The organism is Methylomonas sp. MgM2, from assembly GCF_054172045.1.
On the sequence record NZ_JBSYXO010000002.1, the window covers coordinates 115,344 to 230,686 of the forward strand.

General features: G+C 48.5%; 95 protein-coding genes and 2 pseudogenes (2 of these 97 cut by a window edge). 39 read left to right on the forward strand and 58 right to left on the reverse strand.

Annotated features, from left to right (window positions below):
• Positions 1 to 490, forward strand: the 3' portion of a protein-coding gene (locus tag ACW73I_RS02210) for a ParB/RepB/Spo0J family partition protein (protein WP_458027573.1). It extends 305 nt beyond the left edge of the window; only the last 490 of its 795 coding nucleotides appear in the window; its start codon lies beyond the left edge, outside the window; its stop codon occupies positions 488 to 490.
• A gap of 966 nt (positions 491 to 1,456) precedes the next feature.
• Here ACW73I_RS02210 and ACW73I_RS02215 read toward each other — a convergent pair.
• From ACW73I_RS02215 to ACW73I_RS02235, 5 genes are all read right to left on the reverse strand, one after another.
• Positions 1,457 to 2,065 carry an alpha-ketoglutarate-dependent dioxygenase AlkB family protein gene (locus ACW73I_RS02215; RefSeq protein ID WP_458027574.1) on the reverse strand — a complete coding sequence of 203 codons (609 nt, stop codon included), beginning with the start codon at positions 2,063 to 2,065 and terminating at the stop codon, positions 1,457 to 1,459.
• Positions 2,065 to 2,463 (reverse strand): bacteriohemerythrin, encoded by a 399-nt coding sequence (locus ACW73I_RS02220; protein ID WP_458027575.1) that lies wholly within the window; start codon positions 2,461 to 2,463, stop codon positions 2,065 to 2,067. The genes ACW73I_RS02215 and ACW73I_RS02220 overlap by 1 nt, the downstream gene beginning before the upstream one ends.
• 39 nt (positions 2,464 to 2,502) lie before the next feature.
• Positions 2,503 to 3,123 (reverse strand): glutathione S-transferase family protein, encoded by a 621-nt coding sequence (locus tag ACW73I_RS02225; protein ID WP_458027576.1) that lies wholly within the window; start codon positions 3,121 to 3,123, stop codon positions 2,503 to 2,505.
• Positions 3,120 to 3,581, reverse strand: coding sequence for an amine oxidase (locus tag ACW73I_RS02230; protein WP_458027577.1), 462 nt, complete (start codon positions 3,579 to 3,581; stop codon positions 3,120 to 3,122). The genes ACW73I_RS02225 and ACW73I_RS02230 overlap by 4 nt, the downstream gene beginning before the upstream one ends.
• 239 nt (positions 3,582 to 3,820) lie before the next feature.
• Positions 3,821 to 4,444, reverse strand: coding sequence for a DUF938 domain-containing protein (locus ACW73I_RS02235; RefSeq protein ID WP_458027578.1), 624 nt, complete (start codon positions 4,442 to 4,444; stop codon positions 3,821 to 3,823).
• A 50-nt stretch (positions 4,445 to 4,494) separates the two neighbouring features.
• Here ACW73I_RS02235 and ACW73I_RS02240 point away from each other — a divergent pair, with 50 nt between their 5' ends.
• The 11 genes from ACW73I_RS02240 (at position 4,495) to ACW73I_RS02290 (ending at position 14,101) form a co-directional block, all read left to right on the forward strand.
• Positions 4,495 to 5,622 (forward strand): GNAT family N-acetyltransferase, encoded by a 1,128-nt coding sequence (locus ACW73I_RS02240; protein ID WP_458027579.1) that lies wholly within the window; start codon positions 4,495 to 4,497, stop codon positions 5,620 to 5,622.
• Positions 5,623 to 6,058: 436 nt separating this feature from the next.
• Positions 6,059 to 6,418 carry a hypothetical protein gene (locus tag ACW73I_RS02245; protein ID WP_458027580.1) on the forward strand — a complete coding sequence of 120 codons (360 nt, stop codon included), beginning with the start codon at positions 6,059 to 6,061 and terminating at the stop codon, positions 6,416 to 6,418.
• Positions 6,419 to 6,501: 83 nt separating this feature from the next.
• Positions 6,502 to 6,996, forward strand: a complete 495-nt coding sequence (locus tag ACW73I_RS02250) for a hypothetical protein (RefSeq protein WP_458027581.1) — start codon at positions 6,502 to 6,504, stop codon at positions 6,994 to 6,996.
• Positions 6,997 to 7,057: 61 nt separating this feature from the next.
• Positions 7,058 to 7,498, forward strand: coding sequence for a hypothetical protein (locus ACW73I_RS02255; RefSeq protein ID WP_458027582.1), 441 nt, complete (start codon positions 7,058 to 7,060; stop codon positions 7,496 to 7,498).
• Between the two features lie 110 nt (positions 7,499 to 7,608).
• A complete protein-coding gene (locus tag ACW73I_RS02260; RefSeq protein WP_458027583.1) occupies positions 7,609 to 8,193 on the forward strand; it encodes a hypothetical protein in 585 nt (194 codons plus the stop codon).
• Positions 8,194 to 8,937: 744 nt separating this feature from the next.
• Complete coding sequence (locus ACW73I_RS02265; RefSeq protein WP_458027584.1) at positions 8,938 to 9,330, forward strand: lipocalin family protein; 393 nt, start codon at positions 8,938 to 8,940, stop codon at positions 9,328 to 9,330.
• Positions 9,331 to 9,588: 258 nt separating this feature from the next.
• A complete protein-coding gene (locus tag ACW73I_RS02270; protein WP_458027585.1) occupies positions 9,589 to 10,143 on the forward strand; it encodes a methyltransferase family protein in 555 nt (184 codons plus the stop codon).
• Positions 10,144 to 10,347: 204 nt separating this feature from the next.
• Positions 10,348 to 11,661 carry a lipase family protein gene (locus ACW73I_RS02275; protein WP_458027586.1) on the forward strand — a complete coding sequence of 438 codons (1,314 nt, stop codon included), beginning with the start codon at positions 10,348 to 10,350 and terminating at the stop codon, positions 11,659 to 11,661.
• A 197-nt stretch (positions 11,662 to 11,858) separates the two neighbouring features.
• On the forward strand, positions 11,859 to 12,656 hold the full coding sequence (locus ACW73I_RS02280; RefSeq protein ID WP_458027587.1) for a DODA-type extradiol aromatic ring-opening family dioxygenase: 798 nt from the start codon (positions 11,859 to 11,861) through the stop codon (positions 12,654 to 12,656).
• Between the two features lie 567 nt (positions 12,657 to 13,223).
• Positions 13,224 to 13,589 (forward strand): cupin domain-containing protein, encoded by a 366-nt coding sequence (locus tag ACW73I_RS02285; RefSeq protein WP_458027588.1) that lies wholly within the window; start codon positions 13,224 to 13,226, stop codon positions 13,587 to 13,589.
• Positions 13,590 to 13,690: 101 nt separating this feature from the next.
• Positions 13,691 to 14,101, forward strand: coding sequence for a VOC family protein (locus ACW73I_RS02290; protein WP_458027589.1), 411 nt, complete (start codon positions 13,691 to 13,693; stop codon positions 14,099 to 14,101).
• A gap of 558 nt (positions 14,102 to 14,659) precedes the next feature.
• Here ACW73I_RS02290 and ACW73I_RS02295 read toward each other — a convergent pair.
• From ACW73I_RS02295 to ACW73I_RS02380, 18 genes are all read right to left on the reverse strand, one after another.
• The gene (locus ACW73I_RS02295; RefSeq protein ID WP_458027590.1) at positions 14,660 to 15,391 is read right to left on the reverse strand and encodes a M48 family metallopeptidase; all 732 of its coding nucleotides are present in this window, start codon (positions 15,389 to 15,391) and stop codon (positions 14,660 to 14,662) included.
• A gap of 21 nt (positions 15,392 to 15,412) precedes the next feature.
• Positions 15,413 to 18,607, reverse strand: coding sequence for a type I restriction endonuclease subunit R (locus ACW73I_RS02300; RefSeq protein WP_458027591.1), 3,195 nt, complete (start codon positions 18,605 to 18,607; stop codon positions 15,413 to 15,415).
• Positions 18,608 to 18,727: 120 nt separating this feature from the next.
• Positions 18,728 to 19,261: an REP-associated tyrosine transposase gene (locus ACW73I_RS02305; RefSeq protein WP_458027592.1), complete on the reverse strand. Its 534-nt coding sequence runs from the start codon at positions 19,259 to 19,261 to the stop codon at positions 18,728 to 18,730.
• A gap of 143 nt (positions 19,262 to 19,404) precedes the next feature.
• On the reverse strand, positions 19,405 to 19,806 hold the full coding sequence (locus ACW73I_RS02310) for a PIN domain-containing protein (RefSeq protein WP_458027593.1): 402 nt from the start codon (positions 19,804 to 19,806) through the stop codon (positions 19,405 to 19,407).
• On the reverse strand, positions 19,793 to 20,026 hold the full coding sequence (locus ACW73I_RS02315; RefSeq protein ID WP_458027594.1) for an AbrB/MazE/SpoVT family DNA-binding domain-containing protein: 234 nt from the start codon (positions 20,024 to 20,026) through the stop codon (positions 19,793 to 19,795). Before ACW73I_RS02315 ends, ACW73I_RS02310 begins: the two co-directional genes overlap by 14 nt.
• Positions 20,027 to 20,249: 223 nt before the next feature.
• The gene (locus ACW73I_RS02320) at positions 20,250 to 20,879 is read right to left on the reverse strand and encodes a histidine phosphatase family protein (RefSeq protein ID WP_458027595.1); all 630 of its coding nucleotides are present in this window, start codon (positions 20,877 to 20,879) and stop codon (positions 20,250 to 20,252) included.
• A gap of 287 nt (positions 20,880 to 21,166) precedes the next feature.
• Positions 21,167 to 22,387, reverse strand: coding sequence for a PD-(D/E)XK nuclease domain-containing protein (locus ACW73I_RS02325; protein WP_458027596.1), 1,221 nt, complete (start codon positions 22,385 to 22,387; stop codon positions 21,167 to 21,169).
• Positions 22,312 to 24,504: a Piwi domain-containing protein gene (locus ACW73I_RS02330; RefSeq protein WP_458027597.1), complete on the reverse strand. Its 2,193-nt coding sequence runs from the start codon at positions 24,502 to 24,504 to the stop codon at positions 22,312 to 22,314. Before ACW73I_RS02330 ends, ACW73I_RS02325 begins: the two co-directional genes overlap by 76 nt.
• A gap of 922 nt (positions 24,505 to 25,426) precedes the next feature.
• Positions 25,427 to 25,687, reverse strand: a complete 261-nt coding sequence (locus tag ACW73I_RS02335) for an AbrB/MazE/SpoVT family DNA-binding domain-containing protein (RefSeq protein WP_458027598.1) — start codon at positions 25,685 to 25,687, stop codon at positions 25,427 to 25,429.
• A gap of 142 nt (positions 25,688 to 25,829) precedes the next feature.
• Entirely contained in the window at positions 25,830 to 26,939 is a 1,110-nt protein-coding gene (locus tag ACW73I_RS02340) for an ImmA/IrrE family metallo-endopeptidase (RefSeq protein ID WP_458027599.1), read from the reverse strand.
• Complete coding sequence (locus tag ACW73I_RS02345; protein ID WP_458027600.1) at positions 26,932 to 27,261, reverse strand: type II toxin-antitoxin system RelE/ParE family toxin; 330 nt, start codon at positions 27,259 to 27,261, stop codon at positions 26,932 to 26,934. Before ACW73I_RS02345 ends, ACW73I_RS02340 begins: the two co-directional genes overlap by 8 nt.
• A gap of 100 nt (positions 27,262 to 27,361) precedes the next feature.
• Entirely contained in the window at positions 27,362 to 29,572 is a 2,211-nt protein-coding gene (locus ACW73I_RS02350) for a DEAD/DEAH box helicase (RefSeq protein ID WP_458027601.1), read from the reverse strand.
• Positions 29,573 to 29,600: 28 nt separating this feature from the next.
• Complete coding sequence (locus tag ACW73I_RS02355) at positions 29,601 to 30,905, reverse strand: ATP-binding protein (protein ID WP_458027602.1); 1,305 nt, start codon at positions 30,903 to 30,905, stop codon at positions 29,601 to 29,603.
• The gene (locus ACW73I_RS02360) at positions 30,902 to 33,280 is read right to left on the reverse strand and encodes a tellurite resistance TerB family protein (RefSeq protein ID WP_458027603.1); all 2,379 of its coding nucleotides are present in this window, start codon (positions 33,278 to 33,280) and stop codon (positions 30,902 to 30,904) included. Before ACW73I_RS02360 ends, ACW73I_RS02355 begins: the two co-directional genes overlap by 4 nt.
• Before the next feature lie 340 nt (positions 33,281 to 33,620).
• The gene (locus ACW73I_RS02365; RefSeq protein ID WP_458027604.1) at positions 33,621 to 34,718 is read right to left on the reverse strand and encodes a Wadjet anti-phage system protein JetD domain-containing protein; all 1,098 of its coding nucleotides are present in this window, start codon (positions 34,716 to 34,718) and stop codon (positions 33,621 to 33,623) included.
• Positions 34,705 to 39,681, reverse strand: coding sequence for a hypothetical protein (locus ACW73I_RS02370; RefSeq protein ID WP_458027605.1), 4,977 nt, complete (start codon positions 39,679 to 39,681; stop codon positions 34,705 to 34,707). Before ACW73I_RS02370 ends, ACW73I_RS02365 begins: the two co-directional genes overlap by 14 nt.
• Before the next feature lies 1 nt (position 39,682).
• The gene (locus ACW73I_RS02375) at positions 39,683 to 40,468 is read right to left on the reverse strand and encodes a hypothetical protein (RefSeq protein ID WP_458027606.1); all 786 of its coding nucleotides are present in this window, start codon (positions 40,466 to 40,468) and stop codon (positions 39,683 to 39,685) included.
• Positions 40,461 to 41,822, reverse strand: coding sequence for a hypothetical protein (locus tag ACW73I_RS02380; RefSeq protein ID WP_458027607.1), 1,362 nt, complete (start codon positions 41,820 to 41,822; stop codon positions 40,461 to 40,463). The genes ACW73I_RS02375 and ACW73I_RS02380 overlap by 8 nt, the downstream gene beginning before the upstream one ends.
• 220 nt (positions 41,823 to 42,042) lie before the next feature.
• Here ACW73I_RS02380 and ACW73I_RS02385 point away from each other — a divergent pair, with 220 nt between their 5' ends.
• On the forward strand, positions 42,043 to 42,780 hold the full coding sequence (locus ACW73I_RS02385) for a WYL domain-containing protein (protein ID WP_458027608.1): 738 nt from the start codon (positions 42,043 to 42,045) through the stop codon (positions 42,778 to 42,780).
• Positions 42,781 to 43,065: 285 nt separating this feature from the next.
• On the opposite strand, the gene ACW73I_RS02390 is transcribed toward ACW73I_RS02385, so the two are convergent.
• The 7 genes from ACW73I_RS02390 to ACW73I_RS02420 form a co-directional block, all read right to left on the reverse strand.
• On the reverse strand, positions 43,066 to 43,308 hold the full coding sequence (locus ACW73I_RS02390) for a hypothetical protein (protein ID WP_458027609.1): 243 nt from the start codon (positions 43,306 to 43,308) through the stop codon (positions 43,066 to 43,068).
• A gap of 5 nt (positions 43,309 to 43,313) precedes the next feature.
• On the reverse strand, positions 43,314 to 45,158 hold the full coding sequence (locus ACW73I_RS02395) for a helix-turn-helix domain-containing protein (protein ID WP_458027610.1): 1,845 nt from the start codon (positions 45,156 to 45,158) through the stop codon (positions 43,314 to 43,316).
• Positions 45,155 to 46,543 carry a TniQ family protein gene (locus ACW73I_RS02400; protein WP_458027611.1) on the reverse strand — a complete coding sequence of 463 codons (1,389 nt, stop codon included), beginning with the start codon at positions 46,541 to 46,543 and terminating at the stop codon, positions 45,155 to 45,157. Before ACW73I_RS02400 ends, ACW73I_RS02395 begins: the two co-directional genes overlap by 4 nt.
• Positions 46,537 to 47,511: a TniB family NTP-binding protein gene (locus tag ACW73I_RS02405; protein ID WP_458027612.1), complete on the reverse strand. Its 975-nt coding sequence runs from the start codon at positions 47,509 to 47,511 to the stop codon at positions 46,537 to 46,539. Before ACW73I_RS02405 ends, ACW73I_RS02400 begins: the two co-directional genes overlap by 7 nt.
• Position 47,512: 1 nt before the next feature.
• Positions 47,513 to 49,519, reverse strand: coding sequence for a Mu transposase C-terminal domain-containing protein (locus tag ACW73I_RS02410; RefSeq protein ID WP_458027613.1), 2,007 nt, complete (start codon positions 49,517 to 49,519; stop codon positions 47,513 to 47,515).
• Positions 49,482 to 50,204, reverse strand: a complete 723-nt coding sequence (locus ACW73I_RS02415; RefSeq protein WP_458027614.1) for a TnsA endonuclease N-terminal domain-containing protein — start codon at positions 50,202 to 50,204, stop codon at positions 49,482 to 49,484. Before ACW73I_RS02415 ends, ACW73I_RS02410 begins: the two co-directional genes overlap by 38 nt.
• Before the next feature lie 230 nt (positions 50,205 to 50,434).
• On the reverse strand, positions 50,435 to 50,716 hold the full coding sequence (locus tag ACW73I_RS02420) for a hypothetical protein (RefSeq protein WP_458027615.1): 282 nt from the start codon (positions 50,714 to 50,716) through the stop codon (positions 50,435 to 50,437).
• A 163-nt stretch (positions 50,717 to 50,879) separates the two neighbouring features.
• Between ACW73I_RS02420 and ACW73I_RS02425 the strand changes: the two genes are divergently transcribed.
• Positions 50,880 to 51,782: a hypothetical protein gene (locus ACW73I_RS02425; protein ID WP_458027616.1), complete on the forward strand. Its 903-nt coding sequence runs from the start codon at positions 50,880 to 50,882 to the stop codon at positions 51,780 to 51,782.
• On the opposite strand, the gene ACW73I_RS02430 is transcribed toward ACW73I_RS02425, so the two are convergent.
• On the reverse strand, positions 51,779 to 52,975 hold the full coding sequence (locus ACW73I_RS02430; RefSeq protein ID WP_458027617.1) for a hypothetical protein: 1,197 nt from the start codon (positions 52,973 to 52,975) through the stop codon (positions 51,779 to 51,781). The genes ACW73I_RS02425 and ACW73I_RS02430 overlap by 4 nt on opposite strands.
• A 97-nt stretch (positions 52,976 to 53,072) precedes the next feature.
• On the opposite strand from ACW73I_RS02430, the gene ACW73I_RS02435 reads away from it, so the two are divergent.
• A complete protein-coding gene (locus tag ACW73I_RS02435; protein WP_458027618.1) occupies positions 53,073 to 53,330 on the forward strand; it encodes a helix-turn-helix domain-containing protein in 258 nt (85 codons plus the stop codon).
• A gap of 110 nt (positions 53,331 to 53,440) precedes the next feature.
• Here the strand turns inward: ACW73I_RS02435 and ACW73I_RS02440 are convergent, their stop codons facing one another.
• The 6 genes from ACW73I_RS02440 to dnaA all read right to left on the reverse strand — a co-directional run bounded on the left by ACW73I_RS02440 (position 53,441) and on the right by dnaA (position 65,054).
• Complete coding sequence (locus ACW73I_RS02440) at positions 53,441 to 56,107, reverse strand: AAA family ATPase (RefSeq protein ID WP_458027619.1); 2,667 nt, start codon at positions 56,105 to 56,107, stop codon at positions 53,441 to 53,443.
• 79 nt (positions 56,108 to 56,186) lie between these two features.
• Positions 56,187 to 58,451: an nSTAND3 domain-containing NTPase gene (locus ACW73I_RS02445; protein WP_458027620.1), complete on the reverse strand. Its 2,265-nt coding sequence runs from the start codon at positions 58,449 to 58,451 to the stop codon at positions 56,187 to 56,189.
• Positions 58,452 to 58,846: 395 nt separating this feature from the next.
• Entirely contained in the window at positions 58,847 to 61,252 is a 2,406-nt protein-coding gene (gene gyrB, locus ACW73I_RS02450) for a DNA topoisomerase (ATP-hydrolyzing) subunit B (RefSeq protein ID WP_458027621.1), read from the reverse strand.
• A gap of 102 nt (positions 61,253 to 61,354) precedes the next feature.
• A complete protein-coding gene (gene recF, locus ACW73I_RS02455; RefSeq protein WP_458027622.1) occupies positions 61,355 to 62,440 on the reverse strand; it encodes a DNA replication/repair protein RecF in 1,086 nt (361 codons plus the stop codon).
• 5 nt (positions 62,441 to 62,445) lie between these two features.
• Complete coding sequence (gene dnaN, locus ACW73I_RS02460) at positions 62,446 to 63,549, reverse strand: DNA polymerase III subunit beta (protein WP_458027623.1); 1,104 nt, start codon at positions 63,547 to 63,549, stop codon at positions 62,446 to 62,448.
• A gap of 188 nt (positions 63,550 to 63,737) precedes the next feature.
• The gene (gene dnaA, locus ACW73I_RS02465; RefSeq protein WP_458027624.1) at positions 63,738 to 65,054 is read right to left on the reverse strand and encodes a chromosomal replication initiator protein DnaA; all 1,317 of its coding nucleotides are present in this window, start codon (positions 65,052 to 65,054) and stop codon (positions 63,738 to 63,740) included.
• A 131-nt stretch (positions 65,055 to 65,185) separates the two neighbouring features.
• Between dnaA and gmk the strand changes: the two genes are divergently transcribed.
• The 6 genes from gmk to ACW73I_RS02495 all read left to right on the forward strand — a co-directional run bounded on the left by gmk (position 65,186) and on the right by ACW73I_RS02495 (position 71,538).
• Entirely contained in the window at positions 65,186 to 65,800 is a 615-nt protein-coding gene (gene gmk / locus ACW73I_RS02470) for a guanylate kinase (protein ID WP_458027625.1), read from the forward strand.
• A 22-nt stretch (positions 65,801 to 65,822) separates the two neighbouring features.
• Complete coding sequence (locus tag ACW73I_RS02475; protein WP_458027626.1) at positions 65,823 to 66,284, forward strand: hypothetical protein; 462 nt, start codon at positions 65,823 to 65,825, stop codon at positions 66,282 to 66,284.
• 81 nt (positions 66,285 to 66,365) lie between these two features.
• Positions 66,366 to 67,646, forward strand: a complete 1,281-nt coding sequence (gene hemL / locus ACW73I_RS02480) for a glutamate-1-semialdehyde 2,1-aminomutase (RefSeq protein WP_458027627.1) — start codon at positions 66,366 to 66,368, stop codon at positions 67,644 to 67,646.
• Positions 67,643 to 68,995, forward strand: a complete 1,353-nt coding sequence (locus ACW73I_RS02485; protein WP_458027628.1) for a DNA recombination protein RmuC — start codon at positions 67,643 to 67,645, stop codon at positions 68,993 to 68,995. Before hemL ends, ACW73I_RS02485 begins: the two co-directional genes overlap by 4 nt.
• Positions 68,996 to 69,642: 647 nt before the next feature.
• Positions 69,643 to 70,572, forward strand: a complete 930-nt coding sequence (locus ACW73I_RS02490; protein WP_458027629.1) for a hypothetical protein — start codon at positions 69,643 to 69,645, stop codon at positions 70,570 to 70,572.
• 153 nt (positions 70,573 to 70,725) lie between these two features.
• A complete protein-coding gene (locus tag ACW73I_RS02495; protein WP_458027630.1) occupies positions 70,726 to 71,538 on the forward strand; it encodes a sulfite exporter TauE/SafE family protein in 813 nt (270 codons plus the stop codon).
• Between the two features lie 15 nt (positions 71,539 to 71,553).
• Here the strand turns inward: ACW73I_RS02495 and ACW73I_RS02500 are convergent, their stop codons facing one another.
• Complete coding sequence (locus ACW73I_RS02500; RefSeq protein WP_458027631.1) at positions 71,554 to 72,348, reverse strand: RMD1 family protein; 795 nt, start codon at positions 72,346 to 72,348, stop codon at positions 71,554 to 71,556.
• Positions 72,349 to 72,461: 113 nt separating this feature from the next.
• On the opposite strand from ACW73I_RS02500, the gene aroG reads away from it, so the two are divergent.
• From aroG to glk, 11 genes are all read left to right on the forward strand, one after another.
• Complete coding sequence (gene aroG, locus ACW73I_RS02505; protein ID WP_458027632.1) at positions 72,462 to 73,544, forward strand: 3-deoxy-7-phosphoheptulonate synthase AroG; 1,083 nt, start codon at positions 72,462 to 72,464, stop codon at positions 73,542 to 73,544.
• Positions 73,545 to 73,554: 10 nt separating this feature from the next.
• Entirely contained in the window at positions 73,555 to 74,532 is a 978-nt protein-coding gene (gene thiS / locus ACW73I_RS02510; RefSeq protein ID WP_458027633.1) for a sulfur carrier protein ThiS, read from the forward strand.
• A gap of 5 nt (positions 74,533 to 74,537) precedes the next feature.
• Positions 74,538 to 74,732 (forward strand): (2Fe-2S)-binding protein, encoded by a 195-nt coding sequence (locus ACW73I_RS02515; protein ID WP_458027634.1) that lies wholly within the window; start codon positions 74,538 to 74,540, stop codon positions 74,730 to 74,732.
• A gap of 29 nt (positions 74,733 to 74,761) precedes the next feature.
• Positions 74,762 to 75,082 carry a hypothetical protein gene (locus tag ACW73I_RS02520; protein WP_458027635.1) on the forward strand — a complete coding sequence of 107 codons (321 nt, stop codon included), beginning with the start codon at positions 74,762 to 74,764 and terminating at the stop codon, positions 75,080 to 75,082.
• A 71-nt stretch (positions 75,083 to 75,153) separates the two neighbouring features.
• Positions 75,154 to 75,843, forward strand: a complete 690-nt coding sequence (gene trmB, locus ACW73I_RS02525) for a tRNA (guanosine(46)-N7)-methyltransferase TrmB (protein WP_458027636.1) — start codon at positions 75,154 to 75,156, stop codon at positions 75,841 to 75,843.
• Between the two features lie 170 nt (positions 75,844 to 76,013).
• Positions 76,014 to 76,976, forward strand: coding sequence for a helix-turn-helix transcriptional regulator (locus ACW73I_RS02530; protein WP_458027637.1), 963 nt, complete (start codon positions 76,014 to 76,016; stop codon positions 76,974 to 76,976).
• Positions 76,977 to 77,091: 115 nt separating this feature from the next.
• Positions 77,092 to 78,564, forward strand: a complete 1,473-nt coding sequence (locus tag ACW73I_RS02535) for an oligosaccharide flippase family protein (protein ID WP_458027638.1) — start codon at positions 77,092 to 77,094, stop codon at positions 78,562 to 78,564.
• Between the two features lie 129 nt (positions 78,565 to 78,693).
• The gene (locus ACW73I_RS02540; RefSeq protein ID WP_458027639.1) at positions 78,694 to 80,664 is read left to right on the forward strand and encodes a methyl-accepting chemotaxis protein; all 1,971 of its coding nucleotides are present in this window, start codon (positions 78,694 to 78,696) and stop codon (positions 80,662 to 80,664) included.
• 202 nt (positions 80,665 to 80,866) lie between these two features.
• Positions 80,867 to 81,433 carry a dCTP deaminase gene (dcd, locus tag ACW73I_RS02545; RefSeq protein WP_458027640.1) on the forward strand — a complete coding sequence of 189 codons (567 nt, stop codon included), beginning with the start codon at positions 80,867 to 80,869 and terminating at the stop codon, positions 81,431 to 81,433.
• Positions 81,434 to 81,447: 14 nt separating this feature from the next.
• A complete protein-coding gene (locus tag ACW73I_RS02550; protein WP_458027641.1) occupies positions 81,448 to 84,705 on the forward strand; it encodes a glycoside hydrolase family 15 protein in 3,258 nt (1,085 codons plus the stop codon).
• 12 nt (positions 84,706 to 84,717) lie between these two features.
• Entirely contained in the window at positions 84,718 to 85,704 is a 987-nt protein-coding gene (glk, locus tag ACW73I_RS02555) for a glucokinase (protein ID WP_458027642.1), read from the forward strand.
• Positions 85,705 to 85,967: 263 nt separating this feature from the next.
• Here glk and ACW73I_RS02560 read toward each other — a convergent pair whose 3' ends face one another.
• The 3 genes from ACW73I_RS02560 to ACW73I_RS02570 all read right to left on the reverse strand — a co-directional run bounded on the left by ACW73I_RS02560 (position 85,968) and on the right by ACW73I_RS02570 (position 88,527).
• A complete protein-coding gene (locus ACW73I_RS02560; RefSeq protein ID WP_458027643.1) occupies positions 85,968 to 86,348 on the reverse strand; it encodes a hypothetical protein in 381 nt (126 codons plus the stop codon).
• A gap of 281 nt (positions 86,349 to 86,629) precedes the next feature.
• Entirely contained in the window at positions 86,630 to 88,003 is a 1,374-nt protein-coding gene (gene mpl / locus ACW73I_RS02565; protein WP_458027644.1) for a UDP-N-acetylmuramate:L-alanyl-gamma-D-glutamyl-meso-diaminopimelate ligase, read from the reverse strand.
• A gap of 5 nt (positions 88,004 to 88,008) precedes the next feature.
• The gene (locus ACW73I_RS02570) at positions 88,009 to 88,527 is read right to left on the reverse strand and encodes an ankyrin repeat domain-containing protein (RefSeq protein WP_458027645.1); all 519 of its coding nucleotides are present in this window, start codon (positions 88,525 to 88,527) and stop codon (positions 88,009 to 88,011) included.
• A gap of 149 nt (positions 88,528 to 88,676) precedes the next feature.
• Here ACW73I_RS02570 and apaG point away from each other — a divergent pair, with 149 nt between their 5' ends.
• The 4 genes from apaG to ACW73I_RS02590 all read left to right on the forward strand — a co-directional run bounded on the left by apaG (position 88,677) and on the right by ACW73I_RS02590 (position 91,256).
• A complete protein-coding gene (apaG, locus tag ACW73I_RS02575; RefSeq protein WP_458027646.1) occupies positions 88,677 to 89,054 on the forward strand; it encodes a Co2+/Mg2+ efflux protein ApaG in 378 nt (125 codons plus the stop codon).
• A complete protein-coding gene (locus ACW73I_RS02580) occupies positions 89,054 to 89,881 on the forward strand; it encodes a symmetrical bis(5'-nucleosyl)-tetraphosphatase (protein WP_458027647.1) in 828 nt (275 codons plus the stop codon). The genes apaG and ACW73I_RS02580 overlap by 1 nt, the downstream gene beginning before the upstream one ends.
• Positions 89,882 to 90,116: 235 nt before the next feature.
• Positions 90,117 to 90,524, forward strand: a complete 408-nt coding sequence (locus ACW73I_RS02585) for an exosortase system-associated protein, TIGR04073 family (protein ID WP_458027648.1) — start codon at positions 90,117 to 90,119, stop codon at positions 90,522 to 90,524.
• A gap of 36 nt (positions 90,525 to 90,560) precedes the next feature.
• The gene (locus ACW73I_RS02590; RefSeq protein WP_458027649.1) at positions 90,561 to 91,256 is read left to right on the forward strand and encodes an OmpA family protein; all 696 of its coding nucleotides are present in this window, start codon (positions 90,561 to 90,563) and stop codon (positions 91,254 to 91,256) included.
• Positions 91,257 to 91,335: 79 nt separating this feature from the next.
• Here ACW73I_RS02590 and ACW73I_RS02595 read toward each other — a convergent pair whose 3' ends face one another.
• Together ACW73I_RS02595 and ACW73I_RS02600 are read right to left on the reverse strand one after the other, a co-directional pair.
• The gene (locus ACW73I_RS02595) at positions 91,336 to 91,527 is read right to left on the reverse strand and encodes a hypothetical protein (protein WP_458027650.1); all 192 of its coding nucleotides are present in this window, start codon (positions 91,525 to 91,527) and stop codon (positions 91,336 to 91,338) included.
• 119 nt (positions 91,528 to 91,646) lie between these two features.
• A pseudogene (locus ACW73I_RS02600) lies at positions 91,647 to 91,757 on the reverse strand (IS66 family transposase); the annotation flags it as partial.
• 85 nt (positions 91,758 to 91,842) lie between these two features.
• Here ACW73I_RS02600 and ACW73I_RS02605 point away from each other — a divergent pair.
• Both ACW73I_RS02605 and ACW73I_RS02610 read left to right on the forward strand, forming a co-directional pair.
• Positions 91,843 to 92,436, forward strand: a pseudogene (locus ACW73I_RS02605) (PAS domain-containing protein); the annotation flags it as partial.
• A 24-nt stretch (positions 92,437 to 92,460) separates the two neighbouring features.
• On the forward strand, positions 92,461 to 94,074 hold the full coding sequence (locus tag ACW73I_RS02610; protein WP_458027771.1) for a putative bifunctional diguanylate cyclase/phosphodiesterase: 1,614 nt from the start codon (positions 92,461 to 92,463) through the stop codon (positions 94,072 to 94,074).
• A gap of 47 nt (positions 94,075 to 94,121) precedes the next feature.
• On the opposite strand, the gene ACW73I_RS02615 is transcribed toward ACW73I_RS02610, so the two are convergent.
• Positions 94,122 to 94,280, reverse strand: a complete 159-nt coding sequence (locus tag ACW73I_RS02615; protein ID WP_458027651.1) for an EAL domain-containing protein — start codon at positions 94,278 to 94,280, stop codon at positions 94,122 to 94,124.
• A 168-nt stretch (positions 94,281 to 94,448) separates the two neighbouring features.
• On the opposite strand from ACW73I_RS02615, the gene fae reads away from it, so the two are divergent.
• Positions 94,449 to 95,000 carry a formaldehyde-activating enzyme gene (gene fae, locus ACW73I_RS02620; RefSeq protein WP_458027652.1) on the forward strand — a complete coding sequence of 184 codons (552 nt, stop codon included), beginning with the start codon at positions 94,449 to 94,451 and terminating at the stop codon, positions 94,998 to 95,000.
• A gap of 45 nt (positions 95,001 to 95,045) precedes the next feature.
• On the opposite strand, the gene ACW73I_RS02625 is transcribed toward fae, so the two are convergent.
• From ACW73I_RS02625 to ACW73I_RS02690, 14 genes are all read right to left on the reverse strand, one after another.
• The gene (locus ACW73I_RS02625) at positions 95,046 to 96,620 is read right to left on the reverse strand and encodes a BatD family protein (protein ID WP_458027653.1); all 1,575 of its coding nucleotides are present in this window, start codon (positions 96,618 to 96,620) and stop codon (positions 95,046 to 95,048) included.
• Positions 96,621 to 96,782: 162 nt separating this feature from the next.
• Positions 96,783 to 98,222, reverse strand: coding sequence for a TolC family protein (locus tag ACW73I_RS02630; protein ID WP_458027654.1), 1,440 nt, complete (start codon positions 98,220 to 98,222; stop codon positions 96,783 to 96,785).
• A gap of 153 nt (positions 98,223 to 98,375) precedes the next feature.
• Positions 98,376 to 101,534 carry an efflux RND transporter permease subunit gene (locus ACW73I_RS02635; RefSeq protein ID WP_458027655.1) on the reverse strand — a complete coding sequence of 1,053 codons (3,159 nt, stop codon included), beginning with the start codon at positions 101,532 to 101,534 and terminating at the stop codon, positions 98,376 to 98,378.
• Positions 101,535 to 101,549: 15 nt separating this feature from the next.
• Positions 101,550 to 102,677, reverse strand: a complete 1,128-nt coding sequence (locus tag ACW73I_RS02640; RefSeq protein WP_458027656.1) for an efflux RND transporter periplasmic adaptor subunit — start codon at positions 102,675 to 102,677, stop codon at positions 101,550 to 101,552.
• A gap of 224 nt (positions 102,678 to 102,901) precedes the next feature.
• Positions 102,902 to 104,707, reverse strand: a complete 1,806-nt coding sequence (locus ACW73I_RS02645) for a vWA domain-containing protein (RefSeq protein WP_458027657.1) — start codon at positions 104,705 to 104,707, stop codon at positions 102,902 to 102,904.
• Positions 104,707 to 105,693 carry a vWA domain-containing protein gene (locus ACW73I_RS02650; protein ID WP_458027658.1) on the reverse strand — a complete coding sequence of 329 codons (987 nt, stop codon included), beginning with the start codon at positions 105,691 to 105,693 and terminating at the stop codon, positions 104,707 to 104,709. Before ACW73I_RS02650 ends, ACW73I_RS02645 begins: the two co-directional genes overlap by 1 nt.
• The gene (locus ACW73I_RS02655; protein ID WP_458027659.1) at positions 105,690 to 106,154 is read right to left on the reverse strand and encodes a DUF4381 domain-containing protein; all 465 of its coding nucleotides are present in this window, start codon (positions 106,152 to 106,154) and stop codon (positions 105,690 to 105,692) included. The genes ACW73I_RS02650 and ACW73I_RS02655 overlap by 4 nt, the downstream gene beginning before the upstream one ends.
• 7 nt (positions 106,155 to 106,161) lie before the next feature.
• On the reverse strand, positions 106,162 to 110,214 hold the full coding sequence (locus tag ACW73I_RS02660) for an EAL domain-containing protein (RefSeq protein WP_458027660.1): 4,053 nt from the start codon (positions 110,212 to 110,214) through the stop codon (positions 106,162 to 106,164).
• Between the two features lie 88 nt (positions 110,215 to 110,302).
• A complete protein-coding gene (locus tag ACW73I_RS02665) occupies positions 110,303 to 111,220 on the reverse strand; it encodes a DUF58 domain-containing protein (protein WP_458027661.1) in 918 nt (305 codons plus the stop codon).
• Complete coding sequence (locus ACW73I_RS02670; protein WP_458027662.1) at positions 111,220 to 111,693, reverse strand: CreA family protein; 474 nt, start codon at positions 111,691 to 111,693, stop codon at positions 111,220 to 111,222. Before ACW73I_RS02670 ends, ACW73I_RS02665 begins: the two co-directional genes overlap by 1 nt.
• Positions 111,694 to 111,735: 42 nt before the next feature.
• A complete protein-coding gene (locus ACW73I_RS02675) occupies positions 111,736 to 112,722 on the reverse strand; it encodes an AAA family ATPase (protein ID WP_458027663.1) in 987 nt (328 codons plus the stop codon).
• Between the two features lie 34 nt (positions 112,723 to 112,756).
• Positions 112,757 to 113,470, reverse strand: coding sequence for an LOG family protein (locus tag ACW73I_RS02680; RefSeq protein WP_458027664.1), 714 nt, complete (start codon positions 113,468 to 113,470; stop codon positions 112,757 to 112,759).
• Between the two features lie 92 nt (positions 113,471 to 113,562).
• Complete coding sequence (locus tag ACW73I_RS02685) at positions 113,563 to 114,849, reverse strand: dihydroorotase (RefSeq protein WP_458027665.1); 1,287 nt, start codon at positions 114,847 to 114,849, stop codon at positions 113,563 to 113,565.
• Between the two features lie 118 nt (positions 114,850 to 114,967).
• Positions 114,968 to 115,343: the end of an aspartate carbamoyltransferase catalytic subunit gene (locus ACW73I_RS02690; protein WP_458027666.1), read on the reverse strand. It continues 590 nt past the right edge of the window; the window shows 376 of its 966 coding nt (coding positions 591-966); its start codon lies off the right edge, out of view; the stop codon is at positions 114,968 to 114,970.

Genomic DNA, 115,343 nt, shown 5'->3' on the forward strand with positions numbered 1-115,343 from the left:
ATTGAACTCGGACCGGGTCGATACCCGCATCACGGATTATTTTCAAACGGTGATTTATCTAAACAATGCGAACTGGGATAAGGAGCGCATCGCGGAATTCTTCGACAAAAGCGTAAGCTGGATAGACGACATCGTTCGCTATGCGCCGCTGACTTCTGAACGCATGCGCGAAAAATTGACCAACGGCGAGTTGTCGTGGAACAAAGCCAAGGAAATACTTCGCAAGGCCTTGCAGGGTCCTCCGGGAAACGAGAAGCGGATTATAGAAGACGAGTTGGCCAAACCCGCTCGTCCCGTGTCAAAGCCGTTGCCGTTTCAAAAAACCCTCAAGCGCCTGTCGGTTTCGATGAAAGATTCACCATCGCAAACTTTTAAAGTAAACAGCGCGGATTTGTACTCGCTGTTGCTAACTTTGCGGGGTAAGAACGTCGGCCAAGAGGATATAGATCGAGTCCGAAAGGCGTTCCCGGTTTTGTGGGATGAGGAATAACATGCATCCAAACCCAAGCAAATGGGAGTAAATGAAGACTGCCGGGTTTAAAGCTCGAACCGCCTTTAATTTTTGCTTATCGGCGGACGATAAAGTTTGGCCCGATAAGCTTACAAACAAAAAAAGCCCCCACCCGAGCAAAGGTGGGGGCCGTAGAGTGTCGTCTTAACAACGAGGAGGCACAGAAAATCAGACTCGCATGGGCTTAGGCTTGAGCGCCAGCGTTTTACTCGTCAAGTAAGCAACGCCTGCTAAGGTCGCCGAATAAATGAATTCGCCCGTTACGAAATTCAAAACGCCTGCGGTAAGGAATAAATTGGTGACTAGGCAGTTTGTTAGTGTGCAAGGCTTCATCGTTAGCTCCTTATCCATCGAGATCGGTAAATTTTGAAGTCGATTTAACTGTAGTCCTTTGCCATTCAATTAACAATAACCCAAATAACGTATTTTTTATTTCCTTATCTGAAACAAAAACGGTATTGTAGATACCGGATTTTGGTGTAGGATGGCAGGATAATTAGAAGGGGCTCTAATAGGGCTAGGCCGCTTTTCGAAGCGGCATAAAAAAGCCCACATAAAGTGGGCTCCGTCCTGTGTTTTGTTTTTTATTGTTCTTTGTTGGACGCTTGCCGTAGCGGAACGACAGTTTAATGCAGCGCGTTTTTTATAGTTGTTTTACCAGTTAACTGGCCGCTTTCCTTCCTCCTCTTTTTAATGATCATCATCCTTTCGAACTCTGATCTACCTCGCTTAAGGTGGGGGCATTCTAAAAGATAAAAATTCGTTTGTCTACAAAAACTGCGACATTTTGTCGCAATATTTTGGGTCGCTTGCGCCAAGACCAATAAACCCGAGGTCTGCAAAAGATCGAAAATGTAAATCGGCTTCAGATCGCGCTTATCTTAAAAAATCGGTTGGAGTACCTGGAAGCCGTCGTGCTAAGCAAATTATTCGAACGCTATGCATTCAATGATGCGCAGCGGTGGCCGCGCCCTCGATTTTGCCTCCCGCCGGATCGATGACTTCACGAAAGGTCAAATTAATCCTGGCCGCCGTAGTCGTATTGTCGGCGGGCACGCTGTGCTGCCAATGCCGTTGAAAACCGGGCCGCATCAGCAGCAAGCTGCCGGCCGGTAGAACCAAGCTTTCGCTTTCGTTGCCGTGTTTGCTTCGAATCCGGAAGGTTCGCGCCGCCCCGAAGCTCACCGAAGCAATGCAAGGCGATGAGCCTAACTCGGGTTCGTCATCGGCATGCCAGCCTACATAATCCTCCCCGTTTCGGTAATAGTTGACCAACACCGAATTAAAGGGCTGATTCAATGCGTCTTCGACCTTAAGCCTTATTTCCGACAGAACCTTCGTCCAAGGCCGGGTGACCAGTAAATTATTGCTGTAACTGTATCGAATGCCGGCGTCGGCATGCCAGGTTTGCAAACGCGGCAGTACGAACAGGCGGCCGCCGTACTCGTAGCGATTGTCCGGCCAATCATGCTGCTGCAAAAAATACTGCAACAAACGCTCGGACTGATCGGTATCGTAAAACCCTTCGATCAGTTCCAGCTCGGCGCAGTGCATCAAGCGGTCCGGCCAAGGGCGCGCAAATGCGCCGCCAGCGCGCTATCCATGGTTGTCGTGTGCAACAGAAACCATTGCGGCAAACGCTCGCGCACGAAAGCCCGGCCAAAATCGATCATGCCTTTGTCGACTCGGGTCTTAAACTGCTTGAACTCGCCTAGTACCCGCACGTGCTCGCCTTTGTGCTCGGTCTCCGCCGGAAATTGATAATCCGCCATCAACTGGTTTTCCATCGCGAAATGATGTTCGGTATGCTCGAACAATTGCCGGAACAAGGCCGGAAAATCGGCATTGTCGGCGCCGTCCAGTTGGTTGAGTAATGAAACGAACTCTTGGTGGTCGCTATCGATCGCCGGATAACCCACCAAGTTTAAAGAGGCTGCATCTATTAATGCCATGCGCATTGCACCTAATAAAACACTCAAGAAATGCGGATTTTAATCCAGCCGGTATCCTTCTTCCATCAGTACTCGCTTGACCACGGGCCGCGAACACATCAGGCGGTAGTGCGCCAGGCAGTTTTCCGGCAAAACGATGCCCGATTTATCGGCCCAAAACTCGACGTAAAACAAGGCCGCGTCGGCGATGCCGAAGGCGCCCAAGGCATAGCCTTGAGCCGGCAATTGTTTGTTCAAGACCTCGAAGCTCTCGCGAACGATTTCTTGCCCTCGGGCTTTGACCGCATCGTAATCCGCCGGGTTAGGCGTGAATTTATCCGTGGTAAAAATACGGGCGTAGCCTTGCCCGTGCACCGTGGCCGTCACGTAAGCGATCAGTTCGATCGCCCTGGCCTCGCCGCCGGCGTTATCGGGCAGTAAACCGGCTTTGGGATAACGCCGCGCCAGCCACCAGGCTATCGCCGAAAACTCGGTCAGCGCGCTGCCGTCGTCCAGCTGCAGCACCGGAATCGTGCCTTTCGGGTTGACGGCCAGATAGTCCGCGCGGTGCTGGTCGCCGGCCAGCAGGTTGACGATATGGGCTTCGAATACCAGTTCCAGTTCTTCCAATAGGATGTGTATGCCGGTCGAGCAGGAACCGGGCGTCATATAAAATTTCATCGGCATTCCATAAAATAGTCGTTGGCGGCCAGCGCGAACTCGCGCCATAGGCCGGCGATGTCGCGCTTCACGGCATCGATGTAGTCGTCGCTGGGTTTGTGTTCGTCCGGAAAGTTGGACAAGGCGCAGGAAGTGCGGTGCTTGTCGACGGCAAATAGCAAGAATTCGTCGATGAAACCGTCGAAAATCGGCAAGGTTTGCCGGGTCAGGGCCGACATGCCGCGTTCGGCGCCGACGGATCCTTCCGTGAAAGTCAGATTTTTCAGATATTCGAGCGCCGCTTCGTAGGTTTCGGACAATACCGCCACGACGTTGCGCTGAAAGCAGCCGTCCCATTGCTGCTGCGACAAATCCCGAGCCAGGCATTGCTGGTAACGGCTTCTCATCAAGGATTTAGATTCGGCGAGATAGGCCTGGAACTGCTCTAGACTGTCGTTGTTGGTTTGCGCTGCCGGCATGACGGGTTCCGTCGTTACAAACTCGGAACATTATTCAATATCGGGGCCAAATTTGCCTGGAGTCGCTCACCTATTCGTTACGCACCAACCGGTTCACACTGAAGCGGTGATAAAGTATTTCAATATCAACGGTTTCAGCGGCGGAAGTTGATATTGGACGCTTCGGCTGCAACCGCGAAGCCCGAATCAATATTCAGCCATCGCTTGTCGCGAATGCGACAAATCCATTTTCTTGTCGGTTAGGTAACCGAATTGGCTGGGTCTATCCGGCGCTTGAACACCAGCAAACGGTTATTGGCCGGCATCGCATGATCCGCCTGCAAGATCAAGCCGATTTCTTCGGCCAAGGCCGCCACATCTTCGAAGTGCTTGATGCCACTCAAAGGATCGCGCGCTTTCAACCAATCATCGAAACGGGCATTGCTGTCGCTGGTGTAATGGCCGGCGTAATTGAACGGGCCGTAGATGCAAACCGACGCGTCGGCGTTCAAAACATCGGCCAGCTTGTCGAACAAGGTCGCCACCTCGTCCCGACTCATCATGTGCAGGGTATTGGCGGTAAACACGGCCTCGATGCAGCGGCACGGCCAATCCCGATCGTTGACGTCCAGCGCCAACGGCAGCTTCAGATTGGGCAAGCCCGCGTCTTCCACCCAGGTTCGGATCCCTGCGATGTTTTCCGCGCGGTCGCTGGGCTGCCATTGCAGATGCGGCATTTGCCCGGCAAAATAACAAGCGTGCTGGCCGGTGCCGCTGCCTATCTCGAACACGGTTTGCGGCGCACGAAACACCTCCTTCAGAATCGCCAGGATCGGCGCCTTGTTATTTTCGCAGGCTTGGGAAAAAGGTTTTTGTATCGTCATTCAGGTACGCCGGTTGCTATTTCGACGTTTTAACTTTAACGTGATTCGCCATGGAATTGAAAGCCGTCCATCGCATCGGCCAAATAAACGCCGCCGACTGGAACCGCCTGGCCGGTTCCGATTACCCCTTTTTGCGCCACGAGTTCCTGGCGGCCTTGGAGCACAGCGGCTCGGTCTGCGAGGCCACGGGCTGGCAGCCCGGGCATTTGCAGGTAAATGACAAGGGCCGCTTGATCGCCGCGATGCCGCTATACCAAAAGCAGCATTCCTGGGGCGAATACGTGTTCGACCAACAATGGGCCCAAGCTTACCAATACCACGGTTTGAACTATTACCCCAAATGGCTGACGGCCGTGCCGTTTACGCCGTGCCAAGGCCCGCGCTTGTTGATGGCGCCGGGCGCCGACCGTCCCGCAATCCTGGCACTGCTGTTGGATTTCATTCGCGCCCGAACCGATATTTCCTCATGGCACTGTTTGTTTCCGGAACCCGCGTTGTTATCCGAGTTGCGCGACTCGGGCTTGCTGATCCGCAGCGACGTACAGTTTCAGTGGTTCAACCGCGGCTACCGGGATTTCGACGATTACTTGCAAACATTAAGCGCGTCCAAACGCAAAATGGTCAAGCGCGAACGACGCAGGGTCACCGAGCAAGGCATAGAGATGCGACGCGTTGCCGGTAATGATATCAGTCAAGAACAATGGCAAGCGTTTTACCGCTTTTATGCGATGACCTATTTAAAACGGCGCAGCCAGCCGTATTTGACCGAGGCGTTTTTCCGGCAAATCGCGGCCGACATGCCGGAACGCTGCCTGTTGGTATTGGCGGTCAAAGACGGAACATACGTCGGCGCGGCCCTGAGTTTCGTCGGCAGCCGGAGCCTGTACGGCCGCTACTGGGGCTGCTTCGAAGAATACAACGCCCTCCATTTCGAAGCCTGTTATTACCAAGGGCTGGAATACTGCATATCCCAAGGCTTGCAGCATTTCGATTCCGGCGCGCAGGGCGAACATAAAATCGCGCGCGGCTTCGAGCCGGTCTTGACTCATTCGGCCCATTGGATCAAAGACCCGCGTTTCGCGAGGGTCATCGCCGATTTCGTCGAACGGGAAAAATCCCACGTGCAGCAATATCGAGACAGTGCGGCTGACTATTTGCCGTTTAAAAAGCCCGGCTAGGCTTATAGCGGCTTCCAGGATAATAAAATCAATCGGGAAACGAGCTCACACCTTTGTCGGAGCAATTCAGCGTTTTTTGCCGGTTTCGATTGAAACGCAGAAAACCCAAGGTAACGCTGGGTAGCTTAATTTGCGTAAAAACTTAGTAAGCTCTATGCGCCGCAATCCGTATGTAACGAATAATGCTTTAACGTATCAAACGGCGCAAATCATTCGGAAGAATCGGTGATTTTGGGCTTAATATGACATAATTACCAGCCATACTCAGTTGCAGAGCAAAAGTGCGGGCAGCTTTGCCTGTTTTTCCGGCTAATATCAAGTTATCAGGGAAAATATGCCTGTTATCGAAAATATCAAGGCAAAAGTGCCTGAAAACCCGGTTAATATCAGGTTAACAGGGCAAATTTGCCTGCTATTCAATAGTTAGGTTTCGTGGATGAAAGCCAGGATATTAGCAAAGGATTCAGAAAAACAGGCATTTATAGAATACTTGTCCGATCGGAATGTATCCCTGATGTTCTTCTACGAAGAGGAATTGGGAGAGGGAGTTCTTCATGAAAAAGTTGGCGAATTCATAACTTTAGTTCGCCCCCCATACAATTACGGACAGCTCGAAAAGTGGCTCTATCTTGGCAATTGGCAAGCTATTTTTCCGGCCAACAAGGAATTTCAGCCTTTTAATACTTTCAAGACGAAAGGCTCAGAAATCGAGAAACGAATGAATGAAGCTAAAGTAACACTTATCATCGATTCGTTCCATGATGACATCGAGTGGAATGTTATTGAAAAAACCTAACCAGCCGCTTCACCCGACCAAAAACCGCTACGCGGTTTTAGTCGGGTGAGCTTGGCGTTAGCATTTTTATATGGAGTAAAACTTTGACCGAAAACTTCACCTATCTATGGAAAAACGAACAATGGAATCATAAAGTAGAATCAACAATCCATAATTCCCACCTACTAACATATGCAGCTAGTGATAAATTCTCCAAAAATGGAGTAACCGAAAACTCAACTGTTTTTATTGTTTCTGTATTTGGAGGGGTGTTATATCTAGGTGGATATATTCGTGTATTTAAAATACTTAATAGATCACAAGCATCCGAATATCTTGAGGTTAGTGAAAAAGACTTATGGAAAGCAAAGGAATATATTGTTGCCGAAAAAGGAAGTGAGCAAGTTTTTAAGTTTAATAATGTTGTGCCTGATACCATATCCCATAAAATAGAATTTTTTAAAGGTAAGGGGTTTGTTAATCCCGTTATCAAGTATGGAAAAATTGACGAACAAACTTTCCGTAATGTACGTCGTTTATATATAGGCGCTGAAAAGAAATTATATGATCAATTAATGCTAACTAGTGGGTCAACTTGATGCAATTCCGCTACGTTTCATTGCGCAAGTTACCCAAACGTTATGTTTTAGGAAATGCTCCATGACCACTCTCGAATTCATCAACGGCATGACTCAGACGCTGGCTTGGCCAGTTCTGATTCTTGCACTGCTTTTCTATTACAGAAACAAGCTCGCCGAATTTGCCATTGAGATGTTGGGAGTCAAACTTCAGGTCAAACTGGTAAAGGAAGGAGAAGGGCCAAAAGCAAATACAGCATCGCTCGCCATAAAGAACGAAACAGCCTATTACAAGCTCTACTCGAACGGTCTGCTTGTTCAGAATATCAAACTTCTCATAGCTCCTGGGGTCGAAAAGCTTCCTCTAGTCTTTCCCATAACATTCCCGAACGAATTGTTGTCAATTCAAGTTATTGGGGATGACATGGCTTGGCCTGTAAGGGCATCGCATGGTAATTGCGATCTGAAGATAGCCCCTTCAAGTCACGAGCGAGAAATTCAACTGAGAATCTCGGGGATATGAAACATAACGAGCGTATCAACTTGACCCCAAAAAGCTCCGCGGCTATCGCCGCTCCGCTTTTTGGGGCAAGTTATACTTGGTGTTATGAGGCCTAAGAAGGAAAAATTAAAATGGATCAAAATACGAAAGCAAAAAATCTCCTTCTCTATGTGTTTCTAACAATATACGTTCTGACTGCTTTGGGAACATTAAGCATGCTATTTTTTGGCATCGGAGCAGTAAGAGATGATGAACGGCAATTACTTATTAATACTTTCTTAATTGAAAGTGCAGTTGCAATTGCTGCTTTGTTTTACTCTCTATGGGGATTAAAAAAGAAAGAAGACGCTGTACTTGAGCACACAAAAGAGCTTATTGTTAATCCACTGGAAGAATCATTCAAAGACTTAGTCATTCCAATTGAGGCGCTAAGGCTACCTCAAGTTCAGTTGCATGAAAATAAGCATTTTAAACGGTGTAAATTTATAGGTCCCGCAGCAATGACCTTTTTGGGTTCTACATTTCGAAATACAAATTTTATTGATTGTGGTGATGTTGTACCAATCCCTGAAAATACATTTTTAACGGGGGTAGTTGCTCTAAAAGATTGCACAATTGAAGACTGTGAGTTTATTCGAACAACTCTCTTAATACCCAAAGTTGCTGCGGAAGAAATGGTTAAACAAGTACCAGGTATGCGAATTGCCGGCTCATAACAAGCGCCAGCATCGGAACTATCGGGTCAGAGGGAGCCGCAGCTCCCGTCTGCCCACCGAACCGTGCGTACTGGTCCGTACACGGCTCCTCACGCAAGACGAATCCACTGAGAAACATCAAACCAATGCGCTAACTGCCGGTCGAATCGTATTTCCTGTCCCATCAGGTTGATAAACCAACTGTTCGGGTAGGCTCTCGTCACAGCGCGAGTCGCCGAGAGCGCCCATCGTTTCTGGTTGGAAAATACCGTCTGAGCAACTTGTTTGCGCGGAACGCCCCGCTTGACCAAGTGTCGATACAGATGCTGCTTTCTTTTCTGTTGGCTCACCAATCTCGCTCGTAACCGTCGCCGGATATGCGCTTCGATTTTCCTCAGTTGAGACGGATACTGGGTCAGGCTGTAGCCCGCGTAGGTGCGATTAGCCTTGCGTAATCGCACGAATGTTTCGACTTTCGTTGCTCCGATTACGCTTCCGCTAATTGGAGCTACGCCGGCTGAAGTCTAACCACTACTTACATTACTAGCCCGATAGAGTGGGCACGAAATATCGCGCCTACGCAAAATCGGATGGCAGCGTTTTTACGCGGGGCAAAAAAGCATTGCCCACCACGTTGACGCGGCGATAACGGTAGCGCCTCGAAAGGGATTCCGGTCTATCGACAATCTGTTGTGTACGATAACTCTATTCCCCTGCTTTTCTTGTTACAATCCCTAGCCTTTTAATCGTAAACAAGGCTTCTCCATGCAATTCAAAATACTTACCGTCGCTACGTTATTGGCTTTTTCTTTTCCTGCTTTCTCCGAGGAAATTCAATTAAGCCAAGCCGATCTGTTGGGAACCTGGCAGATCGACAAGGAATCGGTCAATCGCGATGGTAGCGATGCGCGTGGTTTGAATACCCAATGGACTTTCAGACAAGACGGGACCATGGAAGGTGTCAGCCAGGAATCCGATGCGCATGCGCGGGTCGATAGTCTGAGGGCGGTACTGAATTACTCGGTCGAAAACGGCAAATTGATCAAGCAGGCAGCACCCGGGCGCTCGAAAATGGAAACTTGCGCCGCCGTGGAAAAGGAAGGCAACAAAATGGTATTACAGTGCCGCTCGGTTTATTTCTTCATGACCAAAAAATAACGAATCCGGCCGGCAGGATCGCAAAGCGGGTAAGCAAGGAACCGTCGGCCGCCTTCATAAACAAGCGATACCAAACTATAGACGCAATCGCATTCCAGGCCTAAGCTATTTATCCGCGGCCGGTTTGCATGAGCGAAAATCGGCACCGTCGATCGAGCACATACCCGCGATTTGGTCTTTCTCCCCAGCCCGGCAGTGAGGGTAGCTTTATGGCAAACAAGAAAGCATTGCCCCAAATTTGAGCAAATCGGGCGATGCGTGGCGATTAAACTCAGCATTTTTATTGCCGCTAGCGCAGGACTGTTCTACGTCTCGCGCGTTTCATTGCGCCGCCGGGGTTCTCACGGTTTTTACCGCTTCTTTGCCTGGGAAGCCATCCTAATTCTGATATTGCTGCACCTCGACGCGTGGTTCAGTGGCGATCCGCTAAGTCCGTTACAGATAATTTCCAGACTGTGTTTGTTTCTGTCGCTCTACTTGGTGATCGACGCCGTCAGATTGCTGCATTTCGTAGGCAAATCCAAGGGCATTCGGGCAGACGATGGTTTGATCGGACTGGAGAAAACCACGGTCTTGGTCACATCGGGGATATTCCGCCGCATTCGGCATCCGATGTACGCCTCACTGCTGTTTCTGGCTTGGGGCGCGTTTTGCAAATCGCCGTCCTGGTTGGGCGGCGGCTTGGCTTTATCGGCAACGCTGTTTTTGATATTGGCGGCAAAAGCCGAGGAAACGGAAAACTTGCACTACTTCGGTTCGGCCTATGGCGAATACATGAAAAAGACCAAGCGATTCATTCCCTTCGTGTATTAAGCGCATTGCGTTTAGCCTCGCTAGCCCGGTAAATCAGCTCGGAAGATTCGGGAAGTTAATGGCGACTGGAACTGAGGATCGTTTTTGGTTTAGCCTATACTTGCCGCGCCTGCTTAAACCGTTTTTCGCCGGCATCCGAGTCGATCAGAAACGCCGGTCTTGGCGTGCCCGCTCTCCGAATCATTACAAGCCAAGAGGTGCACCATGCGAAATTCTCATCGTGTTTTATATGCCGCCGCCGGCGTCATGTTCGCCGGTTCCGCGGCAGCGGCGGATTGGTCGTACCCGCTGGCTTATCGCTTGGCCATTGCTGCGGACTGCTCTTACGAACATTCGACCGCCGATGCGTTGAAGTGCTTGAACGCCACGACGCAATTCAAAACCATTACCGAGGCGCAAATCATATTGAAGGCCGATCTCGGCCCGGAAAAGCGCGACGGATATCTTTTGATCCATTCGGCAAAGCCGGATTTGATTCTGGCCATCAGGGGCACGCAGCCCCCCACCGATCAAAACAGCACGGCTAAGAGCATAGCCTTGGACTGGCTGAACGATATCTTGTTGGGCCCGTTAGTGCCGCCGGCGTTCGAAAAAGACGGCTATCATGCGGGCTTTTTAGATTCGTGGAACAACATTGCCGCCGACTTGGCTCGGCAGCCTAAGTTGACCGGATGGATAAAAAAAGCCGAACAACACAAGGCGTTTTATATTGCGGGGCACAGCAAGGGCGGGGCGATTACCTTATTGGGGACGGATAAGATTTGCACCAAGGATAACCCGGCGGGTTTGCCGATGCCGAAAGCGACATACGCATTCGCGCCCGCCCGTAGCCTGACCGCCGACAAAGCCGATGCGGACAAGGCTTGTTTCAATAACACCTGGCGCTTCGAACTCGGCGACGATGTCGTCACTCACGTGCCTTTAGCGGCGAGCCCCGAAACCGACCCCGGCAAACTGATCGAAGCGGCCTATGTCTTCAGGGACACGGTTAACAAAATCCCGCTTTTCTCCAACATACCCGACTACGGCTCGGTAGGAAAATTGTTTTATGTAGATAACAAGGGTACCGGCAAGGTGATCCCGAACCAGGCCGAATTATACGGGGAAAGGGTCGAATCACTGGCCAAGCATCTCGACCGGCTTAAGTTGAAATTACGCAAACCCGATACGGCACAGACGATTGCTCTGGTAAAGCCCATTCTGGATGCAACCGTCCGCAAAACATCCATGCAGCAGGCCTTAAAACAGGCTAGGAACGCGCTTTTGCAACAGCCGTTGAATCTGGATGAAAACGACCGACAGTATTGTGCCGCCAAGTTGTCGCTGGTCGACGACCATATTGTGTACCACCAATGGCTGAGCAAAGCGGTAGCCAAGAGCGCTGCGGGAGGCGAGGTTACCGTTAGCGATGCCGAAATGCGGACTCTTGCCTCATGTTGCGCGGCGGGTTCGGCTAAGGCCGTGTTGCAATGCCTGACGAAAAGACCGGACATCGAGACTATCGAAAATCGCGAGTAAGCCGTACGTGTTTGTGGGCAATAAGGCGGGCCCGGCATGTAGTCATATAAAAATTCAGCTCGGTTTCAGATTGTTCGAAATCAACGAATTGGCTGATTGTGCGGGAGCGGCTTTGTTGCGATGGGCAAAAAACATTGTCATCGCTTGGTCGAAATACAGTGGTTGGGCCTTCGAATATGCTCATCGAGGAGACTTAAATGAAACACAAGCCTTGCATTTTATTCTTGTCCCACGGCGGGGGGCCTTTGCCGCTTTTCGGCGACGAAGGGCATGATGAAATGGTCGCCTGTTTGAAATCGATCGCGGCCGACATTAAAAAACCTAAGGCTATTGTCGTGATTAGCGCGCATTGGGAGGAACGGCTGCCCACCTTGACGTCCGCCGCGCATCCGCCGCTAATCTACGACTACTACGGATTTCCGCAAGCCGCTTACAGCGTTCAATACCCTTGTCCCGGGCTGCCGGCTCTAGCCGGACGCATTCAGGGCTTGCTGGAAGATTGCGGCATGGAAGCCAGCCTGAACCCGCAGCGCGGTTTCGATCACGGTTTATTCGTGCCGTTAAAAATAATGTATCCGGATGCGGATATTCCGTGCGTGCAGCTTTCACTGCTCGATAGTTTGGATCCCGCTTCGCACATAAACATGGGCCGGGCTTTGCAAGATTTGAATGACGGGGATCTATTAATCCTTGGCTCCGGCTTTTCTTTCCACAACATGAAGGCTTTTTATGCGCCGGAAACGGACGAATCGAAATCGATGAACCAAGCTTTCGAGAGCTGGCTGCTGCAAACCCTTTCCGACTCGAATATCGGCGAACAGGAAAGAACGCAAAGACTGGTCGACTGGGCTCAAGCGCCTTACGCCCGCTATTGCCACCCGAGAGAGGAACATTTATTACCGTTGCACGTTTGTTACGGCCTTGCCCACAGTCCTTGTTCAAAAGCTTTCGAGCTGACCATTTTAAATAAAAAATCCAGCATGTATCTTTGGTGAACGGGATGAGAATGGGGGCCGAACTGGAGGCCGCTCAGTGGCAACTTGCTTGTTGCACGATACCGTCATCCATTCCGTTGATTTTTGGGAGGATATGGATTGGGTACTAGCCAAGCGGTCGGGCACCCGGTATTACAGATATTGCCACCCGAGATCGATTCCGCAGCAACAAGGGGAAAACCGTCTTGCATCATTTAGTAAAATGCCTAAGAACCGCTAATACCCTGCAGCAGCAGGCGGCGGGGCATCTGAATTGTCGGTGACAGTGCGGTAACGCCGTTGATTGCTTAGGCCGAAAAAGGCGATAAAAACTTAACCATCCCTAAAAAGGAGCCGGCGACGGCACGGTCGCCAGGGCGAATTCCCTGTCGGATGAGCGAGCCGGCTTTGACTGTAGCCCCAAAGTCAATTCCCGGTTGAGATGGGAAAATGTTATCTTTTTATCGAGCAATTACTCAGGCCTGACAAAATATCCTTTATGCATCAATAACATAAATCACATTCCGTTGGAAAGGCCGTGAGCAATCGTTACAGGACCACATATAAATTGATCTTCAGGAGTAGATTATGCCGAAGTCGACCGTGACTTACTGGAATACGCTCAGCGGCGCCAACCTGTCTGAATGGTCTCCCATAGAGGGGCTGGAAGGATTTGCCGAACAGCTGACCCTCAGTCTTGACCCTGTCACCGGTGAGTACACAAGGTTGACTCGATTTTACCCCGGCGCAGACACGGCAAAGTTTGGCGGAAAATCGCATCCTTATCCTGAGGAAGTCTTTATCGTGACCGGCCGCCTTTACGATCACGCATTTGATCTTTGGTTGGAAACGGGCCACTATGCCAGCCGTCCGCCGGGCGAGGTGCATGGACCATTCGCGACCGATGTCGGTTGCGTGGTTTTGGAGATCTCCTTTCCGAACCGTGTTGCCTGACACTCGCAGCCGGTCCGGACTTGCCCATTCCCCGAGCTAAACGGCGGGCCGCCGCCCTATTGATGGTTGCCCATATCTTTCAACGATAAGGAATCCTGCATATGCAATGCCTACTCGACCATATCGTGCTAAATGTTGAAGACGACAAAAAAATGTTGGCGTTTTATCTGGAAGTTCTAATGTTGGAACCCGAACGAGTCGAAGAATATAAGGCCGGAAAGGTGTCTTTTCCGTCTGTGAGGCTGAATTCCAACACCGTGATCGATCTATTCCCTAAGGCGCCGTCGGCAGGCGATAAGCAGGCAATTCAACCGAACTTAAATCATTTTTGCCTAACTTTGGATAAAGCCGATTGGCTGGAACTGGTTCAGAGGCTCGAATCGAATAATCTTGTTATAGACGAAGGACCGGTCGTTCGTTGGGGGGCGCAGGGTAGCGGCACATCTATTTATTTTCGCGATCCGGAAGCGAATGTCATCGAAGCGCGCTACTACGATGATTTGTCCGGTTGATACGCTTTCAATCCGTCATCGCATGCGGCGCCGACCTTGATCATTGCCGCATTATGCCCCGCCGCATTTTGACGAATCTAACTTACCTACCCAAGCGTAATTTTAAAAAAACACGCTTATCGGTTAAGTAAACAACTCAAAAAGTCATGCTTTTGATAGGGAACTCCCCCAAAGCCGGATCGAACCCATCTTCTCCGGGTTGCAGAAAATTCTGACTAAGAAAACGGCTACAAAATGCCAAATATAAGCCGGAAGGGAAATGGTCGCTCATAGAGCACCGCTTAGTAACGTCCTGGCTTTCCAACTGATACCCGCGCCCGATCTGATCCCTCGTTTTGTTTGGACAACGCCTTGTTCAACTGAGGAAACAGCGTGACTGGTCTCAGGAACAATCGGCATTGCTCGAAGCTATTTGAGCGGAGAATAGCGCGGAAAACGAAACATCGCCTTGCTGAATATCTGCAAATTGGCGGATGCGTTATCGGTCTCGCCGGCGGAGATACTTAGGTTTCATGACAACCAAACTATTTGATTGTTATCGTAAGGATGGTGGTCCGGCTAGAAAAACCTAACCTCAACCATCTCATTCAGCCTATTCTTCCTTATTTCCCAATCCTTCATAGCGGAACCAAGCAAGCGGTAAAACGCGGTACTGTGATTGCGTTCTCTTAGATGGCAAAGCTCATGGGTAATCACGTAATCGATGCAGTCTTTTGGAGCGGCGATCAATTCGGGGTTTAGGATGATATTGCCCTGGTTGGTACAACTTCCCCAACGTTTGGGCATGAAGCGAAGCTGAAATCCGGCATGATGTGTGATGGCTAACTTGGCGACCAATCCAACACAATGCTCATAACGTTCCGCAAAAATGGCTTTCGCTCTGACGTGATACCAACCTTGCACAAGCTTTTTCACTTTCACCGGGTTAGTCGGATCAACCGTCTCAACCAGCAATCGTCCTTGCATCAGTTTGACTTTATTTTCACTCCCTTGAATAACCATCAGTCGGTATTGTCTGCCTAAATAGCGATGTGTCTCGCCGGATAGATATTGCCTTTCCGGTAAGGCCGGAGGGTAGGCTTCAAACTGGCACCGCTGCTTAAAAATCCATGACGCCCGTTTCTTGACCTTTTCAGCGATGGCTTCATTGCTGGCATCCATTGGAGCATCGACCACCACTTGTCCATCGGGGTAGACATGAATCGCCAATGTCTTGCGGTCGCAAGCATTCACGCTATAGCTGATTTCGGTCTGACCGAATAACACGGATTGCTGACGCCGACTCGCCATCACCGGCTCCTGCTGTGCAAGCTAACCATCCCGGCGTTCGGCAATAGCCAATACCTGATTGGTGATTCGTTCGATCAATTCCAAATCCATGGCAAGGTCGTAGCGGCCTTTCAAACTGTACAGGTAGTCTTCGATCTCGTTCATCATCCCGTTTTTCACGTCTTGATTACGCGTCCAGTCACGAATCTTGTGTTCGCGGATAATATCTTCCAGCTTGACGGCGGTTTCCGCCGCAAATACTTCGGCCGTCACACCGGGTACTGAATACACCGCCATAGGCTCTTGAATGACGCCGTAGTAGGCTTTGGCTTCATCGCGTTGCGACAATATGTCCGGCAAGTCGGAACCGGTTTTGCCGCGTAATTCATCTAAGGTTTCTCGAATGCGTTTAAGATATTCCAGGTCGGAAAGCCGTTTGGCCCTATGTTCCGCAATGGCTTCGTCAATCAGCTCGGACAGGCGTTTATACAAAGCCGGGTCTTCTTCCATTTTTTCGACGATGGTCTTCTTCACCCGCGAAGCGATGGCATCTGCTTTGGCAGCGTCGCCTTCGATAGTATCGATCTCATGCTCAAATTCATCGATGGCGAACACATTGACCGGAGCAATCAACTGTTTCACCGCATCGGCTCCGATGTATTTATTCACCATATTGCGAATTTGCGTCTCATAAGCCGAATAATCCACCGCTTCGCCGAAACGTTGTTTTACGGCCTGACGCAAGTTCAGAAAATATTTCAAATCGTCTTTGTAGCGGGCGATTTTCTTTGCCGGCGTTTCATCTTGGAACTTGGCATTCGCCAACGCCAATTGCAGGGTTTTGGCGAACAAAGACAGCACCTCGTAAAAGCGTTGCCGTCGATCTTCCGGCTCCAAATGCCGTTGCATGGCTTCCAAGTCTTTTTGGTTTTCGACTTCCTTAAACACTTCCCAGACATTGGTATGGCGTTGCGGAAGCAGTTTGATTTCTTCGCCGACATCGGTCAGCGTGCCTTCCACGTCTTCCGGATCAAAGCCTTCGTTTTCCAACGCGGCATAAGTATCGATGGCTTCGTTCAGTTCGCCGAAAATACCCCGATAGTCAAGAATCAAGCCGTAATCCTTGCCTTCAAACAAGCGATTCACGCGGGCAATGGCTTGCAGAATATTGTGTTCCTTCAGGCGTTTGTCCAGATACAGCACGGAGTTTCGCGGTGCATCGAAGCCCGTCAGCAGCTTGTCCACCACGATCAGGATTTCCGGATCGTCGGAATGTTTGAAGGCATTGATGATGCTGTCTTGGTATTTTTCATCATTGCCGTATTTAGCCATCATGGCTTTCCAGAAGACTTGCACTTCTTCCAGCGCATCTTCATCGACGGTTTTATTACCTTCGCGGGTGTCCGGCGGCGAAATCACCACTTCCGCCGTTACGTCGCCAAACTCATCGAAGTATTTCTTATAGCGTAAAGCCATGGCTTTGCTGGAGACGGCAAACTGGCCTTTCTTGCCGGTGCCACGGAAGTTGTCTTTAAAATGCTGACCGATGTCATAGGCGATCTCGGCCAAACGCTGGTCGGATTTGCTCAGTTCTTCTTCGCGGCGGAATTTCCGTTTTAAGTCGGCTTTTTGTTCCAGCGTCAGGTCTTTGGTGATGCGTTCAAACCATTTATCGATTTGAGCCTGCTCGCCGTGTAACTCGCTCATGCGGCCTTCATACAGCAACGGCGTCACGGCACCGTCTGCCACGGCCTGATTCATGGTGTATTTGTGGATGAAGCCGCCAAACTTGGCTGCCGTGGTCTTTTCCTTTTTCAGTAGCGGCGTGCCGGTAAAGCCGATATAGCAGGCATTGGGAAACACATTCTGCATCTTGGCATGCGACACGCCGTATTGCGAACGATGCGACTCATCGACCAGCACAAAGATATTGCTGCCGGCATCGCTGATCTTGCGTTTGCGGCTGGCCGACTCGAACTTGTCGATAATGGTAGTGATGATACTGGCCTTGTTATGGGCGATCAGGTCGATCAAATGCTCGCCGGTTTTGGCTTGCACCACCGGCTTGCCACAGGCGTGAAAGGTTTTATAAATCTGGTCATCCAAATCGATACGGTCGGTGACCAATACGATCTTGGGATTCGGGATGTCCGGTGCCAACACCAAGGCTTTGGCTAACATCACCATGGTCAACGACTTCCCGGAACCGGTGGTGTGCCAAATCACGCCGCCAGGCCGTTGGGTATCGCCTTTGCGTTGGGTGACTCGATGCAGGGTTGCTCCGACGGCGAAATACTGTTGGTAGCGGCAAATTTTCTTTTCCTTGTTGTCGAAGACGATGTACTGGTAAATCAACTCCAGCAACCGCTCCGGCCGCAACAAACTATGAATGGCTTTATCTTGTGGAGAAGGCAAGCGTTCGCCGGCATGCCACAACGATTCCATCGCACGCCGCTGCCGGTCGTCACGTTCTGCAAACAGCCGGGTTTTGAGTTCTTCTCCCAAGGCTTGATTGACGACAGCATGCAGCCATTTTTCCTGGGTGTTTTGATCTTCTTCCTTCCAGGTGGCCCAAAACTTGGTGGGCGTGCCGGTCGTACCGTACAGGGCTTTGTTTTGGCTAACCGACAATAAAACCTGTGCATAGGTAAAAAGTTCGGGGATTTCGTCGGTACGCTGATTCCGCAAATGCTGGCTGATGCCTTCTTCCGTCGCGTCTTTCAAATCGGGCCGCTTGCATTCGATCACCGCCAGCGGAATGCCGTTTACGAACAATACAATGTCCGGCCGGCGGGTTTGTTTGCTGTTGCGGCGTTCCAAAACGAATTCATCGCAGACGTGATACACGTTGTTGGTCGGATTTTTCCAATCGATGTAATGCAGGGAAAAGCTCTTGGTATAACCGTCTATGGTTTGCTCCAAGCTTTTACCCAAGGTCAGCAAGTCATACACTTGCTCACTGGTATTCATCAGGCTATCGAAGGGGATGTCGGTTAAGGCCTGTACCGCCTTTTGGATGTTACTGTCGCTGAACGCGTATTGCCGGCCTTTGAAGGTAATCGAATTGAATTTCCGCAGTTGCTCACGCAGCACGCTTTCCAAGATCAATTTGGAAGTCTTGCCACCGCGTAAGGCTAGGTTTTCCGACGGCGTCAGGTATTGATAGCCTAACCGGCTAAGCAAGCCGACCGCTGGCAGCAGCGAGGACAAATCTTCTAAATAATCATGTGCGGCCATAGTTGCATCCCATCGTTTGCTGGCTGAACTGGTCCCCAAGCTTCCAGCCCGCTAGTTCCGAAGCTCCAGCTTGGGAACCCCCCTTCACCATCCAGAAGCTCTGCTTCCCAAAACCAATAATCACCACGCCTTCTCCACTTCGATCAAACCCTTCTGCCCCGCGTAATCACGCGCACTGGAATAACGCCAATGCTCCGGCAAATCTACATAACCGCGCTTGACCGGATTTTGATGGATGTAATCCAATTTCTGCCGCATGACCGTTTCCGATTCGATCAACTGCGGATGATTACCTTCCTCCCACACTTGGTAGGTGCTCTCGGTTTTATGACGACGCTTAAACAACGCAAGCAATTCCAAAACCGCAATAGAGTTTTGGCACTCCAGGTAGTCAATAATCTGCCTGGCCGTATAAGACTTGAAACGTTGCATATCACGGCTTAAATCCGTTGAAGATGCAACCAAGTGCAAATGGTTTTCCAAAATCACATAGCCATATATTTTAAATCCGGCCTCACGTTGCAAAAATCGCCAGCAATTCAATACGATTTCCACTGTTTCAGTATTGGTGAACAGCGGCTGCCAGCGAACGACAGTCGCAGTCATAAAATGTGGGCAAACCGGATTGGTAACGCGATAACGGCTTCTAGGCATAGCAGCTTATCTCACTATTCTCTGGTTCCCAAGCTCCTGCTTGGGAACTCCGCCCGCGAAGCTCCAGCTTCGCAATTCGGGAAGCAAGAGCTTCCCACATAGGGTATCCAAGCCGGAGCTTGGGCACCAGCTCACTCACGACTTTATAAAAACGGATTAGTAATCACCAACGATCCCACCGCTTGACCGTGCTGCATGTCTTCCGAATACAGCATGGAGCAATCGGCGGCTAACGCGGCACTGACGATCATGCTGTCGTAAAGCGAAAACCCGTATTGTTCGGCAACGGCTAAACCTTGTTCGTGAACAGCCAACGTTAAATCTTGAACTTGGCATACGGCACGGACCACGCTTAAAAATTCGCGGATTTCGGCATAAGACATCTTCAGCTTGCGGGACGCCACCGAGGCAAACTCGTTTAATACCTGCACGCTAATCACGCCGCCGGTAGCGATAATCGCCTCGGCCTGATCGGCTTTACGGCTATCGTCGGATAACAGATACAGCAACACATTGGTGTCGAAAAACCGGTTAACGGCCTTCATGGGCTTCCAGACGGTCGAATTTAAAATCGGCCGGCAAGCGTCCTCGATATTTACGTAACTGCATCAACAACGCTTCCGAACTGGGCTTTTTTTCCAGTTCAAAGCTGCGTTCGCCCACCACATGAATTTCAATGTCGTCACCTTCCTTTAAGGCGAGTGCCTCGACGACGGCAGCCGGTAAACGCACGGCCAAACTATTACCCCATTTTGCGACTTGCATACGAATACCTCCAGTTTGATATACGGATGACTAGTGTATATCAATCATCTCTGGTACCCAAGCTCACGCTGGTACCCTGGCTTCGGAAGCTCAGCTTCTGGTGTTGCGAAGCGAGAGCTTCGCGTATCGGTTTCCCAAGCCGGAGCTTGGGAACCAGTGTAAATTAATTTAAGCTATTGTTATTTATAAAACAGCAAGTTTTCAATATTCAAAAGCGACAAAACTAAAGCGCTTTTGCCCTGACGTTCCAAAATCCAAGATTTGGGGATTCCAGGCAATACACCGCGCAATTGGGCACTGGAAAACCCAGTTGGAAACGTCGAAACGCTTTCATATCCTGGTTTGTGTTAGTAGAAAACCCGAACACTTTCCAGACCAGCATGCCAAACCAAATGCCATGACCGAACAAAACACTTCGATCAGAAAGAGTCTCAAGCTCAAGCAAAAACTGATCGACACGCTGAGCAAACTCGGCGAACGTATCGGCATTTGTACCCAAACGTTTGTGCGGATCGGCTTCTTGCCAATAGGCATCTGCGATAGGACGCCGCTGTTTGCCGTCCATGCCTTGGATCAACTGCGGATCGATGCACGATAATTCATTAAGCAGCGGGTGGACGGTCGGCTGAATGGAATATTTGTCGCAAAACGGCTTAGCTGTTTGATGCGTCCGGACTAGCTCGGAAACGAAAAAGGCAGAGGGCTCAAACGCCAGGGAATCCGCTAAATGCTTAGCTTGATTAACGCCAAGCTCTGTGAGCGGAATGGCATGATGATCCATGGTAATACCGCCGGCATTCGCCAAACTCTGGCCGTGGCGGATAAAGGTAATGGTCTTTTTCTGCTTTGGCATTGGCGTAAAAAATTTTAGCGGCTAAAAATTTGGTCGAAAACAACGATGCATTAAACCATCAGGGTATCCCAATCAAGGTGATCAAGCACGTGGAAGGCGATAAATGTATTCACTGGACGTTCATTCCGTGGCGTCACGCGGGTCAGGAGAGTGTTCTCGATGAAGAACGGCAACACGTAGAACTGAACGTTCTTCGTTGATGCGATTGTATGTGCCATTTTCAGAAGGCGATGACATAAATTTCAAGAGTTATCTATTGCGAATCAGTTGATCAATATGGATAGCTTTTATCCAAATGTCGAGGGCGCGCTGACCACCACACACCCATTGATCCCATTAATCTTCAAGATACCTTCCTTAAACTTTGCGTGCTCCTGCGTCGAACGCGTGCAATCCCATAGGAAGCTGACGATCTGCGCATCCTTGTATTTCGTGTCGGCGCGATAGAGAGACGCGTCTTCGGCGATCTCGCCAATGAGTGTCTGGAAGGACTTCTTCACGTCTTTCCGGTACTTAACCTCAATGATCGTATGCAGCGACGGCAGGTAGAGATCAATGCGTGGATTCTTCTGCCCAACGGGCTGTAGGTTCACTTCGTCCGCGATGTCGTTGAAGATCGGCGCGAGTAGGACATAGAGAATGTTCTGGACGTGGTATTCGTTTTCTATCTGCCACTTGACAGGTTCCGCACCTCGCGTGCGCCCCGCGTCTTCCCATGTCCACCGTTTGAGGCCGACGGTGATATGCTCCAGAAATCCCAGAAGGTCGTCGAGGTTCCAGCCTTTTGGCGGCACCACGGCCACGTCCTGATTGACCTGATCGAAGACGTAAACCATCAGGCTCAACAGTGCCGTCGAAGCGTCTTCTTGCGCTTGCGCCCGGAACTCAGCCATGAAGCGGCTGATCAGGGAAAGGCGAATCTGATGATCGTCGATTAGCTGTATCTTCCGATAGTGAAGAAAGAGCGGCACGGAAGCACTGGTATAGACGGCGGAGTCGCTGCTGAGGATATACGCAGCGATATCTTTCTCGAAGAGATTGAGATGGTTGCCGCCGACCTGTTGAGCTAGAAAACCTGAAATCCAATTCTCGAACTCCTTGACGATGCGTGCATCGTTCATCTGCCCGGTCAGCCATTTCACCGCCATGACGCCGAACATGTCGGAGACCCACGGGCGCGGCGTGGAGTCGATTTTGGCAGCCTGGCCGAGCAGGCGAGAGACATCCTGACTAGAAATAGCTTCTTCCACAATGCCGAGGCCCGCAATCGCACACCGCTGATACAAGGAGATCATCACAAAATCGAAGGACGGAATACCGTCCTTCGACAATCCCAGAAAATGCAGAAAGGATGATTTGAAAGGATCGGCGTGCGCGCGCTCGCTTATCTTACAGTGCAGATACTCGCGCAACTGGTACGCGTTTTCCTTCTCTACAGAAACCATTGGGATTGCCCGATCTTCCCGATCATCACTGAATCGTTCCAGCCTGGAAGCTGGTTCAGCCATCCGAGATTCCGGGCGATAAGATCGGAATAGCTGATAGTCACCGGCATCGGATTGGGGAAGTAGCTGCGCCAGGAATGCGAAGCGAAGCTGTACAGTTGGGCGCTCAGATACGTGATGTCCTTGAAGGTCGAGTCCTTGTGAACATCAAGGATTACACCGCGCGGATGTCCGTCTGTGTCTTGCCGCAATTCTCTCTGACCGATCAGGTAGATTAGCATCTCGTACTTGGAAAGCTTGAACGTCTTCCCGCGCTGTGGAGCCAGCCGTCCCTTCTGTGCGCCGGCCGTCGAGGAATCGAACATATGCAGACCATGATCCTCCGAGATTTTCAGGAAGGCGAACTCGATCTGATATTCACGGTACTTGTCGATCACAGTGCGGACGGCTTCGATCTCTTCCTTGTTGAACTTCTTGACCTGTGCATGAAAAATCAGGCGGATCGTGTCGCCTTTCTGCCAGTTCATTCGCTTCTGAATCTTTTCTATCGTCTCTCCAAGCACAGTGATCAACGCTTCGCAGTAGGCTTCCGGCATGACCGCCTTAGAGGTGTTCGAGACAATGTAGCTGCCGTCTCCGGAGAAGACGGTGGTGATGCCCATGATCCGCTGATTGTCGACACCACGTTCATGTCCGATATTCGCGCTGCCGATACCGATTACGAGTTCGTGCGAGAGAGTCGGAGAAGATTTGAGAAGCCAAGGGACACCACCCATCTTCGCGTAGCAGGCCAGTGCCATATTATTGAGCGAGTATCCCAGCGAATTGTCGGACTGCAAAAGAAGCTCTATCGTGAAGTCCTGCACAGGAACCTGATGTGTAAAGAAAAGGCTTTTTCCGAGATAATACGGATTGTCTGTGGCCTCACGTTTCTTGAAAGACTGCCGGACCTGAACGAGGGCCAGGTCCCAGCGCCCACCGTCCTCAGTTTTCTTGCGGATCGCCGCCTCAATAGCGTTTTTGTAACTCTCAACGCTATCGGTGGCCGTCGTGAATACTTCAACACGGCTAGTTCCGAGCGTGAACTTTCCTTCAAGGCCGTTACTGAAATACTTGCTGTTCGAAATACCTTTCAGGAGCTTTCGGACGAATTGCTCAACGCGTCCCTTGTCGTGCTGGGCGCAGATCACGCAGATCGACGGATCGTTCCTGTCGAATGTTCGTTTCGTATAAGGGCCATACTGAGTCAAGCCCTTATCGGCCCAATCCTTCTCACCGTTGTCGTTGAAGATAAACACCGGCTTCTGCATCTGTACGCAATCCTTCTCGATGTCGGGTGAATCCTCGATCTCGATACGCGTTCCGTTGATAAGCGGAATAGACTTCGACTGTATGTACTTCTTAAGGGTATCGATGCGCGCCTTTTTGTTCTCGCCTCCATTAAATATGGAAACAGACTGCCTGATGTGCTCGACGATTGTGTCTTTCTTTCCGCCGTGGGTGTGCAGAATGTAGTCGTCGAAATTCGTCCTGCTAGCTTCAAGGTAAACGTCTTTCGCATCGACCCGCACGCCATGCCCGTCAGGCCGCGTGACATAAAGTGTTTCATCATTGCGGGCGTTTACTGATCCCAGAAGCTTTTTGTACCCATCGTCCTGCTCGATAACGACGTAGCGGCCCACAAGATCGAAGCCGGCGTTAAGGAAGAACAGGCCGTTCTCTTTGAGTACCCGGCGTGTTGTGCAATCAATGACGAGGCAGGGATGGCTTTGAACAGTGCGGGTGTCTATTGAGTATTTGGCACAGACCTTAAACGGGTACGCATCTCCGAGAATCGGGACCAGAAGATTATCTTCCTGCTTGGTACTTACCAGCTCGATGGGATTGAAGCCGGATGGGTTGCGGCCCAGTCCAGTAAGATGCCGTGTTAGTCCGTCCTTGACCAGCGAGCAGAAGATACCGAAGTTATCCTTGAGCGCGATTTTGTGCGGTGTGCCAGATGTGGGAAATGTACCGTCCCCCGAAAAGATCAGGATGTTGTCGCCCTGCCGGCGGAATGAGTGTGTCGATCCGCGCTTCTCGCGAAATTCGTCCAGCGTCTCCTTGTCATAGGGGATTTGGAGAGCTTCAAGCTCCACTTCGGGGATTTTTAGTGGAAATGCGTTCAGGAAGACTGGCAAAATTCGATCCTTTCTTCGGTCAATACGTGCAATTCTTATTTAAGTGACTACCCCAACCACGACAAAGCCTGCAATTCTCTTACTTGACGACAGCCAACGGTAACAGCTAATCGATGCGACTGTTGGGCCAAGTGGGTAGTTTTTCCAGGGTGTCTTTTAACCATGTGGTTATTCTCCCATTTTTACTTGGCCTTTCAGTATAGGTTTAAGCGGCTGATAGGCTGGTAAATATCAACTTGCGGTTATCAAATCAGATTAGACGATAGACCTCAACAAGTCGTTACCGGTTGATCATTCTAGACACTGCTAATCAACCGGCACATCATTTCATTAATTTTGAGATTTCATTTCACAATTGTGAGATTTTTTTCATTAATTATGAGATCCGACAAACGACACATGATGTCGGGTGCCACATTTAGTGAAAAATGATCGATTGATATTAAAGCGATTTTTCATTATTTATGTCACACACCATAACCACTTTTGACACAATTAATGAAAAATTTCGGATTTTGTGCCACATAAAATGAAATTTTTCGAACCATCGCAAAGCTCCTTGTAAATTTAAGTTTCAGTCCATTCGATGGGCAATGCCTCTTGTTCTATTGCAACACCCTTATCCAACAAGGACTGATAGGCCGCCTGTAATGGCTCTAAAACACGCCGTGACTGTAATTTCGATAGAAGTTTAACTACATATCACACTTCGCCGGTGTAAAAAGTCAGTTCGAAATTCGGCCGTATATCGAAAGATCCCTTTTGTGGATGGTAGGTAGCTGTGACATAACATGAAATATGAATGGCTGCCATTCAAAACATTTACGCCGGATGAACTTGAGCAAGCCATTGACGAAATTGACCCCGGGTTTGGCTCGCAATACACGTTAACTTTTTGCTAGGTGCTTATACTCCGTAGCCATCACGTGCCAACTTCGCGGCCAATGCTTGACCCCCATTCGATCTCATCGTGGAGATTATTAGGAGTAATTCCAGCCAGCAAATCGTCAAATTTGGACTTTGATTTTACCGTGACGGATTCGATCCGAATACCCGTTTCGTCAGCAGTGAGCTCAACTGATGAACCAACTTCCAATTTCAATTGGGCGAGCATATCGGCTGGCAATTGTACAACGGCATCATTGCCCCATTTATTAATTTGAGTTTTCATTTGATGATTCATGATCGCATCGCTTTAAAATATTATAAGCAATGATGGCGCCTTTGACCCTTCGGCATCATATTGCTATACATAAACGGAAACTTCACATAATGGCCGTTATGCATAGCTGTGCATAATGGTCAAAAGCCGTCTCTTACGCCATTTACCTTCCATCGGCAAACCGAAAACTCACCTTCTGATCATTCATCCAAGATGGTTCAATCAACCCATCGTGTTGAAGTCGCCCAACTACAATTCCAGGATGAATGCCGATTTTCTCAGCAAAGGCTTGAACAGCGCCTTTGGTTTTTAATTCGCTCAATGTACTATCGAATTTTTCCGGAATTAAAAACTTACACGCCCAATCATTTGCTTCCTTTTCTTGGGGAGAATCGTTTCCAGCTTTATTTGGATCATCCAGATAAACAGATTTCTTTTCCTGAGCATGAAGCAGAATATGCGCCGCTTCATGAAACAAGGTAAACCAAAATTTATCGTTGGTTTTGCCGTACAGCGAAAGCTGAATCAACGGACGATGAGGATTTAACCAGCGAGCCACACCACTGACATGCGCCTTGGGAATAGCCGGTACCAAAATAAAAGCCACCCCTGCGGATTTAAATAAAGTTCGAAGTTGTGGCTCAAACTCCTCCGGCGGTAGCGTAGTGAGCTTACGAACCTGATTCAGTGTCGCTTCAAATTTAGTTCTATCGTATTTAGGACCATCTTTTTTTTCGGCTTGTTGTTCGCCCATTCGTAACCAAGCTGAGATGGCTCCGACGTCACTTTGTTCTTCCCGACTGCGGCGAAATGAGCCTTGCATTTGCCCGTAATGCGTTTGCCATTCCTCTGGAGAGGCAACCCCAAAAAAACGTAAACATACTTCAACTAAGTAAGGTTTAGATTTCGCATCAATGCGCTGCTTATGAATTGCTCCGGCATTCATAAGCTCTTTGACAGGTATACACTCTAACCAGTCAGCCCAACCGGCAAATCGCTCGGCTGCTTGGAGACGAGCACAGTGTTCGCGGTACTTAGCTTCGCGCGCTAACCAAAACCCAACAGTACTGCCAACGACACGTTCCAACCGAATTGCAGCATCTTCGGTTAGAGGAACTTTGCCTTTGATAAGCTGATTGACATGTTTAGTTGTGTACCCTAGGCGCTGAGCCAATTCTGATTGGGTCCAGTCACGTTCTTCAATAATATCTAACAACGTGTCACCAGGCGGAGAAACCCAGTCTGGCTGATAAGGGACTGCCAAGTCAGTCATGATAGTCTCCAATAAATTCGATACAGATAATTGTGACTCGAGACCAGTCAACGGAATGATCATCATGTCTAGGGCATGGGTCATGATCCGGTGAAAATACGAGCCGCCATCCACCAGTCAAATCAAGCGCAAATTGACCTTTTCGATCACCCTTTAAAGGGTGTGGGTTCCCTGCGACTAGTTCGGTGACTTTGCTTGCCGCATCTAGGTCATCCAAACGGGTACGTAGTTTACGTGCACAGGCCGCCCCAAGTTTTTTCTCGGCAGCGGCCCGCTTTTCACATAACTCTCGAATCTTTTTATCCTTGAAGTGAATCTCCAAGCAACCTCCAAAGTATAGATTAATTTACCTAATAGGTAAATAATTTTAATTCTCCCCATAATATATTTACAACAGCGTGGTGACTCATGGAGTGGCGAGATTACGAATATCCCATAGAGGCTATCTTCTTAGTCCATTTTAAGGCTTCATCTAAGTTCAAATATAAACTCGCGTATGCAATACGCAAAAGGTCATCTGGAAGTGCCCAATCCCATTTTTCCCGTTGCAGATTTTTGACATCTGCTAGGAGAATATTTAATGGTGGAGGATCCTCAATTGCCGCATCAATCAGCGCGTCTAATACTTCATCAGTTGTGTGCAAGCCTTTCTGAACCTCAACGCCGGGGCCCGCTGCTGTTGCAATGAAACCTCGACTAATAAGAAGGCAAGCAATCGCTTCATTAGCCGCATCGCCCAACCAAGTTAGGATATAAAGTACTTTGCCCTGATCAATAAAAAACGTACTCCCCAGATTGCGGTCAGCGTAGCCTTGGCGAGCCTCCACCAAAAAGCGACGAGCGACTTCATCAAGGAACAACGGCACATCATTCGATTCCAGCAAACCTTTCATGCATTGCCGCACTCGGGTATGAATACGGCCCGTACTACCCGAGAATAATGGCGGAACTCCTCCCGATGTCCGAATAACATAAATGGTCTTCTGCGCCTCATCTATTTGTTCGACAAACCATGTTTTGCCTGCGAATAAGATACGCTGTCCGACGGTTAGCATTTGAGAAATCGGGATAGTTCCAAGCGTTTTGCCACTGGCAACAATACGAAATTCTTCATCAATCACAAATGCCGCATAGAAGGTATAGTGATTAACTAGTTTTTCACCAACCCGCCCATGTAACAACACCCCAGATGAATCCTGCATCAAAAGCTCGCTATGACCAAGGTGTCGTACCAAAGTCATAAATTCTTCCTTAGAAAGTCCAGAAAACGGAGCCTTTTCTCCACATAGCAGTGTATATAGCTGGCCTATGGTTGCGCCTCCATATTGGGCAATTACTGAGAGCATTTGTTGAACAAGTGTCGAAAGATGAATGCCATTCGTAGCTGGGGGTTCAAACCAACCTTCCAGCAATAAGGAGATCATCGCAGTCGTTTCGATCAATTCGAGACGCAATTCGGTTGCTAACGATATTTGTGCACCCAGTGCATCTTCAATGCAATAACAACGCAATATAGCTGGCTCACCTTTACGGCGCCCGGAACGTCCAAGACGTTGACGCAAACTTGCGACTGACGGGGGAGAATCGATTTGAGCAACGCTCTTAACTGCACCTATATCGATACCCAGTTCAAGCGTATTCGTACAAATTGCCGTAGCAGGTAGATTTTTCTGCTTCAAAGCAGCTTCGGTTTCGGTGCGAATTTCTTTCGACAAACTGCCGTGATGGGGCCAAAACTCGTTAGGAACTTGGTGTTGAAAACATAAGTTGTTTAAAAGATGCGTGAAACGCTCGACTTCCCGCCTAGAGTTTGGAAACACTAGGTTATTTGACCCGCGAAGCGATTTAAACAGGTGTATAGCAATTAAACTAGGTGTCGTTGGCTCCTGTTCCTCATCATTGTCGTCACCTGAGCGAACAATTAACGGCTCTTCATAACCCTTCACCAATATTTTAAGTTCCGAATTGGATGACCGTGATTCAACAATCGCCACGAAAGAACCTTCGCCGGAGCGCAAATATTCAGCTGCAAGATTCATATCTCCCAACGTAGCGGAAAGACCAATTCGTGGAATTTTTCTCTCAACCGCCTGTTCTATACGATGCATCAAGGACTGAAGTTGCTTTCCACGTTCTGAGCCAATAAATGCATGCAGCTCATCAACTATCAAGAAGGTCAAACGGTCGAATATTGTGCCGACCGAGGTCCCTCGATTGCAGAACATGGCCTCAAGCGACTCTGGCGTGATAAGCAGGATACCGTTTCGCTTACTGAGAAACCGAGTTTTGAGGGAGGACGATACGTCCCCGTGCCATGGCCAAACAGGTATATCTAATTGTTCGCACAACCTATCAAACCTATCGAACTGATCGTTGATAAGCGCTTTCAGAGGGCTTATATAGACAATAAGACCTGGTTCATTGAGCTGCAACATATGGGTGAGGGCCGGCAAAAAAGCGGCTTCCGTTTTACCCATAGCGGTAGCAGCTGCGACAATGACATCTCGGTCTGCATTAAGTATTAGGGGAATAGCTGCTTCTTGAGCATCTCGTAACGACTCCCACCCCTCAGCCCAAATAAAGCGCTGGATACGTTCATCAAGCCGAAAAAAAGAGGTGCTTGATTCAGACATTGTTTACAGGGCTGCGCGAGCTGCTAAATTACATCTTAAACGAAGCGAAGTCTTCGTCCGCATCAGCATCGGTAATCAGCTCAACCGTGCCACCGGTATCAGCAACAACCTCAATTCCACCAAGTAGGTCTTGCCACGAAACTCCGGCGTTTTGTTCCAATACAGCCAACAAATTAATGAATGAGGTAATGGTTGTGCGAGGTGTTCGAAAATAAGCATCACCTATGCGCTTCGAACAATGTTCCATGAAACTGTAAATGCCTTGGTCAGGCAAAAGATATTTGGTATCGTCTCCAGAAGCATACACATGGCATATTTTCTGTAACAAAACATAGAAATCCTCAGGTGTCAGGCTTGAAAGCCTTACGACAGGGCCACTGAAATCCACTAGTCCAGCGGATGCAAAGGTATTCTGAGCCAAACGACTTTGCAGTGCTGGGTAACTATATAAGCCTCGGCGAGTATCCAGCAAAAACTCAGGTGTTCCGCCCAACACGAATCCGAGTCCAACAGCCGTACCTTGCAAAGAATCGTTCAGAATACGCAAAATCTGCTCATAGTTGGCGTTGCGGGCTTGAGTGTTCGCCAATTTATAAAGATTCACGAGCTCGTCCAGACTGACCAGTAGTCCTGAGAAACCGGCCAGCCGAACGAAGCGAGCTAACAGCTTCAACTGATCATAAACCGCAGCATCATCAACGATGGTCCGAACGCCGAGCGCCTGTCTAGCATCCGTTTTTGTCGAAAACTCCCCGCGCAACCATCTCACGGCATCAGATTTGAGCTGTTCGTTGCCTTCCTCAAAGCCTCGACAGTAAGCAGCTATGACATCAGCAAAATCATATCCGTTGACTAACTCAGTCAAATTATCGAGCTTCTGCCGGATGATAACCTCAGTAGATAATCCGGCAGCCTTGGCTTCGGACTTGGCTGTTGCGATAAACTTCTCTACGATACCAGCCAAAGCACCACCATCCGGCTTTGTCCGCGTAGACAAATTACGCATCAATTCTGCATACAGTGATCTGGCCTGACCGCCACTGGCATGTAACCGTCGATCAGGATTAAGGTCGGCGCTAGCAACAACGAGCTTCTTCTCCATTGCAACGGCACGAACTAAGTTCAGAAAAAAAGTCTTTCCTGCGCCATATTCGCCTATAACCACACGAAAAGCCGATCCATCATCAGAAATTCTATCGATATCCCCGACAAGCGTCTCAATTTCAGCAGTACGACCAACTTGTATCAAGTGTTGTCCTGTTCGTGGCACTACGCCAGCCCTCAGGGATTGAATAACTGCGTCTCGGTCCTTCGTGCGAATAGTTGTGATCATGCTTCAATTTTCTCCAGAATTTCGGCGTTGACTTCGATTGGGTCATCGCCTTCGGTGAATGGGATGTCGTGTGTGTCGAAAGATGCTTCGTTGATATGCTCAAGCGCACCATCAAGCATTAGGTCCAAATCAGCCGCTAAATCTATTAATTCCTCCCTACTCCATTCTGGCCGAGATAACAGCATTCTGGCAAAAGCAGTATGAGCCGCGTCCAATCCAAAGATTCCATCGGGAACCAATTCATTCTCGGGTTCTAGCTCCAATTCCGGAAGCTGTGCGGCAACTGTTTCTTCGTCTTTGAAGATATTGGCTAAGAGAATGGAAACTTTTTCAGTGTCTTGCTGCAAAGCTGCAATGCGAGAAGAGTCAAGCTTGAAGCCGGTGTCTTCGATATTAGCAGTGGTTGCTGCGGTTGGCTTGATTCCCGTTGCAACGGCGTGAATATCACTGAAAACCTTATTTGCATCAACGCCTAGAGCTTTGTATACCTTTTCGAGAATTTTCACTTCGTCGGGTGAAACAGTCCCATCAGATTGCGCAACGGTTGCCATAAAGACAGCAATCGATTCTCTGGTCGAAGCATCGAGCGGTTCAAGCTTCTTTTTCATGGACGTCAATGAAACCGGCGTTACGACTAACAAGCGTAAATGGGCTAGTAATCGACTACGGTCATTGGGCGTAAGATGCGACCACGATTTTACTTCATGGCTCAAGTGAATTATTTCTGTGGCACAAAACTGCCCATCAGCAGCTGCTACTGCCGACGCCAGCTGAAGTGTCAATAGTGCCACTTGATAAGCCGGTGTAGTCTGTGAACCCATTTCTTCAGATGGCATGTTAAAGAGGACCACATTGTCTGTCGGCTTGGGGAGTTTAACGCCACTAAGTATGTCTGGCTCGATACCAACATTTATTGCGGCTAACGCTCGGCCAAGCATAAGCGCCTTATCTCTGTTGAGGGTGGAATTAGCTCCTAATGCAGACAATAATTCCTGGAAGGACATTGCGACCATACCGCTGCCAATTCGTGTTTTCAAAACTTCGAAATTCTTCTGGGCCTCTTCGGGCCAGAGAGCAGTTGGGAGTTGTAGCAACCCTTCTAGCGCTGTCTCTGAATCAGGATTTTTGCCTATAAATCGACTGTATGGTTCCAATTCCTTGGTGGTTACCTCCACAATTTGTTGCAGCTTTTTTAGTGGTGCAGTTAAAGCCGTTACATCAGGTGTCTCACCAAAAGTAAGTTTGATGTCTCCATAACCGCGAAACCCGGATGATGCGGGCCGATACACTAACTTTAGTTTTGTTCGATTGCGGGGTAGCACGATACCAGACCCAAAGGTATCTGAATATTTTGATACGAAGAGCTTGTCGAATTGATCGCTACAACGTTTTGCTGGAGTACGTAACGATATATTGGGCTCCAATTTTGCCCAAGCTAATGCCATATGCTGAGGTACTGGTATTGCATCTACAGCAGCTTGTCCAAGCGCTAATCGTAAATATCCAGGTAATTCGTAAGTTTTCGGAAAAACTGGAACTGGTTTTTCATATAACCTTTCAGGGGAGTCTGCTAAAGATATCCAGTTAAGAAGATCGTTGGCATAGTTTCGAAATGAATTCGATTGATCTCCGTAAATTTCCAATAATCGTCTGATTTCATCAGCGATTATTGGCCAGTCCTTTTTTGCCTCAGCAGAGTTAGCGACATCAACAATAGCCCGGCGCTCAAGTCCATAAAAAAATAAGAATACATAGCCGATGTCTGCGTTAGGATCACGCCTGCCGTCGGCCAACCAATCCAAGTAACTGCGACGAGACGATGCCGATATTTCGGAGTAACTCGGCCAATATCCCATGTCGCTCTGCGTATAATTTCCTCGAGAACTAACTGATTTGGAAGGGTCAAGTAGACAAGGATCGTTACCACTATAAGGGGTTTTTAGCGAGGTCCCGACATAAACCATTCCCTCAGGAATAGTTACTCCCGAGATATTTATCGACTGACCTCGCGGAATCCAAGTGGCAACGCCAAACCCCTTTGGAGCTGTTGGAATACGAAAATTGGGTTCGGAAGAATGAGAAAAAGAGCTACTTGGTACACTGACAGGAGCATCATCCTCTACAAAACGGCTAGATTGGATTACTTGGGCTGCTTTCTTTGATGACGATTCAGCAGTATTTTTTTTATCTGTCGGTGATGCGTCAGATTTTGGTTTCTTGTACTTTCCATACAAGTAGAAAGGAAACAAAATAGCAACAAGGCAACCAATTGAAATCCAAATTATCTTCGGTACTGCAGTAATAATTGCAACTATCACAAGCAATAATGCAAAAAAAGCATTTCCAAAACCTGACTTTTTTCTTCGTCGTCCCATCTGACGGACTCCTAAAATATTGTGTTAAATTAAATCACGCAAACTAAACTCAATGAATGAACTTCTCTTCAAGCGAAAACGAGGCTAAAGTAGAGATATCGTCGCGACAGACAACTTTTTTGGTCAACTCCGCGATCCGCGCAAAGTGGAACCAGTATTACCACGTCATCGGGCAGTTTGTGTTAACCGGCGTGGAAAATTTTTCAATTTTTGATCAAAATGGGCTTCCAACTTTTTCCATTTGGCTGAACGAGTTAGTGCCTTTCAATATTTTACTGAATTTGACATAACGCCAATTTCTGGAAAAAGTTCTGCGCCGTTTAGCACGTAACAATTACATTCAGTTGAATTTCAACACTAAACCAGAAAGTATTTGAATATCATTGTTACAAACTATTTCTTGATCGACGGCCCATCGGTCGCAATATTCAAGCATGGTTTCTGTATCTTTTCTGATGGGCTTGAATGGCTTTTGTCCAGATTTGCCAACAGCCATTACATAGGGATGGCTACACGCAGAATTCACAGCAGCTTTTATCATTGGCTCATAGAGTGCGGATAACTTTAGATGCGGAATTTTGGATGCTATACGCTCAAAAATTTGTAATCCTGCGACATCCAAATCTCCCCAAAAGTGTATTTCCGGATGTTGCATCAACGTCTCGAAACTTGTGTGCAATCCTTCGGTGCGCCTGAGCAATATGGCCTTGCCAGTTTCAACCGCGCCGGCCAACTGGTTTCCATATTCACTCGCAGAGTTGCTCAAACCAAAACCAAACGTACAAACGAATGTATGCTGAATTGATGCCGCTGATTGTATTGCCGTTTCAAAGGCAACCGGGTTTTCTACGAGAATTACAGTTTGCGAAGCCTCTCCGCCACCGCCAGCCATCACATACGGCGTTCTGGCAATAAATTTGTCAATGTCTATTCCAAATAATCGGAGACATTTCCCGTCAAGCGTAGAAAGCAACTTAGACGACCCCATCAAGTAAGTCGCGCTCACTACAAATGATGGCTGGCCAGCAACTAGATGCTGCTCATCTCGCAACCTCCTCAGGCCTGCCAGCAATACCTCCATGCAATGAACATTAAAGTCTTCCAAGGCCGTATAAAGTGGGTATAGAGCAGCAATGCTATTTCCAGTTAAGTTGGCACTCTCAAGCACCTTTCGCCAATGGTCAGCGTGAGTTGGAATATCCACTACTGGGCGAATTACGGTTATGAAACTACTAATAGGGTCTCCACGCTGGTCTGCTGAAAATGCCAATCGACCCTCGGAGTGGAGATGTTTGAAAGCTTTGCGAATAGCAATCGGATCATTTGCTATATCGACACAGAGTTTAGCCATTACACCCGAAGAGCGAACCTTACCAGATGCATTCTTACCAGCCCTTTTAAGAAACCACTGGTAAACACGTTCTTCAAGTTTCGGCATGTTGATCGCCGTCAGAATTGTGTTTGAATGCACTAGTGTACATAATAATTCCGTTATCTTCCTGCCATGGTTCTACTGCGACAAAAACCCGCTCCTTGTTACCGCTTTTCGCCAGTTTTCGTTTACCAACAAGGTGCGCTGGAAAAATATCCTTGTTATTCACGTAATGCGGGTTATGTATCAGGCCGATCAATTGAAAATTGTCGCCTACATCCTTGAGTCCATGGAAGGCCGTATTGATGTAACTTTCATTTGATAAATTGGAGAATAAGCCGTCAAAGAACATAATTCGCTGCGAACCTTTCAGTGCTGCACGTTGTTCCTTTCGTGATCCATACATCATTGCTACACGATCCTGAGCATACTCAGCTTGTCGCACTAGCCACATCATAGCCAATGCTGTGTGCTGTCCAGTCGATAGGCCTGTTCCGGGAGCCGTCAGAGGTGTTTCGCCGTCACGAATCGCAGTATGAATAAATGATATTTGAGGATCGATAAAGATATTATGGTATATCTTTGAGTGAATCATTTCCTTATAGCTTTTATTTCTACGCTCAATATCTTCATTGAGAGACGCACCTGAACGTTCACGCGCAGCACTCTCACGATCCTCAATTTCAGCAATCAACGATTCAATAATTTGCTGAATTCTCTCTTCACTTGCCATGTCTGCTTTGACGATGAAACGCGCCTCTGGCTTGCGCTTCATTACTCGGTCGAGAATATCGAGATTTAGTTTGGCTTGTCTAGCAAAGTGAGCAAGATTATTTACGGTCGCGGATTTATTTGACTCCATAACATCTCTGATTTTTTGGAGGTTAGTTTCGCGTTCCTTAATTTGCCCTTCAATTTTGCCTTTCAAGTCATGGATGGAAAGCAGTTCCTCCAACGTGGTTGCATTCTCAATCTGCTCTATCTCAAGAACATGGAGACCTTTAATCTCGCCACCTCTTGCCTTACTACAAAATTCACTTCTCCGTTGCTCGAATTCCTTTCTTGTTTTTTTGCAAACACTGGAGAGGGTCAGGAGATGCTTGGTATCAATCTCCAGTTCTTCGACGGCCCCCTTTAGATTTGCTATTGCTGTACTGGCCTCTTCACCAGTGTTGGCACAATCGCCTATGCAAGCTAGACGTATTGCCTCAGCGTAGCGGAGAATTTCCGGGTGAATAGCACCGTCATGTATACGCTGGCGAATGTCATCAGAAAAACCGGCAATCTTGGCGCTCTGCGACCGAATCACTACGATCATTTCGTGCATCGCTTCAACAAAAGGAATCAATACAGCAATCTGATTGGAAAGAATGTTTATTTTTTCTTGTGCATTCTTTTCGCGGGTTTTGGCTTCGATGCGCTTGCCATCCGCATCGACGAGCTGATCTGCGGGACTTCTTTCTTCCGCTTTGGTCATTTGGATGTAACTATTTGCACGATCGAAGTCGATTTTTTCTAATCGTCGTTGCGCGATTCCTACATCATTTTCCAAACCTTGTCGTGTTGCAGGCGCATTTTGCATGAACACATCATTTCCATTTTTTTCAAAGGCGATGGCAACTTCAAGTTGCTGTTTACCCGCAACATACGAAGTCTTCAGCTCATTGAGTTCTTTCGTCCAACGTCGTTCAGTTACCTCTAGTACGTCGCTAATATTCCTAACTAGGTCGCTAATCTGAACGTTAAGCGCCTTTACCTGTGGTTCAAGAATTCCAATCTCTTCAGTTAGACGATTCAATTCTGTATCGCCACCGAGTCTTTTGTAATCCTTAGCGGCAAGTAACACCCGGTTCGCCTCTTCTGTCACCTGAGCATTCAACACCGCGATACGCTCATCTATCATTTTCATTTCGGCAACCAGCTTTGGAATGATTACCTCGGATAGCTCTTGGTAACCAGTTGCACCACCTGCTTTAATATATTGTTTCATTGCCTCAATCGAATTTCTAGCTTCTTCGGAAGCCCGAAACTCAAAACCAGTTAACTCGACATTCATTCGATCAAGGTTATTTTTCGCTTCCTTAAATTTATTTTCTGAGTCTCGTTTGATTGCATCATTCGCTGATACTGCCAACTTAACTGAGACGCTATATTCTGAAATCAACGACAAGTTAGTATTTATATCCCTAATATGCAAAGTAAGCTTGTTGATTTCATTCCGAATGTGTTCTTTTTCTGCTTCAATCAAAGCTGGGTCTAGCAAGATTTCAACCTGTCTGGTACGACGACCCACAAAAAAATTGTGCGCTATTGCACCGGATAGTCTCACTTCACCGTGTTGTACGAACTGATTTAGTGCGAGTTTATAAAACACGGGTACTGTCAGACTTGCAGCCTCCAAAACCTTAGTAGCCTGTTCAGCGTCCTCTATTGACGAAACTACGGGAGCCGAGAGTGCTGCGGAAAACAGGGTTAGAAGCTTCTGGCAACGATCGCCATTAGCGCTGTTGGTCACGGTTTCATGTAAACGTTCAAACGAAATACCTGCTGCCTGTAGTGCCGTGAGCGCTTTGGCATATACTCGGTCATCAGCCATCGCATATTTGTCCAGATCAGCAAGTTCGCCATTTAATTCCCCGATTCGTTCGGTATTCTTTCTTTTTTCGTTATCGAGATTACTGCGATCTTTGGCCACTTTTTGTAACCATTCATCTGGAGTCTGACCCGGAGTTATCTCCCGAAACTTATTCAACGCTTCAATATATGGTAGGTGACCATCCATGATTTGTTGTTCGGAGGAAATTTTGTTTTTATGATCCATTAAAGCCTTCAAGGGATTTAACGTTGAGGGATCAACTTCACCAAATATTTCTTGGAACGTTTCCAGTCTTGGCATTAATTCATCAATATCTGATTTCTGGCGTTTAGCTTCGGTCAGTTTAGGATCTGTGTTCCGCAATAGATTATTTGCCGCCTGCAACTCCTGCTGAGGATTGAGAGTATCCGGTTCAGCGTCTCCGAATATTTCACGGTATATCGGTAAGAACTCAGCCAATTTTGATAAACTTTGACGCTGTTCCTGAAAATTTATCAATCTCGATTGTTTTTCTGAAAATTGATTTGATAGTAGTCCGTGTTTCTCGCGTGCATCCGTTAACGATTTTTTGGCTTCCCGATCCCGTTCAGAAACTGTTTCGAACGTTAAAATGAGTTCATCCAAAGCCGATGGCAAAGAAATAATGTCATGCTTGAATTTCAGGTTTTTCCAAAGCTTAAACTCACTATCAAGCTTACCTACCTTATCGATGTGTTCAACCAGAGCCTGTTGAGTTTGTTTTCTGGCTTCTTCAGCCCATTCTTTTGCTGTCAGCGGGTTTTCCCAATACTCTTCCGGAAACTCTTCTTTTCTCACGGCAAAGGTTTCGTAGGCGATTTGGTTTTCTTTCGCTTCGCGAGCAACTGCTAATAGCTCTTCATATCTTTTTTGCCAATGCTCATGGTCCGCTTTGGCATCCTCACGTTGCTTGGTAACTTGGTCTAACTCCCCGGTAAGCTTTCGTTTCTCTGCACGATAGGGATTCGTATCAAGCTCAGAAATGACGATCCCGAAAGCACGAGTAACGACATCATCTAAACCTTGGGTTCTAGAACCACTTAAGTTAGCCACGGCAGAAATGAGCGATAAGGATTCATTAAATCCATAATAGGTAATGGATGAACGTCTTCCACCCAGCTTATTTTTTTTGACATCACGATTTAAATCAATAAGTTGAAAATTGTCGTCTCCGTTTGAACGCTCATCGGCTACGTTTAAAGTATTTTTGACATCATGTTTTAAATCAATAAATTGCGTGATTCCTATGTGTCCACTAATTCGTCTATTTGATCCTTTGGCATAATCATTTAATCGGAAAGTGTCTACTCCTGCCAAAGCGGCCAACCCTTTATCGGAGATTAGAGCACCCTCGCGTTTGTCGATTACAAAATACGATAATGCCTCACACACCTTTTTGTCTTTGACCCAATGTGGATTAGTCGGGAATACAGGGATCCCTGGCAATGGATATTTGATAGAAATCGCGTGAATAATTGCACCATCTCGAATAACTTTGGTCAATTCGTCTTGATATTCCCTGTCAGCGTCAATGATCTCCTGTGCTTTTTCTTCGATAGGCTGAAATTTAGCAATTGCTTCAGTTGCATCTTTCAAATCCCGTTGCTGTTTGGCTATGTCTACTAACGCGTCAGCAGTCGGCTTCAGTGTTTTGAATAGCGCGTCTTCAAATTTTTGTTCGTCTTCCTCTCCCTCATCTCCTAGCGGTTGCCTAAGCAACTCCGGCGCAACAAACTGCCGAAAAAACGCCACTGCATAAGACTCACCACTTTGCTGTTTAACCTTAGTGACCATAGCCGAATAGTCACCAGCACCTTCAAGCTGGAATTCGACGTTCTGCTTGATAATTTCAACATTCGTAAACTGTCGAATATCTTCGTGCCATTCTGCAATGTTACGCCAAGTATCCCAACGTGCTCCCGGTATTTCTTTAACAGACTTTCGGAAGGAATCGTTGTCAATCAATTCCAGTTTTTTTTCGGTTTTTTGGAAGCACAAAGCATCTTCGAGAAAGCCCTGAAACCGATAAAAATACGGTTCTTTTCCACGATTCCAGCATAGGCCAATAACGTAGGGTGTTCCAGGTACCTCGTCAGGTTCGACTGTAATCAGAGAGGACTGCAAAATATTGTCATTGTGAGGCTTCTCGATAAATTCTATTCGAATATGCGTCCAGCCATTATCCACAGGAGCCACTCGAGCTTCGACTCGTGGTTTTAACTGTCTATTCCTACTAAGTAAATAAAGGCAGGCTTCTGTAAGACTTGTTTTGCCTCCCCCATTGTCAATTTGTAACGCAGCTGACTGACCGAACAGGCGAAGAGTTTCTCCACGGTATAGTGGTATCCATTCCTTGCCAGTGACATACCCATCGGAAAGGAAATTCGCAACTTCAATTCTAGTAATACATGCCATCTTAGCGATCCTCTACGTCATTTTCGGCATCAACAACAAGTAAGGTTGACGCTGACGAAAACGGATCATTGTTAGGCAGAAGTTGCGCTAGTTGTCTGTCGTAATTCATTTTCATTTCATAGGCAAACAGGAGTGTTTGTCTGTAGCCGTCTTGCCTAATCTCATCAATTAAACCAGCGTCTACCATCAACTCCAGAAAAGCGTTGCATAGCTGCGTTACAGTACCTTCCTTCTGGCCGGATAACACCTTATAAACCACATCTGTTTTGAGCAAAGAGGGATCAATTTTGAGAACATGGTCGTTAATGTATTCTTTCACCGCATCGATGAAAACATCTTTGGTAAAAGTTGTTTCCACCCAGTCCTGCAAGGAATTCGGACTACGATTTTTACGGGTATAAATTAGATCAAGCAGAACAAACCAAAGCTGTGTAAACCAGATTTTTGCTTCTGAATCTTTCTCGATCCCGCCACGCACCTGTTTCATTCGCGCGATCAATTTTTCGGTTCCAAAAAAAGGTGGGTTGGACTCGGGTTTCCTTGCGAGCACAAAAACCGTTGCACCAACCTGAATCCCAGCAGCTTCGAATTCATTGAAAGATTTAAGCTCTAATCCTTGTCCCTCGAAAATCTCTTCAAGTAGTGTGCGCATAGATGAGTCTGCATCGCGTAACATTGTGGCAACTTCACGTTCTTCTTTAGAAATGTTGCGACGCCCTGATTTCGTTTCGACATAACGATGCTTTAGCATAAATGCTTGAACGCGCCCTAGATCGGAATTATTCACATGCCTCTCCTGCAATGCAGATTTCAATGTCGTTGAATAAAAAGTCATCTGTACCGACTTTTTGAGTATTAAATGTTGGGATGACGTGAATTTGGATATCCCCATCTACGGGAAGAACATCGGGGGCGACAAATATGCCAACTAAATCGCCAAGAAGCATACGCTCATTAACCAAAAACCAACCATTATTGATAGCTTCAGACAAACGTAGCGGACCCAATTTAAGTGCTTCCACAATCGCCTCTCCATGGCAATCAAGGAAATGAAGTTTACCAAGACGCGATATTGGTTCGACTTGCTCGTTTTCAAATATCGCAGCTTCCACCTTTTCTGGAGTTGGTCTGATCTTAATTGCTGCAATTCCATCAAGGGATGAATAAAATGGCGTTTCAAGTCCGATCGCCCCCCATTGCTTGAGAATGAAGTCTTCATTGTGGGGTTTTAAGGGTTTTTTTACGAACTCAATGGCGGCGTTGAGGAACTGTGGAGGAGGAGTCGCGTTACGCCGGTCTTGGAGCGTGGTACTTACCAGTTCAGATATGAGGCGATTGAATATAATTAGTACTTGCCGTACGCGATTAACACTAGCGCACAATTCTCCAAAGCTGATGTCGAGGTTTGAATTTTCGAACGCCTTCAACATATCGGGGCTTTCCAACTCGCGTTCAGCTTTTTGCACAATCGAGATCGTTTCTTCAACAACCTTACGATATTGCTCGAACTTCCCAACATATTTGTCGATATTCTCCGTTCGCCCGACTCTTTCTAGTGCGGAACGAACATCAAGTATTTCATTACGCAGTTGACCAATAATCTCGTTGGCGAAGATAAGTACATTCGGGAAGTCATGCCACTCGATTGCATGGAGTAAGTTGTAGGCGTTACCACGAACATAAGCAGTATCGTGTGCAGCGTTTGCAAGCAAAAGAAATAAGCGACCAGAAGCGGAGATTCGATATTCGTCTGCGTAATCGGTTTTTTCGACAATAACTGTTTTACGTTTTTCAGACTGCCTCACTTTTTCTTCTGAGGTAGTCGTATCGTGCGTGACATAAAAAAGTTCTGTCGGGCGACGCAAAACATTCAGTACATATAAAACATCAACCTCAAGCACACTAGGGCGCTCAACCTTAACTGATTTAAAAATTGAAGAGAATGGTAAATATTCCTGGTGAGCGCTTTGATCGAGCTTACGTAAACATTCAACAATCAAAATTGCAATATCGAGATAAACACCATCAGCTTTCCCTGTCCGCGACTCCTGATTGTAATTTGGGGATCCTCCGTAATCTCGACATGAGTCATGGAGGTCGATAAACCGAATGGTGGTTGATAGCAAAGATACATAATCCATGACTTCGTCAAATGCCTCATCTTGACCAGTGGGAATACTTATTATTCTCTATTGTCTATTAGCATAGTTATTAGGTCAACATAATTTTTATGCTATCATTTGCGCCATGAGCCAAGAAAACCATCAAACTAACCGAGAGGTAACCTGGAGCGCGTTACAACGACTACAGTTCATTGAGTTTCGCCTTCTGTGGGAGGGACATGTTAATCGCAGGGACCTTATGGAAACATTTGGAATTTCCGTTCCGCAGTCCACTCTTGATTTTCGAGAGTACCTAGAGCGTGCACCAAACAATATGGATTACGACAAACGGCGTAGGGCCTACTTTCCAACTACAGTTTTTAAGCCAATATTTATTTCTGAGAGCACAGAGGAGTACTTATCGCAGCTTGTTGCTCTGGGAGCGACTAGAGAAGGGCAGAGCATTCCTGGATTGATTGGCGCCACTCCCGAGTTCGATATTCTTCCTACGCTAGAGCGTCGTATTGACACCAGCACTTTGCAACAAATTCTTGCGTGCATTAGAGAGAATGTTTCCATAGAAATTTATTACCAGTCGCTAAGTACTCAGACTCCAAGTTGGCGAAGAATTACACCTCACGCCTTGGCATCGGACGGTCTTCGCTGGCATGTAAGGGCATATTGTCATGCCAAAAAACAATTCCGTGATTTTGTGCTGGGGAGGATTATGGATATTCATGAGAAACAGCCTTCGGAAATATCAGGAACAGCCGACACAGAATGGCATGAAATTATCAAAGTGACGGTTGCACCAAATCCTTCGTTGACAGAGGATCAGCAGAAGATTATCGAGCGCGACTACGCCATGAATAGAGGCAAAAAGGTAATTACCTTGCGACGATCGTTTCTTTTTTATCTAAAACGACGGCTTGGAATTGATGACGAGATGGAAAAATCACCCGCAGCCCAGCAGGTGGTCATTATTAATATACAGTAAATTCAGTCGCGGTCAGTAATGTCTGCCCCCCTTGTGGGCTGCCAGCCGAAATAAACCACTTCTATACATAGAGGTCGTTATGGATAGTTATTCATAGCAGCCAAGTTGTTGTCATTGAATCAGGATCGAGCGATAGCAACTAGGAGGTTTTTTTGCCGGTCAAAAAACCTTCGGCGTACCCATTTACTGTGGTTGTTTTAAGTTATGGCAATTAGCTCGCAAGTATTAGGCAATTCTGCGGGTTGTGCGAAATTGCATTGATTTATTATCTGGAGTTTTTCCTGCTCAGCGCGTGACAATTTCAAGTATGGGTATCTCTTTAACACTTGGATTTTGGCCAAGCTTACCAAGCATTTTCCATTTGGCGCCACAATCCTGACAGACGTATATCCGTTCAAAACTAATTCCATCTGGCAAATATTTTGTTTTTCCCCTCTGTTTTAATCCCAGAAGCATTTGCCCCTCTGCGCCAATTGGCTGACGCAAACCGTTTTCATCTGCTGGACTGCAAAGGTTACATGGCATCATAGTTTCTACTCCGATTCTGTTAGGGACGACATGGTAATCAAACTGGCTCCATTACCACTCAATTCGCTATGAAGGTCAGACCGCCGAAAAAAATACTGACGGCTACCATCTATCGTCGGCCCGGTAACAGGTCGCACAGGTAGCGTTTGTAATAGCCATCGCGGCGCCCGATTCAGTGAGCCAGCATATTCAGCTAGCGAGACATAGGTTGCTTGAAAATTCTCAAGACTAGCCTGCGGGACTCGACGACCGTGAAGATCATCCTTTGTAGTTGCCAATAACCCCTGCTTAACCAAGTCGTAAGCCACCTGTTGTTTCAATCCGAGCCGTTTCGCTGCCTCATCCACCGAGATACTGACACCGCCGACAAATCGTTTTTCCACCAACCATTGGCGAGCCTTTTGCTCAACCAGCAGGATATTCCCGAGCGGAACTGATTCAGTCGGATTACCCACCGGCTCCAATTGACGTTCCAGAAGCACCTTGACCAACGCCTTGAATTCACCATCGCGCAAATGCCAATGCTTGAGAATGTGTCCGACACTTATTGTCGGTTGCAAATGATTACTTTCAGCACCGGCAAAAAACAGTCCTTGAACCTGTTGCCTGGGGATCAACCACGTGGCGGCATTGCCGAGTTGTCTTGAAACGAGCGGCTTTAAGATTCCCGCCGAAATTAACTCCCTAACCCGACGTTCCGGCAGTGCCAGCTGTTTAGCCGCTTCTCCAAGCGTCACGCATCCCTTGGCAAGAACAGCGATTTGCTTAAGGCTTTGTTCATCGATTGAGCGCAGCTTGCGACCGGACGGCAATTCAATCTGATTTCCGGCAATCACTTGCGCCCGAACAAAATGGCGAACGGTTGACGGTGCAACCCCGGCTTTTTTGGCTGCTTGTTTCAAGGTCACTCTGGGATGTCTGGCCACCGTCTCCGGCTTAAATGCCTTATGACGTTTATTCACCACGCCCGACCAATGCTTGAGCAAATAGTGTTCGAATTCGTCCCGCAGAAATTGAAAACATTCTCCTGACAAATCCGTGTATAGCGCCCGATAGAGCGACCCGAAAGTCCTACGAATACTGGATTGACTGTCTGCCTGCCGATGGATGGTCATCAACAGGACGTGAAAGTTTTCCGGCCAGCCATCCAATAACCGACCAATTTGCTGCATCAACGTGGTTGCGGTATTCAATTGATGTAAATTCGCGATTTTACCTGGTTTGGCGGGTTGGAAGGTTTCCGAGTACTGCCCCAGATAACCAATCAATCTAATCCAGTCCGGCAATGACATGGCAGGAAAACCCGCCAATGCCGACTTGCCGCCAATTGCTGCCTCAACCGCGCGGCTGACGAAAATCAGTGGTTCATCGACCCGATCTGCACCTCGGGTATCGGCAAGCCACGCCCCACAAGCGCATTGCTCAAGGTTAACCCGTTCTAGCCGCTGAGTACTGCCGCAACTAGGGCATCGCTCAAGAAACCTGATTGAATGCCGGTTGCAAACGCAGCTGATTTTCAGCAACCATGGCCCATGCAGATGCGCCGACTCGCGAAGGCAGAGCGGACACCAGCGCATTTGACTATGATTAAAATCGGCGGCAGTCAAACCATTCGAAAGCGCGTTTGAGCCCCAAAAACTCGGATGGGGTCCAAACAAGGCCTGTCTTTCCTCGGCTGATAAGCCAAGTGCTTGGCATAGGCCATCAAAGTTTCGAAATGTGTTGCCTAACTGCAGTAACGTTTCATACCCATTTGCCCGTGCAACGCGCATCAAAAAACCCAAGGTAGCCTCTCCATCGATCGGACGTGGACGCACGGGTAAAGCGCAATAGTCGTTCATAGCAATCATGCTGTTTTTCCCGGCCATGCCAAACGAACCAAGGAACCGACGAAGTACAGCTCATAATCGGGTATCACCGTAAGATGTAATCCCAGCTTTTGTAAAACATCGCTAGGATCACTTAGCGCACGCAATTCTTTCGGTATCCGCCACCAATAGATGAGCGCGCGAAAAGCCTCTAAATCAGCTTGCTCGAATGCCGCGCTCGACAAGCGATTTAAGATGTCCACCAACTCCAATTCATACTCCCGTTTACCGAATTTGATAGGCGGAGTCGTTTTGGTTTGTTGATGGCGAAGCATTTCGGGATCGTGGTCGCCGATATGTTTGGACATACTTGCCCACCAGTGCGTCAACCGCATTTGGTTTTGGTTACGCCATGTCGGTGAAATCCGTGGGTTGTAAAACACTGCTGACGAAATCGGTAATTTCAGTTGGTATTCAGCCAGCATTTGCGCCAACGCCACCTGAATTTTCTTCTGGAAGAATCCATAGTTACCGGTGTAGACAAATAACATCATGCGATACAACCAATCTATTTTCGCAACAGAACAGAGCAAGTCTTTATTACCTCTGAATCGTCTGACAAGTATTCTCAGTATCCGATGTCTCAATTCATCAGGCGACGCCATTAGTAACACGGCAACCCAGTCGTCAGACCAGTAAGGTCTGTGACTCCGCCCGCTCAGATTCGGCTTACTGGATTGGTGACCGTCCCGACATAACGCTTTACGCAACCGGCTGCCCCACTCGAGACCTGCATATACCTCGCTGAGTTTATAACCTTGGGAAATTGACGGTTCAACACGGTTGTTAAAGTGGTAGGGAAAATCAAGATCATCCGACCCCGCTAAAAGCTGCGCAAATAACAATTGTTGGGTACTAGCAAGTCTGACATGTACATTCATAATGGCTTGACCACAGGCACAAAACCAATCCAGCATTAAATCGGACCAAGAAAAGGTTTTGCCACAAAGAACGCAACGTTCATACAGTTCGATCTGATGAATAGGGCATGCCGTAATCTGCGGTAATTCCCATAATGCAAAATGAAAACCGCATTCAGTCAGGCAGAGAGCACAAAAACGTACCGGGGCAAACTCTAACCTTGGCCTGGTATTCTCCTGCCCATTCGAAAATTTCGGCAAACACCGTTCGCGTAGCCACCACGCCCGATCAAGTTCAGTCGAAGCACCCAGCAACGTTTGTACGGTATCAAAAGCCATTGGTGTTGCTTTAGTTTGAGTTCCACGATACAAAATGCCTAAGGTAATCTCTAAGCGGCGGGATATTCGATGTCCATTGGCTCCGTGAAAACGGTATAAATAGCCTGCTAAACTTTCCCCTCTCTCCATTGGTTTGCGCACCGGATACTGCCTATGCGGAATCAGCATACCGGCTCCAGACTGGGCCTGCGACTATTGCCGAAACTGCCGCACTCAAACGGCTCGTTTCCTCGATCCAAACGGCGAAATCCGAATGCCGGATTGAATGGATTTAGCTTGCCCACACCTTCCCACCATATTTCCTCAGTAAAGGCCTGCTCCAGTAGTGGCGGCCCAATCTCGTCTATTTCTGTTTCCAGCGCTAGTCTCAACGCGGTGGCTAGCAGCTTTTTGATATAGGCCACGCGACCGTCACTGGCGTAATAAAGGCGCATACCCAGTTCGTCCCAACCATAGGGGCCACATAGCAGTGGAAGCGGCAAACAAGAGCCCAGCGAACGGAAAAGTTGCAAACATTCGGCGTGGATAGAATCCTTATCGCTTTGCCCCAAGGCTAGACGAATACGCCGGGAAAAACGCCGGCGTAATTGCTCGTTAACCTGTAACAGTTTTTCCAGACGTGGCAGACCTAGAAATACCGTCGGCACCCCCGTCTGGTCGATTAATGATTTAAGCCAGTCGCCCACCAAATAATGCGTAACTGATCTTCCCCGGTCATGGATATGCTGGGCTTCATCGAACAAAATCATTTCCACCCGACAGGCGCGGCATAACGTAATCACCCGAGCGGTTTTTGCCGAAACAGTGCCTGAAGCCGCCGCCGGATCACCCAACTTATCAAGCAGCGCGGACGCCATACTGGCGATAGTAGCAGCCGGTGGTACCGATACAATCAATACCGGCGTAACATCCCGATCTGGTAACTTGAAGCGAGGATATTGTTGTTCAATCCACCGGCAAAGACTGCTTTTACCTGTGCCACTTTCCCCCAGTAGAAGCAAATGATGGGCAATCCCCGTCTCTCGAAACAGCGCAATGTTTGCTTTGACGGCATCGACTGCAACGACAAAAGGCGGGAAGGGAATGTACTCTTCATCGAAACGCTGCAATGCGTCGAAAATCTCCTTAAAATTCATGCTACTCATCCTTCGGCCGTTTAATTTGGAACGATTTGATGATGTCCTCTGACTTCGTCTCCGAGTTCTGGCCGACATCGGAGGATGGCTTTGATTTGGTGGGCTTGATTACCTCGGCTGACTCCTGATTAGCGACGGTTGACGGCTCCGATCCGCTGGGTTTACTGCTGCTGATTCCGCGCAACGCCGCACTACGGCGTCTAGCCGTATGTTTGCGATTGGTCATCAATGCTTCAACGGCTTGTGCCAGTTCATATCGAGCCCGTTCGAGAGCAACTTTATCGATAACTTCCGCGCCTTGCTCCCGCAGATATTGACGAATGAAGTCGTTCTGCTTGACGGTGAGTCCATGGGCAAACTCGTAGTTGACGGCCTTCACCGTCACCGGCTCGGCATCATTGGGCCCCCAGACCTGGATTTCACCCAAATCTTCCGGGTCATAGACTAACCGGACCTTAATACCCTCACCGAACCTACACAGGATAGAGCCGAGTTCATCGCCGCTATAGCGGTTGCCATGCAGGAAAATACCATCGCGGCGTAATGAACGCTCTTCAACCAACCCAATTCGGCGCTGCAACGTGTGCAAATCATCAGGCAATACCGGCTCAGAATGCGCAATGCTGTCTTGCCAGCGAGCCCATGGTGTGGTTTTCCCGAGTCCCCGATGTTCATCTTGGGCATAAATATCGACCACCCATTTTTCAAAGATTTGCTTAAATTCCGCAAAAGTTAACAGCGCCGCTTTTTGTGGATCGTAATCGCCGCGAAGATAAAACTTGGCGAAACTGGTACCGGGCAGCTGATGAGCAAAGAAGTAATTGATCGTTTTTAGATAGCGCTCTACCACGCCTTTGAAGCGCGGCGTATGTTTTGGGCAATATTGGATACTGATTCCCAAATCGTAAGCAACGCTTTCCAGGTCGTTGCTATGGAACTCCAAGCCATTGTCGACCACCATCACTTCAGGCAAACCGTAACAAGGCCAAGTGTTAGCGATTTTTAGGTTTGCGATTACCCCATCATCCAATTTTTTTGGCAGAATGGCATGCCGCAATGCCCCCATGACAGCCGCAGTCGAAGGGCTATCGAAACTCAAATAGTACCCAAGCAACATCCGGCTGTAGTGGTCGATAATCACGGTTAACGTTGGCCTGCCCAGAGGTAGCCAAGTTCTTTCGTCAATCAGGAATAGATCGAGCGGTGTATGATCAATTTCAACCCGCTCCAGGATACGAGAAGTTTTTACACCGGCTTTTCCGATCCTAAAACGCCTATCTGCAGCCGCCTTACCTTCCTTTAAGACCACGAGTTCGTACACGTCGGCACGCTCAACCAATCGGTATAAGGTGCGCAAAGATGGTGGTTTGATGGGTTCGCCCCCGATCGTTCTCTGGTTCTCAAGTTCGATTTTGCCGAGCAAGCGCGTATACACGTTACGGCATGTCGCCTGCGGTGAGGCTTTAAAAGCCTCCTCCAATGCTTCTGCCACCAACTGGAGAATACGATCATTTTGCCGCAACGCCTTGGGACCACGAAGATCAATCCTCGGAATAATCGCTCGCGGATCATTAACCGATTTAAATCGACGATACCAACGATATACTGTAGTCACGCCCGGTGGGTTTAAATCTCCGATTTCTACAGCAGCCTGCTCGATCAATGGCTTCAAATACTCCGGTGTAAATATCGGAACGCCATGATCGAGAATGCGTTCGAGATAATGTTTACGACGCTTCACGGCGTTTCTGACGCCTTCGGATAGTTCATCGAGCGGTCGTGAAAATGAAGGTACTAACGCAGTAGTAGCTGAGGCAGCATCAACTGGCTTCACGGAAATTTTGCCTGCGCCATACTCAGCAAGCAGTTGATCACGACTGATCACCGAAAAATGGCCGTCACTGATCCGTTCCAGCAGCAAATCACCATTCGGTTGGATACGATCAATTCGATATGCAGTACCATCCCAATCAAAAACCGTGTTCTTGCGCAATGCAAAACCAGCCATTGTCAGCCTCCGTATTCAATTCGATTAGGGTTTCTTGAGAAATAGGCTGATCCAAGGAACAGCGCAGATGTCCGGCCAATAACAGACTGAAGGGATCAATACCGCCGAAATCTGATAAATTTGATGCCACCGTCAGCGATAACGGCAGGCAGTTGAGATATTTTTTGGTGGCAACAGCCATTGCGTCTGTGGTCGGTGGGATACGAGACGCCCGGTGATAAATCCACCGCAGATTGGATAAGCGCGGCTCTTGCCGAATGACTTGATCAGTCAAAATGACGAAAGCTGTTTCCGAGCGGCGCATGTACTCTGTTACACAGTCCAGTTTGTGCCGCACATCGTCATGCTTCAGACTGCTAACCGGCTTGACCTCGATGAATACAATTTCGCCGGTGCTCAACACCAATTCAAAATCCGGCGTATATCGCCGCAATCGTGCACCGTCTGGATAGTGGATCGTTTTTGGTTGTTCTCGGTATCGAACGATACGAGGGGAAGTCTCGAACAGGTAAATGGCTTCGAGTTCTAACAAGCCTTCATGGTGAACCATTCGTCCATTTTTGCGGCTGGGGAATTTGCCGCGAACGATACCGCCTGATGGGGTAATAACCTTTCTAGCTCGATTATGTACATCGCCGTTAGGTCGACGACCACGCCAAAGCCCTTTCCAAAAATTTGAGAACATAATTCGTCTCCGTTAATCTATTTTCAGGGCGCACAAATCCTGCGCCCTGAATAATGCGTTTAAAAGATGGTGCGCATAAACAGGCCGCAGGCTTGACACCCACGAAATTTAGATCAACAATGGAGTCGTCTAGAGGCGTTATTTCTTGACGAATCTGTTAAAAGCTTAGGGTTGCCGCCCTAAGCTTTTTGTTTTTCTAAGCCTGTGTTCGATAGATGAAATGGCTTAAGTCATATTTTTTCTCCTTCCGTTGTATCTGTTTGGAAATTTGCTAGACGTTGTTTCGCTATCCAAATAGCAACGTCAATCGCTAGTGCAAAATGACCGCTGCGACCTTCGATTTCGAATTCCGGTATCGTTAGACTTTTCCGCGATCGTGCTTGCCGATAGGCGACTGGACTTTTATATCCCAACACTTTCCACAAATCACGACTTCCCAATAATGGTCCATATAACCTATTCAAGTCATCCCGGATTTCCTTCGCTAGTTGTTCGGTAACATCTTTATCCATATTGGTATATTGGGTAACGCAAATTCTATTTCGATTTAGCGTAGCTGATAAAAACATCCCTAGTCAAAGGAACGATTTTGAGCACGAAAAATACAATATTTAATAAATATCAATTGGTTAAACAATATTCCTCATTTTAGCGGTAGCCGGGGCTAAAATTGACATGGCAACTTATCAAAAAAATAAGCAGAAAATTCCAAGACGCCTTAACCCAATTGAAATCCTTCGGGTGCGCTACTGGTATGAGGGGGTTCGAATTCGGCTGGGTTATACTCAGGCCAAACAACTTGAAAACCATTTCAGACAAACGCTTGATCCGAACTTTCTTGAAAAAGACCCATCAGGTAAATGGGGTCGTTACAAGCTAGGCAAAAACACACCGCTAGCAGAGCTAATCAAAAATGTAGATAGGGAGGTTGATGGATCGGCCCAGGAAATAAACCATATCCTATGGAAAGTTATCCACCTGAATGAAAAAGACATCGGTAGAATCGACGTATGGTTAAATCAACTAAAAGGGACTGAAGTCGGTAATATCGTTTTTCAACCGAAATTAAGATGCCCCGGTCAATGGGAGCCAATAAATAAGCTCTCAACACCGCACTATCGTACGCTTGTAAAAGTAGGGAATTTCGATAGCCTTGCCGCATTAGTGCTTTACTGGCATAAAGCAAAGATTAACGGCAAGGGTGATCAACATGCTCTTGCCTACACCATATTCGAGATATTGTTGATCATCGGTTATGAACTGAACCGAAGGAAACTTTTAAACGAGTTTTTTGAATTATTTAAAGCGAACATTTTTGAAAAAATGGATTGGAAAAATGAAGCGTTTACCATGACTCTAGAGCAATACAGGGATAACGTTCAAATACTCTCTAAATTAGCTAGCCGAATAAATGACCGTGATTATGCCAACTCGTTAGATGAGCATGATCTAAAAGCTAAACTCCTTACCGAGACACATTGGCTGACAGTTAAACTAGCACTTGGACTTACTGAATTTGGTTTCAAACACTTATCGCACAACACCAATCAACCTGATTTGAACACTGATGTGACTTAATCCAGCTGTGTTGCAGAAAAATATGCTTCTGATAGGACAATTTTATCCAAAGCCAGATTGAACCCATCGTCCCCGCATTTCAGAAAGTCGTCATATAAAACGTAATTGATCATGCTTCGCGGAAGTTCTGGATTTCTTCGAAAGGGTGTAACAACCCAGTCTTCAGACCGGGCGCGATCAGCCCAACGCTGGCAAGCGCCAATCATATAATTGGCAGCGTGTTGGGCGGCGCATGAGGTTCTGACTAAAAAATCAGCGGCGGCTTTAGCACCAGCATAGATGATCCGATAACATTGCGCTACGGAGTAATCTTGCAGCAAATTATTCAACATCAGCGTCGTACTTCGCTGTGCCGACGGCGGTAAGCCCCGTTGCTTGGCACAAAAATCGTAAAACTCCTGACATTCTGCGAACGCCAAAGATTTCTTCATATCGGAAAACTGATCCCACCAATGATTTGGCCACAACCTAGTCTGCGCACATTGTTCGATTTGTTGAACCAGTTCGATACGGGCATCACTTGGGATATTCGAATGAATCTGATATAGCAGCGACGTTAATTCTTCATCTCCAAACAGATCATATACATAATGGTTTACCGGATTCGAACCGAATAACTTCGCTTTTCTTAATCGTTCGATGAGTAATTTGGCGTAGCCGCCTTTAGGAGCAAACGGCACGACTATCGAATCGGACACCAGTATCCTACGACCACGGCTATCAATAGATTCAATGCAACGAGTCAAAGCCAACAAAGCAATGGCTTGCTCTAATGTTAGATTATCAGGTGTTATTGCCCGCCTCGTTATGCCTTGATTTTCAATCGCTTGGTCGCCGGAAGGGACATCAGAAACTAAATCATGTTTAGCCTTTTGGCGATTACGGCAATATTCGCAATTACAACGTAGGTTGGTTGTATGCCTGCATTGCGAGCAATATAGTTTTTTTGAATTAGCCAAATCAGAATTTCTTGCCGCACGCGCCGACATCATAACCGCACCACAATTTGGGCAAGTGACGGATGAATGGATAACTGGCGGAAATAACCTGTAAAGTTGCGGCGGACGGCAAGCGATCGCGTATTCGGCCAATAAATCGGCAATTCTTTCTCCCGCATAGTACCGAGTAATCAACGCATCAATTTGATCGTCTGAAAGATGAGCCAATTTGGAATGGATCGGGACTTTCGGCATTGGAAAACGATAACAAAATGCCAAATATAAGCCAGAAAAGGGAAATTGTCACTTATAGAGCGTGGTCTCATAGAGGACTGCTCAGTAGCATCCTCGCATGCCTACTGATTCCAACACCCCATCTGATCCCCTCGTTTTGTTTGGACAACGACTTGTCCAACTCAGGAAACAGCGTGGCTGGTCTCAGGAACAATTAGCTCTGGAGTGCGGCATGGCACGAAGCTATTTGGGCGGAGTAGAGCGCGGAAAAAGAAACATCGCCTTGCTGAATATCTGCAAATTGGCGGATGCGTTATCGGTCTCGCCGGCGGACATGCTCAAATTTCAAGATAATCAAGCTATTTCTCTGAAATAAAGACCTGACCACGAATCGTATCAATATACGATAATCATTAAGGTGCAAAACCAAAACTGCTTAAATGTGTTAGGGCCAAAAACTAAGTGACACAATGCGTTCATGAGAGCCTATTTTCCGATTCGCAAGTCAAGCCGGTCTAAATCCTCGAGAGTCTGGATTACGGACTCCACCACCTCGCCGTCAAAATCATCACGCTCTGCCTCCTCATGGGTGCCTTTGTTGAGATAGGTCCACACGAGATTGGTTGCCGGAATGCCCAAAATGCGGTCGTAGGCCACCATTAACTGTTCCTTATTGGCGTGATTGAAGGTCTTTGTATCTTTCAGCTTTTTCGCCAATGCTTCGCATAGATTTCGTAGCCCAGGCTCGGCACCAATCCCCGCGAGCTGCAAGCTCAAGAGACCATGATCGTGACTGCCAAGCCAACGCCAGACCTTCTCCGACAGCATCTCCAACGCTTGGCGCGACGCAGCTAAGGCTTCACGGTCATTCAAAGCGTCCCGAGCCGATTTTGCCTTGGCTATGTAGTTTGCGCTGGGAATGTTGCCCCTCACCCTGGGCTGATAGTCGCCATCGTGATGACGGAACAAATAGACTTGGCACCCGTTACGGCGCTGCGCCGGTAGGTGTTGTTGAATATCCTTGATGAACTCGTTGCTGTGACAAGTCACGATGAGCTGGGTTTGCGCAAAGTGATCGCTCTCGAAGATGGTTTCGCGGATGCCGCCTCTGTGATCGTGGTCGATGGCATTAATGGCATCGTCAAAAACGATCACGGGACACCTAATGTTCTTTGCTTTCGCTAACAAGATCGCCAAGCCGAGACATCGGATATGCCCTTCACTGAGCACATGGAGCGCATCCACACGCCTGCCCGGATTACCTCGGAAGGATATTTTGATCTTCCCGTCACCCGTCAAGGGAAGATAGAGAGCCGACAGCTTGTCCTCATCCCGATCGTTCCGATTGAAAGAGTTGTAAAGGTCCATGGCAGCTTCGTTGAGCCCAGCCATAAGCTGACCTGGAAGCTGATCTCGGTACTTCCTAAGTTCTTCAAGGAAGTAGTCATAAGCCGCCTTGATCGGGGTATCACGTTCTATGTCGAGCTTTTCTTGGTCTGCTTGTTGAATCAATAAGGCGTTGGTCTCATCAAAAGCCGTAATCCTGGTATTGGCGGCGTCAATGGTGTCTCGCAATTGCTGCCGCTTTATGTCCTGGGCCTGCACCTTGAGCTGGAATTCGCTTAGACGCTTTCGTTCCTCGATGTGCGGTTGCCGTTCCTGCTGGGCTTGTTGTGAAGCATCGTCCTGCGCAGTAATGCGATCGGCCAGTACCAGCAGTTCTTCTAGTAACAGGATTTTTGGCTCAGTCGCGGGCTGATGCGGATAGATGGTCGCCCACCAGCAATCCCCCGGTTCTATGGGAAGATGCAATAGGTATTGTCCGATTGGCGTTTCTTGCTCATTCTGAGCGACAACGAAACCTGAAAGGAGCCCAAGCATCTGCCACAGCTCGCGTGATGCGTCGCGGACCTTGGCCTGTGCATCTTTCTGCTGTTCTTGTAACTGGCTCAGCTCCTTAAGCTGACTTAACCCTACTGCCGCCTTATCATAGGGATTGACCGCAACGTGTGTCGGACCATCCAGGAGAGTATCGCAGGCAGGGCAGCGATCTCCCACAGTTTGCCGCAGCGCAAGGACAGAGTCATAAAGGTTCTTGAAGGATACCTGGTCGCTCCGAGCGCGAAGCGCGACAGTAAGGCCGTTCAATTCGTCATCACATGCGTGAGCGTTGTCGAAGGCATCTAGAAGACCTTGGCGTGTCACCCCAATGATGTTGGCTGGTACTGCTTCCAGAAGCGCCTCAAGCTCTTGAAGGCGCCCAGGGGCTTCGGTAGTGCCAATCAACTGCTTGAGTCTTTCATATGTGATACCAGCAGCGTATTCCTGTGCCAATACAGCTTCTTCATCGACCAATCGCTGAAACGCAGCAACTTCTCCATCGACTGTCCGTTGGTCAATGGTCAGCGCCTCCCTGCGTCCCGCCAAGTCGGCTTGCTTCTCCCCGCGCAGCACGAGTTGGCCATCAATGCTCTCATTGAAATGGCTCACGAACTCATTGAACTGATCCATGCCAAACAGCGTGGCAATCAGTTCGGCGCGTTGCGCATTGGGCCGTGCCGCGATGCGAGAAAAGGCGTCTATCCGATTCTTCTCTATGAAGCAAAACCGATAGGTATCTGGATTCACTGCCACATTAACTTCATTGCCTTGGTGGTCAGTTGCCTTTAGCAGTGGCGCATCAAAACGCTGGGCGTGAACGTTCATGAGATATGTGTCAGCGGCAATGCGTTTGGTGCCAGCCTCCTCGACATCTCCCAGGAGGGCGTACTCTAGTCCTTCGCACAAACTAGTTTTGCCACTCCCATTGGGGCCATAGAAAAGAACGATTTGCTTGGTCAGATCAAAGGGCTCTGGCACCCGAAATCCTCTGAATGGGCCAAGTGTGAGGTGCCGCAGTTGAATCCAGGGCCATGCCGTCCCAATTGGTTCGGCTGCCACGGCGGGCGCTACATCCTCAATGTGGGCCAACTCTTGTCGTATCAATCCGGCGAGATAGCTGGATCGTTGACTCCGCTGCCGCGAGGTCTCAGCCAGCGCATCGAAATTGGCCAGCGAGAGAGTTGCAAGGCGTCGAACATTAACCGGAACCTGGTTCTCCGGTTTATAGAGCCACCGTACAAATCTCTCGAAATCCTGTCTTGCAGAGGCCATGTTTACTCCATGTTCATATTCAATTGCCGAAAAGTTAATTCACCAAGTGCTGCAAAAGCGATAGACGACGGCGTGGACATCATTCGTCTATATCATCAAAAATACTACGACTGCCATCAGGGCTTGCAATCTGTTCATCAAGTGTGATTTCTCGCGAAACCGAGCTATCCTCTTCTGTCGAATTTTCGTTTATCCACTCTTGAACCTGCAAACGTTCTCTTTTGATGATGTTACTGATACGCCGACTCTGAGGATATGCCTCCTCGATCGTATCGAGCAACTGTGTGAAACGCCTCATGTGCCATTCAGGGTCATCATCCGAAGCACGGCTTGATTGATGTTCAAGACGCACTTCCTCGATACGGGGCAGCACTTCTGTTCGTACCTCCTCCTGTAGTCTGCTAAGTTCCTTGTCGTTCAACAGGGAACGCAACTGCGGATCGCTCAGTACACTAGCGTCTTCGCCAGTGAGAGCGTACTCACAGACAGTTTCGACCAAAGTTCTACGCGCGTCTTCGGATAGGAGACCGAGCTTGAACAACCGAATAGCAAGGTCGACTTCGACGGAATAGTCCAAATAAAGCGTGGGCTTAAGGATAGACTCAATCAATTTACGGTCGGCCGCGAGATACGCCTTCAGGAATTGCTTGCTGCACCGTCTAGCCAGGAATCCTAGCAACTCTCGCCGAGCCCCCCATCCAGACATCCATTCAGTCTTATACGCAGAACTCGATTTATACGCCACAAGACGCTCGATCACGAGGGCAAACAAGGAACTCGGCAGCACAACGGCACCTTCAATGTCCACGTCTCCGCAAGTTATTTGGCGCATCAGCTTTTCGATGTCGCTACCGCGTACATAGATCCCAAGCAGCTCCGGATTCCCTCGAAGCATTTCAGAGTAAGCATCGCCAATTGTCGGGTGTTTGAAGGTCCAAAAGGACTCTCCGTCAGAGGTAATATGTACAGCTAGACTACCTCGCAGCGCTTCGAGTGCTGTCGTACACGCACCCAGATCGCTATCCAATCGTCTCAGGGCCTCATCTTCAGCGTCCGTCAATGAAATCGGACTTGGCAAGCGTCCGTTGGACATATAAATCAACGCTAGTGCCGCCTTGCTGTCTGTGTCGAGTTCCTTACAAATATCCATGAGGAATCGCTCGCGCTTTTCGACAAAATTCGCCAAGCTCCATTCGGACAAGTATAAATTCTTGGTGAAAAAGGGATCTGCCAGTCTCCTGGCAATCTCTGGTATGAATCTATTGTGTTTCGCCACAGATTCCAAATATGGTTTCACGGCAGCACGAAACTCACGGGGCTGCTTTCCAAGCTTCAGGTGGTTGTAGAGTATCTGTCGCCGCTCGTCCACCGAAAGATCATGGACATCAATGACAACTTGGCTCTCCTGGAACATAGGAAAGGCTCCTTCCTTCAAATCCTTCCTCGCACGGTTATAAATATAGTCACGTGATGTCATCACCACACAGTTACCTTGGAGAAGTATCGTCTTCACCTCGTTAATTATGTGGTTCCAACCTGAGACAAGAGGACTTTCGTACTGAGTCACACCGAAGGCATCGTCGATCCAAAATAGCTGGGACTTCTCATTAGGATTCCAATGCTCTACGACGGACTTCGGATCCGACAGCTTCACCACGGATGCGCCCCACTGATCAGCAGATGACATTGCAAGTAACGAGGCAATGGTCGTCTTTCCTGACGCCGGCTCTCCAACGAGCAGCACGAAATGATTTGCGTCAAGCGCTTTCGCTGCTTTTCGATAGGATTCCGTCAGAACAACCTTAGCCAGATCTTCGCGCATAGATTCAAGAACCGCAGTAGCCTGGGCATATGCTCGTTCATCTAGGATTTGGCTTAAGTCCCCGAGACCGTAAACTCGTGGAACCATCATTCTTAAGCGCTTACTCTCACGAATCTGGTCTTCCAGCCAAGTGACGCCTAATATCAGAATGTCCTTGACGCCAGCTGCTTTGAACTTCTCCTTTAGCTTCAGTTCAGTTTCGCCGGAAATGCCGGCGTTCGTCATCAAAATGTAGACATCGCACTCGTTCTTGCTAACTAACCGCCCGGCCTTGACAACTTCCTCTTCGAGTTCTGATGGTTTGAGAGCGTAATCAGCGCGAGCAGTGAACTTACATTGGATAACAAACCGACCAGAAAGCGACTCACCGTCCTGTTGGCTCCAGATACCTGAAAACGCTCCATCTCGACCACCGTCGTTCGTGTCGAGAAAGGACTGGACAGTTTGACCGAGAACCTCTCGCGACACGGACAAGCACAGTTGTTGGAAGCTGTGCCAACCTAATGTGTGAAGATGAAACATGAAAATCCCAGATCCTTTGTTGTGATGAAGACATAGCTAATATCATGCGACAGGTAATGCCTCGATTGACGGCATTGAATTACGTGGCTCTATGGTAGGAAACGATCGATTTTTGCCGCTTAACAAAATTCGTCTAGAACTGGGCGAAAACTGCAAGCGTGTCAAAAAATGCGTTGCCTGATGCAATGCTTGCTTTTGCCCTGTTTTCATTCTGACAACAAATATCATTTGTTCCAACTCAATAAAAAACCAGATTCCTATAAGGTCATCTGGTTTTCTAAGGTTTTAGTGAAAACTTAACAGCTGGTGAAATAGCAATATTTTTTCACTATCTATGTCACTATTTTTTCACTAATTTGGCACACTTTTCACTAATTGTGGCATCCGACACATGACTAAACATCCAAATTCGCCACATCCAGTGCGTTCTTAACGATGAAGTCCCGGCGCGGCTCGACGATATCGCCCATCAACGTGGTAAAGATTTCGTCGGCGCCGATGGCGTCTTGTATGGTCACTTGCAGCAGGCGGCGGCTGTTGGCGTCCAGCGTGGTTTCCCACAGTTGATCCGGATTCATCTCACCCAAACCTTTATAGCGTTGGATGTGCTGGCCTTTTTTGACTTCCTTCATCATCCATTCGAATGCTTCCTTGAAATTGGGTACCGGCTGTTCGCGTTCGCCCATGCGCATCACGGAATCCGGCCCGAACAGGCTCAGGGTTTGCCCCGAGTAATGAGCGATTTTTTGGTAATCCGGGCCGTCGAAGAAGGTGGCGTGCAGCACGAAGGTCTTGGTAATACCGTGCAGTCGCTTGCTAATGGTCACGTCGAAATCGTCACCGTCGCTGTATTGGATGTTGGTATTGAATACGGCTTTGTGATTGCCTGTATTCAATGCGTGTTCCATTTGCATGAACCAAGCCGTCAACATATCTTTACTGGCTTTAATGTCGTCGTTCAAAGGCGGCATGTAGGTCATTTGCTCAAGGTATAGATCATCGTAGCGTCTCGCTAGGCGATTGATGACCGCGGTGACTTCTGCAAATTCGGTAGCCAATTTCTCCAGGCCTTGGCCTTGAATGACCGGCGTATCGGCATCGGTTTGCAGTTGGGCTTTGTCCAACGCCAGTTGGATTAAATATTGGTTTAATGCGATATCGTCTTTGACGTAATGTTCCTGCTTGCCTTTTTTGACTTTGTAGAGCGGCGGTTGAGCGATATAGATATAGCCTCTTTCGACCAATTCCGGCAGCTGCCGGTAAAAGAAGGTTAACAACAAAGTCCGAATGTGCGAACCGTCCACGTCGGCATCGGTCATGATGATGATGCGGTGATAACGCAGTTTATCGATATTGTATTCGTCCTTGCCGATACCGCAGCCTAATGCAGTAATTAAGGTGCCTACCTCTTCGGACGAAATCATTTTGTCGAAGCGGGCCTTTTCGACATTCAGGATTTTGCCTTTTAAAGGCAGTATCGCTTGAGTGCGGCGGTCGCGGCCTTGTTTAGCAGAGCCGCCCGCCGAGTCCCCTTCCACGATGAATAATTCGGACAAGGCCGGATCTTTTTCCTGGCAGTCGGCCAGTTTGCCTGGAAGACCAGCGATATCGAGCGTGGTCTTTCTCCTAGTCATTTCTCGGGCTTTTCTGGCCGCCTCACGCGCACGAGCCGCATCGATAATTTTGTTGGCAATAACCTTAGCCACTTGCGGCTGTTCCAACAAAAACTCCTGTAGCTTTTCGCTCATGGTAGATTCAACCAAAGGTTTGACTTCGGACGAGACTAGTTTTTCTTTGGTTTGCGAAGAAAACTTGGGATCCGGTACCTTGACCGATAGCACGGCTGTTAAGCCTTCGCGAGCGTCGTCTCCGGTCGTGGCGACTTTTTCTTTTTTTGCCAGGCCGTTGCCTTCTATGTATTGATTGATAGTGCGCGTTAATGCAGCACGGAAGCCCGCCAAATGGGTGCCGCCGTCTCGCTGAGGGATGTTATTGGTATAGCAGAATACGTTTTCCTGATAGGAATCGTTCCATTGCATGGCTACTTCGACCGTGACACCTTCTTTTTCAGCCTGGAAGTGGAAAACTTTTTCGAACAACGGCGTTTTGTTTTTATTCAGATGCTGCACAAACGCGCTGATCCCACCTTCAAACTCGAACACATCTTCTTTTCCGCTTCGTTCGTCGCTTAGGGAAATCCTTACACCGGAATTCAAGAATGACAATTCGCGCAAACGTTTGGCCAATATGTCGTATTGGAAGTCAATATTGGTAAAGATAGTCGGGCTGGGTTTGAAGTTAATGTAAGTGCCACTGCCTTCGGCTTCACCGACGATCCCCATCGGCGCGACCGGCTCTCCCAGTACATATTTCTGCATGTACAAGTTGCCGTTCTTGCGGATTTTTAAGGTCAGCTCTTCGGATAAGGCATTCACGACCGAAACCCCTACCCCATGCAAGCCGCCCGAAACCTTATAGGCATTGTCGTCAAACTTCCCGCCGGCATGTAGCACAGTCATAATCACTTCAGCGGCCGACCGGCCTTCCTCGGCATGAATATCCACGGGAATGCCGCGTCCGTCATCGGATACCGAAACCGAACCGTCTTCATGGATTACCACATCAACGCCTTTGCAATAACCCGCCAAAGCTTCATCTATGGAGTTATCGACTACCTCGAATACCATGTGGTGCAAACCGGAACCGTCGTCGGTATCGCCTATGTACATGCCAGGCCGCTTTCTAACGGCATCCAGTCCTTTAAGTACTGTGATATTCGAACTATCGTATTGCTCACTCATGGTTTTATTCCAATGTTGGTGTTGTACACCAAAGCCGTATCAACTTTTGCGTGCCTGACAAAAGAGTTTTAAGAGACGTGCTTGATGTGTGTTTTTGATGTTTCACGTGGAACTCGAAACCGGTTTTATAAAACCGTGTTTCACGTGGAACACTTTATAATTTTCAACAGCGCTCAAGTCGCCGAAGTCGGCTAATTCGGTACTGCTCATGAATACCTGACAACCGATGCCAGCCAGATATTTTAACAATTTTGCTTTGTTTAAAGTATCCAATTCAGCTGTTAAATCATCGATCAAAATACAGCAATTGTTCTGCGCCTCGCGATTCACTAAATTCACTTGCGACAACATTAAAGCCAGGACCAACAATTTCTGTTGGCCTCGCGACAGATAATCTTTGGCCAATTTGTTATTGTGAAACGTCAAAAAATCCGCCCGGTGCGGACCGCTGTGAGTAAAGCCGTATCGCAGATCTTTTTCCTTGTCTTGCATCAAGACTTGCTCCAACGTCTGTTTTTCATCCCAGCCGCAACTAAAGCGAAGTTCGATTTGCTTCGTTTCCAAGAATTGTCCGGCCATTTCCAAAACAATCGGCTGTAACAGTTCGGCGTATTCTTTTCGAAATTCATTCACTCTAACGCCGTGCTCTATTAGCTCTTTATCCCAAGCCGCTAATTGTTTGACTTGCCGCGTTTTTAACAAAGCATTGCGTTGCTGCAGCGCCTTACTATATCGGCGCCAATTCGAAAGAAAACTCCGGTTATGGTTAAAAATCCCCCAGTCTAGAAATTCCCGTCGATTTTGCGGGCCGGCATCCAGCAAACGATAACTTTTCGGATGAATCAGTTGCACGGGCAATGCATAGGCTAAATCGGCCCTTTGCCGGTTTTCCCGGTCAATGCGAATTTCGGTTTGTTTGTTATCGATTTGTATACCGATATTGCTAAGCGACCCGCCCGGCTGACTTACTTGTGCTGAAACGATCATTTGAGCTTGCTCGAAACCGATCGCTTGTTTTATATGGTGGGTACGAAAGGAGCGTGCTCTTCCTAAAATGAAGATGGCTTCCAATAGCGAACTTTTGCCGCTGGCGTTGGCGCCTATGACGAAGTTGATACCCGGCGCCGGCTGTAGACAAGCTGACTGGATGTTTCTAACACCGAACACATCCACTTTCAACAGCGTCATGAAGTTTACATCTTCATTGGCATGACGATGAATTTGAACAAGGGCTGATCGGGTTCTTCAATAAAACAACTGCTAGCGTTACTGGCTATGGTCATCACCGCTAATTCGGTATCCAGATTCGAAACCGCATCCAGCATGTATTGAGCATTGAAAGAAATACTCAAGGGCTGGCCTTGGTAATCTACAATCATTTCCTCTTCGGCTTCGTCATGCTCGGGATTGTGAGTACTGAGCTTTAATTCATCGCCCGAAATATGAAATGTCACACCCTTGTATTTTTCATTCGACAGAATGGCAACCCGGGTCAGCGCATCACGCAACACTTGTTTTTGAACCAACAACGGATTCATGAAGGACTGATTGAATACCTTGCTAAAGTCCGGAAACTTGGCGTCAATCAACTTAGACGAAAACACCACATTCTTATAATGGATTTGGATGTAGTTATTGGAAAATTGAATATCTACTTCGGCATCGACATCATCCAATAGACGGCTTAATTCCTGCACGGCTTTTCTCGGTAAAATGATGCGCGCTTCATAACCGGTCGCTTGACCTATATCGTCTTCGAATATTGATAAGCGGTGTCCGTCGGAGGCCACTAACTTCAAGCGGGAATTGCTGATGTGCAGCAACAAGCCATTCAAGTAATAGCGTACGTCTTGATTAGCCATACAAAAGACGGTCTTATCCAAGCCTTTCTTGAATTTGCCGGCGTTCAACAAGAACTGATAACTGCATTCAGATACATTGAATTCCGGATAATTTTCTGCCGGTAGCGTTGTCAATGAAAACCGGCTGCGCCCCGAGGTTAATTTGACTTTATCTTCATGTAATTCGAATCTGATTTCGACGCCGCTCGGTAATAAACGGCAAATATCTAAAAACTTACGAGCAGGTACCGTAATTTCGCCTTCGTCGGCTACCGATTCAAGATTGAGCCTGCTGACAATCTGAATCTCGGTGTCCGAACCCGTCATGACTAAGCAGCCGTCATGAACTTGCACCAGCACATTGCCAAGAATAACCATGGTTTGCCGTTTTTCGATAACACTGACTATTTGCTGCAGCGGGGCTAATAACTGATCTCTGCTAATAGTAAATTTCATATAAATATTTTAAGTTATTGTTACTACTATATTAACGATAATCTGTGGAAAACACGGCTTATCGCTTAAAAATCATTCGTTTAGTTGGCTATTAACATTGTTGCTCGTCGCCAATAAAACGTGTTGCAGATCTGTGGATAACGTGAACGTCCGAAAATGTCCTCAGCTTATCCCCAGTTTATTTGCAATTAATGCGATAAAGTTCTCAACAGGTTTTTATAGTCTTCGGCGATTTTGACATCGTCCTCCTTCAACTCCGCAATACGTTTGCAGGCGTTGATCACCGTAGTATGGTCACGTCCGCCAAAGGCATCGCCGATTTCCGGATAACTGTGCGACGTTAACTCACGGGCCAGCGTCATCGCGATTTGCCTCGGCCGGGTTAATGATTGCTTACGGCTTTTCGACGATAAGTCCGCAACCCGAATCTTGAAATACTCGGCCACCGTTTTCTGTATGTTATCGATGCTGACCAATTTATCTTGCAGACTGATCAAATCGTGCAGGGCTTCTTTGGTGAATTCCAAGGTAATTTCCCGCCCGGTGAATTGCGAATTCGCGATTACTCGGCGTAAGGCACCCTCCAAGTCTCGAACATTGGATGGAATCCGCTTGGCGATGAAGAAGGCTATTTCCTGATTCAAGGTCACGCCGGCCTGTAGCGCTTTTTTGATTAAAATCGCGGTACGAGTCTCCAAGTCCGGCGGCTCTATTGCGACGGGTAAGCCCCAACTGAAGCGGGACTTAAGCCGGTCTTCCAAGCCTTGTATTTCTTTCGGATATTTATCGCAGGTTAAGACCACTTGATGTTTTTGGTCCAACAAATTGTTGAAGGTGTGGAAAAACTCTTCCTGCGAACGTTCTTTACCGGCTAAAAATTGGATGTCGTCCATCAACAGCACATCAATGTTCCTGTAATACTCTTTAAAATAGTTGATGCTGTTCTGTTGCAGGGCTTTAACCATGTCCTGCACGAATTTTTCCGAATGCAGGTAAACGATGTTGGCGTCCGGTCTTTGATGCAGTACGCCGTTACCGATGGCATGCATCAAATGGGTTTTACCTAACCCAGAGGCGCCGTATATAAATAGCGGATTGTAAACTTTGCCGATGTTGTCGGCGACGGTCACCGATGCCGCCCTCGCCAATTGATTGGACTTACCTTCGACGAAGCTCTCAAAAGTAAAAGCCTTATTCAAAAAGTTCGGCTGGTTCTTCTTTTGAACGACGGTTTTTTGTAAAGTCGGCGCTTTGATTGCAGGCGCTTTCCTGCTGCCGATCTCGAAATGCACGGCTAAGGTCGCGTTCGAAAACTCGTTGACTACATCTTCAATAGTGCCGAAAAAGTGTTGTTTGATATGGTCGATAATAAATCGGTTCGGCGCCAACAATTTCAATTGGCTTTCGCTTTCTACCGCTTGCAGCGGTCTTATCCAGGTACTGAAATCGTTGGTGGGAATTTCGTGTTCAAGTTTGGCCAGACAATTATTCCAAATAGCGCTCATCGGCATTCATAGATGGGGTTGGAAAGGCTGCTCATGATACCACAGCACCGTGCCTGCTCGGTTTTTTGGCTTGACTCTTCAGCCCGAACAGAAAAGAATGGTAGTTGCACTGATAAAACCTTCAAACTCAAATGATTACAGGTAAACTTTATATCATCTCAGCGCCGTCCGGAGCCGGCAAAACCAGCTTAGTGAAACAACTCAAAGCCGACATGGATAAACTGGTGGTGTCCGTATCGCATACCACACGGGACAAGCGCAAAGGAGAAGTCGACGGCAGCGATTATTTCTTCGTTTCGGTCGACGAATTCAAAGCCATGATAGAAACCCAAGCATTTTTAGAACATGCCCAAGTGTTCGATAATTATTATGGTACCGCGCAAAAAACGGTCGAAAACAATCTAGCGCAAGGACTGGATGTAATTTTGGAAATCGACTGGCAAGGCGCGCAGCAAGTTAGAAAAATGCTGCCGGATAGCATCTCCATTTTCATTCTGCCGCCATCGATCGCGGTCTTGAAACAACGTCTGCAAAATCGTGGCCAGGACAATGATCAAACAATTGATCGACGCATGCGTGATGCAGTTACCGAAATGAGCCACTATCCCGAGTTCGATTATTTAATTGTCAACAATGATTTCAATGTGGCATTGGATCAATTGAAAAGCATTGTTACCGCCAACCGTTTATTACAAGATACGCAGCAAAAGGTTTTAGCTCCCTTACTGCAAGATTTACTTAACTAAAACTATAACTATTAAAAAAATTATGAAAACCAAATCCGCTTTTTTTGCTCTGATAGCCGGTGTCAGCCTAGTTTCGATCTTAACTGCATGTTCCGATGATAAGCCCGCTCCAAGCCAACCCGCCGCTTCGGCTTCGTCAAAAGTTGCCGGGAAACCGGCGCATAACCCCTTCGACCACTCTCATGACGAAGTGGTCACCGATGTCGTGAAACATCAATTCGAACACGAATTCGCCGATCAATGCGTAGCGCGCGAACTGAAAGGTTCCGCAAATCCGGATGTGGACAAGCCGCGTCTGAGTAAAGACTGTATGTGTATCGCTAAATACATGATGAAAGATTTGTCCGCCGAAGATGCCAAACATTTTTTGAAACAACATGAAAATACGCATTCGTTGCAAATCAAGTTCGATGCGGCGGCCTACTTTTGCATACAAAACAAACAGCAGCCTAAAGGCCCGCAACTGTTCGGCAAGCAACATTAAACTCATCGTCACTCGTAGCCAAGGGCACGCAGAGCTACTCTCCGTGCCCTTTATTTTCTCCGTTTGAAATTTTAGAAAATCATGACTCAAGCAAACGAACTCTTTTACGAAGCCAAAAAATTCATTCCGGGCGGTGTCAATTCACCGGTACGTTCTTTTAGCGGTGTCGGCGGCACACCGGTTTATTTCGACCGTGCGCAAGGCGTTTATGTATTCGATAGCGAAAACAAACGCTATATCGACTATGTCGGCTCGTGGGGACCTATGATACTGGGACATGCTCACCCCGAAGTCATCGATGCCGTCACACAAACCGCCCAAAAAGGTCTGAGTTTCGGTGCGCCAACCGAAATCGAAACCTTGATGGCTCAAAAAGTTTGCGAGTTGGTGCCATCAGTCGAGTTGGTGCGTATGGTCAGTTCCGGTACCGAAGCCACGATGAGTGCGATACGCCTGGCCCGCGGTTATACGGGCCGCGACAAAATCGTTAAGTTCGAAGGTTGTTACCATGGCCACTCGGATTCTTTATTGGTCAAAGCCGGTTCCGGCGCCCTTACCTTAGGCGTGCCCAGCTCGCCGGGGGTGCCCGCCGCATTAGCCGCCGACACGATTACGCTGACTTATAACGATAGCGATGCGGTCCGTAGCGCCTTTGCCGAATTAGGTGACAAAATCGCTTGCATCATCGTGGAACCCGTGGCAGGCAACATGAACTGCATTCCGCCGGAACCCGGCTTTTTGCCAACCCTGCGCGAAGTATGCGACCGGTACGGCAGTGTACTGATATTCGATGAAGTCATGACCGGCTTTCGCGTCGGTTTGCACGGCGCCCAGGGTTTATACGGCATCAAACCCGACCTGACCACATTGGGCAAAATCATCGGCGGCGGCATGCCGGTCGGCGCATTCGGAGGCAGTCGTAAAATCATGGAACATCTAGCGCCTTTGGGTCCGGTTTATCAGGCGGGAACTTTGTCCGGTTGCCCGGTCGCGATGGCGGCCGGTTTGAAGACCTTGGAACTGATCAGCGCTCCTGGTTTTTACGAAGGGCTGACGGTAAAAACCGCTCAGTTGTTGACGGGCTTGCAAAATGCGGCCGATCGAGCCGGCATCGCCTTCACTACCAATCAGGTCGGCGCGATGTTCGGTTTGTTCTTCAATGAGGAAAAATCGATCAGCCGTTTTACTCAAGTCATGAACGGCAATCAAGATCGCTTCAAACGTTTCTTTCACGGCATGTTGGACCAAGGCGTGTATCTTGCGCCATCGGCTTTCGAAGCCGGTTTCGTGTCCGCCGCTCACAGCGATGCTGACATTGAAGCGACTATCGCTGCCGCCGCCCGGGTGTTCGAAAGCTTATGACGGAGCAATGGCTATGGCCGTCGGCGGTGATGCTGGCGGCATTAATCGGTTATGTAATCAGTGCCTGGTTGGCGAGCAAACGCCGCCGGGCTCTGGATGAGGTAATCGAAACCCAGCAACAGCAATTACAAGATCAAAACATCAAACTGGCGGTGGCGGAAGAAAGGCTGGCTTTGTTTCATCAAAAGGAAGCCGAGATACAAGACCTGCAACGGCAACTATTGCAATTGAAAAGCGAAAACGCCGATCTCAACGCCCGCCAGCAAGAACAGCATAAAAGCAACGTCGAGAAGATTCGTTTATTGCAGGATGCCGAAACCCAACTCAAGATCCAGTTTGAGAATCTGGCCCACAAAGTATTCGAAGAACGCGGCAAACAATTCGTCGAACACAATAAAGTCAGTATCGAATCCTTGGTTACGCCTTTGAAGGAACAATTGGGCGAATTCAAGAACCGCATCGAAAGCGTTTACGACAACGAAACCAAAGACAGGATCTCCCTGCGGGAGGAAATCGTTTCGCTTCGGCGAGATACCCAAAAAATGAATCAGGAAGCGTTGAATCTGACGCGGGCTTTGAAAGGCGATCATAAAACTCAAGGCAACTGGGGTGAAATGATCTTGGAAAAGGTATTGGAGCGATCGGGTTTGCGTAAAGGCATCGAATACGAAACTCAAGCGGCATTTCGCGACGAAGACAAACGCTTATTCAAACCCGACGTGATCATCCGCCTGCCTGACAATAAAGACGTCATCATCGACTCCAAGGTTTCGTTAGTGGCTTACGAACGTTATTGCGCTTCCGAAGACGAAGCGGTACGTTCGGAAGCCTTGAAACAACATACCGATGCGGTGCGTAACCATATAAAAGGGCTTAGCGGCAAGGATTATTCGAATTTAAAGGGATTGCGTTCGTTGGATTTCGTGTTGATGTTCATGCCTATCGAAGCGGCATTCCTGGCCGCCTTCCAGGCCGACGAAAAACTGTTTAACGACGCCTTCGAGCACAAGATCGTCGTTGTGACTCCGACTACCCTATTGGCCACGCTACGAACCATCCAAAATATCTGGCGTTATGAACAGCAAAATGAGAATGCCCGTTTGATTGCGGACAAAGCCGGCAGTCTTTACGACAAGATCAGAGGTTTCGTCGAAGATATTGAAAAGCTGGGCAATCAGCTTGGTACCGTGCAAAAGACCTATGACGGAATCGTCAATAAGCTGACAACGGGCAACGCTAATTTGTTACGGCAAGCGTCGGCTTTTGAGGAGTTAGGAGTCAAGATCAAAAAGAAATTGCCCAAAACGTTAACCGAGCAAATGGAGTCGGATCATACTCCAGCCGATTGATTTCATTGAAAGCCGCTTATTCCGGCTTCTATGCCATTCGGCTTTCGGGACTGAAAACGAAATAGCGCATCAGTCCGCATCAAAACACAAAAAGCCGAAATTCAATGTGTAATGAGTACTTCGCAACAAGTTGACTTATTCACTGTTCATCCATGAGCACTGGATTCGGGCAAGCCATGCCGGAATGACAAGCACAATTTAGCATAGGACTATCTGCTAGGCGCTTATACGTTTTTTTCCAGTAGTCGATCCTAATAATAACAATATATCTATATTTTAGATTTATTATTACTACTAGCTTAAGAAAATCTGTGGAAAACTCGTGCTTTTACTTAACAATCATATCGTTACTGTCTAAAAATACCTGTGTTCATATATTAAGTTCATTTGTTCTATGGCTGTGGATAACTTTCAGGGTATTTTTTACCAGCAGTTTATCCACAGCTTCAATGCAGAAAAGCGCTCAAAGTTCTCCACAAGGTACAGGGTTAGCCGTCGAATCGGTTTTATGGATTGAACTAGGAGCTCGGCCTTGCTGAAATTTCAAAGACGCATACGTGGTTGACACGAAAGATTGCGGCTATCCTATTGGCTAAAAACCTATGCATAGTCCTGAATTTATTTGATGTCAGATTGGAGTTTGTCGTATGAACAACACGGTTCCAGTATTTACTCAGCTGCATATTGATATCGCCCGTAACTCTACCGACGATTTCAATTTGTTCCACGACAATAAAAATTGGCATAAGATTAAAAACAATCCTTTCAAGGGTCCCATTACCTTAGGGTTTCAATTGGAATCTTTGATAGAAGACAAGCTCAGAGATTATCGCCGGCAAGCCGATGAGCAAGCTCTGATCGACGAACAGGGTTTATATTTCAGTAATTACCAGTTCTCATTTGCTAACGCGATAAAAGCGGGCCAAGTACTGGATGTGGAGATCAAAGCATCGCAACTTAAACGGGAACCGGCACCGACATTAAGCAATCGCATCATGGTCAAAAGCGACGGCAAGCTGGCATTGCTAGGCTACAAAAAGGAATCGACCGAGCCCTTGTTTTTAGCCGACGTTAGTTGTTCCGGAATCGGTAATTTACGACAGCAAAAAGATCGCAGTTTTCTGGAAAGCGGTTATTTCTTGAAACGCAAATTCATGACCACCAGTAACGCCAAGAACTTCCTTTGCGGGTCATTGCGCGATCAGACCGAGTTCTTCGATGAATTGCAAGATAAGGTTATTTTTCCGGAGATGTTTCCATGCGCATTGCTCTCCAGCGCCTTATTGGAAAAAGCCATGCACAAACGCCACGATTTTGAAAAAAACCCGATGGTCTATACCTCTCATAAAATCAGTATCGATAGGCGCAATTTAGCGACACTGAAGAGTAACGAAGCCCTGCATATTTTGATTAAACCGACGGCCGATTCGGCGGAACATGATTTCGGCGAAAAAAACCTAACGGCTCTCGATTACGAATGTTTGGGTTTGGTTAACGACAATGCCGTGTTGTTTCGAGCTTTGATTTCCTTAGCGCCGTTAGAAGTGATTTTACAATCGCTCGGTCAATCATTCTAAGAAGTCGCTCGATTAGTATCGAAGTTTCGCTTTCCAAATCGGAATGTATTTTTATCCAAAAATTCGATATTAATATGTATTTTTATCATTAAAAGTTCGACATACCGGCTGTTATAGTATTTTCATCTTGATACTTAAAAAGGATGGATCTTTATGAATTTACTGTATACGGCGTCGGGTTTCGGTGTGGGGTTTTTAGTGGGACTGACCGGCGTGGGTGGCGGCTCGTTGATGACCCCGCTGTTGGTTTTTCTATTCGGCTTTAAGCCGGCAATCGCGGTTGGCACCGATCTGCTTTATGCGGCGATTACCAAAACCGCCGGTGTATTCGTGCATCACGGCAAGCATCAATCGGTGGATTGGAAAATCGTCGGTCTACTGTCTTTGGGTAGTTTACCGTTTGCCGGAATCACGCTTTATGTGCTGAAAAACTTGATGGTAGTCGGCGCGGAAGTGAATGGCGTGATTACATTCACCTTGGGAATCGCCTTGCTGTTGACGGCGTTAGCGTTGTTGGTGCGCAGCGTGTTGTTGCATAGAGCGGCCAAGAATGGACAAATCGACGACGAGCACAGCACTGTGGATAACAGCGGACGTTTTTCTCCGCGTTGGGAAAAAGTTGCGACGGTGTTTACCGGAATGGTTCTCGGTGTACTGGTGACCTTGTCGTCGGTTGGCGCCGGCGCGTTGGGAACAGTGGCGCTGCTGTTTCTTTATCCTCGTATGACGACGATTAAAGTCGTGGGTACCGATTTAGCGCATGCGATTCCATTGACGGCAGTGGCCGGCCTGGGACATTTGAGCCTGGGTAATTTCGATTTGGAGCTGTTGGGCAGTTTGCTGCTGGGTTCGGTGCCGGGCATCTGGATTGGCAGTCATCTGAGTGCGAAAATACCGGAATATTTTTTGCGGCCAACCTTGGCGACTTTACTACTAGTGATCGGCGTGAAGTTTGTGATTCAGTAAACCGGGGACTCGCTATTACAGTAATTTATCGATCAATGACATGACGATTTCTACAGCGATCAGCCAAATGATGATCCATTCCAGCGTGGAAGAATGCTGATGTTTTTGTTCATCGGCGAGCATTTCCAATAGCTCATGGATCGTCTCCAGTTTTTTCGACAGGACCTCGGTACGTTGGCGAATTTCCAGATAATTGGCGGCCATGGAATAAATGTGTTGATATTCCGGGTGTTCCCAGAAGAACTCGGGAATATCGAGCAAATCGTAATTTAGGATGATGTCGCTTTTAGTTAAGAACAGTTGGCCGCGAATTTGGGCCATCGATTTGCGGTCGAGTTTGATGGTTCCTTCCCTCGCTAAAGCCTGCGGCAAATGACTGGTAGCATATATGGTGTCTATAGCCTGCCCTTCGAATGCCGCTAGTTTGATCGATTGCGCCATTCCATGCGAAAGAGCCAGTAATACCATGAAGTCGTCGGATCGTAATTCGATGTGGTCGTGTTGGAATCTGTCCTGTCCGCATCCCACTTCGTAACTGAAATTATCTTCCTGTGGGTCGGAATAGGGAGTGTCGGCATAGTCCCGCAACAGTTGTTGCAGCGACTGTCTATCGTCTAGATTAACGTTCCAGTGAACGACCACGCCGTACGAAAAAACCACGGAACAACCGGCCTTGTAGTCGATGATGATCGAATTCCTGAATACTTGAGCGCGAGTGGTTTCGAGCAACCTATCCCTGAGTTTTGCAAACTGAAAAGACGGAGCGAGGCATACCGTCAAACAGTGTTTGATTACCCTATTGTTTATCATACCTGTATGGTCCAATTACTCGTTCAATATCAGTTTGTCACACTGCTGATAGCAAAATGGTTAAAATAAGCATTTTCGTCTAGCTATTGAAAGCCTTCCTTTCCTACTCAGTCATGCAAACAAACTATAACACCGATGATTTAAGAATTTGCGAAACCCATGATGTGGTGCCGCCGATTCAGGTTCACGACGAAATACCCATGACCGAAACGGCCGCCAAGACTATTTTAAAAGCGCGTGCGGCGATTCATAATATTCTTAGCGGCGGCGATGATCGCTTGTTGGTAGTGATCGGTCCTTGTTCCATCCATGACCCAAAAGCGGCTGTCGAATATGCTAGCAGGCTCAAAGCCATCATGAACGAATTGGAGAATGATTTAGTTATCGTCATGCGGGTTTATTTCGAGAAACCGCGCACGACGGTTGGTTGGAAAGGATTGATCAACGATCCTGATTTAAATTCCAGCTTTAACATCAATAAAGGATTGCGGCTAGCCCGGCAAGTATTATTGGATGTCAATAATTTGGGAGTACCGGCGGCGACTGAATACTTGGATTTGATTACGCCTCAATACGTGTCCGACCTGATTTCCTGGGGAGCGATTGGCGCGCGTACGACCGAAAGTCAAGTGCACCGGGAATTGGCGTCCGGTTTGTCCTGTCCCGTCGGTTTCAAGAATGCCACCGACGGCGGGGTCAAAATAGCAATCGATGCAATCAATGCGGCGATGACGCCCCACCATTTCTTATCGGTGACCAAAGAGGGACGCACGGCGATTTTTTCATCAAAGGGCAATGAAGACGCTCATATCATTCTACGCGGCGGCAATGATCGTCCCAATTACGACGAAGTCAGCGTCGAACAAGTCGCGGAAGGCATGATAGGTGCCGGTTTGCGTCCGAATATCATGATCGACTTCAGTCATGCCAATTGTTTAAAGAAATTCAAAAGGCAAATGCATGTCGCGCAAGATGTGGCCGACCAAATTCGGCAGGGCGATGAGCGCATCATCGGCGCAATGGTGGAAAGCCATCTGGTTGAAGGCCGACAGGACGTAGGCAGCGGCATGTCGTTGACGTACGGGCAAAGTATTACCGACCCTTGCCTTGGGTGGGACGATAGCGTCGAATTGTTACATCATCTGGCAGGAGCCGTACAACGTCGCCGCTCCGCCAAACAGAAACCAGCTGAATAAGGTTTATTTCATGAAAATACAGGTTAACGGCGATAGCCGGGAATATGGCGATAACTGTACTGTTGCGGACGTCATCGCCGATTTGGGTTTAACCGGCAAACGTATCGCCGTGGAATTGAATAAAGAAATATTGCCGTTTACCCAACACGCTAGCCATAGCTTAAGAGATGGAGACCGCTTGGAAATCGTCCAAGCCATCGGGGGCGGCCAAGACGATTCCTTCACGTTGGCCGGTGAGCAATACCATTCGCGTTTATTAGTCGGTACCGGTAAATATAAGGATTTGGAGGAAACCCGCTTAGCGATCGAAGCTAGCGGTGCCGAAATCGTTACCGTGGCGATACGCCGGACCAATATCGGGCAGAATCCGGACGAACCGAATTTGTTAGAGGTGATTCCGCCGGACAAATACACCATTTTGCCGAATACAGCCGGATGCTATACCGCCGAAGATGCTGTGCGAACCTGTCGTTTGGCCCGCGAACTGTTGGGTGGGCATAAGCTGGTCAAACTGGAGGTATTAGCCGATCAATTGACCTTGTTTCCGGACGTGTCTGAAACCTATGTCGCCGCCGAACTCCTAGTCAAAGAGGGTTTCGATGTGATGGTTTACACCAACGACGATCCGATTGCGGCTAAACGTTTAGAAGAAATCGGCTGCGTCGCAGTGATGCCGTTGGCGGCTCCTATCGGTTCCGGTTTAGGTATACGTAATCCGTACAATATTTTGACCATCGTCGAAAACGCCCATGTGCCTATTTTGGTCGATGCCGGTGTCGGCACGGCTTCCGATGCGGCGATTGCAATGGAGCTCGGATGTGACGGCGTGTTGATGAATACGGCTATTGCCGCCGCTAAGAATCCGGTGTTGATGGCATCTGCGATGAAAAAAGGCATAGAAGCCGGTCGTGAAGCTTACTTGGCGGGGCGTATGCCGCGCAAGCGTTTCGCATCGGCGTCCTCCCCCATCGACGGCTTGTTTTTGTAAGCCCGATGATAGAAAACAACGCCAAGCCGGAAAGCGATGTCGTATGCCGCTGTGCCGGCACTAGCGTCGAGCAAATCCAAGCCCTAATCGACGACGGAGTTACCGAATTGGAACGGATTTCCAGGGTGACCGGCGCGTGCTCGGGTTGCGGTGGATGCGAATTTGAAATTCGGGAAATGTTGAAGACTGTCGATTGTTAATCCCTGAAAGCAAATCAAGGAGAACTGTTATGGGCTGCTGCGATGATCCTACTGAACCACCGAAAATGGACAGGCGGGATTTAATCCGTCTGGAAGAGCAATACGGCGATTTAGTGCGCGACTTGTTTACGGAGGAACCCGAGAAAGTCATTCTAAAACTGTTAAATACCAGCAACAGTTATTTAACCGAACTCGCCGCATTACGAGCGCACTTTGCTTCGGTCAGATCGAAAGCGATAGGCTTGCTGGAAAAAAATAGCCGCGTTGTATTACAACAAATTGTTGAAAAAGAGCCGAATTCCGAATTCGGTTTAGCGGCTAAGGCCAGATTAGCGCAGTTTAGCGATTAACGATGTTTTAAAAGACTTGGTCTATTTTAGTTTTCCTACCATCCTCGGGTAATTTGTTCCCGCAATCCGCCATGCTCGAACCGAAAAAAATTGATCCTGCCCGTATTCGTAGTTTTATCCGCCGGCAAGGCCGGGCTACATCCGGACAAAAACAGGCCTTAGACAACCATTGGGACAAATATTGTCTTTCGCCGCAAGATGGTTTGAATTTGAGCCGAGCCTTCGGCCGTGAAGCGCCTTTGATAGTTGAAATCGGATTTGGAAACGGAGCCAGTTTGGCGGACATGGCCGCAGCGAATCCGGACTTGAATTACCTTGGCATCGAAGTGCACCGGCCGGGTGTCGGCCATTTAATCATGCTGTTGCAGGAACGCGATATCGGCAACGTGCGGATTTATCATCACGATGCCATCGAGATATTGGAGCAGAAAATTCCCGATCGCAGCATAGCCGGTGTGCATCTGTTTTTCCCAGACCCATGGCATAAGCGCCGCCATCACAAGCGCCGCATCGTTCGTCCCAGTTTTCTGGCATTGCTGAATGAAAAATTAATGCCCGGGGCTTATTTCCATGCTGCGACGGATTGGCAGAATTATGCCGAGACTATGTTGGCCATATTATCCGCGGATGCCGGATTGCGAAACAATAGCCCGACCGGCGACTATTGTCCGCGCCCGGATTATCGGCCTTTGACTAAGTTCGAGAATAGAGGCCTCAAACTGGGGCACGGTGTGTGGGATTTGATCTTTACCAAGGTTTAATTGTTTCATACCTTTCGCCGTTAGGGATACGCGTTATTTTCAAATCGGCGATATCACATAGTTTAATTTAAATAACGGCGCCGAGTTTCTATAAGCAATTGAAACTCGGATATTAAGATAATGAGGTGTAATTATTGCTTTCCTAAGCGTTACGCGTAGGGGGAGGAGTAATGCAAGTTCTATCGTCGGCCATACCTTTTACAATCAGCAGCCGGGAGATGCCTTGGCTATTCGATCACAAAAATGCCTACCAAGAGCAGTGTTTACCAAAGGAGCTCGGCATAGGCTATTCGCGCTCGTTTGCATTGGAGGAGGATTTTAATTTTATCGACACCCAATACAACCCGGCTCTAAATTTGGCGGTTACCAGCCAAATCAACAATCACCAGCCTCTTATGGTGTTAACCTTGGCTTTGCGGGGAAGCTCCCGCTTCAACGACAAACTCGGTAACGACATCGTATTTCGTTCAGGCTTTAGCACATTGACGACTTTTTGTTCCAGCAACGGCTGTAGGCGTTATCAGGCCAACGACAACATAGTCCAATTACGTTTTTCGATGAGCAAACCTTGGTTGGAACGGCGTTTTGGCGAGGGCTGTTTTGCCCGGTTTTTTAATAAGAACGGAGTTCAAATCGTCGAACAACGCCCGATTTCCGCGTCGGCAATCCAGGCTGCACAATGTATGCTGGATCACTCCGGTCGGACGCTTGCTCAACCATTATTCAGGCACGGATTGGCTCTGGCCATTGTCGCGAGCGAGTTAAACGACTTGACCAGCGACGTTCAACTAAAACCGCATCGCGTCACACCGCGAGAAAGACAACTTGCGGAATCGGCCCGCGAAATCTTATACGCGGAATTTGCCAAACCGCCGTCGATCGAAGCGCTATGTTTACGGATCGGAACCAACGAATTCAAGTTGAAACAATTGTTTCGGCAGTGCTATGACACGACGCCTTACGGCATGTTGACCGACATTCGCATGCAGACAGCCTATCGCTTATTGACTGCGAATCATTGCAATATCGGTTCGGTCGCCGAAGCGGTCGGTTACGGTCATGCAAGCAATTTCAGCACCGCATTCAACAAATATTTCGGCTTTCCTCCCAAACATTTGTTACGAAACACCTAAGGTAAACTTTAGAGCCGCGCCCCGCCCCTTGCAGCCGAAATCGGATTAAAATAGCCGGTTTTACGCTTATATCCGCTATCAGCGTCTAAAGCGCTTACCCAAGGAATCCATACGTTTGAATCCCTTACGCCAGCTCATCTCGCAAACCGCTATTTACGGCTTAAGCAGTATTCTCGGCCGATTTTTGAATTATTTATTGGTGCCGCTATATACCTACACCTTCAGCCCAACGGAATACGGCGTGGTTTCGGAGTTTTACGCTTACGCCGGTTTTTTTGCAGTGTTGCTGGTATTTGGCTTGGAAACCGGTTATTTCCGTTTTCGCCAGAAACCGGAATATGCCGCGGATTCGGTTTATGCGAGCGCCTTGAGCTGGTTGTTCGTGGCGAATCTGGTGTTCGTATCGGCGGTTTTTTTCTGGAGGCTGCCTTTGGCGTCGGCCTTGCGTTATCCGGACCATCCCGAATACTTACTTTGGTTTGCCTGTATTTTGGCTTTGGACGCCATTACGGCGCTGCCTTTTGCCCGATTGCGGGCGGAAAATCGGGCTTGGCGCTTTGCCGGCATTCGTATGGCCGAAATTTTCATAACCATTGGGCTGAATTTATTTTTTCTAATCTTGTGCCCTAAATTGCTTGTGCAATGGCCCGACTCCGTCATAGCAAAACTTTATGACCCGCAAATCGGCGTGGGTTACATATTCGTATCTAATCTGATAGCCAGCGCCTGCAAATTTTTATTATTACTACCGCAATTTCGGACCGTTCCCTTCCGCTTCGAATGGAATCTACTTCGGCCCATGTCGGCTTATTCCTGGCCTATGGTGATCATAGGTCTTGCCGGCATGGTCAACGAGATGCTGGATAGAGCGATCTTAAAAGTCATGCTGCCCTACGATTTGACGACTAACCTGAAAATGCTCGGCATTTACGGCGCGTGCTATAAGTTGTCTATTCTAATGAGCCTATTTGTCCAGGCCTTCCGCTATGCCGGCGAACCGTTCTTTTTTTCCTACGCCGGCCGGGCGGACGCAAAACGCGCGTATGCACTGGTAATGCAATATTTCGTTATCGCAGGCATATTCATTTTTCTGTTGGTGACCTTATTCATCGATTTTTTCAAATACTTTATCGGTGAGGAGTTTCGTGCCGGACTCGACGTCGTTCCGGTTCTGCTGCTCGCCAATCTGTGTCTGGGGATATATGTCAATCTGTCGGTCTGGTACAAGCTTAGCGATCGTACCGGCATGGGAGCCTGGGTCTCGATAGCCGGAGCCGTTTTGACCGTGATCTTGAATTTATGGTGGATACCGCATTGGGGATATTTAGGCTCGGCCTGGGCAACTCTAGCTTGTTACGGTTTCATGGTGCTTGCATCTTGGTTGTTGGGACAGCGTTATTATCCGGTCGCCTATCCGCTCGGAAAGCTGACGGCCTATTTATGTTTGGGTTTGGGGCTGTTCTTTACCCATAGATATTTGGTAAACCATCATCATTGGAATAGCTGGCTTAGCGGCTCATTGGGGATATTTATTTATACGACGGTAGTGCTGTTGGCGGATGTTAAACCGCTGTTAAAGCGGCGTTGAAAGTATAAGAATTCGGATTTTGCGCAGCCAAACACAGATAACGTTCAGTATGACTAAGGGTTGTAACGTGTTTGTCATAAAACAGTAATAAATTGATGTATTTGCTGGAATTCGGATTCGCAAACTATCATGAAAATCAGTCAAATCTCGAAGTTTGTCACGCTGACCTTGGTCCTCGTTTTGGGAGGATTTGCCGGCGCGGTAACTTGGTCGCTTAACCACCTAAACAGGGCGTTCGCAATGGTCGAATTTTTCGGCCAACAAAAAGATAAAATTTACGTTCAAATCGACCAGCCGATTGTAAGCTACCTGCACAACGGCGACGTCACCCTGCTGACTGATCTGGATAAAAATTTAACCGAACTGAATAAAGGCATTCAGGCTAACGCAGCCTTGTCCGGTTCGGCTAAGGACTCGCTAAGCTCCATGCTTGCCCAGATTCAGCAAGTCACGCTATCCGATCTGGCCGCCGCCGGAAAACTAGCCGATCCTCAAATATTGTTAATCAATAGCGAACGGCAGCTATCCGCTCATTTACGAACTTTGCTGAATTACGCGGAAAAAGCGCAGAGTCCGAAGTTGCCGCAGCAAAGCGCTTACTTATTAGCCATAGGCCGCGTCCAAACCCTCTTACAAGATCTTTCCCGTGCCAGGCAAGCCTTATTTGCCGGGTCCAGGCAGGTGTCACCGGATGTAATCCAAAGCCAGTTACGGCAGTTGGCCGGCTCTTTTTCGGTTTTAGAACAGCTACCCTTGCTGGGCGTGATGGCAACCAAAGGCGAAGAAGATCAGTTGTTCTCGCTTGGAAACGCTGATCAGGAAACGACCACCGAAGACATGGCGCTGGAACCCTTAAGCGAAATACGTTCACTGTTAAACCGTTACGAAAAAGACTTGGCCAATGCGCAAAAGATCGTGCAAAAAAAATCGGAAACAGCGCTTAAGACGGCCCAACAAATGCGGGGGTTTCGGGAAAAATTGCTTAATTTGGAGAACGACCTGAATCACGAATATCAACATTATCAGCGGGTGCTTTACCTGGTGATGATTGTATGCGTCGCGCTGATTGTGATCGTGAACACGCTGATGTTGGCGATTCAACGCCATCTGGCCATCATTATAGGCAAAATCAGCCTCTACATCGATAAGCTGGCCAACGGCGATTTGAGTTCGCAGTTCTCCTTGAATACCAGAATCGTGGAAATCAATCGGTTAAAAATCTCGCTGGAAAAACTCTACGATTATTTCAAATTGCTCATCCGCAACATCGATAGAGAAACTTCGGCGCTGCAAAAATCCGGCGGCAACATTGAGCAAGTAGCGCAAAATCTGGAAAGGATTATCGCCGAACAACAACAGGCAACCGAGGTCGGCGCCCGGCAAATGGCCGAACTATCGGAGTCCTTTAACGAAGTCGCAAACAGCGCGGCCGAATCCCAAAACGATACGACCTCCGCCCAAGCTTTGATCGATCAAGGTTTGCAGCATATGGGGCATACCAGCCAGGAAGTCCTCGCCTTGGTCCAGGTGATCGATAACACGGCGGAAGCCTTGCGATCGTTACAGAAAGACGCTTCGGCAATCGAAGGCGTCCTCGGCATGATCCAAGGATTTGCCGACCAGACCAATCTGTTGGCCTTGAATGCGGCGATAGAGGCGGCGCGGGCGGGCGAACATGGACGCGGTTTCGCCGTCGTGGCCGACGAGGTTAGAAAGCTGGCCGGTAATACCACGCACTCCGCCGGCCAAATACAAGCGCTAGTGGAAAAACTGAGTCAAGCGACTCGTCAGACCGTGTCTTTAATGAATAATCAGCAAAAAGCCGCCGGACGCACAACCCAAGCCGTCCAGCAGGTGCAGGAAGCGTTCAACGGTATCAAGCTATCGATCAACCGTATCTACGATAAGAGTTTGGAAATTACCGGAGCTTCCAATCATCAATTGCAAACAACCAAGCATATCGCCAGAAATTTCGAGCAAACGGCCGAATTGGCCAAACAAACGACGCGTGCCGCGCACGAAAATAAACGCAGCGCTTTTTCCTTGACCGAAATCAGCCAAAATCTACATCAATTGGTCGCGGAATTTAAGCTCGATTAACTTCAGTGGATATCGCTCGATACGGCGGATTCAGCATAGTCTCGGCTGTTTCAAACCGGAATGTTACCGGTTTTAGCGGCCTCATGCGGTAATCCGGAATTTTTGCCTTTTAAGTAATTGTAAGATTACTTTTCGGCGCGCCGTATAAAGTAAAAATATGCTATGTTGGCATTCCAGTTACACTTGAAATAAAAACAGCCTCATGAGCATAAAATCAGATCAATGGATACGCCGTATGTCCCGGGAATACGGCATGATAGAGCCGTTTCAGGCCGGTCAGGTGCGAGAAGCGGGGCAGGGCCGCATCATTTCGTACGGTACGTCGAGTTACGGTTACGACGTGCGCTGCTCCAACGAATTCAAAATTTTTACCAATATCAACTCTACCATCGTCGATCCGAAAGATTTTGACGAAGGCAGTTTCGTGGATGTGAAATCGGATGTCTGCATCATCCCGCCGAACTCTTTCGCCTTGGCCCGCACGGTCGAATATTTCCGCATTCCGCGCGACGTACTGGTCGTGTGTCTGGGTAAATCGACATACGCCCGTTGCGGTATTATCGTCAACGTGACGCCGCTGGAGCCCGAGTGGGAAGGCCATGTAACCCTGGAATTTTCCAATACCACGCCGTTACCGGCCAAAATATACGCAAACGAAGGCGTGGCGCAGATGCTGTTTTTCGGCGGCGATGAAGTATGCGAAACTTCTTACAAGGATAGAGGCGGTAAATATCAAGGACAGACGGGTGTAACCTTACCTAAGGCATAGTTGCCTACGCCAACATGTTCAAACAATTTTTCAGCCAGAACTCGCCTCTAAGCGCAGAGCCTTCCGAAAGCCAGCCCGGGTCGGTACACGACAAGTTGGACGATTATTATCTTCAGGTTCAGGGCATTATCCTGAATCGGCAAGACTGGGTCAGCGGCTTGCTGCCTGCAAGTACCGCCGTGACGACGCACGGCAATTACACCGATGCCTGGGTGCGGGACAATGTCTACAGCATACTGGCGGCTTGGGGACTGGCGCTGGCTTATCGTAAAACCGGTGTACGCCGGGACAGAACCTACGAACTGGAACAAAGCGTCGTTAAGTTGATGCGCGGTTTGCTCACGGCGATGATGCGTCAGACCGATAAGGTGGAAAAATTCAAGCACACGCAAGATCCTATGGACGCCTTGCATGCGAAATACGACACGCGCTCGGGCTCGATTGTGGTCGGCGATCACGAATGGGGCCACTTGCAACTGGACGCGACTTCTTTGTTCTTACTGATGCTGGCGCAGATGACGGCATCCGGTTTGCGCATCGTGTTCAGCCTGGACGAAGTCAATTTCGTACAAAATCTGGTGCATTACGTCAGCCGGTCCTACCGCACGCCGGACTACGGCATCTGGGAGCGGGGCAATAAGATGAATCACGGCGTCGCCGAACTCAATGCCAGTTCGATCGGCATGGCCAAAGCCGCGCTGGAGGCGATGACCAACTTTAATTTGTTCGGCAAGGATGGCGGACAGAGTTCCATCATACATGTGGTCAGCGACGACATCGCGCGTAGCCGCATTACGCTGGAGTCTTTATTGCCGAGGGAATCGATCTCCAAAGAAGTCGATGCGGCGGTATTGAGCGTAACGGGTTTTCCGGCCTTCGCCGTGGACAATCCGGAGTTGCGCGGGAAAACGCAGGAATCGATCGTGGAAAAATTGCAAGGCCGCTACGGCTGCAAGCGCTTCTTGCTGGACGGCCATCAAACCGTTTTGGAGGACCATAATCGTTTGCACTATGAGCCGCACGAATTGAAGCAGTTTGCCGATATCGAATGCGAATGGCCGTTGTTTTTCTGTTATCTGCTGTTGAATCATTTGTTTGCCGGCAACAAGGACGCCGCTTGGGACTACCGGCGAAAATTGGAGCAGTTGCGGGTAGAGGAAAATGGCCAGTTGTTACTGCCGGAACTGTATATCGTGCCTGAGGAGGCTGTCGCGGCGGAAAAGACGGATCCCCACAGTCAGACGCGTCTACCAAACCAGAATGTTCCCCTGGTATGGGCGCAAAGTTTGTTTATTCTAGGTTGTTTGCTGCAAGACGGTTTTATCGATTTAGAGGATATCGATCCGCTGGGAAGGCACCAAGCCGCCGGTTTTAAACGCCAACCCTGCGTTCAGATCGCTCTGCTAGCGGAAGACGAAGCGGTACAAGCCGATTTGCGGCGAGAAGGCATACCCAGCCAGACTAGAGCGGAATTGGCGCCGATCCAGGTACGCGAAGCCAGCGAATTGGCTCAAGCTTATACTCAAGTCGGACGCAACGACCGCATGGGCTTGACCGGCCGGCCTCTAAGGCAATTGCGTTTGCTTTCTACTTCCAAATTGTATGTTCTGGCCGGCGAGCCTTTGTTGTTTTTACCGCAATTCATGAGTCAGCAGGGTTTTTACATTGCAATGGACAACCGTTTGCTGATTAAGCGTTTGCGGCTGGAACTGGGTTATATCACACAAAATTGGTACAAGACCGGTAATCCGCTGGTGCTGATCAATATCAAGCACAACATGCTGTCGGCGGAAGACAAACAGATTCTGTTGGAATTCATCCACGAATTGCAGACCGGCAAATTAAATGGCCAACCGATACGCTTAGGCTTGATAGATGGATTTTTGGAAAGCGTTTGTAGAGAAAAGATCGGCTATTTGCACGACTTTAGTTTTTCCGAAGCCCTGTGGGTTGAGCCGGCGCGGCCGTTTGCCGGCGTGCTACCCAAGGGCGACGAAAGTCCTCATATGATGGATAGTTTTCAGGTTACCCAATGGGAAATCGATACTGACGATTCCTTAATGGATATCTTGCGTAGCCATTCCAATCTCTACGCGCAATTGGAAGTCCTGGCGCTCTTGGTTCAGCGGCACGGCTTGGATTATGAAACCGGTTTGTGCGCGGATATCGGCACGCCTTGCCGTTTACGCGATTTACTTGAAGAAATCTACGTCCGAGCAGGGAATATGCATTTATGGCAGGTTGTGCGCCGTTGCGCCGGTTTGTTGGGAAAATACGATATCAACTTGGAGCAAGGCGCTACCGAGATCTTGATGCGCCAACACGGTTTGACAGTCGGGCGCGCCTATAGCGGTAAGGCCACATTGCGCCGGCCGACCGATTCCTGGCAGATACTCGAAATTATCCGCAGTTTCAATCCGGACGATATTAGCCAGCAGGTTTTGATACAGGAATTGGTCATTTATTTGGGCATGTTGATAAAGCAAAATCCGGCGTTGTTCGCCGATATGCATACGATACGGGTAGGCCATATCCTGCAGATGCTGATCGCAAGGCAAAAACGCTTAAGCAACATATCCTTGGACCAGGCGTTTAACGATATTCTATCCTTCCCACCGCATCGTTTGGCGCAATTAGTCAAGGAGACGCTGGAAGATTACGGTAACAGCGAAACGCAACTGGGTTTAGTTGAAACTTTACATGTCGACGGCGAGCAACATTTAGGGGCCGCTCGCTTTCCGGCCAGCATGGACCCCAAGCACTTTGGCGGGGCCGACGACTGGTATGCTTGGCGGGAACAGCAAGGTAGCGTCGGACGCGAAAGCGAAGCCTTTTACAGCGGGGTTTGGGAGCTGTTGCATCACTGTAACGGTTTGTTGATCGGCGAAAAGTACAACAGCAAACGCCGTATAGACAGCGAAGTGATGTTGGCGCACATGACGGCCGGCGAGCAAAGCTTTAAGATACATATAGGCCACATCTTGAACAAAATTCAGGCGCCCGTGTATCGGCAATTAAGCGTCGAAGCTTTGCTGGCGTTGGCATCCATCGTACGCAACAATCCGGACATCTATATCAAGGACACCTTAGTCATCGACATTTTAATCGGCCATGCGGTGCGCCTAAGCTGGCTGCAGGAGCATCCCGATTATCAGAATTCCTATGAAGAAAGCGTTTCTCTCGCATGGCAGGCTTTTTATCAGCGGCCGCCGCACGCGCTGGCCAACAGTATTATGGATGCACTGGTTTTCTTGCTCAACAACGAACGTTAAAAGAGGTCGAACATGATTCTTGCCGGCGATATAGGCGGTACCAAAACGGTTTTGTCTTTATTGGATACGGGCGATGACGGCCAATTGACGTGCGTGCAGGAGCGCACTTTTGCCAGCGGAGAACATGAGAGCTTTTATGATATTCTCGCGCTGTTCTTGCCGAAAAATCCTTCAATCGATTCAGCCTGTTTCGGCGTTGCCGGACCCGTAGTGCGCCAACGCTGCTTCGCGACCAATTTGAATTGGGTCTTAGACGGCGAAGATCTCAAAGTACAATTAGGAACCGACAGGGTCAAGTTGCTCAATGACTTGGAGGCTATGGCGGTAGGCATGCTCTATCTGGAGGATGACGATTTTGTCGAGCTCAACCCGAACGCCGAGCCGCAAGTCGGAAACATTGCAGTGATCGCCGCCGGTACCGGTCTCGGCGAAGCGATTTTATACTGGGACGGAAAACAACATCATCCTATTGCCACGGAAGGTGGACATTGCTCGTTCGCGCCGCAGAATATACAACAAGAACAACTATTGCAGTTTTTGCGCGATCGCTATCCGCAGCATGTCAGTTATGAGCGCATATTGTCCGGTATGGGGTTTAGCCATTTGTATGATTTTCTGGTCGAATACGAATTCGCTCCCCCGTGCCCTGCTGTGCCGACTTGTCATCATGCCCATATTAGCGGTATAGACCGTAATGCGGTGATCTCGCGTTTAGGCATCAACGGCGAAGATGAGGTATGCAATGAAGTGGTCAGGTTATTCGTGGAAATTTACGGTGCGGAAGCCGGTAACCTTGTGTTGAAGTCATTTGCTACCGGCGGTTTGCGCATCGGTGGCGGTATAGGCCCCAAAATCCGTTCGGCGTTGGAGGGAGGGGGATTCATGCAGGCATTTACCGAGAAAGGGCGTTTTAAACCCTTGTTGGAGAAAATGCCCGTTAAGTTGGCGCTCAATCCAAGAACGCCGCTAATTGGTGCAATGCACTATTTCAACACCTGAATTTATCGTTTTGTTGAAGGTATCTGTCGAAGCGGATGCAGGGTTTACCCTTTTTAAACCGGATATCAGAGCGAGTATTGATTAATTCCCTCCGATTTTGTTAAGCGATAGGCCTTTAGGTGTTGGTATATATAGCTTAGAGCTGAGTTTTTCGGCTGTTTTGGATTTCTTTCGTCCGTCCTAAGATAAGCTCGAAGGACGAACGAGAAATATACTCGAATGGTGCGTAAGATTATTTTCTTAACACACCGATAGAATGACTTTTAATGAGCCGCTTTATAAAGCGTCATCATTTCTTTATACATCTCCAACAGTTCTTTAAGAGTAGCCGTCGCCTCCGGGTCGCCTTCATTGACCTGTTTTCGTGCAACTCTCAGTTTATCTCCGGCTTTTTGACGCAGAAGTTCAGTGCCTTCAAAACGAAATTCTTTTTGTAATTGACGAACTTCTCTTAACGCATTACTGACTTCTTCCTTGTCCGCACCGTGTTCTTGTAAGTTTACCGCTTCCTCCATTGCAGCAAGGGCGCCTTCACCGGCCTCACGGACTTTCGCGTCGGTTGCCCCTTCAGCGAATGCAGATGATGACATCGCCAGAGCCGTCGACATCACTAAAGAAACTAAAATTTTTTTAAATTTTTCCATAAGTTAATTCGAATTATTTAGGTGTTTTAAGTCTAATTAAAAATAGGTTTTCTCATTGAAATCATATTTAAAATTAATTAGTTGCTATTTCCTAGCAAATTCATATTAACACAGGTAGAAAAATAATACTATTATAAAATATTTAAACGTTGCGCGATTAAAGCTATAAAAATAATTTATGATATTTTGTTGTTTTTATGAAACAAATAATTCCTTTTTAATATTGTGGAATATATATTTTTAATTGCTCGTGTCATATATTCGTAATAAATTGGTTAGATTTAGTTCAGATCGGTTTTTAAACGCTGATAGATCCCGCCAAAACTGCCATTACTCATTAACAATACATGACAAACGCCACCGGATTCAGCCTGAATTCGATTTATGATGGTTTCAAGGTCGTCGATAATCTGGATGTTGTCGGCAAATTTCAACAATTGGCGTAAATCCCAACCAAGGTTCTCAGGTTGATAAACGATCGCTTGGTCGGCTTCCGCAAGCGATTCGGCTAACGATTGGGTATGTACACCGAGCCTCATGGTATTTGAGCGAGGTTCCACGATTGCAAGAATTTTTTCATTGCCGACTTGTTTACGTAAACCGTCTAATGTGGTCTTTATCGCAGTGGGATGGTGGGCAAAGTCGTCATATACGGTGAAGCCATCCTTTCGGACGATGATTTCCATGCGGCGCTTGACATTTTGAAATTGCCGCAATGCGGCTATCGCATCTTGTGCCGTTATTCCAATATGGCGGGCGGCGGCAATGGCGGATAGCGCATTGAAAACGTTGTGCCGTCCGGTTAAGTCCCATTGGACGGTGCCTTGGATTCGACCGCTAAAATGCACATCGAAACAACTGCCGTCGGATTTCCGGAGTTCGGCGCGCCAGTTGCCGTCACCACCTATGGAGGTCTTTACGACAGGCGTCCAGCAACCGACTTCCAACACTTCGGCAACGTGTTTTTCATTGTCAGGCGTAATGATTAAACCTTCGCCGGGTATGGTACGCACTAAATGGTTAAACTGTTTTTTGATGGCATCGAGGTTTTCGAATATGTCGGCGTGATCGTATTCCAGGTTATTAAGAATTGCGGTGCGTGGCCGGTAATGTACGAATTTCGAACGCTTATCGAAAAAGGCGCAGTCATATTCGTCGGCTTCGATCACGAAAAAATCGGACTCGCCCAGGCGCGCCGAAATGCCGAAATTTAACGGTATGCCGCCTATAAGAAAGCCGGGTTTGAAATGGTTGAATTCCAATATCCAACTTAACATGCTGGCAGTGGTGGTTTTACCGTGCGTGCCGGCAACGGCTAATACCCACCTATCTTGCAACACGTGCTCGGCTAGCCATTGAGGGCCCGAGGTATAGCGCAGACCGAGATTCAATACCGCCTCTACTTCCGGATTACCACGCGACATCGCATTGCCTATCACGACCAGGTCGGGTTTGCAGTCGAGATTTTTAGCCGCATAGCCGTTCATCAGCCGAATGCCTTGCTGTTCGAGCTGTGTGCTCATAGGCGGATAGACGTTTTGATCCGAACCGCTGACGCTATAGCCCAGTTCGCGCGCGATCAATGCCAGTCCGCCCATAAAGGTGCCGCAAATGCCGAGGATGTGAATATGTAAAGGGTTTTGCTGTAAGTTCATTTTGCTTAAGGTTTTGGGTTTTCTTGGGTTGATTCTTGTTCGTCGGGTTTTGTGCTTTGGTCCGATGCGATTTCAGCGGGCGCGGAGTTTGCGCCCGCCTCTTCCAATAACTCGACGATGTTTTCGCGTTCCAGTTTTTTGGCTTTATCGATGATTTTTACGCCTTGGCTGTCGGCAGCGTTGACATTCGCGCCTGCCACGATCAGCAGTTTGACGACATCCGCGTCGCCGAACAGCACGGCATCCGACAGCGCGGTTGACCCGAAGCTGTCGGCCATGTTGACATCGGCACCGTAGCCCAACAAAAGCTTAACGATACGCAGGTTTCCGTTGAAGCTGGCGATCATCAACGGTGTTCTGCCTTGTTCGATTTTGCTGTTGGCGCTTACGCCTTGCGCTAACAACGCTTGAACCCTATCCAATTTGCCGGCCGCTGCGGCTGCAAACAAGTCTTTGCCATCCTCGGCCGATAATGGGAAGGGCAGTGTTAAAGAAAGGGCGAGCAGCAATTTGCTTATCTTCATGAGCTTGCTTGCGTTTGCTTATCAGTTGAGTTGAAATAATGACTTAATCTCTAGCCAGTTAGTATGACAAATATTGAGAAGCGATCTTTAAAATGAATGAAATCAATTTAATCAGAGCTTCTTCAAATACAGCGTGACATAATCCATCAATGAGCGAAAAAAACAAAGTATTAGTTGAGGCAAAACCACAATATCTAGAAGCCCAATCGGCGCCGGAGCAAAACCGTTTTGTGTTTGCGTACACCATAACCATTACCAATATTGGCTCCGTTCCCGCCCGCCTATTAACCCGGCATTGGCTCATCACAGATGCTAATGGTAAAGTGCAAGAGGTCAACGGCGAAGGCGTAGTAGGGGAACATCCGCATTTAAATCCGGGCGATTCGTTCCGCTATACCAGTGCGGCCATGATTGAAACCCCGGTCGGCGTGATGCAAGGAAAATATCAGATGCAATCCGATAGCGGTGAACAATTCAGCGCGGCGATACCTAAATTTACCCTGTCTATACCCAGAACCATACATTGATGGCGATTTATGCAATTGGCGACATTCAGGGCTGTTACAACGAGCTAAGGCGATTACTTGACGTTATCAAGTTCGATCCAACGCACGATCAACTTTGGCTGGTCGGTGATTTAGTCAATCGCGGACCGCATTCTTTGGAAACCCTACGCTTTATCAAGGGATTGGGCGAATCGGCTGTCAGTGTGCTTGGAAATCACGACCTGCATTTAATCGCGACCGTTGTTTCGTTGACGAACATCGGTAAAAAAGACACGTTAGGCCCGGTCTTACGCGCGGCGGATTGCGATGAATTGATCGACTGGCTACGAAAGCAGCGCTTATTTCATCATAACGATGAGTACTGCTTGTTGCATGCCGGCCTACCGCCGCAATGGGACTTCGCCCAGACAAAAACCATGGCGAGGGAAGTGGAAAAGGCTATTGGAGGCCGCGATTACCAACGCTTTTTTCGTTCCATGTACGGTAATAGACCTGCCGTCTGGCAAGATGATTTGACCAAGACGGAACAACTGCGCTTTGCTGCAAACTGCTTCACTCGATTGCGGTATTGCACACTCGACGGCGAATTGGATTTCCACCAAAAGGGTCCTCCGGGCAGTCAGCCTTCGCATTTAGTGCCATGGTTTAAGGTTCCATGGCGTAAAAGCCGGAACATGCGTGTCATCTTCGGGCATTGGTCAACATTGGGCTATTACGCGGAAGACAATGTGTTTGCCATCGATACCGGCTGCCTATGGGGAGGGCAACTGACCGCCTTAAAATTGGGCGCTCAACCAGAGCGCACCAGTGTTGCTTGCGACTGCGAGCAAAATCCTGCTATAAGTTAAACGTCCGATCACTGAAAGCCGCTAGACCTTGATTCGGTTAGTCGTTGCGGACTGCAGTCCCAATAAACATCGGTTGACAAAATCAAGGATTCGGGCGCATTGTTACCTTACCGCTGTACGTGGAGAGGTACTTTTTAGCTTTGTCAATAAAAGTCAGATTGTTGCTTACAACCCATTTTCGTGCTTGCCCATCCGTTTGCGGGCGACACTAAATATGTAAAACAAGGAGCTACTCATGAATACAAAAAAAATTATGGCCGCCTGTGTTTTATCCGGCGCACTGATGACGGCACCAACAGTCCATGCAGAGAGCTATATCGAAGGTTTTAGTGAAAAGGTCAGTCAAGGTTTTGCGAATATCGTATTCGGTTTTATAGAAATTCCGAAAAACATAATCAATATTTCCAGCGACCAAACCATATTTGTAGGGATGACCTGGGGTGTATTGCGCGGAACCGTGCATGGCGTTAGCCGCTCGCTTGTCGGCGTTGCCGAGCTGGTGACTTCCCCGATACCTACGCGTGATTATGCATCCCCAGCCTATGTTTGGGATCGTTTTAGCGAAGACAGCCGTTACTTCGGCCTGCATTATCCGGGCTACTGGACCGAATACGGTCCGTTGGATGACGGCGACGACGAATAATCCTGCTAAGACGAATTCTTTAATGAGGATAGCATCATGAAAAGACAACACATTTACATGCCATTCGCGGCTTTGGTTTTCTCCTTGGCTGCGTGCACAAACCCAAAAATTGACACCAGCGATTTAAAATCGGAAATCGATGCCTCCAGGGCCGGTCATTACGGTCAAGCGATGTTGCATGAAGAACTGTCCGAAGAAGAGTTGGAAGTGGCTAATAACATTTTGGGCCACTTGGAAAACGACCATTACTGGAACATAAACGAAAAACAAAAAGCCATGAGCGCGGCTAAATCCGCAGCGTTTCATCGCATGGAATCGGAAAAGGAAATGTGCATGTGGCTAACGGAAGTTCATGGTCAAAATCATCACGATGTTGAAGCGACTCATGAGACTGTGGCCTACTTTAAAACGGCGCAAGATGTGCCGTTCAAAGTGAAAGACGATTCCATCGGCCGAGTTGGCCGATGGCTGCAAGCACATCCCGATGCGACGGCTGCAGTTACCGCATCCACTGATACAGTCGGTAACCCGGCTTACAATCAAGCCTTATCGGAAAGAAGAGCCAATTATGTGGTTCAACGCTTGATGGCAAAAGGGGCAAAGTCTAGCCAGTTGACCGTTAAGGCGATAGGCGAAGCCATGGGGCCGGATAACACGCCAAATCAGGAAAATCGTGTGGCGATAGTCATCACATCCCATCCGAATTACGTTGATTGTCCCAACCTAAAATAGCGTCATTTCATAAAGCCCCGCCAGCGCTGGTTTGGCGGGGTCTTATCATCTATCCAAAATACGGATCGTAATTAGTATTCTATAATTCATCCGCCTGTTTTTGCCGTTCCGCAGCGTTATCGAGTATCTGTTGCTCAAGTCCTTTGGCTTTTTCCAAAGGCTGGTTTATTGCTCCGGCTACGTCGTTTTGCGGTTGCGTATTGTCTTCTGCAGGCGATGAGCAACCTGGTAGCACGCTAACCAGTAGCAGTAGGCCAAACATAGATTTCATCTTTGTCTCCCGGAAATTGCCCGATATTTATTCGGCCATGTAAGCATAGACTAACGTTGACAACACGGAAATATAAAACCAAGCTGGACGGTTTGTCTTAATAACACGGTCAGGATGGCCCGGAAACAGCCGGAGATCTTTTGTTTGACCTTAGCCATGCGTAAAGCCTGCTCAGCGCGGTTATTGGTGAATGCGACATGAGGCTCTTTGGCGAAGAGTAGTATGGATTGCCCAAAATCAGCCGGATGGCAGAGCTGAAAATGATACTTTTCGGGCTGGCACTAATTAGTTGCTCAATACCACCGAAGCTCTCTTCAAGAACGCGCTTTCTATTTTGATTTTTTCGATGCGCAAACCGCCGAGTTTTTTCGGCAACGGGATCTTGAAATTATAGCGCAGGGTAAATTCCTGGTCAACGAAGAATGGGTAGTGTATGCAGACGGCCGCCGCGAATGCCTAGAAACCTTGAAAACCCCGTATTTGAATGAAAAGGGCGAATTGTTGGGCGTTATTGGCATCAGCCGCAATATTACCACTCGAAAACAAGCCGATCAGGCGCTGCGCGAAAGCGAGGAAAAATTGCGCGCGATGTTTGAAATGTCGCCGTTGGCAATTGCCCGCAATGCCATGGATGGCCGTTTTATCGAAGCGAACAGAGCTTGGGAGGAGATGCTCGGTTATACGCTAGATGAATTGAACACCCTCAGTTACTGGCAGTTGACGCCGAAAGATTACGGCCTGATGGAAGAGCGGCAATTGGAGGCGTTGGAAACCACGGGCCGTTACGGTCCGTATGAGAAGGAATATTGGCACCGCGACGGTCGCCGAATTCCGGTGCGTCTGAACGGGGTTTTGATTACCGGCAGCGATGGCCATCGCTATATTTGGTCCATTGTCGAGGACATCAGCGAACGCAAGCGCACCGAAGAAAACATGCAGTTGGCTTCTACCGTGCTCACAGGCTTTAGCGCAGAGGAAGCGATAGGGCGAACTCCGCGTATCTTGAATTCCGGTTTGCACGATAAAGCATTCTACGACGCCATGTGGCAAGAGCTCAATAGTTCGGGATTTTGGCAGGGAGAGATTTGGAATAAGCGCAAGAATGGCGAGATTTACACGGAGTGGCTAACCATTAACAGTATTTATAAAGACGATGGCAGTTGTTTCCGGCGGGTCGCTTTGTTTTCCGATATCACCGATAAGAAGAAGGCCGAGGAGCTAATTTGGACGCAAGCGAATTTTGATCCTTTGACCGGCTTACCAAATCGGCGCATGTTCAACGATAGACTGATTCAAGAAATCAAAAAGGCGCATCGCGGCGGGTTGCGTCTTGCGCTGATGTTTATCGATCTGGATCATTTCAAGGAAATTAACGACATCCTGGGTCATAACGTAGGCGATCATTTGCTCAAAGAAACCGCTAATCGTTTAAGTGCGTGTGTGAGGGAAACCGATACCGTTGCTCGTTTAGGCGGAGATGAATTTACCATCATCGTTTCGACGCTTGAAGACGCCGTCATTACCGATCGGATTGCTCGCGGGATTTTGGCCAAGCTGGCTGCCCCTTTTAAGCTCGATGGCGAAACCTTGTATGTTTCGGCTAGCATTGGCATCACGATTTATCCCGACGACACCACCGATGTCAACGAGTTATGCAAAAATGCCGATCAGGCGATGTATTCGGCCAAACGTCAGGGACGCGATCGCTTTAGCTATTTCATGCCGTCTATGCGCGACCGGGCAGAACGGCGCATGCGGCTCTCCGCCGGTTTGCGGATCGCGCTGTCAGAAAATCAATTTCAGGTTTATTACCAGCCCATTATCGATTTGTCCGATGGCAGTATTCGTAAAGCCGAGGCTTTGATTCGTTGGCAGCATCCGGAGCGTGGCTTGATCAGTCCCGCTGAGTTTATCCCTATTGCCGAAGAAACCGGCAGAATCGTTGAACTTGGCAATTGGGTGTTTCAGCAAGCCGCGTTGCAGGTCATGCACTGGCGCAAGCGCTATCGAGCCGATTTTCAGGTTAGCGTGAACAAATCGCCGGTGCAGTTTCAGAACGATGAAATTTTCTACAAAGGCTGGATAGAACAAATGCACGAGCTAGCTCTTTCCGGCGACAGCGTGGTGATTGAAATTACCGAAAGTCTGTTATTGGATAAAAAGCCAATCGTGAACGAAAAATTATTGCTGTTTCGCGATGCCGGTATTCAGGTGGCGATAGACGACTTCGGTACCGGCTATTCGTCGCTAGCTTACCTAAAAATGTACGATATCGATTATTTGAAAATAGATCGGTCTTTTATTAAAAATTTACAGCCGGATTCCAGCGATCTAGTGGTATGCGAGGCTATCATCGCAATGGCGCATAAATTAGGGATGAAAGTCATTGCCGAAGGGGTTGAGACCAGTGATCAACGCGATCTCCTCATCGCGGCCGGCTGCGATTACGGTCAAGGTTTTCTGTTTTCCGAACCCGTTCCTGCTGCGGAGTTCGAGGCATTGCTGAATCAGACAAGCCCGGCCGATGGGTTTGCCGTCAATAAATAACGAATGAATACGGACCATTTGATGCCGATATTTGGCCTAAACGGTTTTCATGATCGTCGATTAGCGGAAATGAAGTGTTTTTGAAATTCGGCCAAAGGTTCGGGCCGACCGAACAAATAGCCCTGGTAATGATTACAGCCGTGTCGAGCCAGAAAGTCCCGCTGGCTTTCGGTCTCTACTCCTTCCGCGATACATTCGATACCCAAGTTATTGGCCTTCCTATAATACTTTGCATGATAACTGCGTCACTCTGTGTAACGCCGATCCCAACTTTCGCGCCTTCAGGCTCATCTGTCATTGGACATAGACTATTGCTGAACATCGACTAGCAAGCATAGAATGCAGCACCTTTTATACTAAGTGAGGATAGTTCGATGTCGGATTCATATTGGTTCAGAACGGGCGAAGCCACCGTATTTTCCAGCGAAGGTCAAGGCACCGATGCCATGCCGGAGATCCTGATAGGCGACGTTAAAGGGCCGGCCGGACATGCTTTTGCCAACCTAATGGGACAAACGGCAGGCCATACCCGCATGTTTGCGATTCGGGCGTGTAACCAGCAAGTTCGTCCGGCGACGATGATGGTACCGAAAGTGACGATTAAATCCTCGGCTTACGTTAACCTGCTCGGGGGGCCGGTTCAATCGGCCGTAGCCGATGCGGTCATAGACAGCGTGGCCGATGGCGTCATTCCTCGCCTACAAGCCAACGAACTTTGTATTGTCGCTATGTTGTGGATCGACCCCTCTTGCGCTACAAATCCCAAGCTCGATCGTAAAGATTTGTACCGGACCAACTACGAAGCCATGAAATTAGCGATCCAAAGGGCTATGAGCAATTCGCCCAGCATCGACGAGTTGATCGCCAACAGATGGAAAATCACGCATGAAATGTACGATCCCGAGACGGGCGAATCGCAGTGGTAATCTATCGGCCGCGGTAACACCATAATTGCGAATTTAGGCCGCCGGCTACAAACGGAACAGCGGCTCCAGCGCATCGTCTTGTTTTGTCTTGGTTTTACCGCTGTCGTTGGCCTCATTAAACGCATGCCATAAGGCTTGTCCGTTCCAGCTCGATTGCGCTTCAGAGTATAAGTATTGGTTCAATAACCCAATTTCATCACTCAAAGGGCTGACGCAATGGCCGGCTATGGACGCCAGATTCTCCAAGCCGAAGCGTTGTTTTCCCCATTGCAACAGTGCTTGTTTGGCGGCATGCGGATTATTAGTCCGGCAGGCAGCCTTTAAGACTTTGTCATTCGAGACCTTAGGCATCCGCGTTACCGCCGGCTTACCGCTAGTAGCGGTTTTCTTGGCTTTCAGATAAAACCAGAGCAGGGTTGTTAGCCATCCTAAAGCGAAAAATGCCGATAAACCTTGCCAGAACCGGTTATCAGGAGCATCCGGCCTATCCGCTTGAGTTTGCTGTTGCAATACCGGTGGCGCTGGTGTCTGCGCGCTTCCGCCGGCGGCGATGGCTTTAATCGTGACTTCCGGCAGTTCCGCTTCCTCGGTCTTTTGAGTCCGGGTATTGAACCAGGTAATCTTCACTGCGGGCAGCCGGTAGAGTCCGGGTTTGCTGGGGATGTAGGCGATTTTTTCCTCGCGTATCGCGATTAGGCTGTCGCTTTGATTTTCTTCTTTCAGTATTGGTTGGTCGGGGTAGGTTTTTAGGCCATCGACGTTAACTTGCCCGCCTAATTCGGGCAATTGGCCAACCGTTGTCCCTTCGGCAACTAAACGGATAGTACGCGTTAAAGGCTCCCCGACTTTGCCTAGCAAGCGACTGTCCGACCAGTTTTCGGTGAGCTTTAAAGATTCGGCGCCAATCCAGTTCGATCCGGTAAAACTCCTTGGAACCGGCAGCACGTTTAAGGTTATCGCCTTGGATGAAATCCTGCGTGTTTCGGTGATTTGACGATTAAAGAAACCATTGAAACGTGGCTGCCGGCCGCTGACCACCTCCGCCGACAACGTCAACGGCGAAATCCTGAATGGCCCGCTTTGCTGCGGAAAAATCGCATATTTGCGCTCCAGCACGCCGTATTCGACGCCGTCGATTTGAGTTCTGTAGGTAGTGTCTTCTCCCAACTGTTCCACCAGGGCGTCTTTTACCTCTAAGTCGCTGAGCCTGGATTGGGAAATTTGTACGCGAAAATATATTTTCAAGGTGTAGAGCACTTGCGACTGTACATAGGGATTTTCCGGGGTGGCCTGCACATCTAAAAACAGTTCTTCTTGCCTACCTGAAGCTTGCGGCGAGTCGGTGACGGTAACTTTTAGGGCTTTACTGCTATCGGAGCCAAAAGCGATCGGAGGAATCGTCAGCATACCCGCATGCTTGGCCATCGCATTGATAACCCATTGCTCATTACGGCTACTCTGACCGTTGATCCACGATACATTGCTGCTGCGCTGTTGATTCAATATCTCGAAATCATTTTCCAGCGGTGTAAAGTCGGGGCTGCCGTCCGGCGGTTCGCTAGCGCTAAAGGTAATTTGAAAGGATTCATTGAGATTGACCGGGTTACGATCGATGCTCACGCGGATCTCAGCGGCGTAGGCGGGCCGAATCAAAAAGTACGCGCAGAAAAACAAAAAGTAACCGATACGCCGGAACATGAACCTCACCAATATTAGCGATTTATAATCTTATAGTCGAAGATCATAACTTCAAAAAATCAAAAATAACATGCGATGTCAGGCTTACCGCCAGCCTCCACCCAGTGATTTATACAGATTAATCTGGGCGATACGTTCTTGCTTGATGACATTGATTAATTCCAGATTAGACTGCAGAGCGCTCTGCTGGGCAATCAAGACTTCTAAATAGGTGGCTTTACCGGATTTATACAACTCCCTGGAAATATCCACCGCCTGTTGGAGGGCGTCGCTTTCTTGTTTTTTAGACGACTTAATGTCCTGCAGTTTTGAAATGTTGGAAAGTAAATTGGCGACTTCGACATAGGCGTTCAAAATCGCTTTTTGGTAGTTATACATTGCGGTCAATTGATTGGCTTGGGCGGTGTTGAAGCGGGCCTCCAGCGCTTTCATATTAACGATAGGCTGTATCAATTGGCCGAAAACGGAAAAAGCAACGGAAGCCGGCGTCGTGAATAAAAATTCCGGATCGAACGCCCGATAGCCAAGGGCCGCTGAAATTTTCACACTGGGATAAAACGATTTTTTCGCCGCTTGCAAGTCGTATTTGCTGGCCTGTATATCATGTTCGGCTGCACGGATGTCAGGACGGTTTTCCAGTAATTCGGACGGAACGCCCGTGGATAATTCATGCGGTTTTTCAGTAAAAAAGATTTCCTTGGATCTTTCAATCGGTTGCGGATAACGGCCCAACAAATAATTGATCGTATTTTCGGTGATGGTGATTTTCTGCAGAACCCTTTTTTCCGACACTTGTATGCTGAACAGCTCCGCACTGAATTGTTGTACCGCCAATTCGTTGGCTCGGCCGGCTTCCTTCTGTAATTTGATAACGTCGAGCGCCTCCTGCACTTTCTTGATCGTTTGTCGGATGATATCCAATTCATGGTCAAGTGCCAGCAATTCGTTGTAGTGGACTGCTATGTCGGACACCAAATTTGAAATAACGAAATTGGTGGCTTCGATGCTGGATAGATAGCTGGATACAGCGGATTGTCGTTGATTTTTCAGTTTGCCCCACACGTCGATTTCCCAGGACGAATGCGCACCGATGAACATATCGGGCAGAATCTCCGGCACGGTCTCGCCGGTGGGTAATTGGGTCGTATCGTTTCCGGCCCCGTCCATGGTGTAAAGCCCGAACTTGTGCACACCGCCGCCAAGTTGCAATTCAACTTGCGGCAGCATGTCGAAATTAGCCAATTTTATGCTGGAACGTGACATTTCAATGCGCTGTAACGCGATTTGCAGATCGAGATTATTGGTGACGGCCGTATCGATCAACTTTATCAAGCGACTGTCGGCAAAATATTCCCGCCAATCAACGTTCTTAATGGAGGCGCCGCCCTGCGTTTTTTGATCCTCCTGAAAATTCGCCGGCATCGGTTTTTCCGGAATGGATAAATCGGTGTTCAAACCGGAGCAGCCAGCCCCGAGTAAGCCTACCAAGGAGATGGTCAGAGAGAAATGTCGTGTATGCTTCATGAGCCTTAACTTATTAAAAAACCGTTCAACCAAGAAGAAACATCAACTGTTCGAATCGCATTGCTATCGAATAAATCATGTCTCAGAGCCGATAGACCGGATCGAATCCAGTCAACGAATGTGCGTTTTCCGGTTGAACCGCCAAATTTGGAATTAAATAGTTTCGGTAAAAGGAGATTCTTCTTTCTTTCCTTTGCGATGATGTTTTTCAGCAATGCCGGCAAAGGTCACGTACAGACCCGGAATGATGATGACTCCGAAAATGGTGCCGAATATCATGCCGCCGGCGGCGGCCGACCCGATGGTATTGTTGCCGATCTCGCCGGCGCCCGATGCAAACATGAGCGGAATCAGGCCCGCAACAAAGGCAAACGAAGTCATCAGAATAGGCCGCAGACGTAAGACGCCGGCTTCGATTGCGGCGTCAAACGGCGATTTGCCTTGTTTATGTTTTAGCGCGGCAAATTCGATGATCAAAATCGCGTTCTTGCCCAAAATGCCGATCAACATAATCATCGCAATTTGCGCGTAAATATTGTTTTCCAAGCCCATCAGCATCAAAAAGAACAATGCCCCGAAAATTCCGATCGGTAATGAAAAAATGACTGCAAACGGCAACAGGAAACTTTCATACTGGGCGGCAAGCAACAAGTAAACGAACAGCAAACAGATAAGAAAAATAAAAATGGCTTGATTACCGGCATTGGCCTGGTCTCTAGAGGAGCCGGCCCAGTCGTAACCGAACCCTTTAGGCAATTTCTCGGCCGCGACTTCTTTGATGGCGGCAATAGCCTGGCCGCTGCTATAGCCCGGAGCCGGTTGACCGTTGACCATCGCCGACGTGTACATGTTGTAACGAGTTACCTGTTCCGGGCCGTAAACTTTTTCGATAGTCAGAAAAGAGGAAAACGGCACCATATTCCCGGCATCGTTTTTGATGTATAGCTCCAATAGATCCTCCGGTTGGGCACGATATACGGGCAGGGCCTGTACCATGACCTTATATAATTGGCCGAAGCGGATAAAATTGGTGGCGTACTCGCTACCGATCAGAGTTTGTAGCGTACTCATCGCGTTGTCGGCGGTGACGCCTTTTTGTGCGGCTTTGTCGCCGTCGATATGGAGTACGAACTGCGGAAAACTAGCATTGAATGTCGTAAACGCGTTGGTGATTTCAGGTCGCCGGTTCAGCTCTTCGACAAAAGCGTCTGCGACTTTTTGCAAGTTACCCAGATTATCGGAACCGGTTTTGTCCAGCAGGCGCATCTCAAAGCCGCTGGAATTGCCGTAGCCCGGCACCGGAGGCGGCGTGAAAAATTCCACGCTGGCATCTTTGATATCTCGAGTTTTTTCTTCGAGTTCTTTAATGACGTCCTTGTCGGACGCGGTTCTCTCTTCCCAGCTTTTCAAGCTGATCAGATTCATGCCGTAAACCGCGCCGGTACCATCCGACAAAATACTAAAACCCGCCAAGCTGGAAACAGAAGCTACGTCCTCCAAGCTCGATGCAAGGCGTTGCACCTCGTTGGATACTTTTTCGGTACGCTCCAGCGTTGCGCCTGATGGCGTCGTGATGTTTGCATAGATGGTTCCTTGGTCTTCCTCCGGGATAAAACCGGAGGGAACCTGCTTGCCTATTACGCCGGCGCTGACCGAAAATGCCAGTAGCACGCCGAAGGTGACGACATTGCGGTTTCCGATTGAGCCTATCAGTTTCTTATAGCGATCGGAGAGTCCGTTATACCAACGATTAAAGCCGGCGAAAAATTTCTGGGTTCCGGTCTCTTTATGATGACCATTCCCGTGCAGGTTCTTAAGGAATATGGCGCACAGCGCCGGAGTCAAGGTCAGTGCGGTAACCCCGGAAAGAACGATGGAAATAGCCATGGTCAACGAAAACTGCCGGTAAAAAACGCCTTCTGGGCCTTCCATAAACGATACCGGCAAGAATACCGCCGACATCACCAGCGTAATCGCGATGATGGCTCCGCTGATTTCACGCATGGCGCTTTCGGTGGCTCGCTTAGGGCCCATGTGGGAATGCTCCATTTTGGCGTGCACGGCCTCGACCACGACGATCGCGTTATCGACCACGATGCCGATTGCCAGTACCAAGGCGAACAACGTGATCAGATTGAGCGAAAAACCCAGCATTTGCATGAAGAAAAACGTACCGACCAAAGATACCGGTACGGCGATGATCGGAATCACGGTCGAGCGGACGTCTTGCAAGAATATGAAGACGACCAAGGCTACCAAGACGAAGGCTTCGAACAAGGTCTTGATGACTTCATGAATCGAAGCATCCAGGAACTCGGAGACGTCGTAACTTACCGTATAGCTCATGCCGGGCGGGAAAGAATTGGCCTTGATTGCCGCCATGGTCTGTTTGATGTTGGCTATGACCTCTTTTGCATTACTGCCGGGACGTTGTTTTAGCAGGATGGCGGCGGAAGGACGGCCGTTTTCCTTGGAAAGCACGTTGTAATCTTGGGAATCGAATTCGATTTCGGCCACATCTTTGAGCCGTATGATTTCACCGTCCTGACCGCTATTTAATACGATATTTTCGTAGCCTTCCTTGGTATTGTATTTACCTGTATAGCGCAAAACGTATTGCAGCGACTGGGCTTCCTTACCCGAACTTTCGCCGATTTTTCCAGGAGCGGCTTCCACATTCTGCGCTTTCAGCCTTTCGACGATTTCAGTCGCGGAAATGTTGTACATCAGCAGCTTGTCGGGTTTAAGCCAGACACGCATGGCGTATTCCCGGGAGCCTAATATCTCGGCGAAACCGACGCCCTCTATGCGCTTCAGTTCTTTCAGTACGTTGATGTCGGTGAAGTTATAAAGAAATTTCTCGTCGACCGTCGGATCGGCGCTGAGGATGTTGATGTACAGCAGCATAGCGTTTTGCACTTTTTCGACAATGACGCCGGCTTTGATCGCTTCGGCGGGTAATTCGTCGATTACCGCAGATACCCGGTTTTGCACGTTTACCGCCGCCACGTCCGGACTGGTGCCGGGCTTAAAGATAACGCTAATCAGACCGCTGCCGTCGTTACCGGCGACGGATGACATATAGGTCATACCCGGCACGCCGTTGATCGCCCTTTCCAGCGGGGTCAGTACCGCTTTCACCACGACCTCGGCATTGGCGCCAGTAAATTTGGTCGTGACTGTCACCTCGGGCGGAGCAATGTCGGGAAATTGGGTGACCGGCATCTGAGTCAACGAAATCAGGCCCATCAAGGTAATGATGACCGATATCACAATAGACAACACCGGGCGGTGAATAAATTTAGACGTCATAATGTTTAGCTCCTCTTATTCTTTGTCTTCAGAGGACATGACAGTGGCCAAATCGACATAAACCGGTTCTATTTTGGTACCGTCTTTTGCATTTTCGACGCCTTCAAATACTATCTTGTCGTTTTTTAATAGCCCGGATTCGACAACATAATAATCGGTAAGCCGCATTTTAGGAATGATATGTCTTTGCGATAAGGTGTTATCTTGGTTCACAACGAATACGTAAACTCTGTCTTGAATTTCAAAAGTCGATTTTTGCGGGATAATCAGCGCGTTTTTAAGCTCTTTTTCGATAATAATTTCGCCATTAGCCCCATGCTTTAAAATGGCATCCGGATTAGGGAAACGAGCTCTAAACGCAATATTGCCGGTTTCACGGTCAAACTCGCTTTCAATCATTTCTATTTTGCCGGGATACGGATATATTTCGTTATTGGCAAGTTTTAAAGTGACGGCATCTATTTGCTTTTCGTCGCTGCTTATATAATTAAGATAATCGATTTCCGATAAATGAAAATAAGCGAATATTTCTCGATTATCCGAAATCGATGTCAGCATATCGCCTTCTTCGATCAAACTACCCATTTTATGCGGTATACGGTTTATGATGCCGTCGTAAGGCGCTTTTATCTGTGCATAGGACAGATGTAAAGCAACCTGCTCTTTATGCGCTTGAGCCTCTTCGACTTTGGCTTTTAATGCGCTTACTTTTGCGCCCAATACGTCCAACTCGGGTTTTGAGACAATATTTTTTTCCACCAAACGCTTTACGTTGGAATATTCGACTTCGGAAGCCTTTAAGTCGGCTAGAGCGCCTTTATAATCGGCATTGGCTTTTTGTAACTCTTTTTCATATTCCAAAAAATTAAGGGTAAACAATAATTGTCCTTTTTTGACGTTTTGTCCTTCATCGACATAATTCTTTTCAATAAAGCCCTTAATTTTACTTCTTACTTCTACATAGCGTACGGACTGGATTTCGGCAACATATTCGCTGTTATAAGTAATATCCTTTACGCTCGGACTGATTACCTGGTAGGAATCCACTTTAGTATTAACTTCCTTACCAGTTCCGCATGCCGCTATAACTAATAATGCGGCGATTATAAATATTTGACCAATTTTCATTTTATATATTAACATTTTATCAATCTCATATTCATGATATGTTTTAGAAAATGCCGTTTCAAAGCATAATTTTAAAAGTCATATCACTGAGTTTATTTATCCCTCTAGATTAAGAACCGTCGCCTTAAAAGGTCGGCGCCGTTGGAAACGGCCAAGCAACACTAAGATATATAATGTCTGAATCTAAGTTCAACGGCCGCCAATAGACAGCTTTGCCGGTAATCAAACTCTAAGCGTGCTTACCAGTCGGGACCGTTATGCGGAGGGGGGTCGCGCTGACCGTATTGGTACTTGAATTTCCGTTTCAACAAACCGGTGGGTTCGTCGGGGATACGTTTTAAGAGTTGTTCGTTGGCGCGCTTGGCTTCGTCTTGCTCGGAGTAGCCGGTTTCAGTCGCAGCGTCTTTTTGCGGATCTTGAGCGGGTTTGAGATTGCTGGACGAACGCCGAGCGTCGTCGGGTTTGTCGGTTTGTTGTTCCGGTTGCGGTTGTTTGTCTTGACTTTGTCCGGGGGTTTGGTTTTGGCGCGCTTCGCTAGTGTCCGGTTGCTGGCCGGCCTGCTCCGAATTTTGAGCTTGTTGAGCTTCTTGCTGTTGATTTTGCCCATGTTCCACCGATTGGTTCGACTGTTGTTCCTGGTTTTTCCGGTCTTGCGCCGACTGGTCGGAAGCTTGATTATTTTGGTTCTGCTGCTTTTGCAACTCCTTTTCGACCAAGGCCTTATTATATTCGGCGTCGGCGTGTCCGGGATCAAGGTTTAGTGCTTGTTGGTATTCTGCGAGGGATTCCTGCAATTGGCCGGCTTTCGCCAGGGCGTTACCGCGATTGTAATGAGCGTCCGCGGTTTCGGCGCCTTTTAGGGTTTCGGCCGCTTCTTGATATTGACCGGCTTTATATTGAGCGGCGGCGCGCCAGTTTGTATCGTTGAATTGTTCGGCTGCTTGTTGGAACCGCTGTTCCTGAAAAGCTTGTTGCGCCTGCTGATCTTGCGTCCGCCATAAATGCTGCCAATCGAAAGCCAGCGCTTCTTTAGGAAAAGGCAATAGGCAGATCAGTAAAAACGCCAGTAAACCTTTTCTAAATTGCAACGCGGCCCACGGCAATAAAGGTAATAGCAGCCAAGGGCCTTTATCATCCCATTGTTGTAAGCGTATGTCGGTTTTCTCGATCTTGTCTTGATTCACAGGCCTGTTGAACAAATCGCTTAGCCGTTTAATGTCGTCATCGTTGGCGGTGATGGTTTGATATACGCCGTGCCCTATCGAAGCTAATTCGGCTAAGCTTGCAGTTTCAAGCTTAGCCACAACGATATTACCTTGTTTGTCCTTCAAAAAGCCACCGCCTATTGGAATGGGCGCGCCTTCGGGAGTTCCCACCGCCAGTACCGACAAACGATAATCGCCAACAGACTTGCGCGCTTCGGAGATGCTCTCGGCATCGGCGCCGTCAGTCACAAGCAATATATGGCCTTGGGCCAAGCCGGCTTGATGCAATAAATCGGCGGCTTTTTCTATCGCTATCCCGGTATTGCTGCCGGCGCTGGGCATAATATCCGTATTTAGGGCTTCCAACTGGCTATTAATAGTGCCGGTATCGGTGGTCAGCGGAGTCACCGTGAACGCATCGCCGCTATAAACCAGCAACGCCGTTTGCCCGTCCTTGCGCTGGCGCAAGATATCGCTTATTTTGTAGCGCGCCCGGGTAATACGGTTGGGTTTGATATCGGTCGCGTCCATCGATTTGGACAAATCCAGCGCAATAACCAGCGCAGAATCATTCCGAAATGCCGGACTGGGCAAGCGTTCCCAAGTCGGGCCGGCCCCGGCCAGAATACAAAACAGCGCGGCCAGAGTAGCTGCAATCCAGCTGCCGCGCCGGCTCCGCGCCGGCTTGTCTTGCAGTATGAAAGGCAGCAACTCCGGGTCGCAGACCGCGGACCATTCGCCATGGTGGTATTTTTGCTTGATGAGCAAAAACAGAATGATCGCAGCCGGTATCATGGCCAATAGCCACCAAGGCCTCAGAAAATGCAAGTCGGCCAACATCAGCCCAACCTCAGGCGGCCGATAGCCAGCAAAGCGACCAAAACCAGCGATACGCTTAACGGCCAATAATACAGTTCCGATTTGGGGCGGAAAAACTGCTTATCTTTTTGTACCGGTTCCAGTTGATCCAAAATGGCGTAAATCTGATCGAGTTCCTCCGTATTCCTCGCCCTGAAATACCTTCCGCCCGTGGTGTCGGCGATCGTTTTCAAGGTTTTTTCGTCTAAATCCGCGGAAGGATTCACCCGGCGAGTTCCGAACAAACTGCGTACTAACATTTCGTCGGCACCGATACCTATGGTATAGATTTTTAAATGATGTTCGGCGGCAATTTCGGCGGCTTTTAAAGGTGATAATTCACCGGCGGTATTGGCGCCGTCGGTCAGTAATATCAAAACCCGGCTGTCGTTCTTTTCGTCCTGCAAACGTTTGACGGCCAAGCCGATCGCATCGCCAATCGAAGTTTGCGGATCGTCATCGGTAATGCCGATGAAAGCCTCGTTCAGCAAAGTTTGGACGGTGTTGCGGTCGAAGGTCAACGGTACGTGCAGAAAGGCTCGGGTTCCGAAGAGTATCAATCCCAGCCGGTCGCCGACACGGCGTTGCACAAAGTCGCTGACCACGTATTTCGTAGCGGTCAGGCGGTCGTAATATTTGCCGTTGATGATGAAATCTTTTTCGTTCATGCTGCCCGATACATCGACCGCCAACATCAGGTCGCGCCCGTTGACCGCGAGTTCCAGCGGTTCGCCCAGCCATTGCGGCCTGGTACAAGCGATTACCAAGAATATCCAGGCGAACGCCGCGACTCTGAGCGGCCAGCGTATCGGGCTGTTCAGGCGGCGTTGGTCGGCCGCCGGAAAGTCGTCCAGGAATGGCACGATCAGCGCGGCCCGATCGGTTTCGGTGTAAGGCGGCATTAGCCAACGCAACAAAAACGGTAACGGCAATAGCAGGCTTAACCACGGCCATTGAAAAGCCATCATGAGTTTTTACCCTGTTGCTTGAGCCAGCGTTCGCATAATGCAAACAAGGCGTCAAAATCAATATCATCGGCTGATGACGGCCGAAAATGCGCATCCGCTAAACAGCGGCCTATTCCTTGGCTGAAAGGCGAGTCCGGAAGCGATTGATCGAGGAAATCCAGCCAGGCCGCTCCGTTTAATCCGGCTATCCTGTCGCGCCGGCCCGTGCTGATGGCGGTGCGCCGTAACAAAGCGGATAATTCGGTTAGGGTTCGCTTGGGGTCCGCGGACTGGTTACGGATGCCTTTTAACAAGTGATGGGCCGATTTGACGGCGTTTTTGCGCGTCCGGCGTTTGTAGCCGTAACGTGCTAGCACGATGAGGATTGCCAAAGCCACCAGCGACAACCACCAACCGGGGGCCGGCGGCCACCAGCCAATTGTATCCGGCAGATGAATGTCTTTTAACGGTAAGGGTTCCATTTAACAATCAAGCGTACTTGTCAAGGCACTCGTCCAATCGTTTGTGAATAGCCTCTAATTTGACAAAACCGACCCGAGCGGCCTCTACTTCACCCGCCCAGAATTGCCGCATTAGGATGGTACCGAGCTGCAAAAGTTCGTCGTATAAGCCGGAAACTTCCAGCAACCAAGTCTTATTATACTGATCTTGTTGCTGAACTTGTTTCAACCACCGACCAAAATGACTTTTATTGGAGCGCATGATAGGCCAGTACGCGGTGTCGTTCCAATGGTTAGTTAAACAAACACTGATACGATGTAGCCATTGCTCCAAGGCGATGCGGTGAATTGCGATTTGAATTTGTTGATCGCCTAGATTTTGATTTGCACAGGTTTGCCACTCCAAAAACGGTTGGTATGCATTTATCCAGGCCGTTACTTCCGACGCGGGCATGGGCTTAGCAATCGCATAACCTTGCGCCGAATGGCAATTCAACATGAGTAGCGTCAACCCTTGTTCCGGTGTCTCAAGACCTTCGGCAACGACCTCGTGCCCGAAAGCCTGACTCAGCCCTATCACGCTTTCGACGATAGCGTAATCGTCGGGGTCGTCCAGCATGTCTCGGATAAAGCTTTTATCGATTTTGACGGTATCAACCGGCAGATGGCGCAAATGAGCCAATGAAGAATAACCGGTGCCGAAATCGTCCAGAGCGGTACTCACGCCCAGATCGTCCCGGCAGTTTTTGATGATGCGATTGACCGCCGACAAGTCGTCCAATGCGGTGCTCTCCAAGATTTCCAGCTGCAAGGAACGCGAATTGACCAAAGGATTCGACGCCAATATCGTCTTTAGATGCGTTGTAAACTCCGGCCATAGCAGGTGATAGGCGGATATGTTGACGCTCATTTCCAGAGTAAGGCCGGCTCGATGCCAGTCGCTTAACTGATGCCACGCTTGTTCCATGACCCAGTTGCCAATTCGGATCTCCAGTTCGTCAGAGGCCGGAATAGATAAAAACTCGGACGGCGGCAGAATTCCGCGCTCCGGGTGCCGCCAGCGAATCAAGGCCTCTACGCCGGTCACTGTGCCGTTTTTAAGGTTGACTTTAGGCTGGTAATACAGACAGAACTGTCCGTCTGTAAAAGCCTTTTCAATTTCCTTCAACTGATTATGGTGATCGATCACTAATTGATCGTAACCGGCATCAAACAAATGATAGCGGTTTTTTCCCGCCAATTTGGCCTGGTACATCGCATGGTCGGCATGGCGTATTAGCGTATCAGGATCGGCGTTGTCGAGCGGATAAACGGTGATGCCGCTGCTGACGCTGATACTGGCGCTATGCTCGTTAATGGCGTAAGGTTCGACAATGGCTCGATGAATACGTGTCAGCGTTTCGGTGCATTCTTCAATAGAGTGCAAATCCCCTAATAGCAATACAAATTCGTCTCCGCCATGGCGGGATACCGTATCTTCCTCGCGTAAGCTGGATTTCAGGCGCCGGGCAACCTCGACCAGGACCTTGTCGCCGGCCTCATGTCCAAACTGGTCATTAATCGGTTTGAAACCGTCGAGGTCTAGAAAACAAATGGCCAGTAGCGATTTTTCCCGCTTGCTATGCGCAATAGCTTGCAGCAATCTGTCCGCAAATAAGGTGCGGTTGGGTAGTTTGGTTAAAGGGTCGTAATGGGCTAAAAGCTCCAACATCTGTTGTTGTTGCTTGAAGTGGGTGATGTCGGAGAACAGTCCGATGTAATAAATGATCCGGTCCTGTTCATTGCAAAGTGCGGACATGGTCAATAACTCGGCATATAGTTCGCCGTTTTTCTTTTTGTTCCAAACTTCGCCGCGCCAATGCCGCTTTTCAATCAGCGCGTTCCACATCTTGCTATAAAATTCTTTACTGTGCTTGCCTGATTGCAGAACACTGGGGTTTTTTCCGATGACTTCTTCCCGGCTATAACCCGTGATTTCACTGAAAGTGGGGTTCACATCCACGATTTTTGCATCGGCATCCGTGATCAATATGCCTTCATGCGCTTCACTGAAGACTCTGGCGGCTAACTTTAATTCGCTTTCCGTTTTCTTTCGCGACGTGATATCGCGGCTTACGCCTAAAAATGCAATGACTTTACCCATGCTATCGCGCATCGGGGTGGCGTGAGTTTCCATCCAGCGCGTGCTTCCCTTTAATCCCCGCGCTTCAAATTCCAAGCATCCGGTTTCGCCGGCAAATACACGTCGGACAAGCCGGTTAAAGGCCGTTCGATATTGCGGCAGCAATAGACTATAAATATTGCTACCTTTTATTTCCTCTATGGAAGCCGCCTCCACCATGGCCAGTCCGGCAGGGTTCATGTCGATTAAAGAGCCGTCTTTTCCGAGCAATTTGACGCATTCCGGTTCGGAATTCAAAATCGTACGCAAATAGTTTTCCGATTGGCGCAGGGTTTTTTCAGTGTCCTTGAGCTCTGAATTGGCTTTTTGTAAGTCCCGGGTGCGGGCGGCGACCAAGGCTTCGACATGTGCCGTACGGCCGCTTATGGTCAGTAATAAGACGCTGAGTAGAGCGGTAAAGCACAAGCCGCTTATCAAGGTCAGCCAGGGCAACATAGAACCGTGAGTATTAAGGAAAACACTGTCGGCCGCAATCGTAAGCTGCCACCTGCGGTCCCCGAACAAAAATTGATGCTGCCAAGGTTTCAATCCGTTTCGTTCGGATAGCTCATGACTAACCTTTTTGGTGTACAACTCGGCCCGTCCGGCTGCGGCATCAAGATCGCGGAGGCGTAGCGCAAACGCCGTCAAATCGACGTCTTGTAACGCGGTTTCCGTCAAGCGGGCCGGCAAAATGACCGCGGAAACGAAGCCGGCCAAAGGGTTGCCGGTGTCGGCGGCCGAAGCCGAAAAAACCGGAATCGACAGTAATACTGCCGTTTCGAGATCGTTGCGTTGAATCAAAAATAAACCTTGGGATACCGAGGGTTCGCCCTTTAATCGAGCTAGTTCCTTCGATCGCCGGCTACCTGGGTTTGAAGCCGAGTCCAGGCCGAAAGCAGGTAGGTTACTCTGCATGGGTTCAACAAACGTGACCGGATAGTATTCGTCACGCTCGCGTACCGGAATCAGCATGCCGTCGGAATCTTTTTCCACGACTTTAAAATCGCCGTAGCCTTCGGCCCGCACTTGTTGCTCGAAATTGGCCAATTCGGTTCGCAATACTCTGGGAATCCATTCCAGCGCTTGCAGTTCCGGATGGCGTTGCAACACGGACTGCGAAAATGAAGCGAATTGCTGGCGACTGATCGGGCTGGCGGCGATATATAAGTCACGCAATGACAGACTGCTGTCGATTGCATTATTCGCATATTCGATAAATAAACGGTCGATAATGCCGGCTTCGTTATCAAACGCAAGTTGAACCCGCGCCTTTTCCGATTGATAAACCAATTTGAAAATACTGGTTAGCGCGATCAAGGTCACCAGCAAAGGTAAGGCTACGCCCGTCATTCGAGACCCCCAAAGTTCGCTCGGCTGCGCAAACAAACAAAACACCAAGGGACTGATGACTAATACGCCCAAGCTATCGCCTAGCCACCAGTTGACCCAGGAAGACCAGACCAAAGATAGGGGTACGATAGAAAAGGCAAACAAGATGACGACGCCGAGGGAGGCCGCTATCAAACAAGCGACGGGCCCCGTCAAAAAGAAAAATACAAACGTTTGGCGGGGAGAGTCGAGGCGCGGTACACCGGCTCCTAAGCGCCTCTCGGACAGAAATCCGGCGGCGACGGCCTGTAATACGCTGGCGCAGGCGATTAAAGCGGACGATACGATAAGTTCGGGTCTAATGCCGCCTATGGTGTAAGCCCCTACTAAAACATTATTGGCAAACGCGCCTAATAAAATAGCCGGCCAGACCTTTTTTCCCCAAATCAATAACGCGGCCAGACTCAAACCGGCCGGAGACCAGAGCGGGCTGGCATAAGCCGGTGCAATCACCATATTTAAGCCGTACCAGCCGCCCAGGAAAATGGCGGCTGTTAAAAGACTCAAGCGAACGAAGTGGACAGACATTTGAATTCGGGACGCTTGGAGTTCGTGTCTCGCAAAAGGCGGTTAGCGGAGTCCTGCGGCGCCGTAAAAATCCGATAAAACATGGTCTCTAACTCGTCCAATTCGGTCGGTTAGCGGCCAACGCTTGCAACGGCGATTGATTGGTGCCGCATGAAATGAGCCCTAGACGCAGCTTTTGGCTGAGCCGCTTTAAAATAGTCAGTCTGGCTTCAAAATGATTTTGATAATCGCGCAGATTTTTTTTATCTCCGGTATCGATGACGATGTCGCGTATTTTATCGGTGAAACGGTAACGGCCTTTGTCCGGCAAATGGTGTTCTAAAGGATCAAAGACATGTAGAAGTACGACTTCGCAATGTCTGGACAACAAGGTCAAATGATTTTCCGCGGCGGCATTCAGACCGCGGAAGTCGCTGATGACATACACCCGGCTGCCTGGCCTAGCATGATGTTGCAGGCGGGATAAGGCTTGTTCCAAAGTATTGTCTTCCGCGCTGGTATATTGAGGGCGTACCAAGGCGCTGAAAAACCGCAACAAGGCGGACTTGCCCGTACGCGGTTTTAGCTCCATACAGCCGTCCGCGCTGAATATTTGACCACCGACACGGTCTCCTTGTTGCTGAGCCGCCCATGCTAACAAAGCCGCCAATTTCGCGGCCTGAACGGATTTGAATACGCCGCGCGTCGCAAATTTCATCGTGGGTCGGTAGTCCACCGAAATAAACAACGGCCGCTCTCGTTCCTCCTGGAAAATTTTACTGTGCGGTTTATCCGTTCTGGCGGTCACCCGCCAGTCCATACGCCGCACATCGTCACCTGGTTGATACAACCGCGTTTCGGAAAAGGCCATGCCGCGCCCTTTGAAATGCGAAAGGTAATTACCGTTTTGGACGGCTTTGATCCGACTCGGTTGCAAATTCAACGCGGCGGCCGGTTTTGCCAGATTAACCAGCATTTTCAAATCGACCGTAATGCGGTCGTTATCGGCGTAGGCGGCGGGACTCATTATTTATTCGCCGAACCGGGACCGCCCCAGGGCAGGACGGGAACGGTAGAAATGCTGTTGGCCGGTGCGCCCTCGATCAGCTTACGGCTGATGGCCAGATAGATTAAGGTGTTATGCGCTTTGTCCCATAAGCGCATCACCTTGGTTTCCTTAAACAGCAACGACGTACCTTCGGAAAACACTTCTTCGTCGTCGGATAGATTGTTAGGTAGACTGATCGGCCCGGTTTGCCTGCAGGCTAAAGAAAATTGCGAAGGGTCTTGGGCAAGACCCAATGCGCCGGATACGCCACCGGTCTTAGCCTGACTGACGTGACAGGTAACGCCCGGAATTTTAGGGTCGGCAAACGCTTCGACGCAGATTTTGTGATTGCTACCTATCAATTTCCAAGTGGTCGTCACACATCCAACGGTTTCCGCTTTTAAATTAAAGGGAATTGCCAGCAATGAAGCGAGGCAAACTAATTTTTTCATAGCTCTTTCCGGTCGCGGGTTGTCGAATGCCTTAATATTCCGTTAGGGTACGGCTATGCGTGCAATCAATTGCTTGATCACATCGTCGCTGGTGATACCTTCGGCTTCGGCTTCATAGGACAATAATAAGCGGTGTCGCAACACATCGAATGCAATCGCTTGAATGTCGCCCGGATCGACAAAGTTCCTTCGATCCAGCCAGGCCTTGGCGCGGGCGCAGCGGTCGAGTGCAATGCTGGCGCGCGGACTGGCGCCGTACTCTATCCATTTAACTAAATCCTGACCGTAGGCGGCGGGCGTGCGGGTTGCCAGTACGATTTCCAATAGATAACGCTCTAAAGCTTCGGCCATATAAATGTCCAAGACTTCATTACGCGCGTCAAACAATATCCGCTGGCTGATCTTTTCCACCGAACGACCGCCGCTCTGTGACGCTCCCCTGGCTTCGGCACGGGCCAGATGCAGAATGCTTTGCTCGTGTACCGCATTGGGATAATCGATCCTAACGTGCATCAAAAACCGATCTAATTGCGCTTCGGGCAAGGGGTAAGTGCCTTCCTGCTCGATCGGGTTCTGTGTAGCCATTACCATGAACAACGCGGGTAGCGGGTATGTTGCTTTACCCACTGTGATCTGGCGTTCGGCCATCGCTTCCAATAAGGCGGCTTGCACCTTGGCCGGTGCCCGGTTGATTTCATCGGCCAAAATAAGGTTGTGAAACAAAGGACCTTTTTGAAATTCGAACGACGCTTGCTGCGGACGGTAAATTTCGGTACCGGTTAAATCGGCCGGCAAAAGGTCCGGAGTAAACTGGACTCTATGAAAATCGGCCTCTATGCCCTGGCTCAGAACGTTAATGGCACGCGTCTTTGCAAGACCCGGCGCACCTTCCACCAACAAATGGCCGTCTGCCAGTAACGCGATCAGCATACGTTCGACTAGCGCATCCTGGCCTATGATTTGTGTATTGATATGGGTCTTGAGTCGATGCAGAGCGGTTTGTGCCGGAGTCAAATCGGTTGCATTCATAGTTTATGGAATCCTTGGTATCAATTAGGGTCAATTAGGGTGTGGGATGGTGCCGCTGTCGGTTTTTCCATTCTCGATGCGCGACCATGATATTCACGACCTTTTCCGGCTCGTCGGTAACGGTGATCAAATCGAGATCTTCCGGCGATATGGTGCGGTATTCGATCAGTTTGCTTTTTAACCATTCCATCAGGCCGTTCCAGAAGTCGGTACCGAACAATACCAACGGCAGAGGGTAGGCCTTATGCGTTTGCATTAAGGTGAGCGCCTCGAAGAACTCATCCAAGGTGCCGAAACCGCCGGGCATGCAGACATAGCCCATCGAATACCGTACGAACATCACCTTACGCACGAAGAAATAGCGGAAATTCAGCGACAGGTCTTGATAGGGATTGGGTTTTTGCTCCTGCGGCAATTCGATGTTCAAGCCAATCGAAGGCTGGCCTTGCAGATATGCGCCTTTATTGGCCGCTTCCATGACGCCGGGGCCTCCACCGCTAATAATGGCGAAACCTTCTTTACTCAACAGCTCGGCTAATTCCGTGGTTTTTTGATAATAAAAACTATCGGGCGTTAATCGAGCCGACCCGAAAATCGAAATGGCATCGCAGAGACCGGAAAGCTCGTCAAAGCCTTCGGTAAACTCGCTGATGATTCGAAAAATCCGCCATGATTGGTCGCCCTTCAAATCCTCGATGATCGTCGAAGACTCGGCACCGGAGGTGGAACGATTTTTGATGCAACTCATGCGTATTCCTTAACGATTGAACGATGGCCGTAATGTATAGCGAAGTACCGATCGGAGCGGACACAAGCGATTACTTGGTAGCCGTCATATTGTCACATTGCTTGAAAGCGATAAAGCTCGCGTCCGCCTTGAAAGGTATGGATCACTTTGCCGGTCAAGGTTTGTTGCCAGTATGGCGTGTTGCGCCCTGTGCTATGCCAGTTTTGCTCGTTTACCTTCCAGGGGAGCTTTGGATCAAAGACGCAAACATCGGCATCGAAACCGGCCGTCAACGCGCCCGCGCTCAGCCCCAAAATTTGTGCGGGCTTTTGAGTCAGGCAGGCTATAGCCTTCGATAGGTCGAGACGGCTTTGCCTGACCATCTCCAAGGTCAGAGGCAATAATGTTTCTATGGCCGAGATGCCCGGCTCGGTTTCCGGAAAGGCGCCGAGTTTGGCATCCAAATCATGAGGTTGGTGATCGGAACAAATCGCGTCGATAGTACCGCTAGCCAGACCGTCTCGCAGATAATGGCAATCTTCATCGCTACGGAATGGCGGTATCACATGGTAATGACTGTCAAACGGCACCATTTCGTTCTCGGTTAAATGCAACTGATGAATCGCGACATCCGCTGTGACGCTTAATCCGTATTTTTTTGCCTGTTGAATTTTGATCACCGATTGCTTGCAGCTGATTTGACTGATATGAATACGGCAACCGGTCAATTGGGCAAGCTCCAGACATGAAGCCAGAGCGATGGATTCGGCCGCGGACGGTATTCCGGGCAAACCGTAACGGCTGGCAACGGCGCCTTCATGGGCGCAACCTTTGCCGCTCAGCGATACGTCGTTAGCCCGGTACATCAGCAACAATCCATGGCTGCTGGCATACTCCATGGCTCGGCGTAAAATCAGCAAATTACCCAAAGGCGCACGGGCGTTGCTGACAGCGATGCAACCGGCACGCTTCAATGCGTACATAGAACTGAGTTCATTGCCCTCCAAGCCTTGAGTCAACGCTCCGATGCCATAAACCTTCGGATAACCGGCGGATTCCGCTTTGTCCTTGATGTACTCCACCACGGCAGGCGTATCGATTGCCGGTTTAGTATCGGGCGGCAAACATAAGGAGGTAACGCCTGCGGCAAGCGCGGCTTGTGTTTCGCTTTTGATCGTGCCTTTCTGGCTTTGGCCCGGTTCGCGCACGCGCACGCTCAAATCGATAAAACCCGGACAAACGATATGGCCTTCCGCATCGATGGTTTCGTCGGGGCTGAAATCGATTGAAGTGCCGGATACCTGTACGATTTTGCCGTCAGCGATGCATACCGATCCGATGCGATCGATATTATTCGCCGGGTCTATAACGCGGCCGTTTTTTATCAGAATTTTTGTCATGCCATACCTCCGTGTACGGCACCCTCGACTGCATGGATGCGGGAGGTAGGGCAATGCCGGGAACAATTGCCGAGGCGGGCTACCAGCGGCAGTACAAAAATCCTTTCCTGTATTTTTGTCATGCGACACCTCCATGGCTGCCTAGCGTCATAGTCATGACGGCCATCCTTACCGCGATACCGTTACTGACCTGCTGTAGAATGACCGATTGCCCACCGTCGGCGACGCTGGAGGCAATTTCGACACCGCGGTTGATTGGGCCGGGATGCATGACGATGGCATCGCTTTTAGCGCGCTGCAATTTGCTTTCAGTCAAACCGTAGCAACGGAAAAATTCGCTTTCGCTCGGTAAAAATGCCGAGTTCATTCTTTCTTTTTGCAAGCGCAACATGATCACGACGTCGACATCGGTGAGTCCTTCCGCCATGTCGTGTAACGGGATGACACCCATATTCCTGACAAAAGCGGGCAGCAACGTTTTGGGCGCGATGACT

Bases quoted from the DNA above. Each gene is read 5' to 3' on its own strand.
- ACW73I_RS02215 (WP_458027574.1), bottom strand. From the start codon at position 2,065: ATGCACTGCGCCGAGCTGGAACTGATCGAAGGGTTTTACGATACCGAT.
- ACW73I_RS02220 (WP_458027575.1), bottom strand. From the start codon at position 2,463: ATGGCATTAATAGATGCAGCCTCTTTAAACTTGGTGGGTTATCCGGCG.
- ACW73I_RS02225 (WP_458027576.1), bottom strand. From the start codon at position 3,123: ATGAAATTTTATATGACGCCCGGTTCCTGCTCGACCGGCATACACATC.
- ACW73I_RS02230 (WP_458027577.1), bottom strand. From the start codon at position 3,581: ATGCCGGCAGCGCAAACCAACAACGACAGTCTAGAGCAGTTCCAGGCC.
- ACW73I_RS02235 (WP_458027578.1), bottom strand. From the start codon at position 4,444: ATGACGATACAAAAACCTTTTTCCCAAGCCTGCGAAAATAACAAGGCG.
- ACW73I_RS02240 (WP_458027579.1), top strand. From the start codon at position 4,495: ATGGAATTGAAAGCCGTCCATCGCATCGGCCAAATAAACGCCGCCGAC.
- ACW73I_RS02245 (WP_458027580.1), top strand. From the start codon at position 6,059: ATGAAAGCCAGGATATTAGCAAAGGATTCAGAAAAACAGGCATTTATA.
- ACW73I_RS02255 (WP_458027582.1), top strand. From the start codon at position 7,058: ATGACCACTCTCGAATTCATCAACGGCATGACTCAGACGCTGGCTTGG.
- ACW73I_RS02260 (WP_458027583.1), top strand. From the start codon at position 7,609: ATGGATCAAAATACGAAAGCAAAAAATCTCCTTCTCTATGTGTTTCTA.
- ACW73I_RS02265 (WP_458027584.1), top strand. From the start codon at position 8,938: ATGCAATTCAAAATACTTACCGTCGCTACGTTATTGGCTTTTTCTTTT.
- ACW73I_RS02275 (WP_458027586.1), top strand. From the start codon at position 10,348: ATGCGAAATTCTCATCGTGTTTTATATGCCGCCGCCGGCGTCATGTTC.
- ACW73I_RS02280 (WP_458027587.1), top strand. From the start codon at position 11,859: ATGAAACACAAGCCTTGCATTTTATTCTTGTCCCACGGCGGGGGGCCT.
- ACW73I_RS02285 (WP_458027588.1), top strand. From the start codon at position 13,224: ATGCCGAAGTCGACCGTGACTTACTGGAATACGCTCAGCGGCGCCAAC.
- ACW73I_RS02290 (WP_458027589.1), top strand. From the start codon at position 13,691: ATGCAATGCCTACTCGACCATATCGTGCTAAATGTTGAAGACGACAAA.
- ACW73I_RS02295 (WP_458027590.1), bottom strand. From the start codon at position 15,391: ATGGCGAGTCGGCGTCAGCAATCCGTGTTATTCGGTCAGACCGAAATC.
- ACW73I_RS02300 (WP_458027591.1), bottom strand. From the start codon at position 18,607: ATGGCCGCACATGATTATTTAGAAGATTTGTCCTCGCTGCTGCCAGCG.
- ACW73I_RS02305 (WP_458027592.1), bottom strand. From the start codon at position 19,261: ATGCCTAGAAGCCGTTATCGCGTTACCAATCCGGTTTGCCCACATTTT.
- ACW73I_RS02310 (WP_458027593.1), bottom strand. From the start codon at position 19,806: ATGAAGGCCGTTAACCGGTTTTTCGACACCAATGTGTTGCTGTATCTG.
- ACW73I_RS02315 (WP_458027594.1), bottom strand. From the start codon at position 20,026: ATGCAAGTCGCAAAATGGGGTAATAGTTTGGCCGTGCGTTTACCGGCT.
- ACW73I_RS02320 (WP_458027595.1), bottom strand. From the start codon at position 20,879: ATGCCAAAGCAGAAAAAGACCATTACCTTTATCCGCCACGGCCAGAGT.
- ACW73I_RS02325 (WP_458027596.1), bottom strand. From the start codon at position 22,387: ATGGCTGAACCAGCTTCCAGGCTGGAACGATTCAGTGATGATCGGGAA.
- ACW73I_RS02335 (WP_458027598.1), bottom strand. From the start codon at position 25,687: ATGAATCATCAAATGAAAACTCAAATTAATAAATGGGGCAATGATGCC.
- ACW73I_RS02340 (WP_458027599.1), bottom strand. From the start codon at position 26,939: ATGACTGACTTGGCAGTCCCTTATCAGCCAGACTGGGTTTCTCCGCCT.
- ACW73I_RS02350 (WP_458027601.1), bottom strand. From the start codon at position 29,572: ATGTCTGAATCAAGCACCTCTTTTTTTCGGCTTGATGAACGTATCCAG.
- ACW73I_RS02355 (WP_458027602.1), bottom strand. From the start codon at position 30,905: ATGATCACAACTATTCGCACGAAGGACCGAGACGCAGTTATTCAATCC.
- ACW73I_RS02360 (WP_458027603.1), bottom strand. From the start codon at position 33,280: ATGGGACGACGAAGAAAAAAGTCAGGTTTTGGAAATGCTTTTTTTGCA.
- ACW73I_RS02365 (WP_458027604.1), bottom strand. From the start codon at position 34,718: ATGCCGAAACTTGAAGAACGTGTTTACCAGTGGTTTCTTAAAAGGGCT.
- ACW73I_RS02370 (WP_458027605.1), bottom strand. From the start codon at position 39,681: ATGGCATGTATTACTAGAATTGAAGTTGCGAATTTCCTTTCCGATGGG.
- ACW73I_RS02380 (WP_458027607.1), bottom strand. From the start codon at position 41,822: ATGGATTATGTATCTTTGCTATCAACCACCATTCGGTTTATCGACCTC.
- ACW73I_RS02385 (WP_458027608.1), top strand. From the start codon at position 42,043: ATGGAAACATTTGGAATTTCCGTTCCGCAGTCCACTCTTGATTTTCGA.
- ACW73I_RS02390 (WP_458027609.1), bottom strand. From the start codon at position 43,308: ATGATGCCATGTAACCTTTGCAGTCCAGCAGATGAAAACGGTTTGCGT.
- ACW73I_RS02395 (WP_458027610.1), bottom strand. From the start codon at position 45,158: ATGATTGCTATGAACGACTATTGCGCTTTACCCGTGCGTCCACGTCCG.
- ACW73I_RS02400 (WP_458027611.1), bottom strand. From the start codon at position 46,543: ATGCTGATTCCGCATAGGCAGTATCCGGTGCGCAAACCAATGGAGAGA.
- ACW73I_RS02405 (WP_458027612.1), bottom strand. From the start codon at position 47,511: ATGAATTTTAAGGAGATTTTCGACGCATTGCAGCGTTTCGATGAAGAG.
- ACW73I_RS02410 (WP_458027613.1), bottom strand. From the start codon at position 49,519: ATGGCTGGTTTTGCATTGCGCAAGAACACGGTTTTTGATTGGGATGGT.
- ACW73I_RS02415 (WP_458027614.1), bottom strand. From the start codon at position 50,204: ATGTTCTCAAATTTTTGGAAAGGGCTTTGGCGTGGTCGTCGACCTAAC.
- ACW73I_RS02420 (WP_458027615.1), bottom strand. From the start codon at position 50,716: ATGGATAAAGATGTTACCGAACAACTAGCGAAGGAAATCCGGGATGAC.
- ACW73I_RS02425 (WP_458027616.1), top strand. From the start codon at position 50,880: ATGGCAACTTATCAAAAAAATAAGCAGAAAATTCCAAGACGCCTTAAC.
- ACW73I_RS02430 (WP_458027617.1), bottom strand. From the start codon at position 52,975: ATGCCGAAAGTCCCGATCCATTCCAAATTGGCTCATCTTTCAGACGAT.
- ACW73I_RS02435 (WP_458027618.1), top strand. From the start codon at position 53,073: ATGCCTACTGATTCCAACACCCCATCTGATCCCCTCGTTTTGTTTGGA.
- ACW73I_RS02440 (WP_458027619.1), bottom strand. From the start codon at position 56,107: ATGGCCTCTGCAAGACAGGATTTCGAGAGATTTGTACGGTGGCTCTAT.
- ACW73I_RS02445 (WP_458027620.1), bottom strand. From the start codon at position 58,451: ATGTTTCATCTTCACACATTAGGTTGGCACAGCTTCCAACAACTGTGC.
- gyrB (WP_458027621.1), bottom strand. From the start codon at position 61,252: ATGAGTGAGCAATACGATAGTTCGAATATCACAGTACTTAAAGGACTG.
- recF (WP_458027622.1), bottom strand. From the start codon at position 62,440: ATGACGCTGTTGAAAGTGGATGTGTTCGGTGTTAGAAACATCCAGTCA.
- dnaN (WP_458027623.1), bottom strand. From the start codon at position 63,549: ATGAAATTTACTATTAGCAGAGATCAGTTATTAGCCCCGCTGCAGCAA.
- dnaA (WP_458027624.1), bottom strand. From the start codon at position 65,054: ATGAGCGCTATTTGGAATAATTGTCTGGCCAAACTTGAACACGAAATT.
- gmk (WP_458027625.1), top strand. From the start codon at position 65,186: ATGATTACAGGTAAACTTTATATCATCTCAGCGCCGTCCGGAGCCGGC.
- ACW73I_RS02475 (WP_458027626.1), top strand. From the start codon at position 65,823: ATGAAAACCAAATCCGCTTTTTTTGCTCTGATAGCCGGTGTCAGCCTA.
- hemL (WP_458027627.1), top strand. From the start codon at position 66,366: ATGACTCAAGCAAACGAACTCTTTTACGAAGCCAAAAAATTCATTCCG.
- ACW73I_RS02485 (WP_458027628.1), top strand. From the start codon at position 67,643: ATGACGGAGCAATGGCTATGGCCGTCGGCGGTGATGCTGGCGGCATTA.
- ACW73I_RS02490 (WP_458027629.1), top strand. From the start codon at position 69,643: ATGAACAACACGGTTCCAGTATTTACTCAGCTGCATATTGATATCGCC.
- ACW73I_RS02495 (WP_458027630.1), top strand. From the start codon at position 70,726: ATGAATTTACTGTATACGGCGTCGGGTTTCGGTGTGGGGTTTTTAGTG.
- ACW73I_RS02500 (WP_458027631.1), bottom strand. From the start codon at position 72,348: ATGATAAACAATAGGGTAATCAAACACTGTTTGACGGTATGCCTCGCT.
- aroG (WP_458027632.1), top strand. From the start codon at position 72,462: ATGCAAACAAACTATAACACCGATGATTTAAGAATTTGCGAAACCCAT.
- thiS (WP_458027633.1), top strand. From the start codon at position 73,555: ATGAAAATACAGGTTAACGGCGATAGCCGGGAATATGGCGATAACTGT.
- ACW73I_RS02515 (WP_458027634.1), top strand. From the start codon at position 74,538: ATGATAGAAAACAACGCCAAGCCGGAAAGCGATGTCGTATGCCGCTGT.
- ACW73I_RS02520 (WP_458027635.1), top strand. From the start codon at position 74,762: ATGGGCTGCTGCGATGATCCTACTGAACCACCGAAAATGGACAGGCGG.
- trmB (WP_458027636.1), top strand. From the start codon at position 75,154: ATGCTCGAACCGAAAAAAATTGATCCTGCCCGTATTCGTAGTTTTATC.
- ACW73I_RS02530 (WP_458027637.1), top strand. From the start codon at position 76,014: ATGCAAGTTCTATCGTCGGCCATACCTTTTACAATCAGCAGCCGGGAG.
- ACW73I_RS02540 (WP_458027639.1), top strand. From the start codon at position 78,694: ATGAAAATCAGTCAAATCTCGAAGTTTGTCACGCTGACCTTGGTCCTC.
- dcd (WP_458027640.1), top strand. From the start codon at position 80,867: ATGAGCATAAAATCAGATCAATGGATACGCCGTATGTCCCGGGAATAC.
- ACW73I_RS02550 (WP_458027641.1), top strand. From the start codon at position 81,448: ATGTTCAAACAATTTTTCAGCCAGAACTCGCCTCTAAGCGCAGAGCCT.
- glk (WP_458027642.1), top strand. From the start codon at position 84,718: ATGATTCTTGCCGGCGATATAGGCGGTACCAAAACGGTTTTGTCTTTA.
- ACW73I_RS02560 (WP_458027643.1), bottom strand. From the start codon at position 86,348: ATGGAAAAATTTAAAAAAATTTTAGTTTCTTTAGTGATGTCGACGGCT.
- mpl (WP_458027644.1), bottom strand. From the start codon at position 88,003: ATGAACTTACAGCAAAACCCTTTACATATTCACATCCTCGGCATTTGC.
- ACW73I_RS02570 (WP_458027645.1), bottom strand. From the start codon at position 88,527: ATGAAGATAAGCAAATTGCTGCTCGCCCTTTCTTTAACACTGCCCTTC.
- apaG (WP_458027646.1), top strand. From the start codon at position 88,677: ATGAGCGAAAAAAACAAAGTATTAGTTGAGGCAAAACCACAATATCTA.
- ACW73I_RS02580 (WP_458027647.1), top strand. From the start codon at position 89,054: ATGGCGATTTATGCAATTGGCGACATTCAGGGCTGTTACAACGAGCTA.
- ACW73I_RS02585 (WP_458027648.1), top strand. From the start codon at position 90,117: ATGAATACAAAAAAAATTATGGCCGCCTGTGTTTTATCCGGCGCACTG.
- ACW73I_RS02590 (WP_458027649.1), top strand. From the start codon at position 90,561: ATGAAAAGACAACACATTTACATGCCATTCGCGGCTTTGGTTTTCTCC.
- ACW73I_RS02595 (WP_458027650.1), bottom strand. From the start codon at position 91,527: ATGAAATCTATGTTTGGCCTACTGCTACTGGTTAGCGTGCTACCAGGT.
- ACW73I_RS02610 (WP_458027771.1), top strand. From the start codon at position 92,461: ATGCAGTTGGCTTCTACCGTGCTCACAGGCTTTAGCGCAGAGGAAGCG.
- fae (WP_458027652.1), top strand. From the start codon at position 94,449: ATGTCGGATTCATATTGGTTCAGAACGGGCGAAGCCACCGTATTTTCC.
- ACW73I_RS02630 (WP_458027654.1), bottom strand. From the start codon at position 98,222: ATGAAGCATACACGACATTTCTCTCTGACCATCTCCTTGGTAGGCTTA.
- ACW73I_RS02635 (WP_458027655.1), bottom strand. From the start codon at position 101,534: ATGACGTCTAAATTTATTCACCGCCCGGTGTTGTCTATTGTGATATCG.
- ACW73I_RS02640 (WP_458027656.1), bottom strand. From the start codon at position 102,677: ATGTTAATATATAAAATGAAAATTGGTCAAATATTTATAATCGCCGCA.
- ACW73I_RS02645 (WP_458027657.1), bottom strand. From the start codon at position 104,707: ATGTTGGCCGACTTGCATTTTCTGAGGCCTTGGTGGCTATTGGCCATG.
- ACW73I_RS02650 (WP_458027658.1), bottom strand. From the start codon at position 105,693: ATGATGGCTTTTCAATGGCCGTGGTTAAGCCTGCTATTGCCGTTACCG.
- ACW73I_RS02655 (WP_458027659.1), bottom strand. From the start codon at position 106,154: ATGGAACCCTTACCGTTAAAAGACATTCATCTGCCGGATACAATTGGC.
- ACW73I_RS02660 (WP_458027660.1), bottom strand. From the start codon at position 110,214: ATGTCTGTCCACTTCGTTCGCTTGAGTCTTTTAACAGCCGCCATTTTC.
- ACW73I_RS02665 (WP_458027661.1), bottom strand. From the start codon at position 111,220: ATGAGTCCCGCCGCCTACGCCGATAACGACCGCATTACGGTCGATTTG.
- ACW73I_RS02670 (WP_458027662.1), bottom strand. From the start codon at position 111,693: ATGAAAAAATTAGTTTGCCTCGCTTCATTGCTGGCAATTCCCTTTAAT.
- ACW73I_RS02675 (WP_458027663.1), bottom strand. From the start codon at position 112,722: ATGAATGCAACCGATTTGACTCCGGCACAAACCGCTCTGCATCGACTC.
- ACW73I_RS02680 (WP_458027664.1), bottom strand. From the start codon at position 113,470: ATGAGTTGCATCAAAAATCGTTCCACCTCCGGTGCCGAGTCTTCGACG.
- ACW73I_RS02685 (WP_458027665.1), bottom strand. From the start codon at position 114,849: ATGACAAAAATTCTGATAAAAAACGGCCGCGTTATAGACCCGGCGAAT.